Source organism: Allobosea sp. FG18, assembly GCF_057809495.1.
Genome location: NZ_JBMDKB010000022.1, coordinates 1 through 113,230 on the forward strand (window position 1 = coordinate 1; position 113,230 = coordinate 113,230).

Sequence of the window (113,230 nt, forward strand, 5' to 3'; positions counted from 1 at the left end):
AACGGGTTCGTTAGAGGTCCAAAAACGGGCCAGAGGGGTCCCGTAGACCGCGCCATCGCTCCTTCAAACGCTTGAAAGCTAGAACTCTTGTCCTTTCATGGGCTTAGAGCTGCCGCGCTTGTACGTCGATTTGGTACTGAGCGGGTCGGGCAATGGCGATCACCTGCATGAAGCATCGGCCTTCGCGCTGAAAGCGCGACCTCGCCGAGGCGGTCCTGCCTACAAGACCAGGCGCAGCGTCATCGGCGTCTCCTCTATTCCTCACGGAGGAGCTGAAATCGACGGTGGCGATCCCGCTTGGCTTTGCGGCGTGCGTATGAGCGCCCGCGCTATTTCTCCGAACGCGGATCGAAGGCGTGCTGCATGGCGTCGCCGAGGAAATTGACGGCGATCACCGTGATGAAGATCAGGAGACCCGGATAGATCGCCAGCGCCGGCGCGGTTGTCACGAGCTCCTGGGCATTGTTGAGCATGTTGCCCCAGCTCGGCGTCGGCGGCACGATGCCGAAGCCGAGAAAGCTCAACACCGACTCGAACAGGATGACGCGCCCGACGGTCAGGGTGAAGGCGACGATGATCGGGGTGATCGTGTTGGGCAGGATATGCCGCGCCATGATGTAGAGCGCGTTCGCGCCGCTGCCGCGTGCCGCGCTGACGTAGTCGCGCTCCTTGACGGAGAGGCTTGCGGCCCGGACGATCCGGGCGATTGGCGTCCAGTCGACCAGAGCGATGATCAGGATGATCCGCCAGAAGGCGATCGATTGCGAATGGGCGGCCTCGGTGGAGAAGCCGAGCTTGGTCAGATCGATCGCGCCGAGCACGATCAGCAGCGGCAGCAGCGGCAGGGCGATCATGCCGTCGGTCAGGCGCATCAGCGCGTTGTCGAGACGGCCGCCATAATAGCCGGCGAGCAGCCCCAGCGAGACCCCGAACACGCCGCCGATGAGGGTCGCCAGCAGACCGACCAGCAGCGAGACCTGGCCGCCATACATCAGCCTCGCCAGCACGTCGCGCCCGGCATCGTCGGTCCCGAGCCAGTGCTCGGCGGAGATCGGCTGGTAGCGCTTGAACAGGTCGGTCTGCGTCGCGTCGATGCCCCGCCAGGCTTCGAGCGGCCCCGCCATCAGGCAGAACGCGACCAGCAGGGCGAGCACGACGAGGCTCGCGACCCCGGTGCGATGTCCGCGGAATCGGCGCCAGCGCAGCGCCCAGATCGTCTGCGTCGCGGCAGTGCGCGGCTTGCCGCCTTCGCTCGGCGCCATCGGCGTGTCCAGCGTGCTCATTCCAGTCGAATCCGCGGATCGAGGGCGACATAGGCCAGATCGGCCAGAAGATTGGCCATCAGCGTGGTGAGCGTCGCGAACAGCAATCCGATCAAGGCGAGGTTGAAGTCGTTGGACAGGATGGAATCGTAGATCATCTTGCCCATGCCCATCTGCGCGAACATCGTCTCGGTGACCAGGGCGCCGGAAAACAGCGAGCCGAAGCTCAACGCCATGATCGTCACGAATGGCACCAGAGCGTTGCGCAGCGCGTGAACCAGGATGAGGCGCCAGCTGCCGACGCCCTTCGCCTGTGCCGTCCGGACGAAATCCATCTGCAGCGTCTCGATCATGGCGGCGCGGACATAGCGGGTGAACTGGCCGGTATTGGCCAGCGTCAGCGCCAGGACCGGCAGCGTGAGATGCCGCACCTGATCCCAGAAGCCGAAATTGCCGACCTGACCCATGCCGCTCGCCGGCAGCCATTGCAGCCCGACCGCGAAGGTCAGGATCAGCACCAGGGCGAGCCAGAAGATCGGCACCGAGATGCCGGCGAAGGCGAACAGGCTGACGAAACTGTCGACCCAGCCGCCGGGCTTCAGCGCCGAGGCGATGCCCAGGATCAGCGACAGGATGACGCTGAGCGTGAAGCTCGCCAGCATGAGCTTGCAGGTTTGCAGCAGGGCCGGGGTCAGAACCTCCAGCACGGGCCGCGCATGCGTGCGCGAAAAGCCGAAATCGCCGCTCAGCACCGCCATCAGCCAGCGCGCATAGCGAACCATGAGCGGCTGATCGAGCCCATAGATCGCCCTGAGATTGGCCATGACCTCCGGCGTCATGCCGGGCTGGCTCGCGGCCATGATGTCGACGGGGTCGCCGGGCATCAGCCCCATCAGCCCGTAGACCACGAACGACATGACGAGCAGCACCACGAAGGTCTGCAGCAGCCGGCGGGTGATGAAGGACACCATCAACCCAACTCCCTATCGCGGCGCGCTCCCGCGCGCCGCAGCGTGAGGCCTTGCCCGTCCAGCGGCCGGGTCGTCGCGGCCGCATTCGGGCTCGCAGCTTGTCCGATCACTCGGAGCGCCAGTTCTCGCTGAACATCGAGACGTAGTGACCGTGCCCGGTCGGTTCGTAGCCCTTCAGCCACTTCGGATAGACATGCGCCTCCGAGCGGAAGAACAGCGGGATGACCGGCAGTTCCTGGGCGTAGATCTTCTGCATCTCAGCCCAGAGCACCTTGCCTTCCTCCGGATCGAGCGCCGATTCGGACTTGGTGATCAGCTCGTCCATGCGCGGGTTGGAGAAGTTGATGTAGTTGGCGCCGCCCCAGGCGTTGGCCTCGGTCGGGATGTTGTCGCTCGCCAGCGTCCGGCGCGGCGATTCCGTCACGCTGCTCGACCAGGCGTACATGGCCAGCCCGCCATAGCTGCGCTTCTTCATGGTCTCGCCGAAGAAGGTCCGGGCCGGCTCGTTCTTGATGCGGACCTCGATGCAGGCGGCCTTCCAGTTGTTCTGCAGCACGGCCTGCTGCAATTCGCGCAGACGGTTGCCCGCGGTCGTGCCGAACTCCAGCGACAGGCGCGTGCCGGCAGCGTCGCGGCAGATGCCGTCCGGGCCGGGCTTCCAGCCCGCTTCCGCAAGGATGGTCTTGGCCTTGGCGAGGTCATAGGGGTAGTGCAGCGTGTCCTTGGTGAAATTCGCATTGAGCGGATTGACCCAGGTGTCGGCCACCGGTTGCAGACCCTGGAACAGGCGGTCGGTCAGGGTCTTGCGATCGGCCGAGTAGATCAGGGCCTGCCGGACCCGCACATCCTTGAGAAGCGGGTTGCCGTTCTGCAGGTCGATATGCTCGTAGTTCAGGCTCGGCTTGAACAGGTACTCGAAGCGATCGGGATGTTGCTTGCGCAGCTCCAGGACCTGGTCGATCGAGAGGCCGACGCCTTCGCCGCCGATCATGTCGACATCGCCCGACAGGAGATTGGCCTGCAGGGCTGCGGTGTTCTCGATCAGCTTGAGGATGATGCGCTTGAAGCCGGGCTTGGTGCCGGCCCAGTGCGGATTGGGCTCGAGCACGACCTGCGAGCCGGAGATATAGCCGGTCACCATATAGGGGCCGTTATACAGGCCGGGCGTGGTCGGATTGCGGGAATAGGTCGTCTGCTTGACGTAGTCGCCGGCCTCCTTGGCCTTCTCGTAGACGGGACCCTCGATATGCTCGGGCAGGATCTGGTCCCATTCGTTGTAGGACGACAGCACCTTGTCGAGGGTGAGCACCGCCGTGGTCGCGTCGATCACGTCGAGGTTGACGGCCCGCGTCCAGGGCTTGGGGTTGGAGAAGCCGGTCTTGGGGTCGCGCCCGATGCGCCAGGTGAATTCCAGGTCCTTGGTCGTGACCGGTTTGCCGTCGGCCCATTTCAGATCGGGCTTCAGCTTGATCGTGACCTCCATGCCCTTGCCGCCATTGGGCAGGTCGATGATCTTGGCCGTGCCGTTCTTCACGCTGGGAAGCTCGGTGCAGCTCAGGCAGGTGTTCTTCCAGTCCTTGTCGAAGGCGGTGATGTTCCGGATGGCGAAGCCCAGCGTATAGGCCTTGATCACCTCGGCATCGATATTGGGGTGGAGCGTCGAGGGGAATTGCGCGACGCCGATGGTCAGTTGATCCTTGGCGGCCTGCGCCGGCCCGGCGGCCATCATCAGGCCCGCAACGCCCAATGCGGCCAGTGTCGTCCTGAAACTCATCAAAGCACCTCCGGTGTCATTCTAGGTTTCGCCGCGTCGCCGAGCGGCGACACTGGACCGCGTCTGCCGGCCTTGCGGGCGCGGCTTCCGGCGGGAGGATATTGCCATCGCTTCATCCAACGCAATCGCCGTCGGAGCTCGACGAAATGCCAGCCTCCTAGAAACGAGCCAAGAAACACGCGTCGGAGATGCCGTAAGGTAATGGGCGAAGAATCAGTCGCCGTAGGTAAATGGAACTTCACAGCCTGAAAGCGAACGTTCCCGATCGCGCCCAAGGGCCACGACCGGCAGCGCCGAGACGAGGCGGTCTCGGCTTCCGGCAGACTGAATCACATGGCTATTTCAAGCACATAAGTGTTCGCGCTTGTATCCCGATTGGCGCGCCACCCAAGCCTTCCCTCCGCGATCATCGAGTTGCGTCGTTCGGCGCTCACCGCGCGGGCGACGAATGCGCCCGTCGTGTTCCAGCATTGCGCCTGACAGCGGCTGTGTTCTCCCGATAGACCTGCTAGGAGAAGGAAATTCTCCGTGTCAGCCGGCAGGGCCTCATGCAGCTTTCTCCCAATTTCGACGAGCGGATCGATCGCCGCGGCACCCATTCGGCAAAATGGGACAAGATGGAAACCGTCTACGGCGTGCCGGCCGATGGCGGCATCGCGATGTGGGTGGCGGATATGGATTTTCGTCCGCCGGCCTGCGTGCAGCACGCCCTCGACGGCATGAATGCCCACGGCATCTACGGCTATTTCGGTGATGACCGGGCCTATCTCGCCGCGATCCGCTGGTGGATGCTGAACCGGCACGGCTGGGAGGTTTCGCCCGACTCCGTCTTCACCACGCATGGCCTGGTGAACGGCACCGCGCTCTGCGTCGAGGCCTATACCAAGCCCGGCGACGGCGTCGTCCTGATGACGCCGGTCTATCATGCCTTCGCGCGCATCGTGACCGCGTCTGGCCGCCGTGTCGTCGAATGCCCGCTGGCGCTGGAAGAGGGGCGCTACGTTCTCGATATCCCCGCCTGGGACGCCGCGATGACCGGCAAGGAGCGCATGCTCATCCTCTGCTCGCCGCACAATCCGGGCGGCCGTGTCTGGACGCGCGACGAGTTGCGGGCAATCGCCGACTTCTGCAAGCGCCATGACCTCATCCTGGTCTCCGACGAGATCCATCACGACCTGGTCATGCCCGGCCACAAGCATACGGTGATGCCGGTCGCGGCGCCCGAGATCATGGATCGCCTGGTCATGATGACGGCGACCACCAAGACCTTCAACATCGCCGGCGCCCATATCGGCAATGTCATCATTCCCGACACCCGGCTGCGCGAGCTTTTCCGCGGGCGCATGGATGCGCTCGGCATCTCCCCGAATTCCTTCGGCATGGCCATGGCGACCGCCGCCTACAGCCCGGAGGGCGCGGCCTGGGTCGATGCGCTGAACCTCTATCTCGACGGCAACCGCCGCCTCTTCGATGCCGGGATCGACGCGATTCCGGGCGTGCGTTCGATGCCGCTCGAATCGACCTATCTCGCCTGGGCGGATTTTTCGGGTACGGGGATGGATCAGGCTGAATTCACCGCCCGCGTCGAGAAGCAGGCCCGGATCGCCATCAATCACGGCCCGACCTTCGGCAAGGGTGGCGAGAGCTTCCTGCGCTTCAATCTGGCGACGCCGCGCGATGTCGTTTCGGAGGCGGTGGAGCGCCTGAAGCTCGCCTTCGCCGATCTGCAATAAGCGGGAACGGTCAATTCCGGAGGGACAAGGCCCGCGCTGCCGATTGACGGGAGCCGGGCTGCGTGGAACATCGTCGGCTCTATTGTCACCTAGGGATGGAACTATGAAGTTTTCACTGGCGCTTGCCGCTGCTGTCGTCTGCACCGTGTCGGTGTCGGCGGAAGCTCAGACCCTGAAGACCATTCAGTCGCGCGGCGTCCTGAACTGCGGGACCGGAGCGAATCTCGCCGGCTTCGCGGTTCCCGACGCGAACGGCGTCCTGACCGGCATCAACGCGGACTATTGCCGGGCGCTGGCCGCCGCCGTCTTCGGCGACCAGACCAAGGTGAAGTTCATCCAGCTTCCCTCGAAGGACCGGATCACGGCGCTCCAGTCGGGCGAGACCGACCTCATCGCTGCCACCACGACCTGGACCATGAGCCGCGACACGACGCTCGGCCAGAATTTCCGCGCGACCTACTACTATGACGGCCAGGGCTTCATGGTGAAGAAGTCGCTGAACATCAAATCGGCGAAGGAGCTCAGCGGCGCCTCGATCTGCATCCAGCAGGGCACCACGACCGAGCTCAACACCGCGGATTATTTCCGCAAGAACAACATGAAGTTCGAGCCGGTGACCTTCGCCACCAACAACGAGGCGACCGAGGCCTATGAGAGCGGCCGTTGCGACGCTTTCACCACGGACGCCTCCGGCCTCTATTCCGAGCGCATGCGCTTCAAGGCACCGGCCGATCACATCGTCCTGCCGGAGACGATCTCGAAGGAGCCGCTCGGCTACGTCACCCGCCATGGCGACGACCAGTGGTTCGACATCGTCACCTGGGTCCATTTCGCCCAGGTCACGGCTGAGGAACTCGGCGTGACCCAGGCGAATGTCGACGAGATGCGCGCGAAGTCGGACAATCCCGAGATCAAGCGCCTGCTCGGCAAGGAAGGCACCTTCGGCGAGGCGCTCGGCCTCAAGAACGACTGGGCCTATAACGCCATCAAGGTGGCCGGCAATTACGGCGAGATGTTCGAGCGCAACCTCGGTCAGGGCTCGCTGCTGAAGATCGCCCGCGGCCAGAACGCGCTCTGGACCAATGGCGGCCTGCAATACGCGGCGCCGATCCGCTGAGCGCGGCGCGATCCGGATAATGGCATGAGAAAGGCCCGGCTGCTCCCTGCAGCCGGGCCTTTCTGCTTTCGGCCAAGCGTGCGGCGCTTGCCGGCAATCCGCGAAAGCCCCTTGCGATCGGCCGCGGACCAGCGGAATGAGGGGGGAGGCTGTTCAAGCCCGAAAGGTGAGGGGGAAGGCGATGGCGGCTCCAGTCGTTCCGGCAAGCGAAGCTGTGACCGAGAGCGAGGCGTTTCGCCCGCATACCTCCCACTGGGGCGTGTTCTCGGCACGCATGAAGCAAGGCCAGCTCGAAGTCCGCCCGTATGAGGGCGATCCCGATCCCAACGAGATCATCCAGAACTTCCCGGCGGCGCTACGCCATCGCGCCCGCATCGCTCAACCGATGGTCCGGCGCGGCTGGCTGGAGAACGGGCCCGGTCCCGACGACCGTCGCGGCCGCGACGAATATGTGCCGATGTCCTGGTCGGCGGTGCTCGACAAGCTCGCCGGCGAATTGCGCCGCGTGCGCGACGACTACGGCCCCGGCGCGATCTTCGGCGGCTCCTATGGCTGGGCGAGCGCAGGCCGCTTCCATCATGCGCAGAGCCAGATTCACCGCTTCCTCAACACCTCGACCGGCGGCTATGTGAAGTCGGTCAACAGCTATTCCTCGGGCGCCTCCTCCGTCCTCGTGCCGCATATCATCGGCGACTACGAGGACCTGGTGAAGCGCAACGTCTCCTGGGAGCAGATCGCCGATCACAGTGAGATCGTGCTCGCCTTCGGCGGCATGGCGCTGAAGAACAGCATGGTCGCCGGCGGCGGCACCAGCCGCCATGTCGAGCGCGGCGCGATGGAGCGGGCGCAGGAGCGCGGCTGCGAGTTCGTGCTGGTGAGCCCGCTGCGCGGCGACCTGCCTCCGGGGGCTGGCGCCGACTGGATCGCCAACAAGCCGGGCAGCGACACCGCGCTGATGATGGCCCTGGTCCACACGCTCGTGATCAACGGTCTGCACGACCGCGCCTTCCTCGACCGCTACACGGTCGGCTGGCCGGTCTTCGAGCGCTATCTGCTCGGCGAGACTGACGGTCAGCCCAAGGACGCGGCCTGGGCCGCCCCGATCGCCGGCTTGTCGGCCGAGGAGATCGTCGCGCTGGCGAAGCGTCTCCACGGCAAGCGCGCGCTCATCGTCGTGGCCCACGCCCTGCAGCGCGCCACCCATGGCGAGCAGCCGGTCTGGATGGGCCTGGTGCTCTCCGCTGCGCTCGGCCAGATCGGCTTGCCCGGGGGCGGCTATGGCTACGGCCTCGGCGCCATCGCCTATTACGGCCGGCGCTACAATGCCGTGCCGATGCCGACCTTCTCGCAAGGCAAGAACCCGATCAGCGATTATATCCCGGTCGCGCGCATCTCCGACATGCTGCTCAACCCGGGCACGACCTATCGCTATAACGGCCAGACCCGGACCTATCCCGAGATCAAGCTGGTCTACTGGGCCGGCGGCAACCCGTTCCACCACCATCAGGACCTGAACCGCCTGCGTCAGGCCTTCGCCCGGATCGACACGCTGGTCGTGCACGAGCTCGCCTGGACCGCGACGGCCCGCCACGCCGATATCGTGCTGCCCTGCACGATGACGCTGGAGCGCGAGGATATCGGCGGCAATCCCAACGACCCGCTGCTGGTGCCGATGCATCCGGTGGTCGCGCCCTATGGCGAGGCGCGCGACGACTATTCGATCTTCGCCGATCTGGCCGAGCGGCTCGGCACGGGCGAGGCCTTCACCGAGGGCCGCACCGCCCGGCAATGGCTGGAGCATCTTTACGAGCCGACCCGCACGGCGCTGGCGGCGAAGGGCCTACCGGCACCGAGTTTCGCCGAGTTCTGGGCGGGCGAGGGCTTCGACCTGCCGCAGCAGCCGGACGATGGCGGCAAGCTGCGCGCCTTCCGGGCCGATCCGGTGGCTGCCCCGCTGCCGACGCCATCAGGCAAGCTCGAAATCTTCTCGGAGACCATCGCCGGCTTCGGCGAGGCCGATTGCCCCGGTCACCCGACGTGGCTCGGTGCGAGTAATGTGCCGGACGAGACCAACCCTTACGTGCTCGTCGCCAACCAGCCGCGGACCCGCCTGCACAGCCAGTTCGATTTCGGCGGCCATAGCAGCGACGCCAAGCATCGCGGCCGCGAGGTCGCGCATATGCATCCGGACGATGCGGCGCTCCGCGGCATCGCCGATGGCGACATCATCCGGCTCTCGAACGAGCGCGGCGCCTGCCTCGCGGCCGTCCATGTCACCGACGGCATCCGCAAGGGCGTGATCCAGCTCCCGACCGGCGCCTGGTACGACCCCGTCGACCCGACCGAGGACAAGCCGCTCTGCGTCCACGGCAATCCGAACGTGCTGACCCGCGACATCGGCACCTCGGCTTTGGCGCAGGGTTGCACCGGCCAGCTCACCACGGTTCAGGTCGCCCGCTTCGACGGCAACCTGCCGCCGATCCAGGCCTTCGATCCGCCGGGCTCGCGCACGGCGCAAGCCGCCGAATAAGCCTCGACACCTGCGATCCGCAGCCGGGAAAGCCGGTGGCGGATCGCGCGAGCCGACAACGAAAACAACCCGCCGCCTGCCTTCGCGAGACCGCATGTCCTCCTATATCGACACCTATTACCGCCGCACGCTTGCGACCGAAGAGAGCTATCCGCCGGCCGAAGGCACGCTGAAGACGGATATCTGCATCGTCGGCGGCGGCCTCGCCGGCCTCACCGCCGCGCTCGATCTCGCCCGTGCCGGTCGCTCGGTCCTGCTGCTGGAGGCGCAGCGCGTCGCCTGGGGCGCGTCGGGCCGCAACGGCGGCTTCGTCAGCCCGGGCTATGCGACCTCCCTTTCCGCGATCGAGCGCCAGACCGGCCGCGAGCAGGCCGACGAACTCTATCGCCTGACGATGGAAGGCGTGGAGATCGTTCGCGGCAACATTGAAAGCCTCGCCATCGCCGAGGCCGCGCCGTCGCCCGGCATCATGAAGGTCGTCCGCTATGACGGTGGCGCCGGGCTCCAGGCGGTGCGTGACACGCAGGAGAAGCGCTTCGGCCGCAAGCTGCGCTATCTCGGTCGCGACGAGACCCGAGCCCTTCTGAATTCGCCGAAATACCACGCCTCGCTCACGGCCGACGATTCCTTCCATTTCCATCCGCTGAACTATGCCCGTGCGCTGGCCCGCGAGATCGTTCGATTGGGCGGCAAGATCCATGAGGGCTCGCCGGTCATCTCCTGCGAACTCGATGGCGCGGTGAAGCGGTTGAAGACGGCCAAGGCGACGATCGAGGCCGATCAGGTGCTGTTCACGACCGGCGGCTATACCGGCGATGTGCTGCCGGCGCTGCGCCGCGCCTATATCCCGATCGCGACCTATGTGCTGCTGACCGAGGCCGCACCCGATCTGATCCGTTCGGCGATCCGCATCAGCACCGGCGTCGGCGACGACCGGCGCGCGGGCGATTATTACCGCACGGTCGAGGGCGGCTCGCGCATCCTCTGGGGCGGGCGCATTACCACGCGCACGACCGAGCCCAGCGACGTCGCCGCAATCCTGCGCCACGAGATGGTCACGACCTATCCGCAGCTGGCCGAGCTCAAGGTCGAGGCTGCCTGGTCGGGCCTCATGTCCTATGCCCGCCACCTCATGCCGCAGATCGGCCAGTATCGGCCGGGCGTCTGGTACTGCACCGCCTTCGGCGGCCATGGCATGAACACCACCGCGATCGGTGGCACCGTCATCGCCGAGGCGATCCGCGGCGCCAGCGACCGCTACAAGCTCTTCGCGCCCTTCGGCCTGGTCTGGAACGGCGGCCCCTTCGGCACGGCGGCAGTTCAGATGACCTATTGGAGCTATCAGGCTGCGGACCTGATCCGCGGGCGGTAAAGCTCTCCGATTCTCGGCGGAACCAAGCCGTCATCCCGGGCTTGACCCGGGATCCATCCTGGAGCGCAGTGCCCTTCGATGGATTCCGGATCGGCGCCGCTGCCGCGGCGCGTCCGGAATGACGGCGCGTTTCCTGGAGAACGCCCTTCAATGTGCTGCTACGAAATGCGCCTCGACCAGCAGGGTCGGCAGCAGGGCGGCCAATAGCAACACGATCAGCCAGGGTACGAAGAACACGAGCCCTGCGACCAGCGCGAGCAGCGTCACCGCATTCTGGAGCTGTGTGAGGAGATTGGTCACGAGTTGGTGGCCGAGCATCGCCGGCGGCTGGAGCACGCGCAGCAGGCGCACCACCGCGATAGCCACGAAGAGCCGCGGGCTGCTCTGCCAGAGCGAGCGCATCAGGCGCGGAACATCGCGCCATTGGGCGAGCCGGCGCCGCAGGGCGCCCGTCATGTCAGCGAGCGAAGGAAAGGCCATCAGCGCAGCGAGAGCGGACGAGAAAGACGTTCCATCTTGGTTCAGCTTGCCGGCTCGGGTCGGGCGAGGACACTGCCGAGAGTGGCGTCGGGGCGCGACGCTTGCTGCCGAAGCTCGATCATCTGGAGCGAGCCAAGCCCTTGCGGCGCGCGATGCGCGATCAGGACCAAAGTGCTCGCCGGCAGAGCCCGGCGCAGCGCCGACAGCGTCTGCGCCTCAGCCTGCGCATCCAGCGCGCTCGTTGCCTCGTCGAGCACCAGCCAGTCGGGCGCTTGCAGCAGCGCGCGCGCAAGGGCGAGGCGTTGCTGTTCTCCGCCTGACAGGCCGCGCCGCCTGTCCGTCCAGCCGCCATCGTCGAGCGACCAGAAATCTTCGAGGCCGACGGCGGCGAGCGCCTGGCGCAGTGTTGCCTCGTCGACCGCGTCGGGTGGTTGCGGGTAGGCCAGCGCGGAGCGCAAGCTCCCGAGCGGCAGGTAGGGCTGCTGCGGCAGGACGAGGATGCGTCCCTCGGGCCGCTCGATTCGGCCCTCGCCATGCGTCCAGAGCCCGGCGATGGCCTTTGCCAGCGTGCTCTTGCCATGGCCGGAGGGCGCCGCGAGCCAGTAGCTGCCGCCGGACTCCAGCTTGAGGTCCGGGACGGGTGGGAGGCGACGCCTGGTGGGCGTTGCGAGAACGAGATCGCGCAGCCGTATCTCCGCATTGCCCGCCTTGTGCAGGGCTGGGCCGCTTGCCGGGGTGGCCGCGTGTTCGGCTGCCCTCATGAAATGCGAGAGGCGGCTCGCCGTCGCGGCGAGTTCGGTCAGGTCGCGATAGGAGAAGACGAACCAGGATAGCGTCGTCACGACGTTCTGGAAGGCCGAACCGATCTGCATCAGCCCGCCGAAGGTGACGCGCCCGGCGAGATAGGCCGGCAGCGCGAGAAAGAGCGGGATGCGCAGCACCGTCTGGAAATAGGGGCGGGTGAAGAAGCCGAGGATCAGTTCGCGGTTGGCGAGCTTCTGCCAATTCCCGGCGATGGCTCCGAAGCGCTCGCGGAAGAGCCGCCGCTCAGCCGGTTCGCCATCGGCCAGCGCCACGCCCTCGACATGCTCGCGCAGGCGCACCAGCGAAAAGCGGAAATCGGCCTCGCGCCGTTGCTGCTCGACCGTCAGCGCCTTCAGCGGCCGGCCGAGCCCATGCGTGATGAAGGTGGCGATGGCGACATAGAGCGGCGCGGCCCAGACCATGTAGCGCGGGATTTCGATCGCGTGGCCGAACAGGCTGAAGGACAGCGCGAAGGTCGAGAGCGACCACAGGATCGAGACATAGGTCACCAGCGCGACGATGTTCGTAGCGAGTTCGAGCCCCTCGATCGTGAGCTTCTCGACGAAGATGCGGCAATCCTCGGCGATGCGCTGGTCGGGATTGTCGAGTCCGTGATCGGTGCGCTCGCGCAGATGCCAAAAGGCCTTGCCCGCCAGCCAGCGGTCGAGCGCGGCCTCGGTCAGCGCACGCCGCCAGCGGATCTGCAGCATCTTGCGCAGATAGGCGCTGGCGAGGTGGATGCCGACGCTGATCGCGATCAGCCCGAAGAAGATCGCGATCTGCCTGAGCGCGCCGTCGACATCGAGCTTCTGCAGCGCGTTGTAGAAATCGGCGGTCCAGGCGATCAGGCGCACGCCGACCTGCACCCCGGCGAGGCCGAGCCCGAAGATCATCAGGAAATAGAGCGCGCCGATCTTGCCGCCCGGCCCGGCGATGCAGAGCCGGGTCAACCTGATGATCTGGGAGAGCACGGCCCTCATGACGCGGCTCGCGGTGTCCGTCGCGATTGCGGCGGCTCGGGCGTATCGAGCCGGAACAGCGCGTCCGCGATGCCGGCGAGCGGCTCCGCCTCAGGCGCGGCATCGGTTGCTGGCAGCAGGACCGCGACATCCTCGATGCCGAGATCGCGGAGCTGGAACGGCGTGCCATGGCCATATTCGAGATGGCCGCGCCCGATGATGCCGACGACCAGCGGGTCGTCCGTGGCCTCGGCGAGATGATCGGCGATGCGGCACGCGAAGGATCGGTCCCAGCATTGCTGCGCCCGTACGAAGCGGTCGAAGCGCTCCGGCGCCATCGCCTCTGGCCTAGCCGATCCGCTGAAGCGGCCGGTGATCGCGGCGAGATAGGCGCGGTAGTCCTCGGTTGCGGGCGCAGACGGAGTGACCCCATCGCGCTCCTCGACCGGGATGGCTTCCCAGCCGACCTGTCCGACCCGCGTGACCAGCGGGCGGTGGCAGTTCAGCGCCAGCATCTTCACCCGCTGCTGCCGGCAGAAGTGGAATAGCGGCAGGTAGAGTTCGGGATCGAAGCCCCAGACCTGGGCCCATTCGCTGCGTTCGAGGAAGGTCGCGGTGTCCATCTCGCCCGCGACCCAGGCGTCGAGCACCGGCTGGATGCGCAGCGGGAACATCTCGAATCCAACAGCCATCTGCGGCCGCAGCAGGTGCAGGCAGGTCGTGACCTGCAGTTGCCAGCGATGGATCTCGGCGACGTCATGCGTCTCGCCGAGCAGGACGACGCGCTTGCGCGCCATCGCCTGCATCAATTCGCCCTGCGCCAGCAGCCTGCCCGTGCCGGGGCAGAGCCATGTTGCGCGCGGATGGGCGAAGCTCGCGCCCGCCGGTGCCGGTTCAGCCGCTGATGACATCGACGTCCGGGACCTCTGCGAAGGCGGCAGCCGGGCCGCGCAGGACGAGGCCGAAGCCCTTGCCCTCACTGTCGCGGGCTTCGAGCACAACGGTTCCCGCACTCTCCGTCCACTCCCAGCTGGAGACCGCGCCGGCCTTGAGATGCAGGTGGAAATCGCCCTGCATGATGTTGACGAAACCCATGGCCGGTTTCGGCTCGGGCAGGGCACCCTGCCAATGCTGGAACAGGCCGGCGCGCTCGATATCGATGGCGATCGGCTCGCCGCTGGCCAGGATCGCCGCGAAGCTGCGGGCGCCGAGATCGTCTTCCGGGACGTCTGCCGAGCCGCCGCTGCCAGGTGCCTCGCGCTGGATCGGCTCCAGCATCTCGCCGGCACCGAACGGCTCAAGCGCCTTGTCGAAGGGCTCCAGCCCGTCGAGCCCGATCAGGCTGAACAGGGTTTCGCCCGATGCATCCTGGCATTCCAGGCGCGGCAGCACGCGCTCGCGCATCTTGCTGGTCCGGTCGGCGACGATACGCACGACCGTGGCGAGGTCGATGCGGCTGTCGTGGAAGGCGCCGGACAGGCGGACCTCGTTCCCGGTGATGGTCACGGCCTCGACCACACCCATCCGCTCATGCGTCGCACCGCCGGAGCGGGTGCTCAGCATGACACGGCCCATGGCGGACAGCCTCTTGAGGATCTCGGCCGGCGCTTGCGCGAGCTTTTCGCGCGGATTGGTCTCGTTGTTCATATTGGTCTCCGGAAAGGGGTGCGACGCCCCGGGGTCTCGGCCAGGGCGCCGCTGATTCGCCGGGCTTTTGGCGTCCGGCGTCTCGAACAGGATCAGAATTCGACGGAAGCGGAGAGCTTGAAGGTGCGCCCCGGCGCCGTCTGGAGTTCCAGCGGGTTGGCGGCCGCGGTCGATGCCGGCGACGGAACCTTCGCATAGGACGTTCCGCCGACGAGATTGGCGAAGTAGCGCTTGTCGAAGATGTTATCGACGCCGCCGCGCACGGTGATGGCGGAGGTCGGCTTCCAGCTCAGATAGGCATCGAACACCGAGTAGCCGCCCTGCTTGAAGAGGGTGGGCGAACTGGCGCGGGTCGCGCCGCCGGCGAAGGTGCCGATGACTTCGGCCTCGAGCCCGTATTCCGGCATCAGGTACTTCAGCCCGGTGACGGCCTTGAACGGATTGACGTCGAAGGGCGTGACGGGAAGTCCGGCCTCGACGCGCTGCTTGCCGTACTGGTAGCTGAGCGTCGCGCTCGCCAGCCAGCGCTCGTGGAAGCGCCACTCGGCCGAGGCCTCGACGCCGGAGATCTGCACCTGCGACAGGTTCCGGTAGGTGTAATCGTTCGTGCCGGGGATGTTGTACAGGGACTGAATGAAGTCCTTGTAGCGTGCGTGGAAGACGCCGACCGAGAACCAGCCATCGGCGTACTTGCCGCGGAAGCCGGCCTCGTAGGAGCGCACGCTTTCCGGCCGCAGATCCGGGCTCGGGATCAGGGTGAAGGTCGAGGACGGCAGCGAGGTATAGAGCTGCTCGGCCGTCGGCATCTTGAAGCCCTCGGCATAGCGGCCATAGACCGAATAGGTATCGTCGAGCTTGAAGAGCGTGCCGATCTGGGGAACCAGCCGGTGCGAGGTGAGTTCGCGCGGCTCCTTGCCCTTGGTGGCCTGGTAGCCCGGCCCCGGCCGTGGATCGATGTTGTAGTTCGCGTAGCGCAGGCCGGGCGTGATCGTCCAGCGGCCGGATAGCAGCTCGATCTCGTCCTGGAGATAGAAATCGTAGCGGTTCGTCGTCGAGTTCGCGAAGTTGAAGCCGCCCGCGATCGTTGTCGTCGTCACGCCGGTGGTGAGATTCCGCACGTCGTCGCGACGCTCGTAGTTCGTCTTGGTGATGTCGCCCTGGAAGCCGTAGGTCAGGCGGTGGAAGCTCGAGCTCAGCGCGAAGCTCGACTTCGCCTGGATGTCGAGCTGTGAGAACTGTTCGGAATAGTCGTGCAGGCCGCGTGTCAGCCGTTGCTGGCCATTGGCGAGCCTCTGCAGGTTGTTGGTGACGAAGGTCCGCTCCTGCGGCGAGAACGACGCCTGCCAGCGCACGGAATCGAGGAAGCTCAATCCCGCCTGCCATTCGTGCTCGAGCGCGACCCGCTTGCGGCTCTTGACCTGGTTGCGGATATTCGGCCCGTTGCGGACGCCCGCGCTCACGACGTTGTAGTTGTAGAGCTGGTTCACCGTCGAATCGCTGTCGTAATATTCGCCGGTCAGCTTGAAGGTATGATCCGCCGTCGGCTTGAAGACGAGCTTGGCGAAGCTGTTCCAGACGGTGACGTCGAGCGGATTGAGCTTGTCGCAGCCAAGGAAGCGCAAGGTCGGCACCGGGCAGCCCCAGCGGCCGCCATCGGCGCGCGCCTTGGTCAGCCGCGCTTCTTCAGCGCTCTTGTGGCTGACGCCGACGATGCCTTCGAGCATCGGCGAGAAGCGGAAGGCGGCGATACCGGTCTTCACGAAGGAGCGGTCGAGGCTGTCATAGCTCGTGCTCAGCCGGGCCGCGTAGGGCTTGTCCTTACCTTTCAGGAGATCCTCGGGGTCGAGCGTGCGGTAGGCGACGATGCCGCCAAGCGCATCCGCCCCCCAGAGCACCGAGCCGGGGCCGCGGACGATCTCGACATTCTTCAGGAAGGGCAGGTCGACGAAGTCGCGATTGCCGTCGGTGACGCGCTCGATCACGCGGGAACCGTCGACCTGCATCTGCACGCGGTTGCCGCCGACGCCACGGATGGTGAAACCGCCGTAATTGCCGAACGGGTCCGTGGCGGTGGTGATGCGGTTGACACTGACGCCAGGCTGGTAGCGCACCAGATCCTGCGTGTCGCGCGTGATCCGTTCGTCGAGTTCCTGCCGCGTGATCACGCTGACGGTGCCGGGAACATCGAGCACCTGTTTCTCGCCGCGCGACGCCGTGACCGTGATCTGGTCGAGCGAGATCATCTGTTCGCTGCCGCGCCCTTTGGCCTGCGGCGTTTGCGCCTGTGCCACCGAAAGCGCCGTCGTCGACAGCAGCGCTGTCAGGAAAACCAGTCTAGAATTATTATTCATTACGTAACCCCAGTCCCATGTCCGGGGCGTGTAATGGTCTAGCGAAAGGATTCGCAAGTTGATTCTTTGTGAATCTATAATATAATAATTGATATAATTCAAAACTGATCGTTGTATATAATATAATTATTGTAAGGCGCGGGTTTGTAAAAGGAGTTGAGGACTGATTGAGAGATTGATTGTTCGATATATTTGCTGTTATGGTGCAGTGTCTGTTGGCTTCGGCGTTGCGGCAGGCGCTTAGATCAGCGCCAGAAAGTGCAGCCCGACGAAGCAGCCGGCGCCGCCGGCGATCAACAGCAGTGGATTGATCGGCGTCAGCAACAGCAGGGCGGTCGAGACGAGCGCGGTGCCACGGCCGAGCCAGCCGCTGTCGAGCGACTGGATCAGCACATAGCTGGCGGCGAGGATCATGCCCGCAGCGACCGGCCTCAGGCCCTTCTCGAGCGCGCGCAACAGGCGGGCGCCTTCATAGCGCGACCAGATATGGGCGACCCCGTAGATCAGGAAGGCGGTCGGCCCGAAGATGCCGGCGGTGGCCGCAAGCGCGCCCCAGAACCCGGCGATCTGCCAGCCGATCAGCGTCGCCAGCAGCGAGCCCGGGCCGGGCGCCAGCCGCGCGATGGCGAAGGCATCGACGAACTGCGCGGCGCTCATCCAGTGATGCGCCTCGACGATCTGGCGGTGCATGTCGGCGATGGCGCTCTGGCCGCCGCCGATGGTCACCAGCGAGAGCGGCAGGAAGACGAGCAGGATGCTGAAGGGCAGGGACTGCATGCTGTGGCGCTCAGCCGTCCCGGTAGGTCGCGGCGACGCTGAGCGAGCCGAAGCCGAGCACCGTCCAGAGCAGCGGCCATTTCAGGATCGCGACGGCCACGAAAGTCGCGGCCATGATCGCGAGCGGGAACAGCCGGCGCGGCACGCGCCTTGCCGCGGTCAGCCCCATCGCCAGCGACAGGCCGATCGCTGCCGAGGCCGCGCCGCTGAGCGCGACATGGCTGAGCTCATAGCCGGCAAGCGAGGCGAAGACGCTGCCGATCAGGACGATGACGAAGGCGGCCGGCACGACGATGCCGAGCCAGGAGGCGATGGCGCCGTTGCGCCCGCCGAGCCTGTAGCCGATCCAGATCGCCATGTTGGTGACATTGACGCCGGGCAGGGCCTGCGCGACCGAGAGCCCGTTGAGGAAATCCTCCTCGCTCATCAGGCGGCGGCGCTGCACGAATTCGCGGAGCATCCAGCCGCTCAGGCCGCCGCCAAAGCTGGTCAGCCCGATCCGCGCGAAGATCAGGAAAAGTTGCAGCGCGCTCGGGCGCTCGGCCAAGGCATCCGGCATCTGATTCTGCGTCCTGAGACGGCTGACGAATCCAGAGAGCAGGCTTCGCCGGGATTGGCCAGCGCTGAAGCGCATTGCCGGCATGACCATGGGTGCAAACTACCCTTGTCATTCCGGGGCTTCGCGCAGCGAAGAACCCGGAACCCACGACTGGGCGAGCCGCTCGCAACCGAACACACGATGTCTCACCCGGTCGTGGGTTCCGGGTTCGCGCCTGCGGCGCCCCCCGGAATGACAAGAGGGGGGCGGGCAGGCGCGGCCAGAAATTGGCCGTGTCACCTAGCGCGGCGGCGTGTCCGGTCGTCGCAAGGTCCGTTTGACGGCGCGTTTCAACTGGTCGCCGGCCTTGCGCACGAGCTCGCGATTGCTGCCGCGGCGCCCCTTTCCGGATGGCAGGGCGGAGAGCGGCAAGGGCGCTTCCTTGTCTCGCGGGGCGGGCCTTCCGGGGGACATCGCCTCGGTCGGCACGAGCACGAGCTCGGGTGCGCTGACCGGCAGCGCTGCCATGGCGGGGTCGACGAAGGCCTTGATCGGGAGATGGTCGGAAGCGACGCGCGCCAGCGGCGAGTCGTGGACCGCGACCTCCGACAGGATTTCGGGGCGGTTGGCGATGATCCGGTCGAGCGCCAGCAGGGGCAGACCGGCCGGGAAGCTCGGCACCGGCACCGGCATCGCGCCGAAGGCGGCATCGAGCGCGCTGAGCGCCGAGCGGCCGCCGAGGCGCCATTCGTTGAGGTCGCCGAGCAGGAGGGTGGGGCGCTCGTCCCGGCTGCGCATCAGGTCGATGATCATGCGGGCCTGCTGCGAGCGCGAGCGCCTGAGCAGGCCGAGATGCGCCGCGACGATCCGGAGCGCCGCTCCGCTTTCGAGGTCGATGTCGACGACGAGCGCACCGCGCGGCTCCAGGCCCGGCAGCGAGACCTGATGGACGTCGCGCACCAGCCCCTGCCGGAACAGCACGACATTGCCGTGCCAGCCATGGGCCGCGGCATTGGCGCTCTCGACGGGGACCGGCATGAGGCCGGTTTCCTCCTTCAGCCGGGCGAGATCGAGCAGGCCGTGGCGGGCGCCGAAGCGCTTGTCGGCTTCCTGCAAGGCGATGACGTCGGGCGCGATCTCACGGATCACCTGCGCGACCCGGCCGGGATCGAAGCGGCCGTCGATGCCGACGCATTTATGGACGTTGTAGGAGGCGACCAGCGTGCCGCCGGAGCGTCCGTCCTCGCCGGCCGGGATGGTGCCGGGGCGGTTCTTACGCTGGCGCAGCGAGGCGATGATGCTGGCGGGCAGGCTCTGGCTCTTCTTCTGCATCGCTCCGCCGGCTCGTGCTCCGGATCCGCTTGGTCGAACGGGGACCGGCATAGGCATTCATGGCATCAGGGGTATGACCGCTGCGGCTCAGAGATAGGGTGAGCCGAGCCAGATCAGCCTGTCGATCAGACGCATGACATAGGGCCGGGCGCGCAGGCCGGCAAGCGTGACCGGGGTCGCAGTGGCCATCACCGTCTCGATCCGGCGCTCGATCGCGCGGGCGAAACCGTGGTCCAGAACTTCGAGGTCGATCTCGAAATTCAGGCGCAGCGAGCGCGGGTCGAGATTGGAGGAGCCGACATAGGCCCAGCTGCCGTCGATGGCGAGGAGCTTGGAATGGTCGAAGGCGCCTGTGGAGCGCCAAATCCGGCAGTAATTCTTCAGAATCTGGTCGAATTGCGCGGTCATGGCCCGGTCGACCAGCACGAGATTGTTCACCGAAGGCACGACGATATCGATGTCGACGCCGCGCCGTGCCGCGGTGACGAGCGCGCTGATCAGTTCCTGGTCCGGCAGGAAATAGGGCGACATGATCCGGACCGAATGGCGCGCCACCGACAGCGCCCCGATCAACAGCTTGTGATTGGTTTCGAGATAGGAATCCGGCCCGGTCGGCACTGCGCGCGCCAGCACCGGCATGCCGCCGCGCGCCAGTGCCGGAATCTCCCAGGCGGGGCCTGCGAGTGCTTCACCGGTGGCGAAGCACCAGTCCTCGGCCGCGACTGCGAAGAGATCGGCGACCACGGGGCCTTCGATGCGGAAATGCGTGTCATGGGCGAAGGCATCGCCGGCGAATTCGCGGGTGAAGCCCTCGCGGATGTTCATGCCGCCCATGAAGCCGACCGTGCCGTCGACGACGATGATCTTCCGGTGCGTCCGGAGATTGGCGTAGGGCAGCCTGAGGCCCACGATGATGTTGCCGTTGAAGACATCGACGGCGACACCGCCCTCGCGCAGATGCCCGGCGATGCTCGGCACCGAATAGCGCGCCCCGACTGCGTCGATCAGCACCCGGACCGCAACGCCGCGTCGATGCGCCTCGATCAGCGCGTCGGCGATGCGCAGGCCGAGCGGATCGCGGTCGAAGATATAGCTTTCCAGGATGATGCTGCGTTCGGCCGCAGCGATCGCGGCGAGCATCGCGGCATAGGCCGCGTCGCCAGTCTCCAGCGTCTCGATGCGGTTGCCTGTGGTCAGCGGATGGCGGGCGACACGATCGCCGAGCGTCTTGAGCGCGAGGAAGCGCCGGCCGAAATGCGTCCCGACGACTTCGTCCTCGACATGGAAATCGGCGGCGGCCATGCCATGGCCCGGCCGCTGCGCCAGGATCGAGGCGCGCCGGATGCGGTTCACTCCGGCGATGGCGTAGAGCAGCGGCCCGACGATCGGCGAGAGGATGATGACGCCGACCCAGCCGATGGCGGCGCGCACCTCGTCCTTCGTCATCACCGCATGCGCGCCGGCGACGGTCGACGTCACGACGGTGATGACCGCGAGGATATGCGGCCAATAGGTTGAGAGAATCTCCCACATGCGGCCAAGGCTAGCGCGGGGACGGGCTCTCCGCCATGCTCAGCCGAGTTCGATCGTTCCGGCGCCCGGTGGCTGCATGATCTTCGCAGCGCGAGCATCCGGGCCGTCGCGATCACGGCGATGGCTGAGATCGCGGTCGCCAGCGAGAACAGGCAACCGTAGCCCATCGCGTCGGCGACCTTGCCGGAGACCGTGACCGGGGCTTCCGGCGCCAGCGAACGGCCGATATTCTGGGGAATCCGCGGATTGCGGTGCTGATCGCGCCGCCGGTCGCGCCCGCGCCATAGAGGCTGGAGGCGCCCGCGACGAGTTCGATCCGCTCCACCATGTTGAGATCGATCAGTTAGAGGATGTGCGAGACGTCACGCCGCGGCGCGTTCGTCGGCATGCCGTCGCTCCTCACCAGAAGCTGTTCGGGGCCGAGGGGCGGACCTTTTTCGATCATGTGCTGGAGCGCCGGCTCGACCGCGCCTGGCAGCGGCTGGTCACGGCCGAGGCTGCGACCCTGGCCATCAGCGCCGTCGCTTATGAGGTCGGTTTTGGTGGTCTCTCCTATTTCAACCGCTGCTTTCGCAAGCGCTTCGGCCGCCCGCCCTCGCAGATCAAGGCCCTGGCCGTCAGCGGCGAGACCTGATCCGCGTCACCCTCTGGCAGGGGCATGGGGACGGCTGGAAGACTCGACTCGCCTTCCGGCCGGGAGCGTTCTATAAAAGAACAAATAGAGAACAATTATCGTGCTTCCATGCCAGAGACCGCACCGACCCTGTCCGATCTGCGCCGCAGCCTTGCTGAGGCCGCTCTGCGGAGCGGTCCGGCCGCGGCCGGCCGGATCGGCCTCGGCGTGCCCGCTCTGGACGAGATCCTGAACGGCGGGCTCGTAAGGGCCGCGCTGCACGAGATCTACGCCGCCGAGGTCGCCGATCTCGCCGCTGCGACCGGTTTCGCGCTCGGACTCGCATTGCGGGCGGGGCAGGTCGAGGAGAAGGCCGATGAACGCACCATTCTCTGGGCGCGGCAGGATTTCGTCGATACCGAGGCCGGGCGGATCCATGCGCCGGGGCTGAACGAGCTCGGGCTCGATCCGGCGCGCCTGCTCCTGGTCCGGGCGCGCGATGGCGAAGGGGTGCTTCGGGCCGGGGCTGAAGCGGCGCGCTGTGCCGCGTTGGGCGCCGTGCTGATCGAGCCTTGGGGCGAGCCGCGCCCTTTCGACCTGACGGCGAGCCGCCGGCTCGCCCTCGCGGCGGAAGCCTCGGGCGTGCCGGTACTGCTGCTGCGCGTCGCGGCCGCCGAGGCACCGAGCGCGGCGCGCACGCGCTGGCAGGTGAGGGCGCTCGCCTCGCGGGCTCTGGAGGCGAATGCGCCGGGCGCCCCGGCCTTCGCCCTGAGATTGCTGCGCCAGCGCGGCGGCGCGGCCGAGCGTGAGTGGCGTGTGGAGTGGGACCGTGACCGACATTGCTTTGCGGAACGCAGCCTTTTCGACCGATCTGCCCGGACAGATCATGCCGCGCCGCTATCTCGCCCTCTGGTTCCCCTTCCTGGCGACGGACAGGCTGCGGCGGACGGGCGCGATACCAGCCTCCGGCGCACAGGCTGAGAAGCCGCATGTGCTGACCGAGATGCAGGGCAACGCCCTGCGCCTCGTCGATTGCGACCAGCGCGCCGTCGCTCTCGGCCTGACGCGGGGGATGACGCTGGCCGACGCCCGCGCCCGCATTCCCGATCTCGTTGCATTGGAGACGCAGCCGCAGGCCGACAACGAATTCCTCGAAGCGCTCGCCGGTTTCTGCGACCGCTTCACGCCGCTGGTCGCGCTCGACGAGCCGCATGGCCTGATGCTCGACATCACCGGCTGCGCTCATCTCTTCGGTGGCGAGGCGGAGCTCGGTAATCTTGCCGGGCGCGCCATGCAGCGCGGTGGCCTCAAACTGAAAGCCGCCATCGCCGGCACGCCTGACGCCGCTCGCGCCTGCGCCCGCCATGGCCGGGGTGGCATCGTCCCCCCCGGCCAGGAGGAGGCGCTGCTGCGCTCGCTGCCGACTACCGCTCTGGATACCGACACTGAGACCGTGATCGCGCTCTCCCGCGCCGGTCTCAAGACACTCGACCACCTCGCAGAGCGCCCCTCCGAAACGCTCTCCGCCCGTTTCGGCGAGGCGTTGGCGGTCAAGCTGCGGCGCATTCTCGGCCATGAGGACCGCCGCATCACGCCCCTGCGCCCGCCGCCCGATTGTGTGGTCGAGCGCCATTTCGCCGAGCCTTTCGCCGATGCCGCGAGCCTCGAGGCCGTGGTCGTCAGGCTGATCGGCGAAGCGGCGCGGGTGCTGGAGGCACGCGGCGAGGGCGGGCGCATCTTCGAACTCGGCTTCTTTCGCAGCGATGGCGCCGTGCGCCGCCTCGCTATCGAGACCGGGCGTCCCTCGCGCGACGCCGGGGCGCTGCTCCGGCTCTATCGCGAGCGCGTCGAGACCCTGGCTGATCCGCTCGATCCGGGTTTCGGCTTCGATGCGATCAAGCTCGCCGTGCCGCTCTGCGAGCCGCTCGACACGCCCCAGCACAGCCTCGACGGCCGGGCGGTCGAGGAGGAGGCGGTGGCCGATCTGGTTGACCGGCTCGTCACGCGCTTCGGCCGCGATCGCGTGCTGCGCTTCGCGGCGCAGGACACGCATCATCCCGTCCGTGCTGCCAAGGCACTCTCGGCCGCAGCGTCGTTGCCGGAAACGCCTTGGTCCGCGCCCGAACCGCAGGAGCCGCCGGCCCGCCCGCTCCAGCTCTTCGAGCCGCCCCAGCCGGTCGAGGCGATCGCGGAGGTCCCCGATGGGCCGCCGATCCGCTTCCGCTGGCGGCGCCTCATCCATGACGTCGCCCGCGCCGAAGGCCCCGAGCGCATCGCCCCCGAATGGTGGCGTGACGGCTCAGACGAGCCGATGCGCGACTATTACCGCGTCGAGGATGCGCAAGGACGCCGCTTCTGGCTTTACCGCATCGGTTTCTACGAAGCCGACAGCGCCCCGCCGCGCTGGTTCCTGCACGGGTTCTTCGCATGAATCAGATTGCGAATGCCTTCGTCGAACCCATTGCCGCCTCGCATTTTTCCTTCCTGCGCGGCGCCTCGCCGGGGCCGCATATGGTGCTGACGGCGCTGCTGCTCGGCTATTCCGGCATCGGCATCGCCGATCGCAATACGGTGGCGGGCGTCGTGCGCGCCTGGGCAGCGCTGAAGCAGTTGCGCGAGGATGGCCTGCCGGCGCCCGACAAGGTCAGGGAAGGCGGCAGCCCTGGCGAGTATTACTGGGCCGAGAACCCTGAATTTGCCGCCCTGCCTTTCACCCCCGCGCAGATGAAGGCGAAGGCGGAGCGCTTCAAGCTCGCGACCGGCACCCGCCTCGTCTTCGCCGACGGCACGCCCGATATCGTCGTCTACCCTGCCAATCGCGCCGGCTGGGGCCGGCTCTGCCGTCTGCTCAGCCACGGCAACCTCAAGGACGGCGTTAGGAAGGGCGAATGCCACCTCGTCCTCGACGACCTCCTCAACGATGCCCGCGATCTGCTGCTGACCCTGATGCCGGGCCGCAGGCTCGACGATCTGCCGGCGCTGCTCGCCCGGCTCGACGAGGCCGCGCCCGGCGCTGTCTGGCTCGCCGCCAGCATGCACCGGCGCGGCGACGACCGCCGCCGCCTCGCGCGTCTCAAGGCGATCGCGGCAGCGACCCGCACGCCGCTGATCGCGACCAATGACGCGCTCTACGATTCCATCGCGCAGCGCGACCTGCAGGATGTGCTCACCTGCATCCGCGAGGGCACCACCATCGAGCGGGCCGGGCGCCTGCTCGAATCCAACGCCGAGCGCCATCTCAAGCTGCCGCAGGAAATGGCCCGCCTATTCCGCGATGCGCCCGAGGCCATCGCCGAGACGCAAGCTCTCTTTTCCCGCATCGAATTCGATCTCGGCCAACTCAAATACGAGTACCCCGATGAGCCGATTCCGCCAGGCTGGAAGGATCAGGACTGGCTGGTGGAGCTGGTCCGGCGCTGCTGCCTGATCCGCTATCCCGGCGGCATTTCGGACAAGGTTCAGGGCTTGCTGGCGAAGGAACTCGACCTGATCGGAAAGCTCGAATATGCCCGCTATTTCCTGACCATCCGCCAGATCGTCGAATTCGCCAACAGCAAGGGAATCCTCTGCCAGGGCCGCGGCTCGGCCGCCAATTCCGCCGTCTGCTACGTGCTCGGCATCACCGCCGTCGATCCGGCCGAAAACGACGTGCTGTTCGAGCGCTTCATCTCCACCGAGCGCAAGGAGCCGCCCGATATCGACGTCGATTTCGAGCACGAGCGGCGCGAGGAGGTGATCCAGTGGATCTACAAGTTCTACGGCCGTGAGCGCGCCGGCATCGCCGCGACCGTGATCCATTACCGGCCGCGCAGCGCCATCCGCGAGGCCGGCAAGGTGCTGGGCCTGACCGAGGACGTCACCGCCCGTATCGCCGATACCAATTGGGGCAGCTGGGGCAGCGAGATCGGCGATGCCCGTATCCGCCAGGCCGGGCTCGATCCGACCAATCCGACGATCCGCCGCGCCGTCGATTTCGCCACCCGGCTATTGGGCTATCCGCGCCATCTCTCGCAGCATGTCGGCGGCTTCGTCCTGTCGCGCGGACGCCTCGACGAGACCGTGCCGATCGGCAACGCCGCGATGGACGAGCGCACCTTCATCGAATGGGACCGCGACGACATCGACGAACTAGGGCTGATGAAGGTCGATGTGCTGGCTTTGGGCATGCTGACCTGCATCCGCAAGGCGTTCGATCTGATCAAGGCGAACGGGGGAAGGGATTACGCGCTCGCCGATCTCAAGGATGGCGACGAAGCGACCTATGATATACTCTGCGAGGGCAAGTCGCTTGGCGTCTTCCAGGTCGAGAGCCGCGCCCAGATGAACATGCTGCCGCGGCTCAAGCCGCGGAAATTCTACGATCTCGTCATCCAGGTTGCGATCGTCCGGCCCGGCCCGATCCAGGGCAACATGGTCCATCCCTACCTGAAGCGGCGAGCGGGGATCGAGGAGGTGACTTATCCGGCCCCCTCGCAGGAGCATGGACGGCCGGATGAGCTTTTCGAGGTCCTGAACAAGACCGAGGGCGTGCCGCTCTTTCAGGAGCAGGCCATGCGGCTCGCCATGGTCGCCGCCAAATTCTCCGACATCGAAGCCAATGGCCTGCGCAAGGCGATGGCGACCTTCCGCAATGCCGGCACCATCGGCAATTACGAGACGATGATGGTCGAGCGCATGGTCGCACGCGGCTATGAACGCGATTTCGCCCAGCGCTGCTTTGAGCAGATCAAGGGCTTCGGTAGCTACGGCTTCCCGGAGAGTCATGCGGCCTCCTTCGCCAAGCTGGTCTACATCTCCTCCTATCTCAAGAAGCACTATCCGGCGGCTTTCGCTGCCGGATTGCTGAATTCCCAGCCGATGGGCTTCTACGCTCCGGCCCAGATCGTACGGGAGGCGGAGGAGAACGGCGGCGTCGAACCACGGCCGGCCGATGTCAATTCCAGCTTTTTGGACAACAGCTTGGAAGCTGTTTCGGAATCAAGTTCTTACCGCGATCGGCCGCGCCAGGAGAGCGGGAGAGACCCCTTCGCCCTGCGGCTCGGCTTCCGCCAGATCGACGGCTTCAAGGATGAGTGGGGTAAGGCCATTGCGGAGGAGCGGGAAGCTGGCGGCCCCTATCGCGATGTCGAGGAGCTGATGCGTCGAGCCAGTCTACCCGCCCGCGCCATGCGTCTGCTCGCCGATGCCGATGCCTTCCGCTCGCTCGGCCTCGATCGCCGCGAAGCCTTATGGGCCGTGCGACGCCTGCCGGACGATGCCGCGCTGCCGCTGTTCCAGTCCGCGCAGGCCCGCGAGCTGGGCTCGGAACGGAGCATGGCGCTGCCGCTCATGCCGCTGGCCGAGCATATCGTCGCCGATTACCAGACCGTCCGGCTCTCGCTGAAAGGGCATCCGATGCAGCTCCTGCGCCCGCGCTTCCGCCGCGAAGGCGTGCTGAGCTGTGCCGAGACCGAGGCGAGACCCGATGCCGCCTTCGTCCGCACGGCGGGAATCGTGCTGGTGCGCCAGCGGCCGGGCAAGGGCAACGCCATCTTCGTCACTCTGGAAGACGAGACCGGCATCACCAATGTCGTGATTTGGGCTCGCCTGTTCGAGCGTTTTCGCCGCGAGGTCATGGGCGCACGGCTGATGCTGGTCGAGGGCCGGGTGCAGAAGAGCGTCGAGGGCGTCACTCATCTCATGGCGCAGCGCATCGCGGATCGTTCGATCGATCTGCTCTCGCTTTCGGATACGCATCGCGCCGAGGTGCCGATGCCCATCGACGAACTCAAGAACCCGCCGCTGCCGCGCCATCGCCATCCGCGAAATGTTCGCATCCTCCCGAAATCACGAGATTTCCATTGAGCGGCAGGTGTTTCGCATGGTCTTAGCCATCTCCATGCGGGTCATCCCGGGCGACCGAAGGGAGACCCGGGACCCATTCCGGAACCTCTATTCGATAGGCTCCGGAATGGATCCCGGATCGGCGCGACTTCGTCGCTTGTCCGGGATGACGGCGAGGAGGAGGCAAGGGCGGAGCATCGCTCGAGGCGTCGTCGGAAACGTCCGCCAAAACAAACTTCTCCAACGGAAGTGAAATAAGAAAAAACACGCTACCTACTGTAAATTGAACCTTTGTCGCCATGGGTATAAGTGGTTCGTTCGATTTACCGAACAGGCGGCCACGACCATGGCGAATGGCTTCGGCTCGGACGAACCCACCGCGACCACGCCGGCAGAGGCGCTGCTGGCGCATCGCGCAGCCGCGCTCGATGCGGCGTTCGGCAAGGCGGATGTTGCCGGGCGTCTTGCCGGCATCGTCGGAGAGGCGCAGGGCCGGGTGGTCTTCACCACCTCCTTCGGCCTTGAGGACCAGGTCCTCACCCATTTCATCGCGACGGCGAAGCTCCCGGTCACCTTTGCGACGCTCGATACCGGCCGGCTCTTCCCCGAAGTCTATGCGCTCTGGCAGGAGACCGAGGAGCGCTATGGCATCCTGATCCGTCCTTACTACCCGCGTCATGACACGCTTGAGCTCCATGTCCGCCAGAACGGCATCAACGGCTTCTATGCCTCGCGCGATGCCCGCAAATCCTGCTGCGAGATCCGCAAGGTCGAGCCGCTCGGCCGTGCACTCGCCGGCGCCGATATCTGGCTGACCGGCCTGCGCGCCGACCAGTCGGCGGCTCGCGGCGGGGTAAAGCTGGCGGAGGCCGATGCGGCCCGCGGCCTCGTCAAGGCGAGCCCGTTGATCGATTGGACGCGTGAGCGCGCGCTCGCCTTCGCGAAGGAGAACGCCGTGCCGCTCAACCCGCTGCACGGGCAGGGTTTCCTCTCGATCGGTTGCCAGCCCTGCACCCGCGCCATTCGCCCCGGCGAGCCCGAGCGGGCCGGGCGCTGGTGGTGGGAGGACGACGCGGCCAGGGAATGCGGCCTGCATGTCGGGCAGGACGGCAAGCTGGCGCGCGCCGCGCGCTCGGCCGCGGAGGTGCGCCAATGATCCAGCTCAGCCATCTCCAGAAGCTCGAGGCGGAAGCGATCTTCATCATCCGCGAGGTCGCGGCGACCTGCGACAAGCCGGTGCTGCTCTATTCGATCGGCAAGGATTCGGCCGTCCTGCTGCACCTCGCGATGAAGGCGTTCTATCCGGCCAGGCCGCCGTTTCCGCTGCTCCATGTCGACACGACCTGGAAGTTCCGCGAGATGATCGCCTTCCGCGACGAAACCGCAAAGCGGCTCGGGCTCGACCTGATCGTCCATATCAATCGCGAGGGCGTCGAGGCCGGGATCAACCCCTTCGCCTCCGGCTCGCGCGTCCATACCGATGTGATGAAGACGCAAGGGCTGAAGCAGGCGCTCGACCTCCACAAGTTCGATGCGGCCTTCGGTGGCGCGCGCCGCGACGAGGAGAAGAGTCGGGCCAAGGAGCGGGTCTTCTCGCTGCGCTCGCCCGAGCATCGCTGGGACCCGAAGAACCAGCGCCCGGAGCCCTGGCAGCTCTTCAACACCCGCAAGCATCGCGGCGAGAGCTTCCGTGTGTTTCCGCTCTCGAACTGGACCGAGCGCGACGTCTGGGACTACATCGCGCTGGAGAACATCCCGGTCGTGCCGCTCTATTTCGCGGCGCCGCGCCCCGTCGTGCAGCGTGGTGGCGCCTGGATCATGCGCGACGACGAGCGCATGGAACTGCGGCCCGGCGAGGCCGTCGAAACCCGCATGGTCCGCTTCCGCACGCTGGGCTGCTATCCGTTGACCGGCGCGGTCGAGAGCGAGGCGGCGAACCTCTCCGACATCATCGCCGAGATGCGCTCCTCCCGATCCTCCGAGCGGCAGGGCCGCGTCATCGACCATGACGGCTCCGGCTCGATGGAACAGAAAAAGCAGGAAGGCTATTTCTGATGGGCTTCGCGCTCGCCAAGAAGAAGACACTGAGGCCGGCGCAGGCACCGCTTCCGGCCAATGATGCGCCCGCCACCAGCGAAACCGGGCAGCATTCGCTGCTGCGCTTCATCACTTGCGGCTCGGTCGACGACGGCAAGTCGACCTTGATCGGCCGCATGCTCTACGAGGCCGGCGCGGTCTTCGACGACCAGCTCAGCGCGCTCGACAGCGATTCACGCAAGTTCGGCACCCAGGGCGAAGCGCCCGATTTCGCACTGCTGGTCGACGGTCTCTCGGCCGAGCGCGAGCAGGGCATCACCATCGATGTCGCCTATCGCTATTTCGCGACGCAGACGCGCAGCTTCATCGTCGCCGACACGCCCGGCCACGAGCAATATACCCGCAACATGGCGACCGGCGCCTCGACCGCCGATCTCGCCATCATCCTGGTCGATGCGCGCAAAGGCCTGCTGCCGCAGACGCGGCGCCACTCCTTCATCGTCTCGCTGGTCGGTGTCCGCCATGTCGTGGTCGCCATCAACAAGATGGATCTCGTCGGCTATGACGCCGCCGTCTTCGAGCGGATCGCCACCGACTATCGCGCGGCGGTGCAAAACCTCGGCTTCGCCTCGATCCAGTTCATCCCGGTCTCGGCGCGCGATGGCGAGAACGTCATGCGCCCGTCGGCGCTGATGCCCTGGTATGACGGGGCGGCGCTGCTGCCCTATCTCGAAAGCGTCGCGATCGCGCGCGCCGCGCCGGCCGACGAGGGCTTCGTCCTGCCGGTGCAATGGGTCAACCGGCCCGATCTCGATTTCCGTGGTTATGCCGGCACGCCCGTCGCCGGCCGCGCCCGCGTTGGCGATCCCGTCGTCGCATTGCCGTCCGGCCGCACCAGCCGCATCGCGCGCTTGATCGGTGCTGCCGGCGAGGCCAGCCAGATCGCCGCCGGCCAGGCCGCGACGGTGACGCTGGAAGACGATATCGACATCTCGCGCGGCGATGTCATCGCAGCAGTCGGCGCGGCATTGCCGGTCAGCCGGGGCCTCAAGGCGCGGCTGCTCTGGACCGGCGAGCGCGCCATGCTCGAAGGCGGCCAGTTCATCGTCAAGCTCGCGACGCAGAGCGCCAATGCCACGGTCGAGACGCTGCATCACAGCATCGATATCGAGGGCTTCCAGGCGCTGCCGGCGCAGAGCCTGGGCATGAACGGCATCGGTCTGGTGACGCTGAGGCTGGATCGTCCCCTGGTCTCGCTGCCCTATGCCCGAAGCCACGAGCTCGGCGGCTTCATCCTGATCGATCGCATCAGCAACGAGACGGTGGCCTTCGGCTTCGTCGAGCCGGGAGAGAATGATGCCCAGCGTGCGGTTGGCGAGGGCGGGGCGCTGGCGCGGGCGCAGCGTGGCGTCATCCGCATCGTCGGCCGGTCGGGCACGCCGGATCGCAGGGCCTGGCTTGCCGGCGTGAGCTGGCGCGTGCTGAGCACGGCCGGGCTGTTCGCGGCGGCTTTCGCCTTGACGGCCAATGCGGCGGCGTCCCTGGCGCTGGCCTTCGGCGACATCCTGCTTCGGCCGGGCTTGCGGGCACTGCATATGCGGCTCTGGCGCAAGGCGCCGGCCGGGACCTTGCAGGACGGCGCGGGGATCTGACGACGGCGGGTCTTTCTTCCCCTTTTGTCATTCCGGGGCACGCCGCAGGCGTGAACCCGGAACCCATGACTGGGTGAGACATTCAACGCTCGGCTGCCGGCGGTTCACCCGCTCGTGGGTTCCGGGTTCTTCGCTCCGCGAAGCCCCGGAATGACAACCGAGGCTCCGGCTTTATCTCGGCAACTTGCACGCTACCGCGCGACCACCGCCGTCGCCTCGATCTCCAGCAGCGCCTCCGGCTCGACCAGCGCCGTCACCGCGACCACGGCCATCGCCGGGAAATGCCGGCCGAACACCTCGCGATAGGCCGGGCCCATATCCTTGAGGCTGGCACGATAGGTCGCGATATCCGTGACGTACCAGGTCAGCCGCACGATATCCTCGACGCGCCCGCCACCGGCCTCGACCACCGCCTTGATGTTGATGAAGGTCTGGCGAAGCTGAGGGATGAAGCCCTTGGCGAAGACGCCCTGCGCATCCCAGCCGACGAGCCCGCCGGTCACCAGCACACGGCCTTCGGCCACCATGCCGTTGGCATAGCCGCGCGGCTGCGGCCAGCCTTCGGGCAGGATGGCACGGGATTGCGGAAGTTCGGACATGGCGTGTCGCCTCGGTTTCGGCCGTTCAGGCTCTGTTGGACGGAAAATCAGGTCTCGCCGTGCGCGATCTGGCGCAGCGCGAAGCGTTGCAGCTTGCCGGTCGCGGTCTTGGGCAGGGCTTCGACGAATTCGATGGCGCGCGGGTATTTATAGGGCGCGATACCGGCCTTCACATGCTCCTGCAGCGCCTTGGCCATCGCCGCATCGCCGGTGACGCCCTCGCGCAGCACGACATAGGCCTTCACGATCTGCCCGCGCTCGGGGCAGGGCGCGCCGACCACGCCGCACTCCGCTACCGCCTCATGGGTCAGCAGGCAGGCTTCGACCTCGGGCCCCGCAATGTTGTAGCCGGCCGAGACGATCATGTCGTCGGAACGGGCCTGGTACCAGAAATAGCCGTCCGTATCGCGCAGATAGGTGTCGCCGGTGATGTTCCAGCCGTCGAGGACGTATTTCGCTTGTCGGGCATCCGAGAGATAGCGGCAGCCGGTCGGGCCGCGCACGGCGAGGCGCCCGGGCGTGCCGTCCGGCGCGTCGCGCCCTTCGGCATCGACAATCTTCGCCTCGTAGCCCGGCACCGGAATCCCGGTGGAACCCGGCCGGATCGCCTCACGCGGCGCGCCGATGAAGATGTGCAGCATCTCGGTCGCGCCGATGCCGTCGAGCAGTTTCATGCCGGTCCGCGCCTGCCAGGCGTCGAAAGTCGCCTTGGGCAGCGCCTCGCCGGCCGAGACGCAGATCCTGAGCGAGGAAATGTCGCGCCCGTCGAGCTTGTCGAGCATGGCGCGATAGGCGGTCGGTGCGGTGAAGACGACGCTGACCTTGTGGCGCTCGACCGCGTCGATCAGATCGGCCGGGCCGGCCTTCTCGGGCAGAACCATCGCGGCGCCGATCCGCATCGGGAAGAGCACGAGCCCGCCGAGCCCGAAGGTGAAGGCCAGCGGCGGCGAGCCGGTGAAGCGATCGTCCGGCGAGGCCTTCAGCACGCGCGTGCCATAGCAGTCGCAGATCGCCAGCATGTCCTGGTGGAAATGCATCGTGCCCTTGGGCTCGCCGGTGGTGCCGGAAGTGAAGGCGATCAGGCAGACATCGTCGCGCGCCGTGTCGGCGGCTTCGAACGTCTCATAGCCCGGCTGCGCCATCAGCGCTTCCAGCTCGCTGCCGTCGCTGCCGAAGGCGACGATGCGGGCAAGTTCCGGCACTTGCGCCCTGGCGCTCTCCAACTCGGCGGTGAGGCGGTGGTCGCAGAGCGCGAGCGCGATCCTGGCCTTGCGCAGGGGATAGGCGAGCTCGCCAGCCCGCAGCATCGGCATGGTCGCGACGGCGACGCCGCCGGCCTTGATCACGGCGAGATAGGCGGCGACCATCATCGGCGTGTTGCCGGCGCGCAGCAGCACGCGGTTGCCACTGACCATGCCGAGATCGCGCGTCAGCACATTGGCGATGCGGTTCACCCGCTCGGCAAGATCGGCATAGCTCCAGTGCAGATCGTTGGCGATCACCGCCGTGCGCCCGCCGCGCCCCTCGGCGATATGCCGGTCGAGCAGCTCCGCGACGCAGTTCAGCCGCTCGGGATAGGCGAGCCCTGCTTCTTCCAGTCTCAGATCGGGCCAGCTTTCGCGCGGCGGCAGGTTGTCCCGCGCGAAGCTGTCCTTATGCCCCGATCTCGCGAATCCGGTTGCTGTCATTCCGTTCCCCTGCCTTTCCGGCATGTGTCTTGAGCAGGTCGCGCGCGATCACGACCTTCTGGACCTCGCTCGCACCCTCGTAGATGCGCAGCGCCCTGATCTCCCTGTAGAGTTCCTCCACCTTGACGCCCTTGGTGACGCCGAGTCCGCCATGGATCTGGACGGCCCGGTCGATCACGCGCTGGGCGTTCTCGGTCGCGATGAGTTTCGCCAGCGCCGCTTCGCGGGTGACGCGGGCCGCGCCACGGTCCTTGGTCCAGGCGGCGCGATAGACGAGCAGGGCTGCGGCATCGACCTCGGCGGCGCTCTCGGCGATGGCGGCCTGCGAGAGCTGGAGATCACCGAGCGTGCCGCCGAAGAGCTTGCGGCCATTGGCATGCGCCAGCGTCTCGTGCAGCGCCCGCCTTGCGAAGCCGAGCGCGGCGGCGCCGACCGTCGAGCGGAAGATGTCGAGCGTCGCCATCGCGACCTTGAAGCCGTCGCCGGGCCCGCCGATGCGGTTTTCGAGCGGCACGCGGCAGCCCTCGAAGCGCAGGGTCGCCAGTGGATGCGGCGCAATCACCTCGATACGTTCGGCGATGGTCAGGCCGGGCGTACCGGCCTCGACCAGGAAGGCGGAGAGCCCGCGCGCGCCGGGTGCCTCGCCGGTGCGAACGAAGACGACGTAATGGTCGGCAATGCCGCCATTCGAGATCCAGCTCTTCTCGCCGTCGATGCGGACATGGGTATGGCCGTCCGGCGTCGCGGTCGTCGCCATAGCGGCGACGTCGGAGCCGGCTTCCTTCTCGGAGAGGGCGAAGGCGGCGATGCGTTTGCCGGCCGCGACGTCCGGCAGGATACGCTGCTTCATCGTCTCGGAGCCGGCGATCGAGATCGAGCCGGTGCCGAGCCCTTGCATGGCGAAGGCGAAATCGGCGAGCCCGTCATGCGCGGCCAAAATCTCGCGGGCGAGGCAGAGCGTGCGGACATCGAGCTTGTCGGAGAGCCCGCCATAGGCCGCCGGCACGGCCGCCTTCAGGAAGCCGGCGGCACCCAAAGCCGCGACGCGCGCACGGCAGGCCTCGTCGACATCGTCATGCGGCAGGTCAGCGAGATAGGAATCGGCCCAGCCGGACAATTCCTCGGCGAAAGCGCGATGGCTCTCCCCGAAGAACGGCCAGTCCAGCGTATCGCCGAGGATGTCGAGGCCGAGGGGGGAAGCGCTGCCCATCTCAGTTGCCCTCGAAGACCGGCTTCTGCTTGTTGGAGAAGGCGTGGTAGGCGCGGGAAAAATCCTCTGTCTGCATGCAGAGCGCCTGCGCCACGGCTTCCGCCTCGATCGCGCTCTCGACCGACATCGCCCATTCCATTTCGAGCATGCGCTTGGTCATGGCATTGGCGAAGGTCGGCCCGTCAGCCAGTTCGGCGGCGAGCGTCTGCGCCTCGATCAAAACGGCCTCCGGCGCGCAGATGCGGTTGAGGAAGCCCCAGCGCTCCGCTTCCTCGCCCTTGAGCACGCGGCCGGTATAGAGCAGCTCGGCGGCGCGGCCTTGGCCGATGATGCGCGGCAGCATCGCGCAGGCGCCCATGTCGCAGCCGGCAAGCCCGACGCGGTTGAACAGGAAGGCAATCTTGGCTCCGGCCGTGCCGAGACGGAGATCGGAGGCCATCGCGACGATGGCGCCCGCGCCGGCGCAGACGCCGTCGATCGCGGCGATGATCGGCTGCGGGCAGGCCCGCATTGCCTTGACCAGCTCGCCGGTCATCCGGGTGAATTTGAGCAGGTCCTTGGTCTCCATCGCGACCAGCGGCCCGATGATCTCGAAGACATCGCCGCCCGAGGAGAAATTGCCGCCGGCGCCGGTGACGACGATCGCCTTGACCTCTTCCTCCTTCTGGGCCGCAAGGAAGAAATCCGTGAGTTCGCGGTAGCTTGTGAAGGTCAGCGGATTCTTTTTCTCAGGCCGGTTCAGCGTCACCGTCGCGACCTTGCCGGAGACCGAGAGGCTGAAATGCTCCGGCGTGAAGCTCGCGACAGGCAGGGTGGTGGCGTTGGCGATCTCTGCCATCAGGCGTCTCCCTTGGCGGCTTCGCCAGCCCGCCCCGCGATGGCGCGATGCAGCGAGGTCTTGGTGTCCCCGAGCAGTCGGAAAAGCTGCGCGATGGCGGGCTGGTCGAGCCCGGCGAACAACTCGGCGATCCAGTCCTCATGGCGCTCGGCCATGGTGCGGAAGACCTTGCGGCCCTGCGCCGTCAGGGTGAGGATCTGCACCCGCCGGTCCTGCGGAGCGGAGCGCTTGTCGACGAGCCCGTCGGTCACGAGCCCGGCGACGACGGCTGTGACATTGCCGTTCGAGACCATCAGGCGCTGCGACACCTCGCCGACGGTCATGCCGACCACGCTCTTGTCGAGTTGCGCCATCAGGTCGAAGCGCGGCAGCGTGGTCTTGAATTCCTCGCGCAGGCGATTGCGGATCTCGGTCTCGATCAGGGTCGAGCAGGTCAGCATCCGCAGCCAGAGGCGCAACTCGTCCTTGTGGTCGCCGGGGCGCTCGCTCGCCTTGGTCTCGCGGTCGAGGATGAGTGAAGAGGGAGGTGTCTCCATCTCAGAACTCCCCGCCATTGACGAGCAGCGACTGGCCGGTGACGGCATCGCTGCCCGGTCCGCAGAGATAGAGCACGGCGGCCGCGACTTCTTCCGGTGCGATCAGCCGTCCCTGCGGATTGTCCTTGATCATGGCTGCAAGCGCCTCCTCGCGGCTCTTGCCGGTCTTGGTCGCGACATTGTCGATGCTGGCGGTCGCCATGTCCGTGTCGGCATAGCCCGGGCAGACGGCGTTCACAGTGACGCCAGAGCGCGCCGTCTCCAGCGCCAGTGACTTCACCAACCCGACCACGGCGTGCTTCGCCGCCGTATAGGCGCTGACATAGGGGTAGCCGCGGTGCCCGGCGGTTGAGGCGATGGCAATCAACCGCCCGCGACGGCGCTCCAGCATCGCCGGCAACGTGGCGTGGAACAGGTTCACCGTGCCGATCAGGTTGATGTCGAGCATCCGGCGGAAACGCTCGCTGTCGCTACGCATGAACGGGCCGGTCTCGACCGCCCCTGCATTGGCGATGGCGATATCGAAGGCATGCTGGCGGGAAAGCCGGTCGAGCGCCGCGGAGACCGAGGCTTCGTCGCGCACATCGCAGGCCGCCCAATCGGCCGCGGCCCCGTTGGCGACGGCCTCCTTCAAGGTCGCCTCGTCGCGTCCGAGGATGCTGACCTTGGCTCCGGCCTGCGTCAGTGCGGCGGCAATGGCCCGGCCGATCCCGCGTCCGCCACCTGTTACCAGTGCACGCTGTCCCTGCAGTGTCATGGCCATTCGACCTCCGGCGGCAAATATATTTTAAGTCTGAAGGAATTTGCAAGCGGGCTAATGGTGGCCGCGGAGCAGGGGCATTCTGCAAAGCAAAATCGCTTCCTGCGCTGCAAATCACCATATCGGATAGGTGCTCTCCTGTTCGAGGCACCGCAAATGCCTCTTGAGGCAAAAAACATTTTAGGCTTAAAATAATTTCTCAAGCCGGGTCGGCCGGTTTCCCGATGGAGGCGTCGATGCGTATCGCGGTCGTGGGCGGAGGGCCAGCGGGGCTCTATTTCGCGCTCCTGATGAAGCGGGACTGGCCGGAGCTGACGGTCGACGTCTTCGAGCGCAACCAGCCCGACGACACGTTCGGCTTCGGCGTGGTCTTCTCCGACCAGACGCTCGACACCTTCAGGGCGGCGGATGTGCAGAGCTATGCCGCGATCCGCGATAATTTCGCCTATTGGGACGACATCGAAATCCACTTCAAGGGTGACAGCTACCGCGTGCCCGGCAACGGCTTCTGCGGCTGCTCGCGCCGCTCGCTGCTGATGCTGGTGCAGGCGAGGGCGCGCGAGCTCGGCGTCAACCTGCATTTCGGCAGCGAGATCGCCGATGCCGAGACCTTGAAGCGCGACTACGATCTCGTCGTCGGTGCCGACGGCATCAATAGCCGCATCCGCGAGAACTGGCGCGAGCGCTTTCAGCCGCAGACCGACCTGCGCCCGAACCATTTCACCTGGATGGGCTCGACCCGCCCCTTCGACGCCTTCACCTTCTTCTTCAAGGAGACGGAGCACGGCGTCTTCATCGCCCATTGCTATCAGTACGAGGCCGGCCGCTCGACTTGGGTGCTGGAGACCGACCCCGAGACCTTCGCGAGGGCGGGCCTCGGCGCCATGGACGAGGCGCAGTCGGCCGCCTTTCTCGAAGGCGTCTTCGCCGAGGAACTCGAAGGCCACAAGCTCATCACCAACCGCTCGCTCTGGCGCAATTTCCCGATGATCCGCTGCCGCAACTGGGTGGTCGAGAACGTCGTGTTGATCGGCGACGCCAAGGCGACCGCGCATTTCTCGATCGGCTCCGGCACCAAGCTCGCGATGGAGGACGCCATCGCCCTGCACAAGGCGATGGGGCAGGCGAAGCTCGATGTCGCGGCCGGCCTGAAGCTGTTCGAGACGCAGCGCCGCGAGGAGGTCGAGAAGACCCAGCATGCGGCGGATGTCTCGCTGGTCTGGTTCGAGGAATTGAAGCGCTTCTGGGATTTCGAGCCGCTGCGCTTCGCCTTCGGCCTGATGACCCGCTCCAAGGCGATCACCTATGACAATCTGGCCCTGCGCGCTCCGGAGATGGTCTCGGCCGTCGACGGGCTCGTCGCCGATGGGCTCGGAGACCTCGCGAAGCGGCGCAAGGACGGCTCGCCCGTCCCGCCGGCCTTCCAGCCCTTCAAGCTGCGCGAGATGCGGGTCGAGAACCGCATGACGCTCTCGCCGATGTGCCAGTATTCGGCTGATAACGGCCTGCCGGGCGACTGGCATCTGATGCATTACGGCTCGCGCGCCATCGGCGGCCCCGGCCTGATCTTCACCGAAATGACCTGCGTCGCGCCGGACGCCCGCATCACCCCCGGCTGCACCGGTTTGTGGAATGACGAGCAGGAGGCAGCCTGGAAGCGGATCACGGCTTTCGTTCACGCGAATTCCGCCGCGAAGATCTGCCTCCAGCTCGGGCATGCCGGGCGAAAGGGCGCGACCAGGTTGATGTGGGAGGGCATGGACCGGCCTCTGCCGGAAGGCGCCTGGCCGATCGTCTCGGCTTCGCCGCTGCCCTATTATCCGGAAAGCCAGGTGCCGCGCGAGATGACCCGCGCCGAGATGGACCGGGTCAAGGCCGAGTTCGTCGCCGCCGCCGAGCGTGGCGAGCGCGCCGGCTTCGACATGCTGGAGCTGCACTGCGCCCATGGCTATCTGCTCGCCAGCTTCCTCTCGCCGCTGACCAACAAGCGCACGGACGAGTACGGCGGCCCGGTCGAGAACCGTCTGCGCTATCCGCTGGAAGTGTTCCGGGCACTGCGCGAGGCCTGGCCGCGCGAGAAGCCGATGTCGGTGCGCATCTCCGCGACCGACTGGGTCGAAGGCGGTCTCTCAGCGGCGGATTCCGTCGCGATCGCCGAGGCTTTCGCGGCCGAGGGTTGCGACCTCGTCGACGTCTCGACCGGCCAGACCGCACGGGAATCGCGCCCTGTCTATGGCCGCATGTTCCAGACGCCGTTCTCGGACCGCATCCGCAACGAGGCCGAGGTCGCGACCATGTGCGTCGGCAACATCACCTCCGCCGATCAGGTCAACACCATCGTCGCCGCCGGCCGTGCCGATCTCGTGGCGCTCGGGCGCCCGCATCTGGCCGACCCGTCCTTCGTGCTGCGTGCCGCCGCCTGGTACGGCGTCGATACCGATCAGCCGGTGCAGTACGGGCCCGGCAAGGACCAGCTCATGCGCAACACGCCGCGCGAACGGCAGGATCTGGAAGAGCTCAAACTCAAGGCCAAGCCGAGCCGCCACGCGGTCGCGAAATAAGGCCGCCGCCTAATTCCCTTCGGCCTCGCTCCGGCGTCCCGAAGGCGAGACGTCGGGGATGGTCGGCGCCATCGGCTTGCGCTCGCCGAACGGGTTGGCCGAGGGCGGGTTGCGCCGCAGCCGGAAGGCGAGATAGGCCGCCGCGGCCGCCGAGAGCAGGCCGAGATAGGCCAGGAGCCCGTTCGGCCCCGCGGCCTGCATGAAGGCGGCAGCAACCAGCGGGCCGATCGCGGAGCCCACCGCCCAGAGGAACAGCAACTGAGCGGAGAGGCCGAGCGCGCGTTCGCGGCCGAGCCGGAAATAGGCATGCGCGACGGCGACGGTGTAGATCGGCATCGCGCCGGCGCCGATCAGGGCGAACAGCCCGAACAGCCAGAAGCGCGTATGGGGAACGGAGAACCAGAGCACCGCTCCGAGCGCCAGCGAGCAGAGTACGACCGAGCCGGTGGCGCTCAGCATGATCTTGCGGCTGTCGACGCGGTCCGCCAGGAGCCCGAGCGGCCATTGCAGCACGAGCGCGCCGATCTGGATGCCGGCGGTGAGCAGGATCGCCCAGGCCTGGTCGAGGCCGATCAGGATGCCATAGGCCGGTGCGATATTGGTCAGCGCGCCACCCATCAGGCCGACATAGAGGCAGCCGATCACGGAGGCTGGCGCATATTGCCACATCGTGTTGAGGCGGACCGAAACGACCTCGCCCGATTCCGGCCCCTTGGCGCGGGTCATGCCGACCGGGATCAGCGCGATGGAGAAGGTCGCGCTCGCCAGCAGGAAGATGTCGTGTGACTGCAGCGAGACGTAGCCGACGCCGATCTGCGAGCCGATAAGCGCCAGGCGGTTGAGGATCTGGTAGAAGCCGAACAGCCGCCCGCGCTGGCCGGCCTTGGCCTGGCCGCTGATCCAGCTCTCGATGCAGATCGCGTGCCCGGCGCCGGCAAAACCCATGCCGAGCCGCGAGATGCCCCAGATATCGAGCGGCGTCAGCGCGAAGCTGATGGTGAAGACCGCCTGCAGGGCGGCGAAGACTGCGAAGGCGCGGATATGCCCGACGCGGCGGATGAACGCCGGTATCACGAAGCAGCCGGCGAGGAAGCCGACGGAATAGGCCGAGCCGACGAGACCGATCAGGAGCGGCGCCTTCTGCTCCAGCGCCATCTTCAGCGGCACGACCGTGTTCACGATGGTCGACGCGATCTGCAGGATCAGCGCCCCGCTGACGATCGCGCCGAGCGCTGCGACGGAACTCGTCCTCGGCTCGGCTGGCTGGCTCACGGCGGTCCCGGCCTCCGGCGCAGGCGCGCTGGAATCCCGCGATTCCGGCGGCTGCAACTCCTGCGGTTGCGATGCTTGCGACATATCCGATTCGAAGGCCGGTTTGGGAAAAATGGGCTGAGATTGCAACCTCGCCGGAAAAGGTGGGCCAATCGGGGCAGCTCGCGAAAAATCCTCGTCTTTTTTCCTCCACTCTCCGGGCCCGATCGCGCCGTCTTTCGATGGTCATGCATCTCCGCGCCGAAGCCTGCTCCGCCGCGCGCGAAACGCGAAAATTTATCGATGCGGTTCACCGGCGATTAACCAAGGCAGCGCCTTATCGATACGGAACGAGGTTTGAGTTCTCCCGGCATGCTCTGTCACATCGCGACGTGCATCGCGCCCGGCTTTATCGGGGCGCGTGCGGCAACGCTGTGCCTGCGGCCGCCGGGCGTGGCGTAAGCGTATCGAGAGTGCGGCGGATGACCTATGCGACCTATGTCCGGGAAGGTGGCGCGCCCTATGTGCGGCCCCGCCGCCGGCGCCGGCCCCTGCTGAAGGGGCTTTTCCTCGCCATCGCCCTGAGCGGTGGTGCCATGTCCGGCTTCTGGATGCTGGGGCAGGGTGCTCCCGGCACGGATGCCGACAACGCCTCCTCGGCGAATGCCCGCAAGGTTTCCTCTACCCGCGTCGCGCAGCAGGCGCCAGCCTATAGCGGCCTGCTGAATCCCGGCCTGTCGGATGGCAAGGGCTCGAGCTTCGTGCAGGGCGCTCCGGTCCGTTCCGCCTTCCAGCCGGCCGCGCAGCCGCCGTCTTCTCTCGCCGCCGCCGAACCTGCCCTGCCGCTGCCGCCGCAGCCGCCGGTCACGCTGGCAGAGAAGGCCGCGCCCCTTCCGGTGCCGCGTCCGCTCGACCTGCTGCCGAAGGCCGATCCCCAGCAGCCGCAGCAGCTCCAGCCGCGCGTCGCCCAGCCGACGACGCCGCGCCGCAACCGCACGGCCGCCGCATCCGCGCCGACGCCCGAGGACAACCGCAACTTCTTCGAGAAGCTGTTCGGCGTGCAGAAGCAGGCCGAGCCGGCCGGGACCGCGCTCGCCTATGCCGCGCCGCAGGACGACATCATCGACCGCGGCCGCATCACTCGCTTGAGCCCCTCGGTCGGAACGCCGACGCGCACCGCCGAGGCCGGCACGGCGATCTACGATATCGCCGCCAAGATGGTCTACATGCCCAACGGCGAGCGGCTGGAGGCGCATTCCGGCTTCGGCGAGATGATGGACGATATCCGTTATGCCCATGTCCGGATGAAAGGCGTCACCCCGCCGCATACCTACACGCTGACCGAGCGCGAGGCCCTGTTCCACGGCGTGCGCGCAATCCGTCTCCACCCGGTCGGCGGCAGCGGCGCCATCCATGGCCGCACCGGCCTGCTCGCCCATACCTATCTGCTCGGGCCGCGCGGCGACTCGAACGGCTGCATCTCGTTCAAGGACTATGATCGCTTCCTGCAGGCCTTCCTGCGCGGCGAGGTCAAGCGCATCGTGGTGGTCGCCGGAAACGCCTGACCTGCGGTCGGCGCGCCTGCTGCCGCCCGAGGTCCGGGTTTTCGCCATGCTGCACCCCGGAGAGCGTCCGTTTCCCGCCAAGCCGGCGATGGATCAAAGCCCTAGGACGGATGGCTGAAGCTTGCGACCCGCGCATCCTTCATCAGGCTGCGGAAGTCGGCACCGCTGACATGCACTAAGGTCCGGTGGTCGCCGCCTTCGAAATAGACTTCCTTGGCGTCGCCCAGGCTCTTGTCGAGGATCACCGGCACGTCATAGGCCGATCCGACCGGTGGCACGGCGCCGATGTCGCAATCGGAGAACAGCGAGCCGATTTCATCCTCGGAGGCGAGGCCGAGCCGCTTCTCCATCATGGCCTGCAGGCGCGAAAGCTCGATCCGGTGCGTGCTCGGCACGACGGCGAGCACATAGCCGGTCTCGTGATGGACGACGACCGATTTGGCTAGCTTGCTGCCGGGAATATGGGCCGCCTGTGCCGCCTGGCTGCTGGTGGCCGTTCGATGGTGGGCGACGGTGTCATAGGCGATGCCTTGGCCGTCGATGTAGCTTTGGAGCTTCTTTGCGATGGTCATGATAGGCGCCCCTCTCTTGCACGGTGACGCATCAGAGCAGGTATCCTCCTCCCATCGCTGGTGAAGTCAACGGCTGCGCAGGGCAGGACCGGGTCGCCAGGCGTCGTCATGCCCGGGCTGAACCCGGGCACCTCATGCAAGACTCTGCATGCCGGTTGGCGTCACTCCCGGGTCCGCACGGAGCTTGTCCCCGGGCCGACCGAAGGCCGGGCTCGAGGAGGGCGCCCGGGACTAACGACGACTGGCGGGCAGCCCCTTTTCGGATCAGCCGCTCGCCGCCTTGGCCCTGCTCTTGGCCGGTGCCTTTTCGGCCACGTCTCCGGTCGCCTTCTTGGCCGGGGCCTTCTTCGCAGCAGGCTTCTTGGCCGGCGCCTTGGCCTTGGCTGCGCCTGCAGCGGCCTTCGGTTTGCCCTTGCCGCCCTTTGCCTCGGCCTTGGCGTTCGCCAGCTCGATCGCCTGTTCCAGCGTGACGCTCTCGGCCGTCATCGTCTTGGGCAGGGTCGCGAAAATCTTGCCCCAGGCGACATAGGGGCCGTATTTGCCGGCCTTGACCTCCAGAGCACCGCCGGCGGGATGGTCGCCGAGCGCCCGGCCCGGCGTCGCCGCCCTGCCGCCGCGCCCACCGCCGCTCTCCTTGGCGACGATCAGGTCGATGGCGCGGTTGGCGCCGAGTTCGAGCACGTCGTCGTCCTTGTCGATATTGGCGTAGACTTTGCCGTGCTGGACGTAGGGCCCGAAGCGTCCGATGCCGACGAGGATCGGCTCGCCGCTCTCGGGGTGCCGCGCCACTTCGCGCGGCAACGAGAGCAGCGCCAGCGCCTTCTCCAGCGTGACGCCGGCCGGGCTCATGCCCTTGGGCAGGCTGGAGCGCTTGGGCTTTTCGCCCTCGCCGAGCTGGATATAGGGGCCGAAGCGCCCGTCGCGCAGCGTGACTTCGAGATTGGTCACCGGGTCGGTGCCGAGGATGCGCACGCCCGGCGCGCCCTGGCCGCCCTCAGTGCTGGCCTCGCCATCGGCGGTAGGGACGGAGAGCGGGCGCGTATAGCGGCATTCCGGGTAGTTCGAGCAACCGACAAAGGCGCCGAATTTGCCGAGCTTGAGCGAAAGCTGGCCGTTGCCGCAGGTCGGGCACACCCGCGGGTCGGAGCCGTCGGCCTTCTGCGGGAAGATATACTCGCCGAGGATGCCGTTCAGCGCCTCCAGCACGTCGCCGACACGCAGATCCTTGGTCTCGCCGATCGAGGCCTGGAATTCCTCCCAGAACTCGCGCAGCAGCGCCTTCCAGTCGATCTCGGCATTGGAGACGCGGTCGAGCTTCTCCTCGAGATTCGCCGTGAAGTCGAACTCGACATAGCGCTTGAAGAAGCTCTCCAGGAACGACGTCACCAGCATGCCCTTGTCCTCGGGCACGAGGCGCTTCTTCTCGATGCGGACATATTCGCGGTCGCGCAGCGTCGAGAGCGTCGCGGCATAGGTCGAGGGCCGGCCGATGCCGAGCTCTTCCATTCGCTTGACCAGGCTGGCTTCCGAGAAGCGCGGCGGCGGCTCGGTGAAATGCTGGTCGGCGGCGATGTCGCGCTTCTCCAGCTTGTCGCCCGCCTTCACCGCCGGCAGCTTCTTCGAGTCCTCGTCTTCCTCGTCGTCGCGGCTCTCCTGATAGAGCGTCAGGAAGCCGTCGAAGAGCACGACCTGTCCGGAGGCGCGCAGGTCGAGGTTGCGGGCGCCGACCTTGGCCGCGATGTCGACCGTGGTGCGTTCCATCTCGGCCGATTCCATCTGGCTCGCGATGGTGCGCTTCCAGATCAGTTCATAGAGCTTCGCCTGCTCGGGTTCGAGATGGCGTGCGACCATCGCCGGCAGGCGGCTGAGATCGGTCGGGCGGATGGCCTCGTGTGCCTCCTGCGCGTTCTTGGCCTTGACGGTGTACTTCCGCGGGGCGTTCGGGACGTATTTGTCGCCGAACTCCTTGCCGATGACGCGGCGCGCCGCGGCGATCGCCGAGCCGTCCATGTCGACGCCGTCGGTACGCATATAGGTGATCAGGCCGACGGTTTCGCCGCCGATATCGACGCCTTCATAGAGGCGCTGTGCGAGTTGCATCGTCCGCGCCGGGGCGAGGCCGAGCTTGCGGGAGGCTTCCTGCTGCAGCGTCGAGGTCTGGAAGGGCGGCTGCGGATGGCGCTTGACCGGTTTGGCCTCGACCTCGCTGACGGTGAAGAGCGCGGTTTCCAACGCCGCCTTGAAGGCCTTGGCCTCCTCCTCGTTGCCGATATCGAGCCGGGCGATCTTCTTGCCGTCGGCGCCGACGAGGCGGGCCTCGAAGGTCTGGCCGGATTCGGTGGCTAGCGTCGCGACCAGAGACCAGTATTCGCGGGCCCGGAAGGCCTCGATCTCGCGCTCGCGGTCGCAGACGAGGCGTAGCGCCACCGACTGCACGCGGCCGGCCGAGCGCGCGCCCGGCAGTTTGCGCCACAGCACCGGCGAGAGCGTGAAGCCGACGAGATAGTCGAGCGCCCGGCGCGCCAGATAGGCATCGACCAGCGCCTGGTCGATCGCACGCGGATTGGCCAGCGCCTTCTGCACGGCGTCCTTGGTCACGGCGTTGAAGGTGACGCGCTCGACGGGGATGCCCTTCAGCACCTTCTTCTGGTTCAGCGCCTCCAGCACATGCCAGGAGATCGCCTCGCCCTCGCGATCCGGGTCGGTTGCGAGGATCAGCTTTTCGGCGCCCTTCACGGCGCGCGCGATCTCGGCGACCTGCTTGGCGCCTCGGCCCTCGATCTCCCATTTCATGGAGAAGTCGTTGTCGGGCTCGACCGAGCCGTCCTTGGCCGGCAGGTCGCGGATATGCCCGAACGAGGCGATGACCTCGTAGTCGGAGCCCAGGTACTTGTTGATCGTCTTGGCCTTGGCCGGCGACTCGACGACGAGGAGCTTCATGATTTTCGTGTCTCGATGACAGCCTTGATCAGAGCGCGGAGCCGGCCCTGAAGGGCGGTCCCGCGACCCGCAAGACCGCTGCGGTTCGGATTTGCGCGCGAAGGTGGTTCAGCGCGCCCGCCGTGTCAAACCCCGAATGGGTGGTGACGACGATCGCCGGCCCGCTGATGCAGCGGTGAGACATGGGGGCGATCGCAGGCTTTGCAAGCGAAGAAGCGATCGCTCCGCACCACCGCCAAGGGGCTGCCCGCTTTCGTCATGGTCGGGCTTGTCCCGACCATCCACGTCTTCATCGATGACTGATTGTGTTCAAGACGTGGATGCTCGCCACAGAGGCGAGCATGACGGGGAGGGCGGGGCCCTCAGGCTCGCGCCGCCACCAGCCGGTCGATGAAGCCATCGGTCTGGGCGCCGTTGATCCAGCGCAGCACCGCGACGACGTCCTGCTCGGGATCGACCCAGATCACGTTGCTGCCGGCGCCGAGCGCCGAGAAGGATTTGGCAGGGATGCCCGGGCGCGCCGCGAGCCACCAGAGATAGCCGTAGTTGGTCAGGGTGGGCGAGGGCGTCAGCATGCGCCTGACCCAGTCGCGCGACAGGATCTGCCGGCCACCCCAGTCGCCTTGGCGGCCGATCAGCAGGCCGAAGCGGGCATGGTCGCGCGCGCCGATGAAGAGCCCGCCGCCCCAATGGCCGCCGCCCGGCACCGACTGGATCGAGCGCCCGTCAACCTCCGTGAAGGAGGAAGAGTAGCCCTCCCAGCGCCAGTCCGGCGAGGCGCCGATCGGGTCCATGACCCGCTCGCGCAGCACCTCCGGCAGGGGCCGGCGGAAGCGCTCGAGCAGCGCGTAGCTCAGCACGTTCACGCGCACATCGTTGTACTCGTAGAACGTGCCGGGCGTCTTGAGCTCGCGGCGCTGGCCCTTGCGGCTGTTGTCGGCGCCGGGGCCGATCTGGCGATTATGGTCGACCTGATCGGACTTGCCGAAGATCTCGCCCTGCCATTCGCTCGACTGCTGCAACAGGTGGCGCCAGGTGATCTGACCGTTATGCGCGCCGGAAAAGACCGGGCCGGCGACGGTGGCGCCGACCGCCTCGTCGACATCCTTGATCAGGCCATCGTCGAAGGCGATGCCGGCGAGCACCGAGAGATAGCTCTTGGCGATCGAGAAGGTCATGTCGGTGCGGGCGGTGTCGCCCCATTCGGCGACGATGCGCCCTCCCTTCAGGATGAGGCCGGCCGGGCCGCCGCGCTCGCGCACCGGGCCGACGATCTCGGTCCAGGGGCCGCGCTCGTTCCACTCGACATTCCCGACATAGCTGCCGTCCGGATAGTACAGGCTGCGCGGCCAGGGACTCTCCTGCTCGCGGGCGAAATCGACCGCGGCCTTCAGCTTCTCAGCGTCGAAGCCGGCCTTGGCGGGCGCGATCGTCTGCCAGAGGGCGCCATCGGGGGCGGGGACGAAGGCATCGGTCGGGCTGGACAAGGCGGCATCCTCAGCGAGCGGCGGAAAACCCGATTGGTAGCGCCGTTTGGCCGAAAGCTCCACGACCCACAGGACATGTGCCCTCCCTGTCGGGACGCGCTTGCGCCGCGCCCGACTCGCGCCTAAACAGCCTGCTTCAAATGACATCGCCAGCACCGCTCTATCCGCACCGCCATCTCCTCGGGATCGAGGGGTTGTCCCATCTGGACATCGAAGCGCTATTGGACCGGGCGGAGGACTATGTCTCCCTCTCCCGGCAGGTCGAGAAGAAGACGACGGCCCTGCGCGGCCGCACCCAGATCAACCTGTTCTTCGAGCCCTCGACGCGGACGCAGGCCTCCTTCGAACTCGCCGGAAAGCGCCTGGGCGCCGATGTGATGAACATGTCCGTCGCCTTCTCTTCGGTGAAGAAGGGCGAGACGCTGATCGATACCGCCGCGACGCTCAGCGCGATGCGCCCCGACATCATCGTCGTGCGACACCATGCGGCCGGCGCGGTCAACCTGCTCGCCCGCAAGGTCGGCTGCTCGGTGATCAATGCCGGCGACGGCGCCCATGAGCATCCGACGCAAGCCCTGCTCGACGCGCTGACGATCCGTCGCAACAAGGGCCGCATCCAGGGCCTGACGGTGGCGATCTGCGGCGACATCCTGCATTCGCGCGTCGCCCGCTCCAACATCATTCTGCTCAATGCGCTCGGCGCGAAGGTTCGCCTGATCGCGCCGACGACGCTGCTGCCGCCCGGCATCGAGCGCATGGGCGTCGAGGTCTTCACCGACATGAACAAGGGCCTGGAGGGCGCCGACATCGTCATGATGCTGCGCCTTCAGCTCGAGCGCATGAACGGCGCCTTCGTGCCGTCGGCGAAGGAGTATTTCCGCTATTACGGGCTCGATCAGGAGAAGCTGGCGCGGGCTCAAGCTGACGCGCTGGTGATGCATCCCGGCCCGATGAATCGCGGCGTCGAGATTTCCTCGGCCGTCGCCGACGGTGCCCAGTCGTTGATCCGCGAGCAGGTCGAGATGGGCGTCGCCGTCCGCATGGCGGTGCTCGACGCGCTGGCCCAGCATCTGCCGAATGTCTGAGCGTAAAGAGACCGAACATGGCTGACACGCAGGACATCGCAATCGTCAACGCGCGCCTGATCGACCCGGCCACCGGGCGCGAAGGCACTGGCTCCGTTCTCATCCGCGACGGCGCGATCGCCGCGGTTGAATGGCAAGGCGCGCCCGCGACGGGTGAGGGCGTGCGCCGCATCGATGCGAAGGGGCAGGTTCTGACGCCGGGCCTCGTCGATCTGCGCGCCTTCCTCGGCGAGCCCGGCGCCGAATTCCGCGAGACGCTCGGCACCGGCTCTCACGCCGCCGCCGCCGGCGGCGTCACCACCGTGGTCTGCCGCCCGGATACCAATCCGGTGATCGACGACCCCGCGATCATCGATTTCGTCAAGCGCCGCGCCCGCGACAAGGCCGTCGTCAACGTCCTCTCCTGCGCTGCCCTGACCAAGGGGTTGGAAGGCAAGGAGATCACCGAGTTCGGCCTGTTGCTGGAGGCCGGAGCGGTCGCCTTCTGCGATGGCGCCAAGGGGCTTCGCAATCCGCAGGTCATGCGCCGCGCCATGATCTATGCGCGCAATTTCGACGCCCTGATCATGAACCATGTCGAGGATCCCGATCTGCGCGGTTCCGGCGTGATGAACGACGGCGAATTCGCCAGCCGCAAGGGCCTGCCGGGCATTCCGATCGAAGCCGAGACGGTGATGCTGGAGCGCGACATCCGCCTCGCCCGCGCCAGTGGTGCCCGCTACCACGCCGCGATGATCTCCTGCGCGGAATCGGTCGAGCTCGTGCGTCGCGCCAAGCAGGACGGCGTGCGCGTCACCTGCGGCGTCTCGATCAACAATCTCACCCTCAACGAGAACGATGTCGGCGAGTATCGCACCTTCTGCAAGGTCACGCCGCCGCTGCGCCACGAGGACGATCGCCTTGCCATGGTCGCGGCGCTGGCCGAGGGCGTGATCGACGTCGTCGTCTCCGACCACGACCCGCAGGACGTCGAGACCAAGCGCCAGCCCTTCTCCGAATGCGCGGATGGCGCGCTCGGCATCGAAACCATGCTCTCGGCTGCCCAGCGCCTGGTCCAGGCCGGGCAGATCGGCCTGCCGCAATTGCTCGCCGCGCTCTCGGCGCGGCCGGCCGCGCTGATCGGCCTTTCCGCCGGCAGGCTCGCCATCGGCGCGCCCGCCGACCTCGTGCTCTTCGATCCCGAGGCGCCCTTCGTCGTCGACAAGCGCAAGCTCAAGTCGCGCGCCAAGAACTCGCCCTTCGACGAGGCGCGCCTTGAAGGCATCGTCGCCGCGACCTTCGTCGGCGGCCGGGTGGCTTACGAAGCCGAGCCGGGCTAGGCTGTCCGCGAACGGCGGGGAAAAGGGGCGGCATGACGGATGTTCTGAACTGGGGCCTCTCCGGCCCCGCCACGCTGGTTGCCCTCGTCGTCGGCTATCTCTTCGGCTCGATCCCCTTCGGCATCATCCTGACCAGGCTCGCCGGCGGGCCGGACCTGCGCAGCATCGGCTCCGGCAATATCGGCGCGACCAACGTCCTGCGCACCGGCAACAAGAAGCTCGCGGCAGCCACCCTCGTCGGCGACATGCTGAAGGGCACCGTGGCGGTTCTGGTCGGCGCGCGTTTTCTCGGTGGGCCGGAGGCTGCGCTGGCGGCGGGCGTCGGCGCCTTCCTTGGCCATCTCTTCCCGGTCTGGTTGCGCTTCAAGGGCGGCAAGGGCGTCGCGACCTATCTCGGCGTGCTGATCGGCGTGAAGGCCTCGATCGCGCTCGTCTTCGCCGCGATCTGGCTGAGCATGGCCTATCTGTTTCGCTATTCCTCGCTCGCGGCGCTGGTCGCCAGCGTCCTGACGCCGCTGCTGCTCTGGTTCTGGGCCGGGATGCCCAAGGCGGCGGTCGTCATGGCAATTCTCACCGTCCTGCTCTGGATCATGCACCGCGAGAATATCGCCCGGTTGCTGGCCGGGCGTGAAGGCAAGATCGGCCAGAAGGGCTGACGGCGACATGGCTGGGATCGTCCTTTCCGATCGCCAGCGTCTCGATTGGTTGCGGTTGATCCGCAGCGAGAGCATCGGCCCGCGCAGCTTCCGCTCCCTGATGAACCGCTTCGGCGGCGCGGCCGCGGCGCTCGACGCGCTGCCGGACCTCGCCCGGCAGGCCGGCCGCACTATCCGCATCTGCCCGGCCGGGGAGGCTGAGCGCGAACTCGGCGGCCTGTCGCGGCAAGGCGGCCGCTTCATCGCGCTCGGCGAGGCCGGGTATCCCGTGCCCTTGCAGGCGATCGATTCGGCTCCGCCCCTGCTTGCTGTGCTCGGTCGCGCCGAGGTGCTGCAACGATCCGGTGTGGCGCTTGTGGGGTCGCGCAATGCCTCCGCGGCGGGAATGAAGTTCACCGCGCGACTTGCCCGCGAACTCGGCGAGGCGGATTTCAACGTGGTTTCGGGCCTCGCGCGCGGCATCGACACCGCCGCCCATGAGGCGAGCCTGGAGACCGGCACGGTCGCCGTGCTCGCCGGAGGGATCGACCAGATCTATCCGCCGCAGAACATTCCGCTCGCCCGCCGCATCCTGGAGCACGGTGCGATCGTCAGTGAGATGCCGCTCGGCTGGGTCGCGCGGGCCCGCGACTTTCCCCGCCGTAACCGCCTGGTCTCAGGGCTGTCGCTGGGCACGGTCGTGATCGAGGCCGCGCGCCGCTCGGGCTCGTTGATCACCGCGCGCTTCGCCAACGAGCAGGGCCGGCTGGTCTTCGCCGTGCCGGGCTCGCCGCTCGACCCGCGTGCCGAGGGCGGCAACCACCTCATTCGCGAGGGCGCGACGCTTTGCGCTGAAGCCGCCCATGTCATCGAGGCCTTGCAGCCTCTGCGGCAGCGTGAGCCGGGGGCGCAGATGCTGCTGCGCGAGCAGCCACGCGACCCGGCCGGCGAGGCGATGTGGGATGAGCTCGATCTTCCGGAGGTGCTGCCGGCTCCGGACTTCACCGGGCAGGATGAGGATGCGGCCCCGCTGGCGCCGGCTTCAGTAGTAGTAGAAACCGCCGACGGGTTGCAGCTCAAGCGCGTCGTTCTGGACCTGCTCGGCGCTACGCCGGTCGCCCTCGACGATCTGGTGCGCGCGAGCGGGCAGGGCGCCGGCGCGGTTAATCGGACGCTGGTGGAGTTGGAACTGGATGGCGAGATCACCCGCCATCCAGGTGGTTTGCTGACGCGTTTGCGTCGCTGATCGCCGGGCTAGCGCGGCTCGGCCGAGCTTGCCGCGACGGGTTTCAGCAGCATTTGGGCGTTCTCGAACGGCAGCCCCTGATCATCGCTGGGCCTGCGCGACACCTCTTCGAACCCTAGAGCGCGGTAGAACGCGTAGGCTCGATCGTTGGCGGTATAGACTTCAAGTTGCAACTGGCCCTTCAGCGCCAATGCATGTGCGACGAGCAGGCGCCCGATGCCGTAGCCTTGATGGCGCGGGGACACGAACAGCCCGCCGATGAAATCCTCCATCAGGCTGATGAAGCCGGCTTGCTCCCCGTCGCGCATGGCGACCCATGTTTCGGCACGGGGCAGATAGACGGTCTCGACCAAGGTTTGCTGCTCGCGCAGCCGGTCTTCGCCGATGAATGCGTGGACTTCGCTTGAGGCCGCGAGCCAGATTCGCGACAAGCCTTCGACGTCCGCCGTCTCATAGGCGCGGATAGTCGTATTCTCGGTTTTCATAATGTGTCCGTAGATGGATATGTGCAAAGACAGGCGCCACCTGGGCGCCGCAAAATTCCGCTCTCTGCGGGTTCAGTTCCGGCCTCTGCGCATAAATCTCCTTCTACCTTGTGTGCCGCTCTAGGGCGGCCAGGGCTGCAAGTAAAGCCACGTCGTGATGCTTAGACACGGTCTATTGCCCCAAGCTTGCCGGGTGCGTCGTTCACGTCGGCGATGCGGGCCACCTCGCTGGAGGCCTCGATGCGGGCCATCTCGAGAAAATAGCCGAGGCCGTCGAGCTTCGCCGCCTTGGCGATGCCGCGGAGTTCGGCCGCCATGCCCTCGATGAAAGAGGCGGCTTCCAGCGGTGACATCGGCCTATTGGGAACGTCGTCGCCGGTGCCCCCGCTTGCGATGGCTTCAAGTGAGATCAGCTTGGACGCTTTTTGCTTCATGGCGGATGGCTTCCCTCGCATAGTCGGGGACCAGCTCGTCCGGCAGAGCTTCGACTCCCGGATCGATATACAATTATAGATTGCAAATGTTAATGAAATTCAAGTTTTAGTATATTAGGCCAGCAGAAAAACTGCGGCCGGAAGCGTCGCTAGCGCAAGCAGCGTCTGCAGGGTCGTGATTTCAGCCATGAGGGGTGCGTCGCCGCCCAGGTCGCGCGCCAGGAAATAGGCGGCGGTCGCGGTCGGCACGGCGCTTGCGACCACCGTCATCGCGAGGGCAGGGCCGGTGACGCCGAACCAGCCAGCATACAGCCAGGCAAGCACGGGCAGGACCGCGAGCTTAAGGCCGACCGCCACGGCATGGGCCAGCCGGGGGCGGGCCAGCTTGCCGAGGTCGAGCGCCGAGCCGACCACGAGCAGGCCGATGCCGAGTGAGGCGCGGCCGAGCACGTCGAGATAGCCGGTGAAGGCGCTGGGCAGCATCCACTGGAGCTGGTTGAGCGCCAGCCCGGCCGCCGAGGACCAGATGAACGGGTTGTAGAGGATCGAGCGGATCGTCGCGCCGAGGCTCATCGGCCTGCCGCTGGCATAGCGGGCGAGCACGAACACGCACATCACGTTGAGCAGCGGGATCATCGAGGCGACGGCGATCGCCATCAGCGTCGTGCCTGTACGTCCCTGCAGGCCGGCCGCCAGCGCAAGGCCGACGAAGGTGTTCCAGCGCACCGAGCCCTGGAAGATCGAGGTGAAGGCCGGCCCGTCGATGCCGGCGCGCGCCAGCAGCGGGCGGGCGAGCAGGAGCAGGGCGGCGACGCTGAGAATGGCGAGGACGAGGCTCGAGCCCATGCCGAGCACCGGCATGCTGCGCAGGTCGGCCATGGCCAGCGTATGGATCACCACCGCCGGAAAGAGCACCTGATAGGTCAGGCGTTCAACGCCGACCCAATGCGCCGGCGAGACCACGCCTCGCGCTTTCAGGAACCAGCCCGTCGCAATGACGAGAAATACGGCGATCAGGCTGTCGAGCATGGAGGGGCCGGAGGCGAGGGCGGGGCAGGAGGGCGGGGGAGAGGCCGTTGCAAGAGGCCGTCGCGAGAGCCCGTCGGGAACAATACCGACGGGTAGCCGTTTTGACTGTCGAACCGACCTGTCCCTGTCATGCCCTCTCATGGCCGGCAAGGGCACGCGAGAAGAGCCGCCCTGTGCCTGCCGCAATGCCGCCGCGATTGGTTCAGGTCCCATTCAACCGGATTGCCCCATGCTGGCTTCAACATTGGGTGATCTCGCGAAAGGAGATGCCGTCATGATGTCTCTGAAGAAAAAGGCCGCTGTTGCGCTGACCGTGGCCTGCGTTGCCGCAGGCAGCTTCGCCGTTCCCGCCATGGCGGCCGAAACGCGCGGTTTCGACGCGGCGCGCCTCGACAAGGCTCAGGCCGAATACACCCAGTATCGCTACCGTAACGGCTATCGTGGCCATTGGCGCGGTCCGTCGCGCGGCGCGGCGGTCGCTGGCGCCATCGGTCTCGGCATCCTCGGCGCGGCGGCCATCGCGGCCCAGAACCGTGCCTATGCGGCGCCGAACTACTATTACGATGACGGCTACTATGCGCAGCCTGCGCCGGTCTACGCCTATCCGCGCCGCTATTACTATCAGCAGCCCTATGACTGGCGCTATGAGCGCTGACGGGCGTTGAATGGCCTGCCTCGCAAGGCCCGCGCAATGCGCGGGCCTTTGTATGTCCTGGGTTTATTGCGTTTGTCAGGATATTCTTGAGGTTTCGACGCCATGGAATGGTGTCATGTGTTTTCCGATGAGGGATGTCGTTACGATGAAGTCGCTTGGACGCGCAGTGGTGGCGGGCTTCGGTCTGGTCGTGATGGCCTGGGCTTCCGCCCAGCCTGCGGTCGCCCAGTATTATGGTGGCCAGGGCCAGGGTTACGGCCAGGGTTACGGCTACGGCTATGAGCGCCGGCCCCGCGACGGCTACGATCGCCGTGGCTATGAGCGCCGGGATTTCCGGGGCGACGACGGCCGTGGCTCCCGGTACGATGACCGTGGGCCCCGTTATGGCGGCGGCTATGGTCGCGATGACGGTCGAGGCCGTGGCTATGGTCGCACGCAGAATCCGATGGCGGGCATGACGCTCGAAGAGCAGAAGCGCGCGGTCAAGAACGAGCGCGAGGCGCAGAAGCGAGCGATCAAGCGCGGCCAACTCTACCGCTAGGCCGGTTCCGTCCGGGATCCGCCACGCCGTTTTTCACGGAGGCCGCTTCGCGCCGTCGCGCGGGGCGGCCTTCAGTCGTTCTGGCCGTCGTCCTCGGCTTCCTGCGGGCCGAGCCGGCCGAGCCGGTCGAGCGCGCCTTGCAGGATGTAGGCTGCCGCCATCTTGTCGACGACGGCGGCACGCTTGGCGCGCGAGGCGTCGGCATCGAGCAGGGTGCGGGTCACCGCCAGCGTCGACATGCGCTCGTCCCAAAACACGATCGGCAGCGCGGTCAGCGGCGCGAGGTTTCGCACGAAGGCGCGGGTCGACTGCACCCGCGGCCCCTCCGTGCCATCCATGTTGAGCGGCAGGCCGATCACCAGCCCGGCCACTTGATGCTTTTCCGCAATCTTCAGAAGGGCAGCCGCGTCGAGCCCGAACTTCACCCGCTGGATCGTCTCAAGGGGCGACGCGATCTGCCGCTCGAGGTCCGAGAGGGCAAGCCCGATCGTCTTGCTGCCGAGGTCGAGCCCGAGCAGGCGCGCATGCGCCGGCAGGTCGATGAAAGATTCAAGCGGAACGACGGCGCTGGTCATGCCATCGCGGTATCATGCGCCGGCCCGCGTCGCGAGCAATACCTTCTCCGATGCGCCCGGCGAATGGCGGGTCCCCGGCAGCTGTAGCGCGACAGTCATCGCGTATTGCCGGCTATCAGGCTATATGCGCCGACTTGGATAGCGGCGCCCTTGGATAGCGGCGCCGCCGCATGGAAGGACAGTCCCGTGCCGGCGCGGATTTCGCTGCAAGTTCCCGACAGGTCCCTGCTCGACGCCTATCAGGCGGCTTTGCGCGGCGGCTGGTCGCCGAATACGACGCGCAACGTCGCGCCCCAGCAGCTCGCAGCCATCGCGGCCGATCCCGATGCCTTCCTCGCCGAGACTTGCGGTGGCCCCGGCCGCATCCGCCTGCCGGATGGCCGTGAGGTCGATCGCATTCCCGGCCCGACGCGCTGGATCTTCGCGGAGGATCGCCCGGAGCGGCCCTTCATCGGGTCGATCAACCTGCGCTGGCAGGAGAAGGACGGTCGCCCGATCCTGGCTCTGCCGGAGCATGTTCTCGGCCATGTCGGCTACACCATCCTGCCGGCCTTCGCCGGTCACGGCTACGCCACCGCAGCGCTCGCCGCGATGCTCGGCGTGGCGCACGAGGCCGGCTTGCCCGAAATCACCATCACCTGCGACGCGACCAACCATGCCTCGCGCCGCATTATCGAAAAGAACGGCGGGCGGCTGATCGAAACCTTCGTCGCGCCGCTCTACAGCCCCGATCAACGCCTTCGCTTCCTCGTCAGCACTGCCCCATGACCGATATCGTCATCACCGAATTCATGGACGACACCGCCGTCGCTAACCTGAAGGCGCGCTTTTCGGTCCATTACGACCCCGAGCTCTACGCCAACCCGGACGAGATGGCCCGGCTCTTCGCCGATGTCCCGGCCGTGATCGTGCGCAACCAGACGCAGGTGCGCGGCAAGGTGCTGGAAGCGGCGAAGCGGCTCAAGGTGATCGGCCGGCTCGGCGTCGGCCTCGACAATCTCGACATGGAGGCCTGCGCCGCGCGCGGCATCCGCGTCTTCCCCGCGACGGGCGCCAACAGCCTCTCCGTCGTCGAATACGTCATTGGCACGACGATGACCCTGCTGCGTGGCGCCTATTTCGCCAATGCCGCGATGGTCGCCGGCGAATTCCCCAAGACGAAGCTGATCGGCCGCGAGATCGCCGGCAAGCTGATGGGTCTCGTCGGCTTCGGCTCCATCGCCCGCGACGTCGCCCGCCATGCCCGCGCGATCGGTATGGAGGTGGCGGCCTACCACCCGCGCCTTCCGGCGGACGACCCGTCCTGGAGCGGCGTGCGCCGGCTCGAATTCGACGAGTTGCTGGCCGAGGCCGACGTGATCAGCCTGCATGTCCCGCTGACCTCGGAAACCCGCGGCATGATCGACGCGAAGGCCTTCGCCCGGATGAAGCCGGACGCGATCCTGATCAACACGGCGCGCGGCGGCATCATGGACGAGGCGGCGCTGGTCAAGGCGCTCAAGGCCGGCAAGCTCGGCGGCGCCGCGATCGACGTCTACGAGCAGGAGCCGCTCGGAAAGGACGCCGCCAAGGTCTTTGCCGGCGCGCCGAACCTGATCCTGACCCCGCATATCGCCGGGAATACGGTGGAGTCGAACGGGCGGGTGTCCGGGCTCGTGGCGGAGAAGGTCATGGCGGCGCTGGACGAGCGGATTTAAGGCGTAACCCAACTGTTCGTGGCAACCGCTTTCAACCGAGGGTAACTCCTTTCGCTATGGAATAAGCTAGATATTTTACCACCTAAAGCAGCTAGAGAAGACGAAGCTATGCCCATCGACTCGAGCATTGCACGTTTGTTCACAAGTCTGCATTTCGGCGAGCGAACCTTCCTTCGTTCGCACAACGACATGGCAAGCTTGAAAGCCCTCACCGCTTCGAGCCTCCTTACGGAAGACGTCGCCAATGTTCCTACCGTTTAGGGTTTCTCGGCCGAGTGCACTTTCTGCCAAGGCCGGAGCGGCTCCCAAAAAGCAGCCGCTCTTCACGAAACTATGCCCATCGACTCGACGGTTGCACGCTTGCTCACAAGCTTGCACCTCGGCGAGAGAGCCTTCCATAGTGCGCACGACAATATGACACGCGAGAAAGCCGTCGTCGCCTTTCCGAAAGCCTTCACTGATCCGAGCTTCCTTGCGGAACGCGTAGCCAACACCTCTGCCGTTTAGGGTCTCTTGGGCGGCTACGTCATTTAGAAGGGCCGGAGTGCCTCCGAGAATGAAGATCAATATTATTTTGAGTATACTGCTCATGGATTGACCATGATATGGCGGCCAATCGGAGTGTAAATATCAATTTTTGTCTAAGTTGTGACACTCGCGCGAGTGTAAATTCATAAATATTTGAAATTATGCGCAAATAATCATTTTTATGGGTAGTCCTCAGGTGAAATTAAACGCGCGAATGAATTCGCCGGCACTCACACGAAATCAAACCGATCGACATCGACCAGCCCCTTGCCGGTGATCTTGAGATGCGGGATCACCGGCAGCGTCAGGAAGGCGACCTGCAGGAAGGGCTCCGCCAGCACGACGCCGAGCGCCTTTGCCGCGGCGCCTAACCTGATCCTGACCCTGCATATCGCCGGCAATGCGGTGGAGTTGAACGGGCGCGGCTCCGAAGGGGCGTTCTGACGCGAAAATAAGGACTTTACGGGCGCGCGACGCAACGACGCTGGCGCTCTGTCGACTGGCCTTGTCGATTTCGAAGGCCCGGATTTGTGCCGCCGGTTACCTCAAGTATTTGCCCTCTGGGGCATCGGCCGTCGTCGACGAGAACCTTCTGGCCGGCAATGATCTGTCCCTTGGCCGGCTCGCGGCTATAAATCTGCTGCGCGATTGCTGGGCCGAGCAGCAGGAGCGACGAAAAGGCAAACGCGAAAATACCGCATCGTGTCATGGCAACCTCATATCGAGACAAGAATATCTAAAGGATTCAGACGACCGATCGTCAATTGCACCTTCGGCCCGTTCCCGACCCATTCCAGATATCCGTCGACTGGCGCGCCCTACGGGCCAGCGCCACAGGCTCACACGAAATCGAACCGATCGACATCGACCAGCCCTTTGTCGGTGATCTTGAGATGCGGGATCACCGGCAGGGTCAGGAAGGCGACCTGCAGGAAGGGCTCGGCCAGCACGACGTCGAGCGCCTTCGCCGCGGCGCGTAACCCTTCAAGATCGTGTCGCACAGCCTCGAAGGGCTGCTCGCTCATCAGCCCGGCGACCGGCAGCGCCAGTTCCGCCGTGACCTTGCCACCATCGGCTACGGCGAAGCCGCCGCCGATCGCGATCAGGCGATTGGCCGCCGCCGCCATCGAGGCCTCGTCGACGCCGACGACGCAGAGATTGTGGCTGTCATGCCCGACCGAGGAGGCGATGGCGCCGCGCTTCATGCCGAAGCCATGGACGAAGCCGGTGGCGATGCCGCCGTTCTTGCCGTGCCGCTCGATCACCGTGACCTTGATCGCATCTTCAGCCAGATCGGGCAGGGCCTCGCCGTCGCGCGAGGGCAGGGGCATCGACAGCCGCTCTGTGATGATCCGCCCCGGCACCACGCCGATCACCGGCGTCTCGCCGTCGCGGGCCTTCACCGCGAAATCGGCGGGGGAGAGCTTGCGGCTCTTCACGCTGCCGAGCCCGACGGGAGCGATATTCGCCCGGTCCGCGAACAGCGCCTCCTCGACCAGCCGGCCCCCCGTCAGGACCTGCTTCACCGAGCAGGCGGCAAGGTTTTCGACCAGCACGATATCGGCGCGCTTGCCCGGCCCGATGAAGCCGCGGTCGAAAAGCCCGAAATTCCGCGCCGCCGAGAGCGAGGCGATGCGGTAGGTCGCGAGCACATCCGCGCCCTCCGCGATGGCGGTGCGGATCATGTAGTCGAGATGGCCCTCCTCGCCGATATCGAGCGGGTTGCGGTCATCGGTGCAGAAGGCGAGGAAGGGCGAGGCGTCGCGCGAGATCAGCGGGATGAGCTGATGCAGGTCCTTCGAGACCGAGCCCTCGCGGATCAGGATCGCCATGCCCTTGGCGAGCTTTTCGCGGGCTTCGTCGGCGGTGGTGGTCTCGTGGTCGGTGCGGATGCCGGCGGCGAGATAGGCGTTGAGGTCCATCCCGCGCACCAGCGGCGCATGGCCGTCGATATGACGATGCGAGAAGGCTTCGAGCTTGGCGAGGCAGCCGGGATCGCGATGGATCACGCCCGGAAAGTTCATGAACTCGGCGAGCCCGATCACCTTGGGATGATCCATCATCGGGGTGAGGTCGCCGGCCTCCAGCTGCGCCCCGGCCGTCTCCAGATGCGTCGCCGGCACGCAGCTTGAGAGATTGACGCGCAGATCCATCCGCATCGCCTCGGCGCAGGCGAGGAAATAGCGGATGCCCTCGACGCCCAGCACGTTCGATATCTCGTGCGGATCGCAGATCGCCGTGGTGACGCCATGCGGCAGCACGCAGCGCTCGAATTCGAGCGGCGTCACCAGCGAGGATTCGATGTGCAGATGTGTGTCGATGAAGCCGGGCACGGCGATCAGGCCCTTGGCGTCGATGACGCGCTTGCCTTCATAGGCCCCGTAGGTCCCGACGATGGTATCGCCGCAGATCGCGATATCGCTCTCGACCAGCGCGCCGGTGACGAGGTCGAGTAGCTTCGCGCCCTTGATGACGAGATCGGCCGGCTCGTCGCCATGCCCCTGGGCGATCCGGCGGGCAAGTTCTTGACTGGAGACCTTGGCGGCGTCGGTCATAGGGCGATTTCCGTCTTGCATCATCGCGCGAACCTGCACGGCCCGCTTGAGCTTGTCGATACGTTCCAAACGCGCGTCATCCCGGGCGACCATAGGGAGACCCGGGATCCATGCCGGAACGTTCCCGGTTGTCTGCGGAACCTCTTCTCGTCAGGTTCAGGCATGGATCCCGGGTCTACGCTTCGCTTCGCCCGGGATGACCCGCGTATAGGTTCGGGATGTGGTTCTACATTCTCGCAAGCCAAAAAGAACGGCACGCTCTATGTCGGTGTGACCAATCACCCGTCCCGGCGCGTCGCGGAGCACCGCGACGGTCGGGGCTCGCAATTCGCCGGTCGTTATGGTGTGACGCGTCTAGTCTATGCCGAACATCATGACGATCCGGCAGAAGCAATAGCGCAGGAAAAGCGCATCAAGCGCTGGTCGCGAGACTGGAAGATCGCTCTTATCGAACGTGCCAATCCCGACTGGAATGATCTATATCCGACGACGCATCTCGATTGACCCGTGCGTTTCCGGAGCCTTCGCATGAAACTCACCTGGTACGGCCATTCCGCCTTCCGCGTCGATCTCGACGGCGCCGCCATCCTGATCGATCCGTTCTTCACCGGGAACCCGGCCTTCGAGGGCGATGTCGCGGCGATCTCCAAGGGCGTGAGCCATATCGTCGTCACCCACGGCCACGGCGACCATGTCGGCGACACGCTCGACATCGCCGAGAAGACCGGCGCGACGGTCATAACGAACTATGACCTCGCGATGCATCTGGCCTCGCAGGGGCTGAAGAACTTCAGCCCGATGAATACCGGCGGCACCGTCGATCTCGGGCCGTTCAGCGTCACGCTGACCCGCGCCGACCATTCCGCCGGCATGGGCGAGGGCGGCGTCAACGTTCCTGTCGGTAGTGCCAATGGCGCGATCATCAAGGCCAAGGGTGAGAAGACGCTCTGGCACATGGGCGATACCGACATCTTCTCCGACATGGCGCTGCTCAGCGAGATCCATGGGGTCGAGGCCTGCATCTGCCCGATCGGCGACCGCTTCACCATGGGCGGAAAGGTCGCCGCGCTCGCCATGACCCGCTTCGTCAAGCCGAAGGTCGCTATCCCCGCGCATTATGGCACCTTCCCGATCATCGACCAGAACGCCGACACCTTCGTCGCCGGCATGCAGGGCAGCGGCATCGCGGTCGTCCTGCCGAAGAAGGGCGAGGCTTTCGCGGTCTGAGGTCCCACTGCGAATCGATCCCTCCGCCGTCATCCCGGGCGGAGCGCAGCGGAGACCCGGGATCCATGCCTGAACCTGTGCCGGAAGCGCTCCGGAATGGATCCCGGATCGGCGCGGCTTCGCCGCTTGTCCGGGATGACGCGCGGGGTAAGTAAGCGCTTACTTACTTCGCCGCGTCTGCTATAGCGCGGCGAACCGTTTTCCGGCGCGTGATCCGCGCCCCATCCAGGAGTCCGCCATGTCGGTCGATCTCGCCACCGTCAAACGCGTCGCGCATCTCGCGCGCATCGCCGTGCCGGAGGCCGATCTGCCCAAGCTGCAAGGCGAGCTCAACGCCATCCTCGGCTTCGTTGAGCAGCTCAACGAGGTGAATGTCGACGGCGTCGAGCCGATGACCTCGGTGACGCCGATGGCGATGAAACAGCGCGAGGACGTGGTCACGGATGGCGAGATCGCCGACGCGATCGTCGCCAACGCCCCGGCTTCCGAGGACGATTATTTCATGGTGCCGAAGGTGATCGAGTGAGCGGGCGCTAGCCGCCTTTCGACCCTCCCGGAAGCGCGAGGCGCCATCCGGGATCGCCATCCGCATGCAGAACGGAATTGAAACCGTGACCGATCTCACCCGCCTGACGCTGACCGAGGCCCGCGACGGCCTGAAAGCCAAGACCTTCTCCGCGACCGAGTTGACGAAAGCGCATATCGCCGCCGTCGAGAAGGCCCGCGCCCTCAACGCCTATGTACTGGAGACCCCCGAGCACGCGCTGAAGCAGGCCGCGGCCTCCGACGAGAAGCTCGCCAAGGGCGAGGCCGGCCCGCTCGAAGGCTTGCCGCTCGGCATCAAGGACCTGTTCGCGACCAACGGCGTGCGCACCACCGCCTGCTCGAACATCCTCGGCAATTTCGTGCCAGCCTATGAATCGACCGTGACGAGCCAGCTCTGGCGCGATGGCGCCGTCATGCTCGGCAAGCTCAACAATGACGAGTTCGCCATGGGTTCGTCGAACGAGACCTCGGCCTTCGGCAATGTCGTGAACCCCTGGCGCCGCAAGGGCTCCAACGTGAGCGCAGGGCAGGGCGGTGCCGTCGAGGGCGCCCATCTCGTGCCGGGTGGCTCGTCGGGTGGTTCGGCCTCGGCCGTCGCCGCCGATCTCTGCCTCGCCGCGACCGCGACCGATACCGGCGGCTCGATCCGCCAGCCCGCCGCCTTCACCGGTACGGTCGGCATCAAGCCGACCTATGGCCGCTGCTCGCGCTGGGGCACCGTCGCCTTCGCCTCCTCGCTCGATCAGGCCGGGCCGATCGCCAAGACGGTGCGCGACGCGGCGGTGATGCTGCGCTCGATGTCCGGGCACGATCCGAAGGACACGACCTCGGTGGACATGGCGGTGCCGGACTACGAGGCCGCCGTCGGCCGCTCGGTGAAGGGCATGAAGATCGGCATTCCTCGCGAATACCGGCTCGACGGCCTCAACGCCGAGATCGACGCGCTCTGGCAGCAGGGGATTGCCTGGCTCAAGGCAGCCGGCGCCGAGATCGTCGAGATCTCGCTGCCGCATACCAAATACGCCCTGCCGGCCTATTACATCGTCGCCCCGGCCGAGGCCTCCTCGAACCTCGCCCGCTATGACGGCGTCCGCTACGGCCTGCGCGAGCAGGGCAAGGACATCGTCGAGATGTATGAGAAGACCCGCGCCGCCGGCTTCGGCGCAGAGGTCAAGCGCCGCATCATGATCGGCACCTATGTGCTCTCGGCCGGCTATTACGACGCCTATTACGTCCGGGCCCAGAAGATCCGCACGCTGATCAAGCGCGATTTCGAGACGGTCTACGCGCAGGGCATCGACGCGGTGCTGACGCCGGCGACCCCGTCGGCAGCCTTCGGCATCGGCGAGAAGGGCTCGGCCGATCCGGTCGAGATGTATCTCAACGACGTCTTCACGGTGACGGTGAACATGGCGGGCCTGCCGGGTATCGCGGTCCCCGCTGGTCTCGACGCGCAGGGCCTGCCGCTGGGCCTCCAGCTCATCGGCCGCCCCTTCGACGAGGAGACGCTGTTCTCGCTCGGCGAAGTCATCGAGCAGGCGGCCGGGCGTTTCCCGGTCTCCGAGCGCTGGTGGGGTTGAGGCGGTTTCGGTTTTTGCTGAGGCCGCTTTGAAAGGCGCTGGTCATCCCGGACAAGCGGCGAAGCCGCGCCGATCCGGGATCCATGCCTGAACTGTTCCGGAATGGATCCCGGGTCTCGCGCTGCTCGCCCGGGATGACATGCGCATTCCCTGATCGTTAGGGTAGGCAACCTTCCGAGGAAACGGCGATGATCTTCAGCCGCGCCATGGCCTATGCCTGCTTGACCGCGCTTGCCGGCATCCTCGCCGTCGTCGTCGTGCTGATGATCCTGCTCACGGTCCTTCAGCTCATGCGGGGAGAGGTAATTCCTGATCCAGCCGCGCGAGCCATCGGAACGGTCGTTGCCGCCGGCCTCGCACTCATCTGCCGGGCGGTGGCGAAGCGGCTGATCGGTTGATCTGAGCCTGCGTGTTTGGCGCCCGAACCACGAAGCTGAAAAATGGCGAACAAAAAAGGGGCCGCAGTGATGCGGCCCCTTTTCATATTGGTTATCTCTCGCCTTCCGGGATGCGCGAGCACCCCGGAAGGAGAGTGGCGTCAATGCGCCCCGGTCGGCTCGGCCGCCGTCGCCTTGCGCTTGTTCCCGCGCAGGTCCGCCAGCCAGCGCACCATCACGTAGAACACCGGGGTGAAGATCAGGCCGAAGATCGTCACGCCCAGCATGCCTGAGAACACCGCGATGCCCATCGCCTGGCGCATCTCCGCGCCGGCACCGACCGACACCGTCAGCGGCAGCACGCCGAGGATGAAAGCCATCGAGGTCATCAGGATCGGCCGAAGGCGGGTGCGGGCGGCAGCGACGGCCGCGTCGCGGCGGTTCATGCCCTCGTCCTCGGCCTGCTTGGCGAACTCGACGATCAGGATCGCGTTCTTCGCGGCGAGGCCGACGAGCACCACCAGGCCGATATCGACCAGGATGTTGCGGTCGAGCCCAGCGTAATTCACCCCGAACATCGCCGCCAGGATACACATCGGCACGATCAGGATGACCGAGAGCGGCAGGAGCCAGCTCTCGTAGAGCGCAGCCAGCAGCAGGAAGACGAACACCACCGCGAGGCCGAAGGCGACGACCGCGGTATTGCCCGCGAGCTTCTCCTGCAGCGCGATCTCGGTCCATTCGAAGCCGAAGCCTGCCGGCAGGCGCTCCGCCGCGATCTTCTCGACCGCCGCGATGCCCTGTCCGGTCGAATAGCCATGCGCCATCGAGAGCTGCACTTCGGCTGCCGGATAGAGGTTGTAGCGCGGCACGCGATAGGCGCCGGTCGTGTCGTGGAACGACGCGATCGAGCCGATCGGCACCATCTCGCCATCCGCGTTGCGGGTCTTGAGATTGGCGACGTCGCGGGTGGTCAGGCGGAAGGGATTATCCGCCTGTGCCGTCACGCGATAGGTCCGGCCCAGCAGGTTGAAGTCGTTGATATAGGCCGAGCCCATATAGACCGACAGCGTCTCGAAGATGCGCGTCACCGGCACGCCGAGCATCTCCGCCTTGGTGCGGTCGATATCGGCATAGATCTGCGGCGTCTTGGTCGAGAACAGCGTGAAGGGCTGCTGGATGCCTGGAACCTGCCTGGCCGAGCCGGCGACGATCCAGGCCGCCCCTTCGAGCGCGGTGAGCCCGCGGCCGCCGCGATCCTGCACATAGCCCTTCAGGCCGCCACCGGTGCCGATGCCTGGGATGGCCGGCGGCTCGATCAGCAAGGTGAACGCTTCCGAGATGCCGAACATCTGTTGCCGGAGATCGGCAAAGATGCCCTGCGTCGTCAGCCCCAGTTTCTCGCGATCCTTGAACGGCGCGAGCGTGACGAAGGCGACACCGGTGTTCGGCGCGATGGTGAAGGTCGCGCCGTCGAGGCCGGCGAAGGCGACGGTATGCGCCACGCCAGGGCGTGACAGCAGGATCTCGTTGGCCTTGCGCAGCACGGCGTCCGTACGCTGCAGCGACGAGCCGGGCGGCAGCTGGAGCACGGCGATGAAATAGCCACGGTCGAGCTGTGGCACGAGGCCGGTCGGCGTCCTGCGGATGTCCCAGACGGTGGCCGCGATCAGGCCGGAATAGACGATCAGCAGGATCACCGCGATGCGGATGAGCCGCGAGGTGACGCGCCCATAGGTGCGCGACAGCCAGTCGAAGCCGGCGTTGAAGTAGTGGAAGAACCAGCGGATCGGGGCGCCCAGCTTGTAGAAGAAGCCGTGCTGCTCGTGCTCGTCATGCTTCTTGTGCGGCTTGAGCAGCACGGCCGACATCGCCGGCGAGAGCGTCAGCGAGACGAAGCAGGAGATCGCCGTCGAGGCTGCGATCGTCACCGCGAACTGCTGGTAGAAGGTGCCCTGCAGGCCGCTGATGAAGGCGGTCGGGATGAACACCGCGCAGAGCACGAGCGCGATCGCGAGCAGCGCGCCGCCGACCTCGTCCATGGTCTTGTGCGCGGCTTCCTTGGGTGAGAGGCCCTCTGCGAGATAGCGCTCGACGTTCTCCACCACGACGATCGCGTCGTCGACGACGATGCCGATGGCGAGAACCAGCGCCAGGAGCGAGATCGTGTTGAACGAGATGCCGACCGCGCTCATCACCAGGAAGGTGCCGACCAGCGAGACCGGGATCGCGACGATCGGGATGATCGCGGCGCGCCAGGTCTGCAGGAACAGGATCACCACGATCACGACGAGCACGATCGCTTCGAGCAGCGTCCGCACGACCGCGTCGACGGATTCGCCGATGAACTCGGTTGGATTGTAGATGATGCGGTGCTCGAGGCCGACCGGGAACTGCTTGGCCATTTCGCCCATCGTCGCGATGAGCTTGTCCGAGGTTGCGAGCGCGTTCGAGCCCGGGCGCTGGAAGACGCCGATGGCGACCGTGTTCCGGTTATCGAGATAGGCGTTGGTGGTGTAGTCCTGCGAACCGAGTTCGACGCGGGCGATGTCGCGCACGCGGATCGTGCCGCCATCCGCATCGGAACGCACGACAATGCTCTCGAATTCGGAGACGTCGGTCAGGCGGCCGAGCGTGTTGACCGAGAACTGGAACGCTTCGTCGGACTTCGCCGGTGGCTGGTTCAGCGCGCCCGCCGCGACCTGCACGTTCGCGGCCCGGAGAGCGGCGACGACGTCGGCAGCCGTGAGGTTGCGTGCCGCGACCTTGGCCGGGTCGAGCCAGATGCGCATCGAGAAGTCGCGCGCACCGAAGACCTGCACGTCGCCGACGCCATCGACGCGGGTCAGCACGTCCTTCACGTAGAGCGAGGCGTAGTTCGAAATGTACTGTGCGTCGCGCGATCCGTCCGGCGAGATCATGTTGATGACCATCAGGAAGTCGGGCGAGGCCTTGCGGACCTGGATGCCGAGCGCACGCACGTCTTGCGGCAGGCGCGCCTCGGCCTGCGAGACGCGGTTCTGAACCAGCACCTGCGCCTGGTCGATGTCGGTGCCGCCCTTGAAGACGACGTTGATGGTCACCCGCCCGTCGCCGGTCGACTGCGAGGTGATGTAGAGCATGTCGTCGACGCCGTTCACCTCCTGCTCGATCGGCGTCGCCACGGTGGCGGCGACCGTCTCGGCCGAGGCGCCGGGATAGGTGGCTGTGATCGAGACCGTGGGCGGCGCGATCTCGGGATACTCGGCGATCGGCAGCGAGCGCTGCGCGATGGCGCCGGCGATCGTCAGCAGCACCGAGAGAACGGTGGCGAAGATCGGCCGGTCGATGAAGAAATGGGCGAAGCGGAACATGGGGATGTCCTGGCCGGAATAAGGCGGGCGGGCGCCCGGTGGCGTCCGTGATTCAGTGCGGGGCCTGGCATGGCCCGAAAGGCGAGCGCGGGCTCTTGCGGAAAGCCGGCGCGGCAGGCGCTCAGTTCGTTGCGGCCATCTTGATCTCGCCGGGCTGCGGCGAGACGGCGACGCCCGGGCGGACCATCGGATTGGCGTTGCCGCCGACGATCACCTTGTCCTGCGCCGTGAGGCCGGAGCGGATCACCCGCAGGCCCTCGCTGAGCGGCCCGAGCACGACCGGCTTCGGAACAACCTTGTTCTCGGGGCCGACCGTCAGCACGATCTTGTTGGCCTGGTCCGAGGCGATGACCGTGTCCGGCACCAGCAATGCGTCGGACTCGCCGGCGAAGAAGCGCAGGCGGCCGAACACGCCTGGCGTCAGGAACTGGTCCTTGTTCTCGAACACGGCCCGGCCGCGGATCGTGGCGGAACGGGAGTTCAGCGCGTTGTCGAAGAAGTTGACCTTGCCGCTGCGGCCCCATTTCGGCTCGTCGGAGAGACGCACCTCGACCACCGCGCCGCTGTCCTTGGCGGCTTGCTCGCGCGGATTGCTCATCCGGGTATAGCGCAGGAAGTCGGCCTCAGAGATGTCGAAGGTGAAGTAGATCGGCGCCACCGCGACGATGGTCGTCAGCAGCGAGGCGCCCGACTGGCCGCCGGCGATCAGGTTGCCCGGATCGACGCGGCGGTTCGAGATGCGCCCGGCGAGCGGCGCGCGCACCTCGGTCCATTCGAGGTTGAGCTCGGCGTTCTTCAGGTTGGCTTCGGCGCCCTGCAGGGAGCCGATCGCGCTGTTCAGGTTGGCGCGGCGCTGGTCGACGTCGCGGGCCGTGATCGTGCGGTTCTGGGTCAGGCCCTCGGCGCGCTCGACCTCGTTCTGGGCGAGCTCGACCTGGGCCGTGGCGCGGGCGACCTCGGCGCGGGCCACGTCGACGGCCAGTTTGTAAGGCCGCTGATCGATGGTAAAGAGCAGGTCGCCCTTCTGGACGAGGGAGCCGTCACGGAAGTGCACCTTGTCGATGAAGCCGGAGACGCGGGCGCGCACGTCGACCTGCTCGCTGGCCTCGAAGCGGCCGGTGAACTCGTCCCAGTTGGTGATGCGCTTGGCGAGCGGGTTGGCGACCTGCACCGGAGGGGCCGGCGGAGCTCCCTGCGCGGCAGCGTCGAAAGCCGTCAGGGCGGTCGACGAGAAGGCGGCGGTGAGCACCAGACCGATGAAACGGCTGCGTGACATGACGGAACTCCGGGGTAACGAGCCGGCACAACCAATGGGGGTTTCCGGCATTTTGCGCAAGAAGGGTTGGCGAGTGACGAATGTCAAGAACCATCACCCGTCAAATCGTGCAATATTGCGCCACATAAGCCACATTCCCGCCATCTGGTTGCAGGAGCGCAACGCGGCGGGATGTCTCGAGGGCTCGTGAAGGCGGCTGCGGCGCAACGGAAGCTTGCCGCCCGCCCGCCGACATCGTAACGCGTAGGCAACTAGAGCACGCGCAGATCAGATTGCGTTGCAATCCGATCGGGTCACGCGTCCTCTGTTATAACTTAGAGACGGATTCACCGATCAGGTTTCCACCTGATCGGATCCGGCTCTAGCAGCCGGAAGAGTCCAGATGAACGCGCATGCCCGCCCCGCCGACCCGAAGAAGCTGATCAAGGGTGCGACCGGCGATTGGGAAATCGTGATCGGCATGGAGATCCATGCGCAGGTCACTTCCAATGCGAAGCTGTTCTCCGGCGCCTCGACGGGTTTCGGCGCGGAGCCGAACGAGCATGTCAGCCTCGTCGATGCCGCCATGCCGGGCATGTTGCCGGTGATCAACGCCGAATGCGTCAGGCAGGCGGTGCGCACCGGTCTCGGCCTCAACGCGCAGATCAACAACCGCTCGGTCTTCGACCGCAAGAACTATTTCTACCCGGACCTGCCGCAGGGCTACCAGATCAGCCAGTACAAGAGTCCGATCGTGGGCGAGGGCGAGATTACCGTCGATCTCTCGCCGACCGAGCAGATCACCGTCGGCATCGAGCGGCTGCATCTGGAACAGGACGCCGGCAAGTCGATCCATGACCAGCACCCGACGATGAGCTTCGTCGACCTCAACCGCTCGGGCGTCGCGCTGATGGAGATCGTCTCCAAGCCGGACCTGCGCTCGGCGGACGAGGCCAAGGCCTATGTCTCCAAGCTGCGCACCATCCTGCGCTATCTCGGCACCTGCGACGGCGATATGGAGAAGGGCAATCTCCGCGCCGACGTGAACGTCTCCGTGCGCAAGCCGGGCGATCCGCTGGGCACGCGTTGCGAAATCAAGAACGTCAACTCGATCCGCTTCATCGGCCAGGCGGTCGAGACCGAGGCGCGCCGCCAGATCGGCATCATCGAGGATGGCGGCACGATCGACCAGGAAACCCGCCTCTACGATCCCGGCAAGGGCGAGACCCGTTCGATGCGCTCGAAGGAAGAAGCGCATGACTACCGCTACTTCCCGGACCCGGACCTGCTGCCGCTCGAATTCGACGATGCCTTCGTCGAGAGCCTGAAGGGCGCTCTGCCGGAATTGCCGGACGCCAAGAAGGCCCGCTTCATCGCGACCTACGGGCTCTCGCCCTATGACGCCTCGGTGCTGGTCGCCGAGCGCGACCAGGCCGATTATTTCGAGGAAGTCGCCAAGGGCCGCGACGGCAAGGCCGCAGCGAACTGGGTCATCAACGAATTGTTCGGCCGCCTCAACAAGGAAGGCAAGGACGTCACCACCTCGCCGGTCTCGGCCGCGCAGCTGGGCGGCCTCGTCGACCTGATCGGCGAAGGCGTGATCTCCGGCCGCATCGCCAAGGATCTGTTCGAGATCCTCTGGACCGAAGGTGGCGACCCCCGCCAGATCGTCGAGGCCCGCGGCATGAAGCAGGTCACCGATACCGGCGCCATCGAGAAGGCGGTCGACGAGCTGATCGCCGCCAATCCCGACAAGGTCGAGCAGGTCAAGGCCAAGCCGACCATGCTCGGCTGGTTCGTCGGCCAGGCGATGAAGGCCTCGGGCGGCAAGGCCAACCCGCAGGCCCTGAACGAGATCCTTAAAGCAAAGCTCGGCATCGAGTGATCATGTGACGCCCGCCGATCTCGTCATCCGCGACGCCCAAGCCGCCGATCTCCCGGCGGTCAGGGCTCTGTTGGTCGAGACCTGGCACGCCACCTATGACGGCATCTATGGCTGGCAGCGCGTCGCCGAGATCACCAATGCCTGGCACTCCCTTGAGAACCTGAAGGCGCAGCTCGGCCGCGACGAGGGCGTCTTCCTCGTCGCGCTGGTCGGCGAGGAGATCGTCGCCACGGCATCGGCCCGGCAAGAGCGCGACGGCGCGGCGCTGCTGACGCGGCTCTACGTCCTGCCGACCCGGCAGGGTGTCGGCATCGGCCGCACCTTGTTGCAGGTTGCGCTCGCCTGCTTTCCCGAGGCGCCGGTGGCGCGGCTCGAAGTCGAGAGCCAGAACGAGCCGGCTATCGCCTTCTACGAGCGCATGGGCTTTTTCCTGCAGAGGCAGGCCCGTTTCGACGGGCGCGACGACACGCCCAACACCCTGCTGATGGCGAAGCGCCTCTTCGTCGCCTGAGCAGGCGCATAACGGACGAGACAGGCCTATGACGAAGACCGACGCTTCCGAAATCCGCATGCGCGAGGCGGTCAAGGCCGATGTGCCGCGCGTCGCGGAACTGATCATGCATGGCGCCTCGGTGCAGAAGCGCACGCCGGATGAGATCGCCGCCGAGGCGCAGGACCCGGTCTATCTCAAGGCCTTCGAGGCGGTCTCCGCCAATCCCTACAACACGCTCTTCGTCGCCGAGCTGGAGGGCAGGGTGGTCGGCACCTACCAGATCACCGTCCTGCCGGGCATGGCCGAGCGCGGGCGCATCCGCGCCAAGATCGAGAGCGTCCACGTCGCGCCGGAGACCCGTGGGCGGGGCATCGGCGCGATCATGATGCGCCACGCGATTGCCTTCGCGGCCGAGAAGGGCGTCGGCCTCGTCGAATTGACCTCGCACAAGGCCAGGCCCGACGCGCATCGCTTCTACTCTGGCCTCGGTTTCGTGCAGAGCCACGAGGGCTTCAAGATGGCGCTCTCGCCCTGAGCGAGCCCGCCCTCAGGGCATGGCGCGACCGCGCCGGAAGCGGGCCGCAACCCCTTCCGGGGCCTTCGCACGCTTCCTAGGTTTCGGAACGAGGCCTACCGCCTGAAAGGAAGCGACCAATGTCCGAAGCCCCCGCCAAGCCGATCGACCTCTATTACTGGCCGACGCCGAACGGCTTCAAGATCACCATCATGCTCGAAGAAGCCGGGCTGCCCTACACCATCGTCCCGGTGAACATCGGCAAGGGCGACCAGTTCAAGCCGGACTTCCTCGCGATCTCCCCGAACAACCGCATGCCGGCGATCGTCGATCCCGACGGGCCGGACGGCAAGCCGATCTCGGTCTTCGAATCCGGCGCGATCCTGCAATATCTCGGCCGCAAGACGGGCAAGTTCTATCCGCAGGACGAACGCGGCCGTGTCGAGGTCGATGAGTGGCTGTTCTGGCAGATGGGCGGCTTCGGCCCGATGCTCGGCCAGACCCACCATTTCCGCCTCTACGCGCCCGAGCCCGTGCCCTACGCGATCGACCGCTACACCAACGAGGCCAACCGGCTTTACGGCGTGCTGAACAAGCGCCTCGAAGGCCGCGACTATATCTGTGGCGACTATTCCATCGCCGACATGGCCTGCATCGGCTGGGCCCGTGGCTGGGAAAAGCAGGGCCAGGACATTAGGCAGTTCCCGAATGTCGCGCGCTGGTTGGAGACGATGCTGGCGCGGCCCGCCGTGCAGCGCGGCATCAAGGTCGGCGAGGAACTGCGCAACCCCGCCGGCATCAGCACGCCCCAGGAAAAGGCGATCCTCTTCGGCCAGAAGGCGCGCTGAGCGCAGGTCGTCATCACAGGTGCAGCCGTCATGGTCGGGCTTGTCCCGACCATCCACGTGCTGGCTGGTCGAATGCCGTGTTCAAGACGTGGATGCTCGCCACAGGGGCGAGCATGACGGCGAGCCTCAGTTCGACCGGTTCCACTTCACCGATCGGCAGATCAGCCCGCCCATGACGCAGCCGGCTGTGGTCAGCGTGCTGCCCGCGAGCGTCATCGTGCCCGAATAGGTCTTGCCGTCTTCCGGGTTGAAGGCGCTGCCGCTCCACTTGTTCGCGCCGTTCGGCTTCATGTCATAGAAGATGCGCTGGCCGACCTTGGCCGGACCTTTCTCGTCCTTGAGCCAGGAGAGCGAGCCGCAGAGCGCATCGCCGCATTTGGTGAAGCGCACGCGTGAGGCGCCGGTATCGCGCTCCCAGGTGCCGACGACGTCCTGAGACGCAGCAGCCGAGACGCTGGCCAGCAGGCCCAGCGCCGCGAAGGCCGCGAGCTTCGATCCGGTTCCGTGACGCATCCGATCCTCCCGTATTCGACCAGCCATGTCTGCATGGTTCAGATGTGAACCATATCGCGGATCTGACCGGCCTCCAAGCTGCCGCTACGGAAGAGGTTTCCGCTGCTTCCGCTACGCAAGGTGAATCCATCCTCAACGAGCGCGGAAGTGACGTAAGATCATGGTGCTGAAATCATTGGCGTTCTTGCGATTCCGCGGTGAATCCTTTGTTGATTTAACCGCCTGATCACGTCTCGTTGAGACTCGATTCATCGCGAAATTTAGGACGCATTTTAAAGATCGGCTCCACTCTCGCACTCATCAGCCGGGGCCTTTGGACGGGTGGCCGGCGCAACGACAAGAGGGTGCAAGGGGATTTTCATCATGGCTCGCATGGAGATGAACGCGGTTCCCGCTTCGCTGGTGATCCCGGCGGAGGTGTCGGCGGAAGCCTATTACGAACTCGGCCTGATGCATGCCTCCGGGCGCGCCGGCGCCATCGACCTGGTCAAGGCGCAGATGTGGTTCAACGTCGCCTTCGCCCGTGGCTGTGCCCGAGCGGCGGCGCATCGCCAGGAGCTTGCGCTCGAGATGGATCGCGATCAGATCGCCTCGGCGCTGCGCGAGGCCCGCGCTTTCCTGACGCGGCACTGAGGCCACGTTCGGTATCCGGCAGGATGGCGCCTTGCGGCGCCGTTCAGAACGCCGCGACGCCGCCCGAGGGCGGGGGCTGGTTGCCCCTGCGATCCCTGGTGATGGAATCGGGCGTTACGGACAGGATTTCACAAAGCAGCGCCAGGCAGCTGGCGAAGGCGAGACCAATGAGCAGCATAGGCAGGCTCCTTGTCGTCAACGCCTCAATCTAGCATCGAATTGATCCGCCGGCTCATGGATTTCCGGCATGGCGGTCCTGCGCACGAGCCTTGTGGGGTGCGAAGGCGGCAGCTATAAGCGCGCCGCATTTCCTTTTTCCGTACCCGTTCCAAGGATCGATCGATGGCTGTCCAGCGTACCTTCTCCATTCTCAAGCCCGATGCGACGAAGCGCAATCTCACCGGCGCGGTCAACGCGGTCTTCGAGAAGGCTGGCCTGCGCATCGTCGCGCAGAAGCGCATCCAGATGACCAAGGCCCAGGCCGAGACCTTCTACGCCGTCCATGCGGCTCGTCCGTTCTTCGGCGAGCTCGTCGAGTTCATGACCTCCGGTCCGGTCGTCGTGCAGGTCCTGGAAGGCGAGGACGCCATCGCCAAGCACCGTGAAGTGATGGGCGCCACCAACCCGGCCAACGCCGCCGAGGGCACCGTCCGCAAGCTCTTCGCCCTCTCGGTCGGCGAGAACACCGTGCACGGCTCGGACGCTCCGGAGACGGCTGCGATCGAGATCGCGCAGTTCTTCGCGGGTAACGAGATCGTCGGCTGATTTCAGCTACCGCTGAAAAGCAGAAAGGCGGGCCGGTTTCCGGCCCGCCTTTTCTTTTGCGTGTCCCGCGCCGAGGCAGGGCGGGGCCCTGCACGGCGTGGCGGCTCCTCAGAGCCCGAAGGAGTAGTTCGTTCCGGTGTCGAACGAATAGCTCGCCGACAGGCCGAAGGTGAGCGAATCGCGCGAGCCGAACGGCCTGACGATCGGGGAGCGCGTGGCGTCGCCGACCAGACGCTTGTACTCGACATAGGCCGTGGTCTTGAGCTGGTCGGACCAGTGATAGGTCACCTGTGCCAGCGCGCCGACCGAATGGACGCCGGCATTGTAGCGTTGCAGCAGGCCGCCGGTGCCGGGCATCGCGCCGCCGGTGCCGAAATAGGTCCGGACATAATCGGCCGAGGCGATCCGCATGCGCGGGCCGACGCCCAGCGTCCAGGTCCCGACGGTGGAGAAGGCGTCGAGCTTGAAGTCGGCGACGACGCCGTCATGCGCGGCGATGCCGCGGCGCAGGTCGACGCGGCCGCGCAGCCAGGAGGTCGGGTAGAATTCGGCGAAGCCGCCGAGCTCGGCTCCGAACTTGGTGGCGGGGATGGCGACGAGGGCCGGATTGACCTTGGCCGAGCGCTTCCAGAGCAGGTCGCCCGAGAAGCCGATGCGCCAGCCCTGGCCGGAGAAGACCCCGATGCTCAGCATCGCGTCGTCCTCTGCGCTCCACCAGGTGCTCTTCAGGCCCTTGCCCAGCGAGATGATCGGGCGAGCCCGGAAGACATAATCGTCCGAGCCGGTGTAGTCGGGCTGGTAGCGCACGCCGGCGCCCAGCGTGATGTACCAGTTCTGCGCCGACTGGGGCGAAGTCAGGGTCGAGTAGTCCCTCGACTGGGCCTGGGCCTGGCCCGGCAGCGACAGGGTGAGGCAGGTCGAAAGACCCGCCAGATACGCAACGCAACGCATAATCCAGAACTCCGACGCTATGGCGTCTCCGATAGGCGATGCCGGCAATCTGGCGGACGAGGTTTAATGCGCGGTTAAGGTTCCCGATTCGTTATCTTAAGGGATATCAATGGATTGCGTCTGCGGTTCCGTGGGCAGGGGCTTTCGTACCGCTTCGCTTCGCGGTGTCTCACGGTTTTTGCCGCGGACTGCGGCGGAACGCGGCCGCGCGGAACAACATCGTTCTGCGCATGTTCCAGGGGCGTGAAGCGGGCAGGGGTCGGCGAACGGACATGGGCCCGCCGGCGGCGCGATTACCGCGCGTTAATCGATGATGGAGAGAATGGACCGCGAGGCCGGAGATGTCGGTCGAAAGGCACTCCAGGAGGATCGGCGATGATGGAAGTGGCGATCCTCTGGCTGCTCTGCGCAGCGGTGTTCCTCGAATTGGCCGAGCGTGCGCCCGAGATCGACTAGCCGTCGCCGAGGATCGACCGCGCCGCCCAGCCCAGGAAGATGATCCAGGCCGCCATCGTCACGGTGATGGCGCTCATGAGCAACAGGCTCATGATCTTGCTTCCGGCTTTCGCCTCGTCTCGCGGGAGATCGGAGGCAGACCGCTGCCGCTCGGGATCGTCCATCACATGGCACCACAAATCAGGTGACCGCAGCCTTGCTGGGCGTAGCGGCCGTTTGTCAGGCTGGATTCGACTCAGGGGCGGGCCGTCTCCGCTTTCCTAGCTTCGCATTGGCGATGTCGCTGGTCGGCGCGGCAACCCCCAAATGGGTGCCGAAACTCGCTCCGGCTGGCCGGGTTGCGATCTGCCGGTCGCATGGACGAAAGGCATGGAGGCTTATCCTGCCTGCAGGCGCGTCGAACGGGGCGCACAGCCGATGAAATCGGCATTCCTGTCACAATCCGCCTCTTGACCTCGGCGCCGCTCTATGACCATGCCGGAGTACGAGCTCGGCATCGTGGTCTTCGCTGCGCTCCGTTCTCGAAGGGCAGGCGGAATCATGAAGATGCGGCGGATGGGTGCGGTCGTTCTGGCCGGTGGATTGTCGATTCTGGCGAGCGTTTCGGCCTATGCTGCAAGCAGCTCGACGACCTTGCCGCCGCCCGATCCGACGGCGAAGAACCTCACCCCCTACATGATCCAGCTGCGCGCCTTCGACGCCTGCCTGGTCACGCAGTCGCAGCTCATGGGCACGACGCGCGAGGCTGTCCACACCCCTTGCAGCTGCTACGCCAAGGGCACGGTCGCGGCGATGACCAAGGACGAGATCCAGGCTTTCCGCGACACCGGCTATTTCAACGACACGGCCTGCCAGAAGGGCCTGCAGTTCATCGACCAGTGCAAGCTGAAGCGGCCGTTCTAAGCTGAACGGTGAGTCGAGGAGGCTGCGCATGCTTCTCGACAAGTGCGCCTTGCTGCTGACAGACTGCTGACAGAAGCTGTCAGCGCGGCTGAGCCATTCTGCCGCAGGTCCACATCGTGATCCGCTCGATCCCAACGATCGAGCGGCATGGCTGTTGGGCCGGGAGACGAGTGTGGAGACGCCGCCGTGCAGCGCGCTGAACGATTGCTCGACATGATTCAGAGCCTGCGTCGTCGCAGGCGCCCCGTGACCGCCGAGACGCTGGCCTCCGAGCTCGATGTCTCCGTGCGCACGGTCTATCGCGATATCGGTGCACTGGTGCGCCAGGGCGTGCCTGTGCGCGGCGAGGCCGGCATCGGCTATGTGCTCGATGCGGGCTTCGACCTGCCGCCCTTGATGCTGTCGCCCGACGAGATCGAGGCCGTTCTGGTCGGCATGCGTTGGCTGAGCGAGCGGGCCGACCCGGTGCTGGCGCGCGCTGCCGAGGATGTCGTCAGCAAGGTCGCGGCAGTGCTGCCGCCGCATCTGCGGCCGATCCTGCTCGATGGTGCCTTGTTCGCGGCGTCCCATCCCGGCGATGTGCCGACCGATCAGGTCGATGTCGCGGCGGTCCGTGCCGCCATCCGCAACGGCCGCAAGCTCTCGATCCACTATAGCGACGAGAGCGGGCATGCGACGCAGCGCATGATCTGGCCGATCGGCATGACCTTCTACGAGCGTGTCCGCATCGTCATCGCCTGGTGCGAGCTTCGGCAGGCCTTCCGCCATTTCCGCACCGACCGCCTGACTGGCCTCGTTGCGCTGGAGGAGCGCTATCCCGCCCGACGGGCCGATCTCTTCCGTCGCTGGCAGAAGGAAGAGGAGCGCACGAAGGAGGAATGGGAGCGCTGCAAGCGCGAGGGGAGCGGAATGCAGGCGAACGCCGAGGGCAGCGTCGCGGCCTAAAGCATTTTCGAGCGAAATGGATACCGGTTCGCGTGAAGAACCAAAGGTCCGCGCTAGCGAATGCGCGACAAAGCAAAGGCTTAGAGCAATTCTGTAATTCGGAGAATTGCTGAGTTGCTCTAACCGCGGATGACCGCGCCGCCTTCGAGCTTCGCGCGGCCGGAGGCGACTTCCGCCAGTGCCTCCGGATAGAGCTTGTGCTCTTCGACGAGGACGCGCTTTGCCAGCGTCTCCTCGTCGTCGCCGGGCAGGACCGGCACCTTCGCCTGCAGAATAACCGGCCCGGCATCGAGCTCCGGCACGACGAAATGTGCCGAGCAGCCATGTTCGGTGACGCCGGCTTCCAGCGCCTGCCGATGCGTATGCGTGCCCTTGAACAGCGGCAGCAGCGACGGGTGGATGTTGATCATCCGGCCTTCCCAGCGCGCCACGAACCAGGGCGTCAGGATGCGCATGAAGCCGGCGAGCACGATGAGCTCGATCTGGTTGACCCGCAGCACTTCATCCACCGCGCGCTCGAACGCTTCGCGGTCCTTGCCGAAGGAGCGGTGGTCGACGGTCGCTGTGGCGATGCCGAAATCACGCGCCCGCTCGAGCCCGGCGACGTCGGGGATGTTGGAAATGACCAGCGCGATCTCGGCCGGATAGCCCGGCGCCTGCGCTGCTTCCGCCAGCGAGACCATGTTGGAGCCGCGCCCGGAGATCAGGACCCCGACGCGCTTGCGGGGAAGGGCGGCGCTCACAGCGAGAGCTTGCCGCGATAGCCGACCTGCTCCTCGCCGGCCGCGACCGGCACGATCTCGCCGAGCTTCACCGGCGCCTCGCCGGCCGCCTTCAGGGCGGCGAGAACCTCGTCCGCCTTGCTGGCCTCAGCCGCGACGATCATGCCGATGCCGCAGTTGAAGGTGCGCAGCATTTCGCGCTCGGCGACGCCGCCGACCTTGGCGAGCCAGCCGAACACGGCCGGAACCGGGATGGCGGGGAGATCGAGCGCGACGCCGAGTCCTTCGGGCAGAACGCGCGGGATATTGTCGGGGAAGCCGCCGCCGGTGATATGCGCCAGCGCCTTGATGCCGTCGGTCGCCTTCAATGCCTGCAGGAGCGGCTTCACATAGATGCGGGTCGGCTCCAGCAGAGCTTCGGCAAGGCTCTTCTCGGGCGCGAACGGAGCGGGCGCGCTCCAGCCGAGGCCGCTGACCTCGACGATACGGCGCACAAGCGAATAGCCGTTGGAGTGCACGCCGGAGGAGGGCAGGCCGAACACCACGTCGCCGGGCTTCAGGTCAGCGCGCGGCAGCAGCGTGCCGCGTTCGGCGGCGCCGACGGCGAAGCCGGCGAGGTCGTAATCCTTCTCTGCGTACATACCCGGCATCTCGGCGGTCTCGCCGCCGATCAGTGCGCAGCCGGCCTGGCGGCAGCCATCGGCGATGCCGCGCACGATCTCGACGCCGACCTTCGGGTCGAGCTTGCCGGTGGCGTAATAGTCGAGGAAGAGCAGGGGCTCGGCGCCCTGCACGATCAGGTCGTTGACGCACATCGCGACGAGGTCGATGCCGATCGTCGAATGCAGCCCGCTTTCAATCGCGATCTTGACCTTGGTGCCGACGCCGTCATTGGCTGCGACCAGGATCGGGTCGTTGAAACCGGCCGCTTTCAGGTCGAAGAGCCCGCCGAAGCCGCCGATCTCCGCGTCGGCGCCCGGCCGGCGCGTCGCACGCACCAGCGGCTTGATCTCGTCGACCATGGCATTGCCGGCGTCGATATCGACACCTGCCTGCGCATAGGTCAGTCCGTTTGCGCCGGGCTTGCTCATTGCGTTTCGCCTTCCTTGCGTGCTCGCGGGAGCGATAGGCAAGCATGCCCGCCATGGCAAGGCATATGCGGGCGCTTTGTTGGTTTCTCACAGACCAACTCGTGTCATCCCGGGCGACCGGAGGGAGACCCGGGATCCATGCCGGAGCATTTCCGATGAAGGGTCAGGCATGGATCCCGGATCGACGCCGCCATAGGCGGCTTGTCCGGGATGACCGCGCGGAAAAGTGACATGACGCGCACGAGCCTCTGGCGTCGTACCCTGCATTGAGCAAAGCTCTCCGCCATGACGATCCCCAACCTGATCACGATTGGTCGCCTGTTCCTGGTGCCACTGGTCATCGTCATGATCATCAACGCGAACTGGGATGCGGCCTTCATCCTTTTCGTCGTCGCCGGCATCTCGGATGCGATCGACGGCTTCCTCGCCAAGCGCTGCGGCATGGCGAGCGAGCTGGGGGCATGGCTCGATCCCGTCGCAGACAAGGCGCTGATCGTCTCGATCTACATCACGCTCGCCGTCGTCGGCGCGGTCCCGGTCTGGCTCGTCGTGCTCGTCGTCGCGAGGGACCTGATGATCGTGGCGGCGGTGATCCTGTCCTGGCTGCTCGACAAGCCGCTGACGATCGCGCCCATCGTCGTCAGCAAGCTCAACACTGCCGCACAGATTGGCTTCGCCGCGCTCGCCTTGGGCTCGCGCGCCTTCGGCATCGAGCTCGGCGCGCTGGCGCTGGCCTGTGAACTCCTCGTCGCTCTGTTGACGGTCGCCTCGATGACGGCCTATCTCGCCTTCTGGCTGCGCCACATGGCAGGTTGACGGGGCTTTATCCGCCTGAACGGCTTGGAACCGCAGGCCCCGATGCACATCTGACATGTCCTGCCGGCCGTGAGACGCGAGAGAGGCTGATCGATGACGTTGCAACGCCAGATCGGCTTCTGGGTCGGCTCCCTTGTCGTCTTCGTCCTGTTCCTGGTGGTGCTGCGCGATGTGCTGCTGCCCTTCATCGCGGCGCTGACGCTGGCCTATCTGCTCGATCCGCTCGCCGACCGGTTGGAGCGCATGGGCATGAATCGGCTGGCGGCGACGATCGTCATCCTCGTCGTCTTCCTGCTCATCTTCGTGCTGGCGCTGGTGCTGCTCGCGCCGTTGCTCGGCCAGCAGCTCGCCGGCCTCGTCGCCCGTCTGCCCGGCGATGCCGCCAAGCTCCAGGCTCTGGTGCTGGAGAAGAGCGCGCCCTGGCTCGAGCGTTTCGGGGGCGCGGAACTGACCAAGGAGGCGCAGAGTTCGCTCGGCAATCTCGTCGGCGACGGCATGAAATGGGTCGGCGGCCTGCTCCAATCGCTCTGGAGCGGCGGCACCGCCATCGTCGGCGTGTTCTCGCTCCTGGTGCTGACACCGGTCATCGCCTTCTACCTGCTGGCCGACTGGGACCGCATGGTCGCGACCGTCGACAGCTGGCTGCCGCTCGAGCATCGCGACACCATCCGCAGCCTGCTGCACGAGATGGACATGGCGATCGCGGGATTCCTGCGCGGGCAGGCGCTGGTCTGCGTGCTGCTCGGCGGCTTCTATGCCATTGGCCTCAGCGTCATCGGGGTCAATTTCGGCGCGCTGATCGGCATCATCTCGGGCTTCCTCTCCTTCATCCCCTATGTCGGCTCGCTGACCGGACTCGTGCTCTCGGTCGGTGTCGCGACGGTGCAGTTCTGGCCGGACTGGACCTGGCCCTTGGCGACGCTCGGCGTCTTCTTCGCCGGGCAGTTCCTCGAAGGGAACATCCTCCAGCCCAAGTTGGTCGGCAATTCCATCGGCGTTCACCCGGTCTGGCTGATGTTCGCGCTGCTTGCCTTCGGCTCGCTGTTCGGCTTCGTCGGCCTGTTGCTGGCGGTGCCGCTCGCGGCCGTCATCGGCGTGCTCTGCCGCTTCGCCTTGCGGCAATATCTCGCCAGCAACCTTTATCATGGTGGTGATGCCACCCGCGCTGCGGCGGCCAAGGCGCGCATCGACGCCGACGCCTGAGTTGTCCATGTCCGAAATTCCCCCGCGTCCGCGCCAGCTCGCCTTCGACCTGCCGGTCGACAGCCGTCATGGCGTCGAGGATTTTCTGGTCGGCGCCTCCAACGAGGCCGCCTATGGCCTGATCGAGCGCTGGCCGGCCTGGCCGGAAGCCTGGCTGCGCCTGACCGGGCCGGAAGGCGCCGGCAAGACCCATCTCGCCGCGATCTGGGCGCGCGCGGCCCATGCCTGGACGATTTCCGCCAGGGAGCTGGACGAGGCGCAGGTGCCGCATCTCGTCTCCGGCGGCGCGCTGGTGATCGAGGATTGCGATTCAGGCTCCCTCGACGAGCCCGCCCTGTTCCATCTGATGAATGCGATCAAGGCGCGCGGCGGCTCGTTGCTGCTGACGGCGCGGCGCTCGCCCGACCTCTGGGGGCTGACAGTACCGGACCTGCTCTCGCGCCTGAGGCTGGCTCCTGCCGCAACGATCGAGCCACCGGATGACGGGTTGCTGCGGGCATTGCTGGTCAAGCTCTTCATCGACCGCCAGCTCGTCGTCGATATCGCGGTGATCGACGCCCTCGCCATGCGGATGGAGCGTTCCTTCGCCGCCGCGCGGCAGGTTGTCGACCGGCTCGACCGGCTTGCGCTCGAACGCGGCCGCAGGGTGACGCGCCCCTTGGTGCAGGAGGCTTTGGCGGAACTCTTCCCGCAGGATGCGGGTTGAACCGGGCCGCGTCTCCTCGAGCCGGCATTCCTCAAATCATGTCGCTTGTCATCGAACCGTCACGCTAGGATGGCTTCAAGATCGGCGACAGGTGAGGGGCCGATCGGGGCACGGATGAAGCGCATGACGACTGATACTGTGATGATCCAGGCCGAGACTACCGGTGAGGAGGCCGCGCTGTCGCTGCGCCAGCAACCGGAGCGCTTCATGAACCGTGAGCTCTCCTGGCTCCAGTTCAACCGCCGCGTCATGGAGGAAGCCTCGAATCGCAGTCACCCGCTGCTGGAGCAACTGCGCTTCCTCTCGATCTCCGCGAACAATCTCGACGAGTTCTTCATGGTCCGCGTCTCCGGCCTGCGCGAGCAGCTCAAGGCCGGCGTCATCACGCGCAGCCAGGACGGCCTGACGCCGGCCGGCCAGCTCGTCGCCATCGGCGAAGCCGTCGCGGCCTTGACCGCCGACCAGCAGGCGCGCTGGGCCGAGCTGCGCCACGATCTGCACGAGAACCGCATCCACCTGCTCCAGCCCGGCGATATCGGATCGCAGGACCGGATCTGGCTGGAGGATTACTTCCTCAACTACATCTTCCCGGTGCTGACGCCGCTGGCGATCGACCCGGCGCATCCCTTCCCCTTCATCCCCAATCTCGGCTTCACCATCGCGCTGGCGCTGGAGCGCAAGCATGACGGGCGCCAGCTCGACGCGCTGATCCGCGTGCCCACGAAGATCGACCGCTTCATCGAGTTGCCGGACCTGGCGCGCGAAGGGCTGCACCGCTTCATCGCGCTCGACGACGCGGTCTCGCTGTTCATCAGCAAGCTCTTCCCGGGTTACGAGGTGAAGGGCGCCGGCTCGTTCCGCATCATCCGCGATTCCGATCTGGACATCGAGGAGGAGGCGGAGGATCTCGTCCGCGTCTTCGAGACCATGCTGAAGCAGCGCCGCCTCGGCGTCGTCATCCGGCTCGAACTCTCGACCGGCATGCCGGACCATCTGCGCCGGCTGATCGTGCGCGAGCTCAAGGTCGACAACGACGAGGTCGTCGAGGTCAACGGCATGATCGGCCTGACCGAGCTCTCGCAGCTCGTCGGCGTCGATCGGCCCGACCTGAAGTTCAAGCCCTACAACGCCCGCTTCCCGGAGCGCATCCGCGAGCATGGCGGCGATTGCTTCGCCGCGATCCGCCAGAAGGACCTGCTGGTCCATCACCCCTATGAGAGCTTCGACGTCGTCGTGCAGTTCCTGCAGCAGGCGGCGCGCGACCCCAATGTCGTCGCGATCAAGCAGACGCTCTACCGCACCTCCGCGAACTCGCCGATCGTCAAGGCGCTTACCGAAGCGGCCGAGGCCGGCAAGTCGGTGACGGCGCTGGTCGAGCTCAAGGCCCGCTTCGACGAGGAAGCCAATATCCGCTGGGCCAAGGAGATGGAGCGCGCCGGCGTCCAGGTCGTCTACGGCTTCATCGAGCTCAAGACCCACGCCAAGCTGTCATTGGTCGTGCGCCGCGAGGCGGGGCAGCTCGTCAGCTACTGCCACATCGCGACCGGCAACTACCACCCGATCACGGCGCGCATCTATACCGACGTCTCCTTCTTCACCGCCGATCCGGTGATCGCGCAGGACGTCGCCCGCATCTTCAACTTCATCACCGGCTATGCCGAGCCCGCTGGGCTCGAGCGGATGGCCGTCTCGCCGACCAGCCTGAAGCAGCGCCTGCTCGCCGACATCGCCGAGGAGATCGCCCATGTGAAGGCCGGCCGCAAGGGCGCGATCTGGGGCAAGTGCAATTCGCTGGTCGATCCCGAGATTATCGACGCGCTCTATGACGCCAGCCAGGCCGGCGTCGAGATCGACTTCGTCGTGCGCGGCATCTGCTGCCTGAGGCCCGGCGTGCCCGGTCTATCCGAGAATATCCGGGTCAAGTCGATTATCGGCCGCTTCCTGGAGCATACCCGCATCTACGCCTTCGGCGCCGGTCACGGCATGCCGTCGCCCAAGGCCAAGATCTACATTTCCTCGGCCGACCTGATGCCGCGCAATCTCGACCGCCGCGTCGAGGCGCTGACGCCGATCCTCAATCCGACTGTGCATCAGCAGTTGCTGGATCAGATCATGTTGGCCAATCTGCTCGACAACGAGCAGAGCTGGACGATATTGCCCGATGGCGGCTCGCGCCGCATTGTCCCCGCGCCGAACGAAGAGCCGTTCAACGCGCATAAGTACTTCATGACGAACCCGAGTCTGTCCGGACGTGGAAAATCGCTCTCCAATTCAAGTCCCCGCTCCCTCTCGCGCCGAGGGGGACGCAAGGCCTGAGCTCAGGCATGCGCCGGGGCGGCTCGCGTTGTCCCATACGATCGCCATCGTCGATATCGGCTCGAACTCGGTCCGTCTCGTCGTCTACGAGATGCTGGCCCGCGCGCCGTCGCAGGTCTTCAACGAGAAGGAGATGGCCGGTCTCGGCCGGCAGGTCGCCTCGACCGGCCGTCTTGCCGACGATGCCATCGCCAAGGCGATCAATGCGCTGGTGCGCTTCCGCATCCTCTGCGAAGCCATGCATGTCGGCGAGATCCGCGTCATCGCGACGGCTGCGGCGCGCTATGCCAGCAACGGCCCGGAATTCATCGCCCGCGCCGAGGCGGCGATCGGGCAGCCGATCGAGTTGATCTCGGGCGGTCGCGAGGCCGTGCTCTCCGGCCTCGGCGTGATCTCGGGCTTCGACAACCCGGACGGCGTCGTCGGCGACCTCGGCGGCGGCAGCCTGGAGCTGATCTCGGTCAAGGACGGCGCGGTGGGGCAGGGTGCCAGCGTCCCGCTCGGCGGCCTCGCCCTGCTCGACCGATCGAAGGGCTCGCTCAAGGCGGCCGAGAAGATCGTCAAGGACGAGCTCGACAAGCTGCCGCAGCTCGCCGCCATGAAGGGCCGCGACTTCTACGCCGTCGGCGGCACCTGGCGCGCGCTCGCCACCCTCCACCAGCATCGCGCGGCCTATCCGCTGAACGTGATGCACGGCTACTCCGTCCCGACGCGCGACGTCGCCGATTTCGTCAAGCTGGTCGAACGGGCCGATATCTCGGTGCTCGACGCGATCGATTCCGTGTCCTCGGCCCGCCGTCCGCTGCTGGCCTATGGTGCGCTGGTGCTCGACGAGCTGATCAAGCGTGGCAAGCCGCGCGAGATCATCATCTCGGCGCAGGGCGTGCGCGAGGGCCTGCTGCACGAGCAGCTCTCGCCGGAAGAGCAGAGCGCCGATCCGCTCATGCAGGCCGCGCGCGATTACAATCTGCTGCGCGCCCGCGACCCGCGTCATGCGGCCGAGCTGATCAACTGGACCCGCGGCATCCTGGAGACGGCCGGCCTGCCGCAGGACGAGCCCTCCGGCCGGATGGTCGAGACCGTCTGCCTGCTCTCCGATATCGGCTGGCGCGCCCATCCCGACTATCGCGGCGAGCAGAGCATGAACGTGATCGCCCATGCCTATTTCACCGGCCTCGACCATGTCGGCCGGGCCTTCCTGGCGCTGACGATCTTCCATCGCTATGCCGGGATGAAGGCGAGTTCACCGGCTGCAGCAGGGTTGAAGACGCTGTTGCCGCCGGCCGTCCTGACACGGGCGATGCTGATCGCGGCGATCTTCCGCGTCGCCTATCTCCTCTCGGCCGGCATGTCCGGCATCCTGCCGCGCATCCCGGCTTCCTGCATCGACAATCGGCTGCTCCTGCGCTTCCCTGATGACCTCGCGGCGCTGGCGAGCGAGCGCGTCGAGGGGCGGCTCAAGCAGCTCGCGAAGCTGCTCGGCCGCGATTTCGAGATCGGGCGGCTCTGAGGTCTGTCGGCATTCGATCACCCAACCCTTGTCATTCCGGGGCGCGCTGCAGGCGCGAACCCGGAACCCACGACGGGGTGAGACATTCGGTGTGCGGTTGTCAGTGGAGTGCCTGATCGTGGGTTCCGGGTTCTTCGCTACGCGAAGCCCCGGAATGACAAAGGGCTGGCTCACCCCACCGCGCGCAGCCTTGCGAAGCCGGCATCGAGATCGGCCTTGAGGTCCTCGATGTCCTCGAGCCCGATATGGATGCGGACCGTCGGCCCCTTGAAGTCCGGCTTCGTCGCCGTGCGGTAGTCCTTGCAGTCGAAGGGCAGGACGAGGCTCTCATAGCCGCCCCAGGAGGCGCCGATCCCGAACAGGGCGAGCCCGTCCAGCATCGCGCCGACGGCCTTCATCGAAACGGGCTTCAGTTCGAAGGTGAAGAGCGAGGAAGCGCCGGTGAAGTCGCGCTTCCAGATCTCGTGGCCCGGCGCGCCCGGCAGGGCAGGGTGAAGGACACGGGCGACCTCGGGCCGTCCCTGCAGCCATTCGGCCACGGCGATACCGGCCGGCATCTGTTCCTTCAGGCGGATCGCCATCGTGCGCATGCCGCGCAGCGTCAGGAACGCGTCTTCCGGGGCAATGATGAGGCCGAGCTGGTTCCAGGCTGCGCGCAGCTTCTTGTAAAGCTCCGGCGTGCGGGCCGAGACGGTGCCGATCAGCACGTCCGAATGGGCGGCGTAGTATTTGGTGCCGGCTTGCACCGAGAGATCGACGCCGAAGGCATGGGCATCGAAGAACAGCGGCGTCGCCCAGGTATTGTCCATCGCGACCAGGATGTCGCGCGCATGCGCTGCCGCCACGATGGCCGGGATGTCCTGCATCTCGAAGGTCTGCGAGCCCGGCGCTTCGGTCCAGACGGCCCTGGTGTTCGGCTTGAACAGCTCCGCGATGTCGGCGCCGACCAGCGGGTCGCAATAGGTCACTTCGACGCCCATCCGCTTGAGGAAGGTGTCGCAGAAGATGCGCGTCGGCCGGTAGACGCTGTCCGTCACCAGAACGTGATCGCCGGACGATAGCAGGGTCAGGAAGGCGAGCGTGCAGGCCATCAGCCCCGATGGCGTCACGACAACGCCGGCGCCGCCCTCGATCGTATTGGCGGCGGCCAACAGCGCGTCGATCGTCGGGTTGCCGTCGGTGCCGTAGGTGTAGCGCGCTTTGCGCACCAGGAAGTCTTCGGTGTTCGGATAGACGACCGTAGAGCCTCGTACGATAGGCGGATTGACAAATCCGTAGCTGTCGGCCGGGTCGCGCCCTGCCAGCACGAGGCGCGTGCGCTCGCCGAGGCGCGCGAATTCAGGCGAAGTCAGCTTTTTCATGGAAAGGCACGGCCAGAAAAGGGGGAAATCATGGTCAGGCTTGACCACTCCCCACAAACTCGCATGTGATGTATGCAGGGAACAAGGGGCGGTTCATGCGTGTGGCGGTTGCTTGACGCTCATGAATCGCTCTGGCAATCGACTCGAGGATATGGGGACGCCGCGCGAAAGCGGGATCAACCGAGCGGCGAAAAAGCCGCCGGCGGCGGGACCAGAAATATCTTCCGGCATCAGCCGGACAAGGGGTTCCAACGGGAGAGTACCGATGAAAAAGTTTGTTGCAGCCGCCCTCGCAGCAGGGATCGGCATGGCGCTGTCCGCGACCGGGGCCTCGGCCCAGGCCACGCTCGCGCAGGTCAAGCAGCGCGGCATCCTGAATTGCGGCTCGAATACCGGCCTTGCCGGCTTCGGCGTGCCGGACGCGCAGGGTAACTGGAAGGGGCTCGACGTCGACCTTTGCCGTGCCATCTCGGCGACGATCTTCAACGATCCCAACAAGGTGAAGTTCATCCCGCTTTCGGCCAAGGACCGCTTCACCGCGCTCCAGTCGGGCGAAGTCGACGTGCTCGTCCGCAACTCGACCTGGACGATGACGCGCGACGCTTCGCTCGGCCTGCTCTTCACCGGCGTGAACTACTATGACGGCCAGGGCTTTCTGGTCCGCAAGAAGCTCGGCGTGAACTCGGCGCTTCAGCTCAACGGCGCCTCGGTCTGCACCCAGCAGGGCACCACGACCGAACTCAACCTCGCCGACTATTTCCGCGCCAACAACCTCAAGTACGAAGTCGTCGCCTTCGCCAGCTCGGACGAGACGATCAAGGCCTATGACGCCGGCCGCTGCGACGCCTTCACCACCGACGCCTCGGGCCTCTATGCCGAGCGTCTGAAGCTGACGAACCCGGACGAGCACCTCGTGCTGCCGGAGATCATCTCCAAGGAGCCGCTCGGCCCCTCCGTCCGTAACAACGACCCGCAGTGGCTCAACCTGGTGAAGTGGACCCATTTCGCCATGCTGAACGCCGAGGAGCTCGGTGTGACCCAGGCGAATGTCGAGCAGCAGCTGAAGTCCGACAACCCGGAGATCAAGCGTCTGCTCGGCACCGAAGGCAAGTTCGGCGAGCAGGTCGGCCTGACGGCGGACTGGGTCGTCCGCATCGTCAAGCATGTCGGCAATTACGGCGAATCCTTCGAGCGTAACGTCGGCCAGGGCTCCCTGCTCAAGATCGCGCGCGGCCAGAACGCGCTCTGGACCAAGGGCGGTCTGCAATACGCTCCGCCGGTTCGCTAACAACCTTCCGGGGCGCCGGCCTGACCGGCGCCCCGTTTTCGTTTCGGGTGCGCGCTCCGAGGCGGCCTTTGCCGACGGTGCGCAAGATTTGAGTATTTGATTACCGCATGGTGCCATCGCTGCTGTCGTCCAGGGCCCGTACCGCCATGGGAAAAGCAAGGATGCCGCCCATCTTCGCGATGGCATTCGCCGCTATGGCGGCCCTTGCGCCGGTTAGCGGACGGGCTGCTCCAGAGAGCGGCTTGCTGGAGCAGGTCAGGCATCGCGGTGCGGTCATTTGCGGTGTGGCGCCTTCGCTGGCCGGTTTCTCGATCCCCGACAGGCAGGGGCGCTGGACCGGCTTCGACGTCGATCTCTGCCGGGCGGTTGCCGCCGCGATCTTCGACGATCCCGAAAAGGTGCAATTCGTCCCGCTCCTGTCCAAGGACCGTTTCACGGCGCTTCAGGCCGGTGAGGTCGATCTGCTGTCGCGGACCTCGACCTGGTCGATGGCGCGCGATACCGCGCTCGGCCTCAACTTCACCGGCATTAATTTCTACGGCGGCGAAGGCTTTATGGTTCGTGCCACGCTTGGCCTGACATCGGCCTTGCAACTGACCGGTGCCTCGGTCTGCACCGAGCAGGGCACCACCACCGAACTCAACGTCGCCGATTTCTTCCGTGGTCACGGCCTGAAATACGAGATCGTCACCTTCCAGGGCAGCGAGGAGACCGTCGACGCCTATGCCAGCGGCCGCTGCGACGCCTATGCTTATGACCGGGCGGGCCTCGCGATTCAGCGGATGAAGCTGGCGGCACCGCAAGAACACGTCATCCTGCCCGAGACGATCGCGAAGGAGCCGCTCGGCCCCGCCGCGCGCCATGGCGACGACCAGTGGTTCGATCTGGTCAAATGGACGCTCTTCGCCATGGTGAATGCCGAGGATCTTGGGGTCGGTCAGGGTAATGCCGCCGCGATGCGGGCTTCCGAGCGACCGGATATCCGGCGTCTGCTCGGAATCGAGGGGGATTTCGGCGAGGCGTTGGGTCTCGATCGCGATTGGGCCTATCGCATTCTTCGCGATGTCGGCAATTATGGTGAATCTTTCGAGAGAAACCTCGGTCGGGACTCGCCTCTGAGGATCGAACGTGGCCAGAATGCGCTTTGGACTCGGGGCGGCCTGCATACGCCCCGCCGATCCGCTGAGCAGGGCCGGGTCAAACCCGGTTCACGACGGAATGGAACGGAGCCGGAAGGCTCTGCGCGAGACGAAGGAAATACGGCGGGGTCCGGGTCGTCTGGCCCGGGACTTGCTGGCTAGCCGAGGGCGGGACCAACCTGCTCCGAACAGGGGACAACATGAGGATGATCGTTGCGTCGGCAGCTGCCGGCGCCGGATACCTGTCGCAGCGCACCGCGCGGGCGGGGACCGGGGGCTGAGACAAGCGCGCACGGCCTGACGGCCGGGTGCGCTTCCAAAACCAGAAGAGTGGCACGGGCAACAAGACGACCGCGGCGCAACCGCACCGCCGCAGGATCGCCGGCCACGACAAGCGAAACAAAAAAGGGCGTGACAGGTGTCGAGCATTCCCCACGAACAGGTATCCCCAGGCAAGGCGTCGCTATTTTACGACCCGAAGATCCGGGGCTATGTCTATCAGATCGCTTTGGTGGCGATCGTCGTCTTCCTGGTCTGGTCGGCGGCATCGAACGCGATCGAAAACCTGCGCGCGCAGAAGATCGCCTCCGGCTTCGGCTTCTGGCACAACGCCGCCGGCTTCGACGTCAACCAGAAGCTGATCCCGTTCTCGGCTTCCGGCGGCTCGACCTATGGCGATGCGTTCATCGTCGGATTGCTGAACACGCTGCTCGTCGCTGGGTTGGGCATCATCTTCGCGACCTTCCTGGGCTTCTTCGTCGGCGTCGCCCGGTTGTCGAACAACTGGGTGATCTCCAAGCTCGCGATGATCTATGTCGAGGTCATCCGCAACATCCCGCTGCTGCTCCAGCTCTTCTTCTGGTACAATGCGGTGCTGAAGCCGCTGCCGAACCCGCGCCAGTCGATCGAGCTGCCGGCCGGTGCGCTGCTCAACAACCGCGGCCTTTACCTTCCCGATCCGCATCTGGGGCCAGGCGGCAGCCTGATCGTCTGGGCATTCCTGATCGGCCTTGTCGCCACCCTCGTTTTCCGCTCCTGGGCTCACAAGCAGCAGGCGGCGACCGGCCGGCAATATCCGCTCGGCCTGGTCGCGCTCGGCCTGATCGTGATCCTGCCTACGCTGGTCTATTTCGTCATGGGTCGGCCGGTCACCTTCGTCTATCCGGAGCTTGCCGGCTTCAACCTGCGCGGCGGCATCCAGATCTTCCCGGAATTCGTCGCGCTTCTGGTCGGCCTGACCACCTATACGGCCGGCTTCATCGCCGAGGTCGTGCGCGCCGGCATCCTCGCGGTGTCGAAGGGGCAGACCGAGGCGGCGCACGCACTGGGCTTGCGCAACGGGCCGACGCTGAAGCTCGTCGTCATCCCGCAGGCGATGCGCGTCATCATCCCGCCGCTGACCTCGAACTACCTCAACCTGACCAAGAACTCGTCGCTGGCGGTCGCGATCGGCTATCCCGACCTCGTCCAGGTCTTCACCGGCACGGTGCTGAACCAGACCGGCCAGGCAGTCGAGATGGTCTCGATCACGATGGCGGTCTATCTGACGATCTCGCTGGTGACGTCGCTGTTCATGAACATCTACAACAAGCGCATGGCGCTGGTGGAACGGTGAGGGCTGCGCGATGACCGACGCAACAACCGAAAACGCGCCCTACGCCTTCGTCCGCAAGGAGACCCTCCAGCAGGAGCCGGCGCCGCTCTCCGTCGCCGGGCCTCTGGCCTGGATCAGGACGAACCTGTTCTCCAGCCCGCTCAACGCGATCCTGACGCTGCTCTGCGTCTGGCTCGTGGTCGATACGGTGCCGGGGATGGTCCGCTTCTACTTCCTCGACGCGGTCTGGACCGGTGCGAACCGCGACGCCTGCCTCGCCGACAAAGTCGGGCGCCCGGTCGGCGCCTGCTGGGCCTATGTCGCTGACCGTACCCAGTATTTCATCTACGGCTCCTATCCGGTGGCGGAGCGCTGGCGCGTCAACATCGTCTTCGCGATGTTCGCGCTCGGCGTGGTCTGGCTGCTCTGGAACAAGATGCCGCTGAAGAAGGTCGGGGTCTTCTTCTTCTTCGTCATCATGCCGGCGAGCGCCTTCATCCTGCTGCTCGGCGGCCCGCGTGCGGAGAGCTTCCTGCGCTTCCTGATCATCGTCACCTTCGCGCTGGCGGTGCTCTATCTGGTGCTCTCCTTCGCGCCGGGGCTGATGAAGTTCTGGATCGGCGAGGGGCAGCTCGCGGTCGAGGAGGCGATGCCGGCCTGGCAGCGCTTCTACGGGCCCAAGCGTCTGATCCTGATCTCGCTCGTCATCTTCGGGGTCCTGGCGATCCTGGCCGACAAGATCGGGTTGCCGCGCGTCGATACCGGCCTCTGGGGCGGCATGACCGTGACCTTCCTGATCTCGGCGGTCGGCATCGTCTTTTCGCTGCCGCTTGGCGTGCTGCTGGCGCTCGGCCGCCGCTCGCGGCTGCCGGCGATCCAGCTGCTCTCGGTGATCTTCATCGAGTTCGTGCGTGGCGTGCCGCTGATCACCGTGCTGTTCATGGCCAACACCATGCTGCCGCTCTTCGTGCCGCAGGAATGGTCGCCGGACCGGCTGCTGCGGCCGCTGGTCGGCGTCGCGCTCTTCGCCGCTGCCTATATGGCGGAGGTGGTGCGCGGCGGCCTGCAGGCGATGCCGAAGGGCCAGTACGAGGGCGCGATGTCGCTCGGCCTCGGCTACTGGCAGATGATGCGCCTGATCATCCTGCCGCAGGCGCTGCGCATCGTGATCCCGGGCATCGTCAACACCTTCATCGGGCTGTTCAAGGATACGACGCTGGTCACCATCGTCGGCATCTTCGACTTCCTGCGCACCATCGAGGCGACGCTGATCGATCCGACCTGGGCCACGCCCACGACCCGGTCGACAGGTTACGCTTTCGCCGCCATCTTCTATTTCCTGTGCTGCTGGGGAATGTCGCGCTATTCGATCGCGGTCGAAAAGCGCCTCGCCGCCGGCCAAAAACGTTGAGAGGAACGACAACCATGGCAATGGCAGAAACCAAGACGACCGGCTCCCGCCCCGCGGCGCTGAAGCAGACCTCGCTGAATACCGCGACCGCCGTCGAGATGATCGGGGTGAACAAGTGGTACGGCGAGTTCCACGTGCTGCGCGACATCAACCTGAAGGTCGGCCGCGGCGAGAAGCTGGTGATCTGCGGCCCGTCCGGCTCGGGCAAGTCCACGATGATCCGCTGCATCAACCGTCTGGAGGAGCACCAGAAGGGCCAGATCATCGTCGACGGCACGGAGCTCACCAACGATCTCAAGAAGATCGACGAGATCCGTCGCGACGTCGGCATGGTCTTCCAGCACTTCAACCTGTTCCCGCATCTGACGATTCTCGAGAACCTGACGCTGGCGCCGATCTGGGTGCGCAAGATGCCCAAGAAGGATGCCGAGGAGATCGGCATGCACTATCTCAAGCGCGTCAAGATTCCCGAGCAGGCTCATAAATATCCGGGCCAGCTCTCGGGCGGCCAGCAGCAGCGCGTCGCGATCGCCCGCTCGCTCTGCATGAGCCCGAAGATCATGCTGTTCGACGAGCCGACCTCGGCGCTCGATCCGGAAATGGTCAAGGAGGTGCTCGACACCATGGTCTCGCTGGCCGAGGAGGGCATGACCATGCTCTGCGTCACCCACGAGATGGGCTTCGCCCGTCAGGTCGCCGACCGCGTCATCTTCATGGATGCCGGCCAGATCGTCGAGATGAACACCCCCGACGCGTTCTTCAAGAACCCGCAGCACGAGCGCACCAAGCTCTTCCTCAGCCAGATCCTGCACTGAGAAAAGAACGGTTCATCGAGTGATCGAAGCGCGCCGGCCTGGCCGGCGCGTTTTTTGTTGGGTGACCGCTTCCGAGAATGTGCTGATTTTACACAGAAGCGCGGGTCATCCCGGCCGGAGCGAAGCGCAGAGCCGGGATCCATGCCTGAACCATGATCGGAAGCGCTCTGGCATGGATCCCGGGTCAAGCCCGGGATGACCCGCGTTTACGTGAAATGCCCTCCGTGCCGTCTATGGCGAGGTCGCTTACTTGCCGTCGCGCGCCTTCACGGCCTGATCGGGGAAGTCCGAAAACAGGCCGTCGAGTCCGATCGCGAAGAACGCCTTGTATTCGGCGCTCGCCTCGCCCTTGAAGTCGGAAGCCAGCCGCTTCGGCTCGCTGCGGAAGGTCCAGCTATGGACCAGCAGGCCCGCCGCATGGGCGTCCTTCACGACATTGGTCGGGGCGATCAGCGTGCGGTCGCGCTCGTCGATCGCGCCGTCACCGTTGAGGTCCTGCGGTTTGCCGTCGGCACCGATCGTCTGCTTGGCGCCGATCAGATAGGGCTTCCACGGGCCCACGCCATCGGCATAGGTCGCGATCTCCTTGAGGCCCTCAGTCGAGAGCATGTCCTGGAAGGTGCGCTTGTCGCCGAGCACGGCGAAGTCGTAGGGCCGGTCGAAGGGAGCGGCGAGCGTAACCTTGCCGTCCTTGTCGACGCCGTCGCCATCGACGAGCTGGACGAGGCGCAACTGCGTCTTCGGGCGCAGGTATTTCAGGTTCGCCGTTTCGAAGCTCTGGATGAAGACCGGCGCGGTCTTGTCGGTCCAGCCGGCGGCCTTGAGCATGTCCAAAAGCTTGTCCTCGAAGGCGAGGCCGAGCGCGGCGTGATAGGTCGGGTGCTTGGTCTCGGGATAGATGCCGATGGTGCGGCCGGTGCGGGCGCTCTCCGCCTTGGCGAGGTCGATCACCTCCTGGAAAGTCGGGATCTGGTACTTGCCGTTATGCGATTGGTCGCGATCGGCGAAGGCCTGCTTGGCCTTCAGCGTCTTGATCTCGGCCACGGTGAAATCGTTGGCGAACCAGTCGGTGGTGTCGACGCCATCGACCTTGCGGGTGGTCTTGCGATTGGCGAATTCCGGGCGCTCGGCGACATCGGTCGTGCCTGATAGCATCGGCTCGTGGCGCACGATCAGCACGCCGTCCTTGGTCGAGACGAGGTCGGGCTCGATGAAATCGGCACCCTGCTGGATCGCGAGCTTGTAGCCCTCGATCGTATGCTCCGGCAGGTAGCCGCTGGCGCCGCGATGGGCGACGACGATCGGCTTCTGGCCGGAGAGCGTCGGAGCGGCCTGTGCAAAGGCGCTCGGAGCCTGGAAGGCCAGGGCGGCGAGGAGCGATGTCGAGAGAAGGAAATGCTTTGTCATGGTCTGGCTCAGCCTCGCGAAAATGCGTGGGACCTTAAGGCGGCGGATATGACACGGCCATGAAGGCGAGCGCTTGGATTTGAGCGGAGTGTAGCGGCTTTCACCTGACTTGGGAGTGGTCGGGAATCGGATAGTGTGCGAGCCGCGTTTCGGACGAGCACAGGTATCATGGCTGAACGACGATACGGCGAACCCGTGCCCAAGACGATCGAAACGATTGCCGGCGCGGATTGGTATGGCGACGAACTCAACCGGCAGCGCTACCAGAGCACGCTGTTCGCCGATCTCGATCTGAGCGAGGCACAGAACACCGGCTGCGTCTTCACCGAATGCACCTTTCGCCGGGCGCGCTTCAACGGCTCCACGCATCACAGCGCGGCTTTCGTGAACTGCACCTTCGCGGGGTGCAATTTCTTCGATACGACCTTCACCGAATGCAAGTTCGTGGGCAGCATATTCGATGGCTGCCAGTTCGACAGCATGCAGGTCGTCGCCGGCGACTGGTCCTTCGTCGGGCTTCCCGGAACGGACCTGCGCAAAGCGAGCTTCCGGGGCACCCGATTGCGCGAAGCGGACCTCACAGGCGCGCGCTGTCAGGATGGCTCGATCCGGGACGTCGATCTGTCGGGCGCCTGGCTGCACAGCGCCGATTTCTCGAATTGTGACCTGAGAGGCAGCGATCTCAGTGCGCTGGAGCCTGCGAACACGCAGATCAAAGGCGCGATCATCACGATCGATCAGACGATCATCGTCGCAAAGGCGCTGGGGCTGGACGTCCGCCGAAAGTGACCTCGCGCGGATGACCACAGCAGCCCTGCCTGGAAACGGGTCTCGGTTGCCAGCCCATGAAAAAACCCGCTCCGGCAAGCCGGGGCGGGTTTCGTTCGAGCGCTGATGCGAGCGGGAGGTCGCTTGGCGTAAGCCAGCCGCTCCCGCCAAATCTCAGCGGCGGTTCTCGAGGGTGGTCTTGGCGTCGAGGCGCTTGGAGGCCGGCGGGGTGTAGTCCGGCTGCTGGGTGGCGCAGGCGGCGAGGCCGAGCGCGACGAGGCTCAGGATGACGATGCGGCTGGCGCTTTTCATGTGTGGAGATCCCGTTGGCCGCGACATGCGGTTGCATCGTCTTTCCGCTTGTGGAACGACCGCGTCAAGAGTGTGACGATGGGGGCTTTATGCCCCTACGTCATGCTTGAATCGGTCGAAACTTGTTCGGCCTCGTCTTTGCGGCGTTTCGGAACCCGTCCGACGCCAGGATTGAAGCGTCATGACCCCAGCCGCCCGGATCAGCGCCGCCATCGAGGTGCTCCAGGATATCGTCGAGCGCCGCCGGCCGGCCGCCGATTCGCTCAAGGACTGGGGCCTGTCGCGCCGCTTCGCCGGCTCGAAGGACCGGGCGGCCGTCGCCTCGCTGGTCTATGATGCGCTCCGCCGCAAGGCTTCCTCTGGTTATGCGATGGCCGCCGAGACCCCGCGTGCGCTCGTCCTCGGCATGCTCGCGGGACTGCGTGGCCTCGGCGTTGCCGAGATCGCACAGCTCTGTTCCGGCGAGAATCACGCCCCGCAGCCCCTGAGCGATGACGAGACCGCGTTGCTCACCGCTTTCTCGGTCGAGGGCGCGCCCGACTGGGTTCAAGCCGATGTGCCGGAATGGCTCTGGCCGTCTTTCCAGGCGGGTTTGGGCGAGGCTGCCATCGCGGAGGGCGAGGCGCTGGCCGCCCGCGCGCCGATCGACCTGCGCGTCAACCGCCTCAAGGCAAGCCGTGATGCCGTTCTGAAGGACCTCGCCCATCTCCAGCCGGAGCAGGGCCCCTGGTCGCCCGACGCCTTGCGCTTCCAGCCGGGCCATGACGGCCGCGGCCCCTCGTTGCAGACCGAGCCCGGATTCTTCGCCGGCGCCTTCGAAATCCAGGACGAAGGCTCGCAACTGGTGGCGCTGCTCGCCGGCGCGAAGCCCGGCCAGACCGTGATCGATCTCTGCGCCGGAGCAGGGGGCAAGACGCTGGCGCTCGCTGCGCTGATGGCCAATCGCGGCAGCCTTTACGCCACCGATCTCGACAGCCGCCGGCTTGCGCCGTTGCACGACCGGCTGGCGCGCTCGGGTGCCGGCATCGTCGAGGTCCGCATTCCGCGTTCGCGCGGCCATGAGCCCTTCGCCGATATCGCCGGCCAGGTCGATCTCGTGCTGGTCGATGCGCCCTGCACCGGTTCCGGCACCTGGCGACGCAACCCCGATGCGAAATGGCGCGTGCGTCCCGGCGCGCTGGCCGAGCGCATCAAGGACCAGGCCGAGGTGCTGGCGCGCGCGGCGAGGCTTGTGAAGCCGGGCGGCCGTATCGCCTATATCACCTGCTCCGTGCTGCCGGAGGAGAACGACGAGGCGATCCGCGCCTTCCTCGGCAAGCATGCCGGCTTCTCGGCCGTCGCGCCGATCGACGTGCTCAAGGGCGCCGAAAGCGATTTCTCCCTGCTTGCTCGCTTTGGTACAGCTTACGGCCTGCAGCTCTCGCCGCGGCGCACCGGCACAGACGGGTTCTATCTGGCCTGTCTGACACGCGACGCCTGAGTGTGCGCGGGAGCGGCTCGGCTCCCGTATCGACACCCCGCTGAAACTCTGCGAGGTTTCCATCCGGCGACGTGTTCGGCCGGACTCAGCGCCCGGTTGCGAAGGGAGATTCTGACATGCCCGACAAGCCCGCGATCGTTCTGGTTCATGGTTTCTGGGGCGGTGCGGCCCATTGGTCGAAGGTCATCCTCGAGCTGTCCCGGCGCGGCCACACCGACCTTCATGCCGTCGAGAACCCGTTGACCTCGCTGGCGGACGACGCCGAGCGCACCCGCAAGATGGTGCGGCAGATCGCCGGCCCCGTCGTACTCGTCGGCCATTCCTATGGCGGCAAGGTCATCACCGAGATGGGCGACCTGCCGAACGTCAAGGCGCTGGTCTTCATCGCCGCCTTCGCGCCCGATGCCGGCGAAAGCGCCGGTGGCATCAGCCAGGCCAAACCTCCGCAAGCCTTTCCGAACATCGCGCCGGACAGCGACGGCTATCTCTGGATCAAGCCGGACAAGTTCCGCGAGAGTTTCTGCCAGGACCTTGGTGCTGACGAGGCCATGGTCATGGCGGTCACGCAGAAGGCTCCCCTTGGTTCGACCTTCGGCGATGCCGTTACGGCTCCAGCTTGGAAGAAGAAGCCGAACTGGTACCAGATATCGACGGCGGACCGGATGATCGCGCCCGAAAACCAGAAGATGATGGCGGAGCGGATGCGCCCGCAGAGGACCTTGAGGCTCGATGCCAGCCACGCTTCGCTCGCCTCGCTCCCGGCCGAGGTTTCGACGCTGATCGAGGAGGCCGCCAAGGCCTAGCGGCAGGGGCGCCATGCGTTCGGGCGCGGCCCCGTTGCGCGCGCCCGCGCGATCCATTAACGGAACGCGATGACGAGCGCTCAGCCCCATCACGACTCCATCCTCATCATCGATTTCGGCTCGCAGGTGACGCAGCTCATCGCGCGGCGCATCCGCGAGATCGGCGTCTATTGCGAGATCGCCCCGTTCCAGTCCGCTTCCGAGGCCTTCGCCCGGATGAAGCCGAAGGGCGTGATCTTCTCCGGCGGCCCGGCTTCGGTGCCGGACGAGGGCAGCCCGCGTGCTCCCGAGGCGGTGTTCTCGGCCAATATCCCGCTGATGGGCATCTGCTACGGCCAGCAGACCATGGCGCATCAGCTCGGCGGCAGGGTCGAGGGCGGGCATGCCGCTGAATTCGGCCGCGCCGATGTCGAGATCGTCACCCCCTCGGCGCTGTTCGAGGGGGTCTGGGAAGAGGGCGGTCGCTATCCCGTCTGGATGAGCCATGGCGATCGGGTCACGCAGCTCCCGGCCGGTTTCACCGTCAAGGCGACCTCCGAGAACGCCCCCTATGCCGTCGCGAGCGACGAGGAACGGCGCTTCTACACCACGATGTTCCATCCCGAGGTGGTCCACACCCCGGATGGCGGCAAGCTGCTGCGCAATTTCGTCGTCGAGATCTGCGGCTGCAAGCCGGACTGGAGCATGTCGGCCTACCGTTCCGAGATGCAGAAGAAGATCCGCGAGCAGGTCGGCACCGGCCGCGTCATCTGCGGTCTCTCCGGCGGCGTCGACTCGGCGGTGGCGGCGGTGCTGATCCACGAGGCGATCGGCGACCAGCTCACCTGCGTCTTCGTCGATCACGGCCTGATGCGGATGAATGAGGCCGAGGAGGTCGTCCGCCTGTTCCGGGATCACTACAACATCCCGCTCGTCCATGTTGAGGCCGAAGAGCTTTTCCTCTCGGAGCTTGCCAAGTGCGGCGCCGATCCGGAGGCCAAGCGCAAGACCATCGGCCGGCTCTTCATCGACGTCTTCGATGCCGAGGCCGCCAGGCTCGGCGGCGCCGATTTCCTGGCGCAGGGCACGCTCTACCCAGACGTGATCGAGAGTGTCTCCTTCTCCGGCGGCCCCTCGGTCACCATCAAGAGCCACCACAATGTCGGCGGCCTGCCCGAGCGCATGAAGATGAAGCTCGTCGAGCCGTTGCGAGAGCTCTTCAAGGACGAGGTCCGCGTGCTCGGCCGCGAACTCGGCCTGCCCGAGGCTTTCGTCGGACGTCATCCCTTCCCGGGGCCGGGTCTCGCCATTCGCTGCCCCGGCGAGATCACCAAGGAGAAGCTCGACATCCTGCGCAAGGCGGATGCGATCTATCTCGACGAGATCCGCAAGGCCGGTCTCTACGACGTGATCTGGCAGGCTTTCGCCGTACTGCTGCCGGTGCGTACCGTCGGCGTGATGGGCGACTACCGCACCTACGACCATGTCTGCGCGCTGCGCGCCGTGACCTCGGTCGATGGCATGACGGCGGATTTCTACCCCTTCGACATGAATTTCCTCGGCCGCGCCGCGACCCGCATCATCAACGAGGTCAAGGGCATCAACCGCGTCGTCTACGACGTGACGAGCAAGCCGCCCGGAACGATCGAGTGGGAATGATCGGAGATAGCGCGATCCGCTCGGATTGCGCTCGGGACTGATCATGGATCGTTGAGATTGAATCCACCCGCCATGGGCCGACCATCTCGGCCCATGGCGGGTGGATTTTTCGTTTGAGCCCTCAGACGCCTGCCGGCGTTTGCCTCTCCGAAACGACTGCCGGTCAGTATGGCTATCTGCTCTCCGGAGGTGGATGTGGAAACGTCGCTCTATCTGCCCGTCAAGCGCTTCCTCGAAGGGCTGGGCTATACCGTGAAGGGCGAAATCGGGCCCTGCGATCTCGTCGGGCTTCGCGACGGCGACCCCTCCGTCGTCGTGATCGGAGAGCTGAAGCTGAGTTTCAATCTCGAACTCATCCTGCAGGGCGTGGACCGACTGAGCCTCGGCGACGAGATCTGGTTGGCGGCCCAGCTCTCCGCGAGAGGCAAGGGGCGCGAGAGCGATCCGCGCTATCGCAACCTCTGCCGCCGCCTCGGCTTCGGCTTGCTCGGCGTCTCGAAGGCCGGCCATGTCGATATCCTCGTGTCTCCGGCGGCGCCGACGCCGCGCAAGGACCCGCGCCGACGCTCGCGGCTGGTGGACGAGCACAAGCGTCGCCGGGGCGACCCGGCCATGGGCGGCGGCACGCGCAAGCCGATCATGACGGCCTATCGCCAGCAGGCTCTGGCCTGCGCGGCGGCCATGGCGGCGGAGCCGATGCGCCCGCGCGACCTCAAGCCGTCCTGCCCGGATGCGCAGAAGATCCTGCATCGCAATGTCTATGGCTGGTTCGAGCGTTCCGGGCGCGGCGTCTATGCGCTGACCGAGACCGGTCGCAGCGCGCTGGCGACATGGCAGGCTGAGCTTCCGGTGAGTCCGGAGGCGGCGGGGATCGCGGCCTGAGCGCAGCCATTCCCTTGCCATGGCTGTGTCTCATCGCGATCGTAGAGCCACCGGCGATCGTTCGGATGGCCTGAAAGGGGTTGTGACGATGACGCAGAGATGTCTGGTGGCCGGAGCCCTGTCGCTCGTCGCATTGACGCTGGCAGCCTGCCAGAGCGATGCGCAGCAGGCTCCGATGGGAACCGCGCCAGGCTTGGCCAGCGCGTGCATCGAGGATGAGGCCGAGGCGCTGGCGGGCAAGGCTCGTATTGGTGACGCTGAAGCCCAGCAAGCCACCGGCGCGACCATCGTGCGGCAGATTCGCCCGGGGCAGGGCGTGACGATGGATTACCGCCCGGAGCGGGTGACCATCGAGACCAATTCGAAGACCGGCAGGATCATCCGCGCCTATTGCGGGTAGCCGTGCAGCGAAGGCGTCTCTGGGCCTTCTGAAGCTGCCGAGACGGTCGTCGCGACGCTAAACCTTCAAACGAAAAAACCGCCCGAAAGGGCGGTTTTTAAAGCGAAATCAGATCGGGAGGCCAGGCCTCACTTGATCTTGGTTTCCTTGAACTCGACGTGCTTGCGCGCGACCGGGTCATACTTCTTCTTCGACATCTTCTCGGTCATCGTGCGCGAGTTCTTCTTCGTCACGTAGAAAAAGCCGGTGTCGGCGGTCGAAAGCAGTTTGATCTTGATCGTCACGGCCTTGGCCATGGGTCTATCCTCGAGCCATGCGGGCCAAAGGCCCTCGGAAAAGAAAATGGCCGGGCGAACCCGGCAAACCGTCAGCGCGGGGAATGCCGCAAAGGGCCGGCGAAGTCAAGGAAGAATAGCTTCCCGGACCGTGCAGCCGTCTCAGAGCTCCTCGCGCACGAAGCTGCCGCGCTTCTCCCAGTAGAACGGGACGGGCAGATAGGGCGCGAAACCGCCCTCGATGCGGGCCTCGACCTCCTGGATGATCACCTTGGTGATCGTCGGCAGGTCGAGCTCCTTGGCTTCGTCGAAATCGACCCAGACCAGGTCGACCAGTTCCGAATCGGGGCCGATGATCCCGTCGACCCGCTTGGCGACGGCGGAAGCGTCGATCGTGAAGAAACGGGTGTCGAATCGCTTCGGCCGGCGTGGCGGCGTGATCGCGCGGGCGACGAAGGTCACCGCCGAGAGATCGGGATAGATCCCCTGCGCGGCGAAGTCGGTCCAGCTTCCGGGGGGCGGGGCATCCGGTGCACCGAACTCGTCGGAGCCGAAGAGCAGGCCGGTTTCCTCGAAGGTCTCGCGGATGGCGGCCATCGCCAGCGCGCGCGCCTTGCCGGCGCTGGGGCGCAGGCAGCGCTTGCCGAGCCGGTCCTCGCAGATCTGCGGCACCGCGCCGGTCGCGACCATGCGGCGGTCGCCATCATCGACCCGCCCGCCGGGGAAGACGTACTTGCCCGGCATGAATTTGTGGCTCGCATGGCGCTTGCCCATCAGCACCTTGGGCCGTGCGCCGCTGCGATCCAGGATCATCATGGTCGCGGCGTCCTTGGGACGCTGGTTGGCGGTCGTGCGCGCCCGCTCGGCCTGGGTGAGGGTGACGGTGTGGTCGGTCATGGGCGTGAATCCGAAGGGGGCAGGGGCTGGCGCTCGGGGCGTTCGGGCTCGCCGCCGAAGCCATGCATGCGCACGGCCCATTGCAGGCCGACGACGCCGCCCTTCACGGGCTGCATCAGCGCGATGGAGAGGATCAGAGTCAGTGCCGGCCAGACGACCATGTGCAGCCACATCGGCCAGTCGCCGAGTTTCTCCGCCAGGAGCAGGCCGCCGACGATGATATGGCCGACGATGGTGATGACGATATAGGGCGGCAGGTCGTCGGCGCGCTGGTGATGCAGATCCTCGCCGCAGGCCTCGCATCGATCGACGGGCTTCAGGAAGGCACGGAACAGCCGGCCTTTCCCGCAATGCGGGCAGCGGCCTCTCAAACCCCGCGCGACCGCCTGGCGCCAGTCGCGCGCATCGAGATGCGTCTCCGCGCTGTGGATCTGGACAGCCATCACCGCCTCTTGCCGGTCTTGCTCTTGCCCGGCTTGCTTTTGCCGAAGCCGCCCCCGCCTGGCTTGCCCTTCTTGCCGAAGCTTGCCGCCGGCCGGCTCGTCCCGAAGGGCACGGCCCCGCCGCGTCGCTTGCCGGCGCGTCCCGTCGCCACGATACGCCCCTCCGAGAGCAATTCGAAGCGCAGCGCGCCCGCGACCGGCGCGGCCTCGACCAGCTTGACATGGACCCGGTCGCCGAGCCGCCAGCTCTCGCCGGTTCGCTCGCCGATCAGCGCATGCGCGGCCTCGTCGTAGCGATAATAGTCACCGCCGAGCGTGGAGGCCGGAATGAACCCGTCCGCGCCGGTCCCGTCGAGCTTCACGAACAGCCCGGCCTTGTGCACGCCGCCGATGCGCCCGTCGAAGCTCGCGCCGATCTGGCCGGCAAGGAAATGCGCGATCAGGCGGTCGGTGGTCTCGCGCTCGGCCGCCATGGCGCGCCGCTCGGCCGCCGAAATGCGGGTCGCGACCTCGCGCAGCTCCGCCAGCGTGGTGCTCTTCGGCAGCCCATCGTCGCCGAGCTTCAGTGCGGTGATCAGCGCGCGATGCACGATCAGGTCGGCATAGCGCCGGATCGGTGAGGTGAAATGGGCGTAGCGGCGCAGGTTGAGGCCGAAATGCCCGTAATTCTCGGCGACATACTCGGCCTGCGCCTGCGTGCGCAGCACGACCTCGTTGATCAGCGTCTCATTCTCAGAGCCCTTGATCATGGCGAGGATGCGGTTGAACAGCACGGGCCTCAACGCCCCGTCCTGCGGCAGCTTGATGCCGATCGAGGCCAGCACTTCGCCGAGCGCCCGCATCTTCTCCAGCGAGGGCTCGTCATGGCAGCGATAGATCAACTGGCTGCCGGCCTTCTCCAGCGTCTCGGCCGCCGCGACATTGGCGAGGATCATGAATTCCTCGATCAGCCGGTGCGCCGCCAGCCGGTCCGGCACGATGACGCGGTCGACCGAGCCGTCGGCTTTCAGGATCAGCTTGCGCTCGGGCAGGTCGAGCTCGAGCGGCTGGCGCTGGTCGCGGGCACGGGCCGCGATGCCGTACGCCGCCCAAAGCGGCATCAGCACGCTCTCGCGGATCGCTGCGGTCTTCTCGTCGGTTTGCCCGTCGATGGCGGCTTGCGCCTGCTGGTAGGAGAGCTTCGCCGCCGAGCGCATCAGCACGCGGTGGAAAGAGTGGCTCTTCTTCGAGCCGTCGGCCTTGAGCACGAGCCTGACGGCGAGCGCCGGCCGGTCCTCATGCTCGCGCAGCGAACAGAGATCGTTCGAGATCCGCTCCGGCAGCATCGGCACGACGCGGTCGGGGAAATAGACCGAGTTGCCGCGCTCCAGCGCCTCGCGGTCGAGTGCCGAATGCGGCGTCACATAGGCCGCGACATCGGCAATGGCGACGGTGACGACGAAGCCGCCGGGATTGTCGGGGTTCTCGTCCGGCGCCGCATGGACCGCGTCGTCATGGTCCTTGGCATCGGCCGGGTCGATGGTGACGAGCGGCAGGTCGCGCCAGTCCTCGCGCCCTTTCAGGCTGGCAAGCGGCGCGTTCGCCGCTTCTTGAAGGGCTGCCGGCGGGAATTCGTGCGGGATGCCGTGGGCGTGGATCGCGATCAGGCTGACGGCGCGCTCTGACTTGATCGACCCCAGCCGCTCGCGCACCTGCGCCTCCGGCGGGCCGAAGCGGCTCTCACGGCGCAAGGAGACCGAGACGAGGTCGCCATCCTGCGCCTCGCCGGTGCGGCCCTTCGGAATGATGGCCTCGCGCCCCTGCGCCTTCTTGTCGATCGGTACCAGCCGGCCGGAACCGTCGGGCAGGGCGCGGAAGATGCCGAGCACGGCGGCCCTGGCCTTGCCCATCACCTTGAGGACGCGGCCGGAATAGCCGAAGCCCTCGACGCCACGCAGACGCGTCAGCTTCAAAATGACCTGATCGCCGACGCCGGGCGCAGGGCCGGCCGTCTTGTCCTTGCGGCGTCCCTCGCGGGTGCGCTCGATCAGGATTTGCGGCGGGGTGCCGTTCTCCGCCTCGTCCCATTCCAGCGGCTGGGCGACGAGATCGCCCTCACGGTCGCGGCGCTTGATCTCGGAGAGCAGCACGGGCGGCAGCGCGCCGCGCGGGTGGACCGGGCGCTCCTTGCCGTCGCCGCCGATCTCGCCTTCCTCCGCCATCTCCTTGAGCAGGCGCTTCAGCCAGATCTTGCCGCCGCCATCGAGGCCGAAGGCCTTGGCGATCTCGCGCCGGCCGACCTCGCGGCCGGCGGCGCGCTCTTCTTCGATGAAGTCGAGAATGGCCTCGCGGCTCGGTTCAGGAACGGACACGGCCGGCACTCGGGGCGTTGGATCGAGAAAAGCTTGACACGCCGCCTGTCTGCCACGGCTTGCGGCCGGGCGCCAGCATTGCGGCTCCAGAAGCAAGAAGGGCAGCCCTTGCGAGCTGCCCTTCCATTGCCGAACCGCGACCCGGCGAACCGGATCTGAAGGTGCGAAAACTCACGCGGAATAGAAACCCCAGCAAGAAGAGGTCCAGGTCCGCCCGCTCTGCACCAGCGGTTGATGACAATGAGACACTGGATCACCTCCTTTCAGTTGTTACCGACAAGAAGGAGGCTAAGGCGATTCTGTGGGGTTCGTAAATGCCAAAAAATGCGCTGGACGAGTACGAGGAAAGTCACGTTCCCGCCCGTGAATGCGGGAGGTCGGTCTTGCCCTGCCTAAAGAAGGAGCAGTGAAGTCTGCGGGGAAGGCACGGGCCGCGAGGTGTTACCCGTGCAGCTTCAATCCCTTGATGATCTTGTCGATCTCCTTGCGCTCGGCATGGAGTCCGATGCCGACGAGGTCCAGCGCATCCGTTGCCACCGCAGCGACAGCGGCGCGGTTGTCCACGTCATTGCCGGTCGCGAACAGTTCTTTGGTATAGAGATGCGGCCTGACGCCGCGCTGCTGCGCCCGCTGGAGCGCGCTGGTGAGTTCCGCGGCGCTTGCCGCGAAGACCAGGACGGGCTGGCGGATCAGCGGCCCGTAGAAGCGGTCGGATGCATCCCGGTAGGCCTCGCCCGCGAGTTCCGGGGAGGTTCCGACGAGCCCGCCGGAGAGGAAGCTGGCGACATTGAGTTTTTGCCAGGTTGCGAGATCATCGCGAACCACGATGGCGATTTTGGTATCGTAACGCATGGGCTCATCGCTACCCGAGGCCGGGAAGGCCCGTCTTGAACGATCGTGCGGGCTGCAGCGGGACTGGGTTCGGCTCGGCACCGGCACTGACGGCATCGAGCGCATGGAGGCGTTCTTCCGCGGCTATGCCTATGACCCGCACCGCCACGACACCTATGCCTTCGGGTTGACGCTCTCCGGCGTGCAGTCCTTCGACTATCGCGGCGCAAGGCGTGACAGCCTCGGTGGCCATGCCATCGTCCTGCATCCCGACGAGGTCCATAACGGCCGCTCCGGCATCGAGAGCGGCTTCCGCTACCGCATGCTCTATGTCGAGCCGCGCCTGATCCGGCGGGCGATGGGCGAGGGCGGCCGCGCCTTGCCTTTCATATCCACAGCCGTTTCGCAGGAGCCGCATCTCGTCGCCGCTATCGCCCGCGCGCTGCGCGACCTCGACCAGCCGCTCGACGCGCTGGCGGCGGACGATCTGGTCGAACGGCTCGCGCAGGCCTTGCTCGCGCTCGATCCCTCAGTGGCGGGTGTTCGCTCCGCCCGGCTCGACGCTCCAGCGTTGGAGCGGGCGCGCGATTATCTCGATGCCCATGCGACGGAGACCGTCGATTCCAGCCGGCTGGAGGCTGTGACCGGGCTCGATCGCTTTGCTCTGGCGCGCCAGTTCCGTGCCGCCTTCGGCACCAGTCCCTATAACTACCTCGTGATGCGCCGCCTCGACCGCGCCCGCCGTCTGCTGGCCGAGGGGACGCCCTTGGCCGATGCGGCCTTCGCCTGCGGCTTCGCCGACCAGAGCCATCTCACCCGCCAGTTCCGCCGCGCCTATGGCGTCACACCGGGGCGTTGGCGAGCCTTGCAGCCGCAATTCCGGGCCTGAGGCCGGCGTCGAGCCCGCTTGCCCCGCCCGCCGCCTCCATGCTTGAAGCAGCGAAAGCCGGCTTTGCGGAGTATCTGACATGCAGCTTGGAGTGATCGGCCTCGGCCGTATGGGGGGCAACATCGTGCGCCGGCTGATGCGCGCCGGCCATGAATGCGTGGTCTATGACCGCGACCCGAAGCCGGGCCAGGCGCTCGCCGCCGATGGCGCGACGTTGGCCAGCGATCTCAAGGACATGGTTGCCAAGCTGAAGGCGCCGCGCGCGATCTGGGTGATGCTGCCGGCCGGCAAGATCACCGAGGCGACGCTGGCCGAACTCGCCGGTCTCGTCGCATCCGGCGATACGCTGATCGACGGTGGCAATGCCTTCTGGAAGGACGATGTCCGCCGCGGCAAGGAGCTGGGTGCGAAGGGCATCCATTACATGGATATCGGCACCTCCGGCGGCGTTCATGGGCTCGATCGCGGCTATTGCCTGATGATCGGCGGCGACAAAGCCGCCTTCGACCGGCTGGAGCCGATCTTCGCGACGCTGGCGCCCGGCAAGGGCGAGATCGAACCGACGAAGCATCGCGAGGGCCGCAACCCGACGAGCGAGCAGGGCTATCTGCATTGCGGCCCGACCGGCTCCGGTCATTTCGTCAAGATGATCCATAACGGCATCGAATACGGCATGATGCAGGCCTTCGCGGAGGGCTTCGACCTCCTGCGCAACGCCTCGGCCAAGGAAGGCCTGCCGGCCGAATACGGCTTCGATTTCGACACCGCCGAGATCGCCGAGGTCTGGCGTCGCGGCTCGGTGGTCACGTCCTGGCTGCTCGATCTCACGGCCGAGGCGCTGGCCGCCGACGAGGAGCTGTCCTCCTATACCGGCAATGTCTCGGATTCCGGCGAGGGCCGCTGGACGGTCGATGCCGCCGTGGAGACCGCGACCCCGGCCGAGGTGCTGACTTCGGCCTTGTTCGCGCGCTTCCGTTCGCGCGTCGACCACACCTTCGGCGAGAAGGTCCTCTCGGCCATGCGCGCCGGCTTCGGCGGCCATGTCGAACCCAAGAAGCAGGGCTGAGACGGTGGCAGAAGCAGCAAGCGGCGGCCGTCCGGCCGTCATCGTCGTCATGGGCGTCGCGAGCTCGGGCAAGACCTCGCTCGGCGAGCGTCTGGCGGAGCGCCTCGGTTGGCCCTTCCGCGACGCCGATTCCTTCCATCCGCCCGAGAACGTCGCCAAGATGGCCGGCGGCACGCCGCTGAACGACGACGACCGCAAGCCCTGGCTCGCGGCCATCGCCGCCTGGATCGACGATCTCCGGGCGAAGGGTGGGCACGGCATCGTCACCTGCTCGGCGCTGAAGCGCGCCTATCGGCAGGTGATTGTCGGCGACCGGCCGGATGTCGCACTGGTCTATCTCAAGGGCTCGCGCGAATTGATCGGCCGGCGCATGGCCGCCCGCCAGCACCATTTCATGCCGCCGGCTCTGCTCGATAGCCAGTTCGCCGCGCTGGAGGAGCCGGGCGACGACGAGAAGCCGCTGGTCGTCTCGGTCGAGGACAGCAAGGACGCGATCGTGCAGGACGTGGTCGAGCGGTTGGGGCTGTAGGCCTTCTTCTCACCGATCCATCCCATGCGGTCATCCCGGGCGACCGTAGGGAGACCCGGGATCCATTCCGGAACGTTTCCGGTGAAGGCTCAGGCATGGATCCCGGATCGCCGCGGCTTCGCCGCTTGTCCGGGATGACAGGGTGTTTCCACGCCTTCGCCTTCACGTCACCTCGAACCAGCTCCATAGCCCGAGATCGAAGCGCTCCAGCACAGTCGACGAGATCAGCCAGCGGCCGGGGTTGTCGGCGATGAAGGCGATGTGCAGCTTCTTGCGCTCGGGAATCTGCACGGTGTCCAGGAAATAGTTCTCCCAGCCGTCGTCGAGCGGATGCAGCAGCCGGAAGCTGTGGCCATGGACGTGGAACGGCTGGACGAAGGCGGTGCGGTTGTCGATCGCCATCACGATCGGCGTGCCGCGCTTGACGCTGAACAGCGGCTTGCCCTCGAACGAGCCGGTGCCGCCATTGACCTGCCAGGGGGTAGCGAGGTCGACGCCCGAGAAATCGAGCTTCTGATCCTCGGTCAGCCTCGCTCCGCCCTCGATCACGAGTTCGGGACGAAGCGCATCCTGCATGCGCACGCCGAGGGGCAGGGCAGGGTTGAGCTTGAGGGCCGGCGCCGCAGCCGGCGGCACCTGCGGCTGGCCTGCCGTGACGATCCTGACCAATGGCAGCCCGCCGCCGATCAGCGCGCTGATATTCACAGCGGCGCCGACCTCGATCGGCAGGTCGAGGATGACGTCGTAACGCGTGCCCGGCGCGAAGGGCAGTTGCGAACGCACCGGTTCAAAACTCTCGGTCGGCTGGCTGTCGACCGCGATCACGGTCGCCTTTCCGCCGTCGAAGCGCAAACGCATGATCCGGGCGTTGCAGGCATTCGCGAGCCTGAGGCGGATGCGCGCGCCCGGCCGGGCGGTGATCGGCAGCGGCGGCGAGCGGCCGTTGACGGTGAGCCAGCTGCCGAGGCGCCCCGCAGAGGCCGAGGCATTGCCCTGCGGCACGAAAGGCTGGATCGCCTGGTCGTCGCCGATGAGCCAGTCCGTGACGAGCACGGGCAGGTCAAGGTCGACGGGCAGTGGCTCCTTCTCCTCGACGATGACGAGCCCGCTCAGGCCGCGACCGGCAGGCTCGGACGAGCCGCCGGCCCGGAGCGGGCGATAGAGCAGGGTGCCCGAATCTTGCGGCGTGATCCGGAATTCGCCGGTTTCTCCGGGCGCGATCGGCGGGCGCGTGAAGCTGGCGGCGCCGTCGCGCTCAGCCTCGCCGCGCAGGCCGTACCAATGCAGGTCGAGCGGGGCGGTCGTCTTGTTCTCGAGCTTGAGGGCCAGGGTCTCGCCCTGCCTGATTCGCAGCGGCGGGGCGGGCGTGGCGCCGTCGAAAGCCCAGATTTCGGTCTCGACGGGCGGCGATGGGCGCAGGCGCACCTTCGTCGGCCCGGCAACGAGCGTCTGCCGCTGCGGTTCGGGGATGGGCTTGGCCGTGGGAGCTTGCGCTTGTGCGAAACCCGCCCGTGGCGCGAGCAGGCTGGTGCCGGCGAGCCCCGCCAGCCATTGGCGGCGCGTGAGCGGGGGCAGGACGGCGGCGGGCGGTTTCGTCATGCCATACCGCATAATCCGGTCGAACGGCTCTGGCGAGAGCCGGCTCCTGCCTGGCTTGCAAATGCCCGCCGGAAAGGCCGATTTGCAGAACCGTCATTTTTTTGCTGCATGGCCCGGCCGAAATGCGTATAGGCCTGCGGCTTGACGATGGCCGCGCTGCGTTTGCTCGCGCGCAGCGCTATCGGCCGGCGGGCGTGGCGGAATTGGTAGACGCACTGGTTTTAGGTACCAGCGGCGAAAGTCGTGGGGGTTCGAGTCCCTCCGCCCGCACCATCGGTCTAGTTTTTCGCGAGCGCGGCGGCGGTCGAAACCGGCGTCGCGCTTTGGACATTGAGACGTAAACGAGCTGTTGGCGGTAGAAAAATGAACGTGACCGAAACCCTGTCCCAGGGCCTCAAGCGCGAATTCCAGGTGGTGCTGAACGCCGCCGACCTGAAGACCAGGCTCGATGGCAGCCTCCAGGACCTCCAGGGCAAGGCCAAGATCAACGGCTTCCGCCCGGGCAAGGTGCCGGTCGCGCATCTGCGCCGCCTCTATGGCCGCTCGGTCATGTCCGACGTTCTGCAGAACGCCGTCAACGAGGCGAACCAGAAGATCGTCGCCGACAACAACCTGAAGCTCGCCTTCGAGCCGCAGATCCGCTTCCCCGAGAACAAGGAAGAGATCGAGGCCGCGATGGAGGCCAAGGGCGATCTCGCCTTCACCGTCGCGCTCGAGGTTCTCCCGAAGATCGAGCTCGCCGACCTCTCGGACGTCGCGCTGGTCAAGCCGGTCGCCGAGGTTCCGGACGCCGATGTCGACGCCGCGCTGCTGCGCATGGCCTCCGGCAACCGCAGCTACACCTCGAAGGGCGAGAAGGCCAAGGCCGAGAAGGGCGACCGCCTGATCATCTCCTTCGTCGGCACGCTCGACGGCGAGAAGTTCGACGGCGGCACGGGCGAGGGCATCCCGCTCGATCTCGGCGCCGGCCAGTTCATCCCGGGCTTCGAGGAGCAGCTCGAGGGCGCCAAGACCGGCGAGACCCGCACCGTCAAGGTGACCTTCCCCGAGAACTATGCGGCCGAGAACCTCGCCGGCAAGCCGGCCGAGTTCGAGGTCACCGTCACCGACGTGCAGGGCCCGGACGCCATCGAGATCAATGACGAGCTGGCCAAGGCCTTCGGCATGGAGTCGCTCGACAAGCTCAAGGAAGCCGTGAGCGAGCAGATCGGCCGTGACTTCACCGCTCAGTCGCGCCGCAAGCTCAAGAAGGGCCTGCTCGACGCGCTCGACGGCAAGTACACCTTCGAATTGCCGCCGACCCTGGTCGAGCAGGAGTTCGCCAGCGTGTGGAGCCAGGTCGAGGCCGACATGAAGCAGGCCAACAAGACCTTCGCCGACGAGGACACCACCGAGGACGCCGCCCGCGCCGACTACCGCAAGATCGCCGAGCGCCGCGTGCGCCTGGGCCTCGTGCTGGCCGAGATCGGCGAGCAGGCCAAGGTCCAGATCTCGGATGACGAGGTCACGCAGGCCCTGATCGAGCGCGCCCGTCAGTTCCCGGGCCAGGAGAAGCAGGTCTGGGACTTCTATCGCAAGAACCCGCAGGCTCTGGCTGAAATCCGCGCCCCGATCTTCGAGGAGAAGGTCGTCGACCATCTGCTCGGTCAGGTGAAGGTCGAGGACCAGACGGTTTCGCGCGAGGCGCTCTACGCCGACGACGACGCCGAGGAAGCCACCGAGGCCAAGCCGAAGAAGGCTGCCGCCAAGAAGACGAAGAAGGCCGAAGCCAAGGCCGACGACGCCTCCGCCTGAGCCTCACGGCAACCTTAACGACAGCTATCGCGCCGCCGGCCTTCGCGACCGGCGGCGCTTCCCTTTTCAGCCGCGATTGCCGTGCTTATGTGGGTGGCTTCCTAAACGCCGCCGATTCGATGTTTCGCCGGTTGCCCGGCGCCTTCACCTCAAGGACAGATCCATGCTTCGCGATCCGCTCGAGACCTACAACAATCTCGTCCCGATGGTGGTCGAGCAGTCGAGCCGCGGCGAGCGCGCCTTCGACATCTATTCGCGCCTGCTGCGCGAGCGCATCATCTTCCTGACCGGCCCGGTCGAGGATTACTCGGCGTCGCTGATCGTGGCGCAGCTCCTCTTCCTCGAGGCCGAGAACCCCAAGAAGGAGATCTCCTTCTACATCAATTCGCCGGGTGGCGTGGTGACGTCCGGTCTCTCGATCTACGACACCATGCAGCTGATCCGCTGCCCGGTGACGACGGTCTGCATCGGCCAGGCCGCCTCGATGGGCTCGCTCCTGCTGACGGCCGGCGCCAAGGACATGCGCTTCGCCCTGCCGAACGCGCGCATCATGGTTCACCAGCCCTCCGGCGGTTTCCAGGGCCAGGTCACCGACATCCTGATCCATGCCAGGGAAGTCGAGAGCCTGAAGAAGCGGCTGAACGAGATCTACGTGAAGCATACCGGACGCTCCTACGAAGACATCCACGCCGCGCTGGAGCGCGACAATTTCATGACCGCCGAGCAGGCCAAGGAGTTCGGCCTCATCGACAAGGTCATGGAGCGCCGGCCGGAGGCCGAGGCCTGATCGGGCGCTCGCGATCCTGTGGGTTGGCCCGGCTCATCCGAGCCCCCATATTGAATGAGGGACGGCCCCGTGTTTGCATGGGGTCGGGGGTGAGCGGACTGGCGCTCCATTCTGATCCGGCTTGGGCCGGCCCTGCGTATCCGAATGTACCGGAACGGGCCGTTAACCTAATCATCGTGATCTGAGCGCTTAAGTATGACGGAGAGACGACGGCTGCAGGCGCCACGGGCGATGCGGCTTCCGGCTCCCGAACTGGAGATGGACGGATGGCTAACAAGCCCGGCGGCGACTCGAAGAGCACGCTTTACTGCTCTTTCTGCGGCAAGAGCCAACATGAGGTGCGCAAGCTCATCGCGGGCCCGACCGTGTTCATCTGCGATGAATGCGTCGAGCTCTGCATGGACATCATCCGCGAGGAATCGAAATCCGCGCTGGTGAAGTCGAAGGACGGCGTGCCGACCCCGAAGGAGATCCGCAAGGTCCTCGACGACTACGTCATCGGCCAGGAGCACGCCAAGAAGGTGCTCTCCGTGGCGGTGCACAACCACTACAAGCGCCTCTCGCATGCGACGAAGCAGAACGACGTCGAGCTCGCGAAGTCGAACATCCTGCTGATCGGGCCGACCGGCTCGGGCAAGACGCTGCTCGCGCAGACGCTGGCCCGCATCCTCGACGTGCCGTTCACCATGGCCGATGCGACGACGCTGACAGAGGCCGGCTATGTCGGCGAGGACGTCGAGAACATCATCCTCAAGCTGCTGCAAGCC

Annotated in this window: 99 protein-coding genes, 1 tRNA gene and 3 pseudogenes (1 of these 103 cut by a window edge); 57 read left to right on the forward strand and 46 right to left on the reverse strand. The window is 66.3% G+C overall.

The genetic code is table 11. The features are described from left to right. Positions 1–329 precede the first annotated feature (329 nt). From ACODTJ_RS22340 to ACODTJ_RS22350, 3 genes are all read right to left on the reverse strand, one after another. Complete coding sequence (locus ACODTJ_RS22340; RefSeq protein WP_454657381.1) at positions 330–1,283, reverse strand: ABC transporter permease; 954 nt, start codon at positions 1,281–1,283, stop codon at positions 330–332. Continuing rightward, positions 1,280–2,233 carry an ABC transporter permease gene (locus ACODTJ_RS22345; protein ID WP_488850096.1) on the reverse strand — a complete coding sequence of 318 codons (954 nt, stop codon included), beginning with the start codon at positions 2,231–2,233 and terminating at the stop codon, positions 1,280–1,282. The genes ACODTJ_RS22340 and ACODTJ_RS22345 overlap by 4 nt, the downstream gene beginning before the upstream one ends. A gap of 106 nt (positions 2,234–2,339) precedes the next feature. Then, complete coding sequence (locus tag ACODTJ_RS22350; protein ID WP_454657379.1) at positions 2,340–4,007, reverse strand: peptide ABC transporter substrate-binding protein; 1,668 nt, start codon at positions 4,005–4,007, stop codon at positions 2,340–2,342. A 548-nt stretch (positions 4,008–4,555) separates the two neighbouring features. Here ACODTJ_RS22350 and ACODTJ_RS22355 point away from each other — a divergent pair. The 4 genes from ACODTJ_RS22355 to ACODTJ_RS22370 all read left to right on the forward strand — a co-directional run bounded on the left by ACODTJ_RS22355 (position 4,556) and on the right by ACODTJ_RS22370 (position 10,759). After that, positions 4,556–5,740, forward strand: coding sequence for a MalY/PatB family protein (locus tag ACODTJ_RS22355; protein WP_454657378.1), 1,185 nt, complete (start codon positions 4,556–4,558; stop codon positions 5,738–5,740). Between the two features lie 103 nt (positions 5,741–5,843). Continuing rightward, on the forward strand, positions 5,844–6,857 hold the full coding sequence (locus ACODTJ_RS22360; RefSeq protein WP_454657377.1) for an amino acid ABC transporter substrate-binding protein: 1,014 nt from the start codon (positions 5,844–5,846) through the stop codon (positions 6,855–6,857). 181 nt (positions 6,858–7,038) lie between these two features. Next, the gene (locus tag ACODTJ_RS22365; protein WP_454657376.1) at positions 7,039–9,387 is read left to right on the forward strand and encodes a molybdopterin guanine dinucleotide-containing S/N-oxide reductase; all 2,349 of its coding nucleotides are present in this window, start codon (positions 7,039–7,041) and stop codon (positions 9,385–9,387) included. A gap of 94 nt (positions 9,388–9,481) precedes the next feature. After that, entirely contained in the window at positions 9,482–10,759 is a 1,278-nt protein-coding gene (locus ACODTJ_RS22370) for an NAD(P)/FAD-dependent oxidoreductase (RefSeq protein WP_454657375.1), read from the forward strand. Between the two features lie 147 nt (positions 10,760–10,906). Here the strand turns inward: ACODTJ_RS22370 and ACODTJ_RS22375 are convergent, their stop codons facing one another. The 9 genes and pseudogenes from ACODTJ_RS22375 to ACODTJ_RS22415 form a co-directional block, all read right to left on the reverse strand. Beyond that, complete coding sequence (locus ACODTJ_RS22375; RefSeq protein WP_454657374.1) at positions 10,907–11,215, reverse strand: hypothetical protein; 309 nt, start codon at positions 11,213–11,215, stop codon at positions 10,907–10,909. A gap of 65 nt (positions 11,216–11,280) precedes the next feature. After that, positions 11,281–13,023, reverse strand: a complete 1,743-nt coding sequence (locus ACODTJ_RS22380) for an ABC transporter ATP-binding protein/permease (protein ID WP_454657373.1) — start codon at positions 13,021–13,023, stop codon at positions 11,281–11,283. Then, positions 13,020–13,913, reverse strand: coding sequence for a ChaN family lipoprotein (locus ACODTJ_RS22385; protein WP_454657372.1), 894 nt, complete (start codon positions 13,911–13,913; stop codon positions 13,020–13,022). The genes ACODTJ_RS22380 and ACODTJ_RS22385 overlap by 4 nt, the downstream gene beginning before the upstream one ends. Then, positions 13,897–14,649, reverse strand: coding sequence for a hypothetical protein (locus ACODTJ_RS22390; RefSeq protein WP_454657371.1), 753 nt, complete (start codon positions 14,647–14,649; stop codon positions 13,897–13,899). Before ACODTJ_RS22390 ends, ACODTJ_RS22385 begins: the two co-directional genes overlap by 17 nt. Before the next feature lie 92 nt (positions 14,650–14,741). Next, positions 14,742–17,000: a TonB-dependent hemoglobin/transferrin/lactoferrin family receptor gene (locus ACODTJ_RS22395; protein ID WP_454657370.1), complete on the reverse strand. Its 2,259-nt coding sequence runs from the start codon at positions 16,998–17,000 to the stop codon at positions 14,742–14,744. Between the two features lie 240 nt (positions 17,001–17,240). Continuing rightward, a complete protein-coding gene (locus ACODTJ_RS22400) occupies positions 17,241–17,777 on the reverse strand; it encodes a chromate transporter (protein ID WP_454657369.1) in 537 nt (178 codons plus the stop codon). Between the two features lie 10 nt (positions 17,778–17,787). Further along, positions 17,788–18,336 carry a chromate transporter gene (locus ACODTJ_RS22405; RefSeq protein ID WP_454657368.1) on the reverse strand — a complete coding sequence of 183 codons (549 nt, stop codon included), beginning with the start codon at positions 18,334–18,336 and terminating at the stop codon, positions 17,788–17,790. 513 nt (positions 18,337–18,849) lie between these two features. After that, positions 18,850–19,647: pseudogene (locus ACODTJ_RS22410) on the reverse strand (endonuclease/exonuclease/phosphatase family protein); the annotation flags it as partial. An 87-nt stretch (positions 19,648–19,734) separates the two neighbouring features. Continuing rightward, complete coding sequence (locus ACODTJ_RS22415) at positions 19,735–21,180, reverse strand: phospholipase D-like domain-containing protein (protein ID WP_454657367.1); 1,446 nt, start codon at positions 21,178–21,180, stop codon at positions 19,735–19,737. 352 nt (positions 21,181–21,532) lie between these two features. Here ACODTJ_RS22415 and ACODTJ_RS22420 point away from each other — a divergent pair, with 352 nt between their 5' ends. From ACODTJ_RS22420 to ACODTJ_RS22450, 7 genes are all read left to right on the forward strand, one after another. Beyond that, positions 21,533–21,814 carry a helix-turn-helix domain-containing protein gene (locus ACODTJ_RS22420; protein WP_454657366.1) on the forward strand — a complete coding sequence of 94 codons (282 nt, stop codon included), beginning with the start codon at positions 21,533–21,535 and terminating at the stop codon, positions 21,812–21,814. Positions 21,815–21,922: 108 nt separating this feature from the next. Further along, positions 21,923–22,774, forward strand: coding sequence for an ImuA family protein (locus ACODTJ_RS22425; RefSeq protein WP_454657365.1), 852 nt, complete (start codon positions 21,923–21,925; stop codon positions 22,772–22,774). After that, positions 22,680–24,224 (forward strand): Y-family DNA polymerase, encoded by a 1,545-nt coding sequence (locus tag ACODTJ_RS22430; RefSeq protein ID WP_454657364.1) that lies wholly within the window; start codon positions 22,680–22,682, stop codon positions 24,222–24,224. The genes ACODTJ_RS22425 and ACODTJ_RS22430 overlap by 95 nt, the downstream gene beginning before the upstream one ends. Beyond that, positions 24,221–27,637 carry an error-prone DNA polymerase gene (locus ACODTJ_RS22435; RefSeq protein WP_454657363.1) on the forward strand — a complete coding sequence of 1,139 codons (3,417 nt, stop codon included), beginning with the start codon at positions 24,221–24,223 and terminating at the stop codon, positions 27,635–27,637. Before ACODTJ_RS22430 ends, ACODTJ_RS22435 begins: the two co-directional genes overlap by 4 nt. A 325-nt stretch (positions 27,638–27,962) precedes the next feature. Next, the gene (locus tag ACODTJ_RS22440; RefSeq protein WP_454657362.1) at positions 27,963–28,772 is read left to right on the forward strand and encodes a phosphoadenylyl-sulfate reductase; all 810 of its coding nucleotides are present in this window, start codon (positions 27,963–27,965) and stop codon (positions 28,770–28,772) included. Continuing rightward, a complete protein-coding gene (gene cysD / locus ACODTJ_RS22445) occupies positions 28,769–29,671 on the forward strand; it encodes a sulfate adenylyltransferase subunit CysD (protein ID WP_454657361.1) in 903 nt (300 codons plus the stop codon). The genes ACODTJ_RS22440 and cysD overlap by 4 nt, the downstream gene beginning before the upstream one ends. Next, a complete protein-coding gene (locus tag ACODTJ_RS22450; RefSeq protein ID WP_454657360.1) occupies positions 29,671–31,305 on the forward strand; it encodes a sulfate adenylyltransferase subunit 1 in 1,635 nt (544 codons plus the stop codon). The genes cysD and ACODTJ_RS22450 overlap by 1 nt, the downstream gene beginning before the upstream one ends. A gap of 191 nt (positions 31,306–31,496) precedes the next feature. Here the strand turns inward: ACODTJ_RS22450 and ACODTJ_RS22455 are convergent, their stop codons facing one another. The 6 genes from ACODTJ_RS22455 to ACODTJ_RS22480 are packed head-to-tail and all read right to left on the reverse strand — an operon-like array spanning position 31,497 to position 36,939. Next, positions 31,497–31,904, reverse strand: coding sequence for a RidA family protein (locus ACODTJ_RS22455; protein WP_488850104.1), 408 nt, complete (start codon positions 31,902–31,904; stop codon positions 31,497–31,499). 47 nt (positions 31,905–31,951) lie between these two features. Further along, positions 31,952–33,592 carry a benzoate-CoA ligase family protein gene (locus ACODTJ_RS22460; protein WP_488850106.1) on the reverse strand — a complete coding sequence of 547 codons (1,641 nt, stop codon included), beginning with the start codon at positions 33,590–33,592 and terminating at the stop codon, positions 31,952–31,954. Next, positions 33,558–34,802, reverse strand: coding sequence for an acyl-CoA dehydrogenase family protein (locus ACODTJ_RS22465; protein ID WP_454657357.1), 1,245 nt, complete (start codon positions 34,800–34,802; stop codon positions 33,558–33,560). The genes ACODTJ_RS22460 and ACODTJ_RS22465 overlap by 35 nt, the downstream gene beginning before the upstream one ends. A 1-nt stretch (position 34,803) precedes the next feature. After that, a complete protein-coding gene (locus ACODTJ_RS22470) occupies positions 34,804–35,640 on the reverse strand; it encodes an enoyl-CoA hydratase family protein (protein ID WP_454657356.1) in 837 nt (278 codons plus the stop codon). Beyond that, entirely contained in the window at positions 35,640–36,176 is a 537-nt protein-coding gene (locus tag ACODTJ_RS22475) for a MarR family winged helix-turn-helix transcriptional regulator (RefSeq protein WP_454657355.1), read from the reverse strand. Before ACODTJ_RS22475 ends, ACODTJ_RS22470 begins: the two co-directional genes overlap by 1 nt. A gap of 1 nt (position 36,177) precedes the next feature. After that, positions 36,178–36,939: an SDR family NAD(P)-dependent oxidoreductase gene (locus tag ACODTJ_RS22480; protein WP_454657354.1), complete on the reverse strand. Its 762-nt coding sequence runs from the start codon at positions 36,937–36,939 to the stop codon at positions 36,178–36,180. A gap of 233 nt (positions 36,940–37,172) precedes the next feature. Here ACODTJ_RS22480 and ACODTJ_RS22485 point away from each other — a divergent pair, with 233 nt between their 5' ends. Then, a complete protein-coding gene (locus tag ACODTJ_RS22485; RefSeq protein ID WP_454657353.1) occupies positions 37,173–39,497 on the forward strand; it encodes a bifunctional salicylyl-CoA 5-hydroxylase/oxidoreductase in 2,325 nt (774 codons plus the stop codon). A gap of 9 nt (positions 39,498–39,506) precedes the next feature. Here ACODTJ_RS22485 and ACODTJ_RS22490 read toward each other — a convergent pair whose 3' ends face one another. Further along, entirely contained in the window at positions 39,507–40,769 is a 1,263-nt protein-coding gene (locus ACODTJ_RS22490) for an MFS transporter (protein WP_454657352.1), read from the reverse strand. 461 nt (positions 40,770–41,230) lie between these two features. Here ACODTJ_RS22490 and ACODTJ_RS22495 point away from each other — a divergent pair, with 461 nt between their 5' ends. Then, a complete protein-coding gene (locus ACODTJ_RS22495) occupies positions 41,231–42,313 on the forward strand; it encodes a DUF2778 domain-containing protein (RefSeq protein ID WP_454657351.1) in 1,083 nt (360 codons plus the stop codon). A 101-nt stretch (positions 42,314–42,414) separates the two neighbouring features. On the opposite strand, the gene ACODTJ_RS22500 is transcribed toward ACODTJ_RS22495, so the two are convergent. From ACODTJ_RS22500 to ACODTJ_RS22510, 3 genes are all read right to left on the reverse strand, one after another. Further along, entirely contained in the window at positions 42,415–42,885 is a 471-nt protein-coding gene (locus ACODTJ_RS22500) for an aminoacyl-tRNA deacylase (protein WP_454657350.1), read from the reverse strand. Positions 42,886–43,149: 264 nt separating this feature from the next. Beyond that, complete coding sequence (gene topA, locus ACODTJ_RS22505; RefSeq protein ID WP_454657349.1) at positions 43,150–45,825, reverse strand: type I DNA topoisomerase; 2,676 nt, start codon at positions 45,823–45,825, stop codon at positions 43,150–43,152. Positions 45,826–46,187: 362 nt separating this feature from the next. Continuing rightward, positions 46,188–47,312, reverse strand: a complete 1,125-nt coding sequence (locus ACODTJ_RS22510) for a serine hydrolase domain-containing protein (protein ID WP_454657348.1) — start codon at positions 47,310–47,312, stop codon at positions 46,188–46,190. Between the two features lie 140 nt (positions 47,313–47,452). On the opposite strand from ACODTJ_RS22510, the gene ACODTJ_RS22515 reads away from it, so the two are divergent. Genes ACODTJ_RS22515 through dprA form a run of 4 tightly spaced genes read left to right on the forward strand, consistent with a single transcriptional unit; the run spans position 47,453 to position 51,597 of the window. Next, positions 47,453–48,397, forward strand: a complete 945-nt coding sequence (locus ACODTJ_RS22515) for an aspartate carbamoyltransferase catalytic subunit (RefSeq protein WP_454657347.1) — start codon at positions 47,453–47,455, stop codon at positions 48,395–48,397. Between the two features lie 17 nt (positions 48,398–48,414). Continuing rightward, positions 48,415–49,716 (forward strand): dihydroorotase, encoded by a 1,302-nt coding sequence (gene pyrC, locus ACODTJ_RS22520; protein ID WP_454657346.1) that lies wholly within the window; start codon positions 48,415–48,417, stop codon positions 49,714–49,716. Positions 49,717–49,748: 32 nt separating this feature from the next. After that, on the forward strand, positions 49,749–50,372 hold the full coding sequence (plsY, locus tag ACODTJ_RS22525; RefSeq protein ID WP_488850112.1) for a glycerol-3-phosphate 1-O-acyltransferase PlsY: 624 nt from the start codon (positions 49,749–49,751) through the stop codon (positions 50,370–50,372). Between the two features lie 7 nt (positions 50,373–50,379). Further along, positions 50,380–51,597: a DNA-processing protein DprA gene (gene dprA / locus ACODTJ_RS22530; protein ID WP_454657344.1), complete on the forward strand. Its 1,218-nt coding sequence runs from the start codon at positions 50,380–50,382 to the stop codon at positions 51,595–51,597. An 8-nt stretch (positions 51,598–51,605) separates the two neighbouring features. On the opposite strand, the gene ACODTJ_RS22535 is transcribed toward dprA, so the two are convergent. From ACODTJ_RS22535 to ACODTJ_RS22545, 3 genes are all read right to left on the reverse strand, one after another. Beyond that, positions 51,606–52,082 (reverse strand): GNAT family N-acetyltransferase, encoded by a 477-nt coding sequence (locus ACODTJ_RS22535; RefSeq protein WP_454657343.1) that lies wholly within the window; start codon positions 52,080–52,082, stop codon positions 51,606–51,608. Positions 52,083–52,243: 161 nt separating this feature from the next. Beyond that, positions 52,244–52,516 (reverse strand): hypothetical protein, encoded by a 273-nt coding sequence (locus ACODTJ_RS22540; RefSeq protein ID WP_454657342.1) that lies wholly within the window; start codon positions 52,514–52,516, stop codon positions 52,244–52,246. Between the two features lie 114 nt (positions 52,517–52,630). Further along, positions 52,631–53,545 carry an AEC family transporter gene (locus tag ACODTJ_RS22545; RefSeq protein WP_454657341.1) on the reverse strand — a complete coding sequence of 305 codons (915 nt, stop codon included), beginning with the start codon at positions 53,543–53,545 and terminating at the stop codon, positions 52,631–52,633. Between the two features lie 274 nt (positions 53,546–53,819). Here ACODTJ_RS22545 and ACODTJ_RS22550 point away from each other — a divergent pair, with 274 nt between their 5' ends. Next, on the forward strand, positions 53,820–54,200 hold the full coding sequence (locus ACODTJ_RS22550) for a hypothetical protein (RefSeq protein ID WP_454657340.1): 381 nt from the start codon (positions 53,820–53,822) through the stop codon (positions 54,198–54,200). A 145-nt stretch (positions 54,201–54,345) separates the two neighbouring features. Beyond that, complete coding sequence (locus tag ACODTJ_RS22555) at positions 54,346–54,741, forward strand: hypothetical protein (protein WP_454657339.1); 396 nt, start codon at positions 54,346–54,348, stop codon at positions 54,739–54,741. A 71-nt stretch (positions 54,742–54,812) separates the two neighbouring features. Here ACODTJ_RS22555 and ruvX read toward each other — a convergent pair whose 3' ends face one another. Continuing rightward, positions 54,813–55,316 (reverse strand): Holliday junction resolvase RuvX, encoded by a 504-nt coding sequence (ruvX, locus tag ACODTJ_RS22560; protein WP_454657338.1) that lies wholly within the window; start codon positions 55,314–55,316, stop codon positions 54,813–54,815. A 186-nt stretch (positions 55,317–55,502) separates the two neighbouring features. Here ruvX and ACODTJ_RS22565 point away from each other — a divergent pair, with 186 nt between their 5' ends. Beyond that, entirely contained in the window at positions 55,503–56,084 is a 582-nt protein-coding gene (locus tag ACODTJ_RS22565) for a GNAT family N-acetyltransferase (RefSeq protein ID WP_454657337.1), read from the forward strand. Further along, positions 56,081–57,013, forward strand: coding sequence for a hydroxyacid dehydrogenase (locus ACODTJ_RS22570; protein ID WP_454657336.1), 933 nt, complete (start codon positions 56,081–56,083; stop codon positions 57,011–57,013). Before ACODTJ_RS22565 ends, ACODTJ_RS22570 begins: the two co-directional genes overlap by 4 nt. Positions 57,014–57,771: 758 nt before the next feature. Here the strand turns inward: ACODTJ_RS22570 and ACODTJ_RS22575 are convergent. From ACODTJ_RS22575 to ade, 3 genes and pseudogenes are all read right to left on the reverse strand, one after another. Further along, positions 57,772–57,915 (reverse strand): annotated as a pseudogene (locus ACODTJ_RS22575) (adenine deaminase C-terminal domain-containing protein); the annotation flags it as partial. Between the two features lie 86 nt (positions 57,916–58,001). Continuing rightward, positions 58,002–58,250, reverse strand: a complete 249-nt coding sequence (locus ACODTJ_RS22580; RefSeq protein ID WP_454657335.1) for a DUF6719 family protein — start codon at positions 58,248–58,250, stop codon at positions 58,002–58,004. Positions 58,251–58,380: 130 nt separating this feature from the next. Further along, on the reverse strand, positions 58,381–60,096 hold the full coding sequence (gene ade, locus ACODTJ_RS22585; protein WP_454657334.1) for an adenine deaminase: 1,716 nt from the start codon (positions 60,094–60,096) through the stop codon (positions 58,381–58,383). Between the two features lie 162 nt (positions 60,097–60,258). On the opposite strand from ade, the gene ACODTJ_RS22590 reads away from it, so the two are divergent. The 5 genes from ACODTJ_RS22590 (at position 60,259) to ACODTJ_RS22610 (ending at position 63,847) form a co-directional block, all read left to right on the forward strand. Beyond that, positions 60,259–60,600, forward strand: a complete 342-nt coding sequence (locus ACODTJ_RS22590) for a GIY-YIG nuclease family protein (RefSeq protein ID WP_454657333.1) — start codon at positions 60,259–60,261, stop codon at positions 60,598–60,600. 24 nt (positions 60,601–60,624) lie between these two features. Beyond that, positions 60,625–61,323 carry a metal-dependent hydrolase gene (locus tag ACODTJ_RS22595; protein WP_454657332.1) on the forward strand — a complete coding sequence of 233 codons (699 nt, stop codon included), beginning with the start codon at positions 60,625–60,627 and terminating at the stop codon, positions 61,321–61,323. 238 nt (positions 61,324–61,561) lie between these two features. Continuing rightward, on the forward strand, positions 61,562–61,849 hold the full coding sequence (gene gatC / locus ACODTJ_RS22600; RefSeq protein WP_199087433.1) for an Asp-tRNA(Asn)/Glu-tRNA(Gln) amidotransferase subunit GatC: 288 nt from the start codon (positions 61,562–61,564) through the stop codon (positions 61,847–61,849). A gap of 85 nt (positions 61,850–61,934) precedes the next feature. Beyond that, a complete protein-coding gene (gatA, locus tag ACODTJ_RS22605) occupies positions 61,935–63,449 on the forward strand; it encodes an Asp-tRNA(Asn)/Glu-tRNA(Gln) amidotransferase subunit GatA (protein WP_488850120.1) in 1,515 nt (504 codons plus the stop codon). A 188-nt stretch (positions 63,450–63,637) separates the two neighbouring features. Beyond that, positions 63,638–63,847, forward strand: coding sequence for a hypothetical protein (locus tag ACODTJ_RS22610; protein ID WP_454657331.1), 210 nt, complete (start codon positions 63,638–63,640; stop codon positions 63,845–63,847). Between the two features lie 140 nt (positions 63,848–63,987). On the opposite strand, the gene ACODTJ_RS22615 is transcribed toward ACODTJ_RS22610, so the two are convergent. After that, entirely contained in the window at positions 63,988–67,179 is a 3,192-nt protein-coding gene (locus ACODTJ_RS22615; protein WP_454657330.1) for an efflux RND transporter permease subunit, read from the reverse strand. Between the two features lie 121 nt (positions 67,180–67,300). After that, positions 67,301–68,455 carry an efflux RND transporter periplasmic adaptor subunit gene (locus ACODTJ_RS22620; RefSeq protein WP_454657329.1) on the reverse strand — a complete coding sequence of 385 codons (1,155 nt, stop codon included), beginning with the start codon at positions 68,453–68,455 and terminating at the stop codon, positions 67,301–67,303. 382 nt (positions 68,456–68,837) lie between these two features. Between ACODTJ_RS22620 and gatB the strand changes: the two genes are divergently transcribed. The 4 genes from gatB to ACODTJ_RS22640 all read left to right on the forward strand — a co-directional run bounded on the left by gatB (position 68,838) and on the right by ACODTJ_RS22640 (position 72,174). Then, positions 68,838–70,319, forward strand: a complete 1,482-nt coding sequence (gene gatB, locus ACODTJ_RS22625; RefSeq protein WP_454657328.1) for an Asp-tRNA(Asn)/Glu-tRNA(Gln) amidotransferase subunit GatB — start codon at positions 68,838–68,840, stop codon at positions 70,317–70,319. A gap of 4 nt (positions 70,320–70,323) precedes the next feature. Beyond that, on the forward strand, positions 70,324–70,830 hold the full coding sequence (locus tag ACODTJ_RS22630) for a GNAT family N-acetyltransferase (RefSeq protein WP_454657327.1): 507 nt from the start codon (positions 70,324–70,326) through the stop codon (positions 70,828–70,830). 28 nt (positions 70,831–70,858) lie between these two features. Next, positions 70,859–71,347 (forward strand): GNAT family N-acetyltransferase, encoded by a 489-nt coding sequence (locus tag ACODTJ_RS22635; RefSeq protein WP_454657326.1) that lies wholly within the window; start codon positions 70,859–70,861, stop codon positions 71,345–71,347. Positions 71,348–71,466: 119 nt separating this feature from the next. After that, positions 71,467–72,174 carry a glutathione S-transferase N-terminal domain-containing protein gene (locus tag ACODTJ_RS22640; RefSeq protein WP_454657325.1) on the forward strand — a complete coding sequence of 236 codons (708 nt, stop codon included), beginning with the start codon at positions 71,467–71,469 and terminating at the stop codon, positions 72,172–72,174. 126 nt (positions 72,175–72,300) lie between these two features. On the opposite strand, the gene ACODTJ_RS22645 is transcribed toward ACODTJ_RS22640, so the two are convergent. After that, positions 72,301–72,687: a DUF2147 domain-containing protein gene (locus ACODTJ_RS22645; protein ID WP_454657324.1), complete on the reverse strand. Its 387-nt coding sequence runs from the start codon at positions 72,685–72,687 to the stop codon at positions 72,301–72,303. Between the two features lie 363 nt (positions 72,688–73,050). Here ACODTJ_RS22645 and ACODTJ_RS22650 point away from each other — a divergent pair, with 363 nt between their 5' ends. Beyond that, positions 73,051–73,320 carry a hypothetical protein gene (locus ACODTJ_RS22650; RefSeq protein WP_454657323.1) on the forward strand — a complete coding sequence of 90 codons (270 nt, stop codon included), beginning with the start codon at positions 73,051–73,053 and terminating at the stop codon, positions 73,318–73,320. 43 nt (positions 73,321–73,363) lie between these two features. Here the strand turns inward: ACODTJ_RS22650 and ACODTJ_RS22655 are convergent, their stop codons facing one another. Then, on the reverse strand, positions 73,364–73,498 hold the full coding sequence (locus tag ACODTJ_RS22655) for a hypothetical protein (protein WP_280528818.1): 135 nt from the start codon (positions 73,496–73,498) through the stop codon (positions 73,364–73,366). Positions 73,499–73,662: 164 nt separating this feature from the next. Here ACODTJ_RS22655 and ndk point away from each other — a divergent pair, with 164 nt between their 5' ends. Continuing rightward, positions 73,663–74,085 carry a nucleoside-diphosphate kinase gene (gene ndk, locus ACODTJ_RS22660; protein WP_454657322.1) on the forward strand — a complete coding sequence of 141 codons (423 nt, stop codon included), beginning with the start codon at positions 73,663–73,665 and terminating at the stop codon, positions 74,083–74,085. A 108-nt stretch (positions 74,086–74,193) separates the two neighbouring features. Here the strand turns inward: ndk and ACODTJ_RS22665 are convergent, their stop codons facing one another. Both ACODTJ_RS22665 and ACODTJ_RS22670 read right to left on the reverse strand, forming a co-directional pair. Then, positions 74,194–75,036, reverse strand: a complete 843-nt coding sequence (locus tag ACODTJ_RS22665; RefSeq protein WP_454657321.1) for a MipA/OmpV family protein — start codon at positions 75,034–75,036, stop codon at positions 74,194–74,196. A gap of 452 nt (positions 75,037–75,488) precedes the next feature. Further along, positions 75,489–75,656 carry a hypothetical protein gene (locus ACODTJ_RS22670; RefSeq protein ID WP_488850126.1) on the reverse strand — a complete coding sequence of 56 codons (168 nt, stop codon included), beginning with the start codon at positions 75,654–75,656 and terminating at the stop codon, positions 75,489–75,491. Between the two features lie 304 nt (positions 75,657–75,960). On the opposite strand from ACODTJ_RS22670, the gene ACODTJ_RS22675 reads away from it, so the two are divergent. Both ACODTJ_RS22675 and ACODTJ_RS22680 read left to right on the forward strand, forming a co-directional pair. Then, positions 75,961–76,395, forward strand: coding sequence for a hypothetical protein (locus ACODTJ_RS22675; RefSeq protein ID WP_488850128.1), 435 nt, complete (start codon positions 75,961–75,963; stop codon positions 76,393–76,395). 186 nt (positions 76,396–76,581) lie between these two features. Next, complete coding sequence (locus ACODTJ_RS22680) at positions 76,582–77,340, forward strand: helix-turn-helix transcriptional regulator (RefSeq protein WP_454657319.1); 759 nt, start codon at positions 76,582–76,584, stop codon at positions 77,338–77,340. Positions 77,341–77,459: 119 nt separating this feature from the next. Here the strand turns inward: ACODTJ_RS22680 and purN are convergent, their stop codons facing one another. Both purN and purM read right to left on the reverse strand, forming a co-directional pair. Then, a complete protein-coding gene (gene purN / locus ACODTJ_RS22685; RefSeq protein WP_454657318.1) occupies positions 77,460–78,083 on the reverse strand; it encodes a phosphoribosylglycinamide formyltransferase in 624 nt (207 codons plus the stop codon). Beyond that, positions 78,080–79,153 carry a phosphoribosylformylglycinamidine cyclo-ligase gene (gene purM, locus ACODTJ_RS22690; protein WP_454657317.1) on the reverse strand — a complete coding sequence of 358 codons (1,074 nt, stop codon included), beginning with the start codon at positions 79,151–79,153 and terminating at the stop codon, positions 78,080–78,082. The genes purN and purM overlap by 4 nt, the downstream gene beginning before the upstream one ends. A 285-nt stretch (positions 79,154–79,438) precedes the next feature. Here purM and ACODTJ_RS22695 point away from each other — a divergent pair, with 285 nt between their 5' ends. From ACODTJ_RS22695 to ppx, 5 genes are all read left to right on the forward strand, one after another. Continuing rightward, the gene (locus ACODTJ_RS22695; protein WP_454657316.1) at positions 79,439–79,969 is read left to right on the forward strand and encodes a CDP-alcohol phosphatidyltransferase family protein; all 531 of its coding nucleotides are present in this window, start codon (positions 79,439–79,441) and stop codon (positions 79,967–79,969) included. A gap of 93 nt (positions 79,970–80,062) precedes the next feature. Then, complete coding sequence (locus ACODTJ_RS22700) at positions 80,063–81,172, forward strand: AI-2E family transporter (RefSeq protein ID WP_454657315.1); 1,110 nt, start codon at positions 80,063–80,065, stop codon at positions 81,170–81,172. A gap of 7 nt (positions 81,173–81,179) precedes the next feature. Further along, complete coding sequence (locus ACODTJ_RS22705; RefSeq protein ID WP_454657314.1) at positions 81,180–81,878, forward strand: P-loop NTPase family protein; 699 nt, start codon at positions 81,180–81,182, stop codon at positions 81,876–81,878. 123 nt (positions 81,879–82,001) lie between these two features. After that, the gene (locus ACODTJ_RS22710) at positions 82,002–84,194 is read left to right on the forward strand and encodes an RNA degradosome polyphosphate kinase (protein WP_454657313.1); all 2,193 of its coding nucleotides are present in this window, start codon (positions 82,002–82,004) and stop codon (positions 84,192–84,194) included. Positions 84,195–84,222: 28 nt separating this feature from the next. Continuing rightward, positions 84,223–85,704, forward strand: a complete 1,482-nt coding sequence (gene ppx, locus ACODTJ_RS22715) for an exopolyphosphatase (RefSeq protein WP_454657312.1) — start codon at positions 84,223–84,225, stop codon at positions 85,702–85,704. Between the two features lie 170 nt (positions 85,705–85,874). On the opposite strand, the gene metC is transcribed toward ppx, so the two are convergent. Beyond that, a complete protein-coding gene (gene metC / locus ACODTJ_RS22720; RefSeq protein ID WP_454657311.1) occupies positions 85,875–87,065 on the reverse strand; it encodes a cystathionine beta-lyase in 1,191 nt (396 codons plus the stop codon). A gap of 265 nt (positions 87,066–87,330) precedes the next feature. Between metC and ACODTJ_RS22725 the strand changes: the two genes are divergently transcribed. The 5 genes and pseudogenes from ACODTJ_RS22725 to ACODTJ_RS22745 all read left to right on the forward strand — a co-directional run bounded on the left by ACODTJ_RS22725 (position 87,331) and on the right by ACODTJ_RS22745 (position 93,312). Beyond that, positions 87,331–88,353, forward strand: coding sequence for an amino acid ABC transporter substrate-binding protein (locus tag ACODTJ_RS22725; RefSeq protein ID WP_454657310.1), 1,023 nt, complete (start codon positions 87,331–87,333; stop codon positions 88,351–88,353). A 179-nt stretch (positions 88,354–88,532) separates the two neighbouring features. Further along, positions 88,533–89,539, forward strand: a pseudogene (locus ACODTJ_RS22730) (amino acid ABC transporter substrate-binding protein). Positions 89,540–89,910: 371 nt separating this feature from the next. After that, positions 89,911–91,107, forward strand: coding sequence for an amino acid ABC transporter permease (locus ACODTJ_RS22735; RefSeq protein ID WP_454657309.1), 1,197 nt, complete (start codon positions 89,911–89,913; stop codon positions 91,105–91,107). Positions 91,108–91,117: 10 nt separating this feature from the next. Beyond that, positions 91,118–92,497 carry an amino acid ABC transporter permease gene (locus ACODTJ_RS22740; protein WP_454657308.1) on the forward strand — a complete coding sequence of 460 codons (1,380 nt, stop codon included), beginning with the start codon at positions 91,118–91,120 and terminating at the stop codon, positions 92,495–92,497. A 20-nt stretch (positions 92,498–92,517) separates the two neighbouring features. Next, positions 92,518–93,312, forward strand: a complete 795-nt coding sequence (locus ACODTJ_RS22745; protein WP_454659006.1) for an amino acid ABC transporter ATP-binding protein — start codon at positions 92,518–92,520, stop codon at positions 93,310–93,312. A 246-nt stretch (positions 93,313–93,558) separates the two neighbouring features. On the opposite strand, the gene ACODTJ_RS22750 is transcribed toward ACODTJ_RS22745, so the two are convergent. Then, entirely contained in the window at positions 93,559–94,719 is a 1,161-nt protein-coding gene (locus ACODTJ_RS22750; RefSeq protein WP_454657307.1) for a glycerophosphodiester phosphodiesterase, read from the reverse strand. 168 nt (positions 94,720–94,887) lie between these two features. Between ACODTJ_RS22750 and ACODTJ_RS22755 the strand changes: the two genes are divergently transcribed. Continuing rightward, on the forward strand, positions 94,888–95,508 hold the full coding sequence (locus ACODTJ_RS22755) for a pentapeptide repeat-containing protein (RefSeq protein ID WP_454657306.1): 621 nt from the start codon (positions 94,888–94,890) through the stop codon (positions 95,506–95,508). A 153-nt stretch (positions 95,509–95,661) separates the two neighbouring features. Here ACODTJ_RS22755 and ACODTJ_RS22760 read toward each other — a convergent pair whose 3' ends face one another. Further along, a complete protein-coding gene (locus ACODTJ_RS22760) occupies positions 95,662–95,799 on the reverse strand; it encodes a lipoprotein (RefSeq protein WP_170843263.1) in 138 nt (45 codons plus the stop codon). A gap of 181 nt (positions 95,800–95,980) precedes the next feature. Here ACODTJ_RS22760 and ACODTJ_RS22765 point away from each other — a divergent pair, with 181 nt between their 5' ends. The 5 genes from ACODTJ_RS22765 (at position 95,981) to ACODTJ_RS22785 (ending at position 101,002) form a co-directional block, all read left to right on the forward strand. Continuing rightward, positions 95,981–97,279 carry an RsmB/NOP family class I SAM-dependent RNA methyltransferase gene (locus ACODTJ_RS22765; RefSeq protein ID WP_454657305.1) on the forward strand — a complete coding sequence of 433 codons (1,299 nt, stop codon included), beginning with the start codon at positions 95,981–95,983 and terminating at the stop codon, positions 97,277–97,279. Positions 97,280–97,395: 116 nt separating this feature from the next. Beyond that, complete coding sequence (locus ACODTJ_RS22770; protein WP_454657304.1) at positions 97,396–98,082, forward strand: alpha/beta hydrolase; 687 nt, start codon at positions 97,396–97,398, stop codon at positions 98,080–98,082. A gap of 69 nt (positions 98,083–98,151) precedes the next feature. Beyond that, positions 98,152–99,720 carry a glutamine-hydrolyzing GMP synthase gene (gene guaA, locus ACODTJ_RS22775; protein ID WP_454657303.1) on the forward strand — a complete coding sequence of 523 codons (1,569 nt, stop codon included), beginning with the start codon at positions 98,152–98,154 and terminating at the stop codon, positions 99,718–99,720. Between the two features lie 195 nt (positions 99,721–99,915). Then, complete coding sequence (locus ACODTJ_RS22780; protein ID WP_454657301.1) at positions 99,916–100,602, forward strand: DUF2161 domain-containing phosphodiesterase; 687 nt, start codon at positions 99,916–99,918, stop codon at positions 100,600–100,602. Between the two features lie 106 nt (positions 100,603–100,708). After that, a complete protein-coding gene (locus ACODTJ_RS22785; protein WP_454657300.1) occupies positions 100,709–101,002 on the forward strand; it encodes an I78 family peptidase inhibitor in 294 nt (97 codons plus the stop codon). A 128-nt stretch (positions 101,003–101,130) separates the two neighbouring features. Here the strand turns inward: ACODTJ_RS22785 and rpmG are convergent, their stop codons facing one another. From rpmG to ACODTJ_RS22810, 5 genes are all read right to left on the reverse strand, one after another. After that, entirely contained in the window at positions 101,131–101,298 is a 168-nt protein-coding gene (rpmG, locus tag ACODTJ_RS22790; protein WP_038367996.1) for a 50S ribosomal protein L33, read from the reverse strand. A 141-nt stretch (positions 101,299–101,439) separates the two neighbouring features. Next, a complete protein-coding gene (locus ACODTJ_RS22795) occupies positions 101,440–102,174 on the reverse strand; it encodes an NUDIX hydrolase (protein WP_454657299.1) in 735 nt (244 codons plus the stop codon). After that, the gene (locus tag ACODTJ_RS22800; RefSeq protein ID WP_454657298.1) at positions 102,171–102,617 is read right to left on the reverse strand and encodes a DUF983 domain-containing protein; all 447 of its coding nucleotides are present in this window, start codon (positions 102,615–102,617) and stop codon (positions 102,171–102,173) included. The genes ACODTJ_RS22795 and ACODTJ_RS22800 overlap by 4 nt, the downstream gene beginning before the upstream one ends. Then, positions 102,617–104,968: a ribonuclease R gene (gene rnr, locus ACODTJ_RS22805; protein ID WP_454657297.1), complete on the reverse strand. Its 2,352-nt coding sequence runs from the start codon at positions 104,966–104,968 to the stop codon at positions 102,617–102,619. The genes ACODTJ_RS22800 and rnr overlap by 1 nt, the downstream gene beginning before the upstream one ends. A gap of 441 nt (positions 104,969–105,409) precedes the next feature. After that, complete coding sequence (locus ACODTJ_RS22810; protein WP_454659005.1) at positions 105,410–105,820, reverse strand: DUF2000 family protein; 411 nt, start codon at positions 105,818–105,820, stop codon at positions 105,410–105,412. On the opposite strand from ACODTJ_RS22810, the gene ACODTJ_RS22815 reads away from it, so the two are divergent. From ACODTJ_RS22815 to ACODTJ_RS22825, 3 genes are all read left to right on the forward strand, one after another. After that, positions 105,819–106,688, forward strand: a complete 870-nt coding sequence (locus ACODTJ_RS22815; protein ID WP_488850139.1) for an AraC family transcriptional regulator — start codon at positions 105,819–105,821, stop codon at positions 106,686–106,688. The two genes, ACODTJ_RS22810 and ACODTJ_RS22815, sit on opposite strands and share 2 nt — an antisense overlap. Positions 106,689–106,767: 79 nt before the next feature. Further along, the gene (gene gnd, locus ACODTJ_RS22820; RefSeq protein ID WP_454657295.1) at positions 106,768–107,754 is read left to right on the forward strand and encodes a phosphogluconate dehydrogenase (NAD(+)-dependent, decarboxylating); all 987 of its coding nucleotides are present in this window, start codon (positions 106,768–106,770) and stop codon (positions 107,752–107,754) included. A gap of 4 nt (positions 107,755–107,758) precedes the next feature. Next, entirely contained in the window at positions 107,759–108,283 is a 525-nt protein-coding gene (locus ACODTJ_RS22825) for a gluconokinase (protein WP_454657294.1), read from the forward strand. A 162-nt stretch (positions 108,284–108,445) separates the two neighbouring features. Here ACODTJ_RS22825 and ACODTJ_RS22830 read toward each other — a convergent pair whose 3' ends face one another. Then, entirely contained in the window at positions 108,446–109,882 is a 1,437-nt protein-coding gene (locus ACODTJ_RS22830) for a multicopper oxidase family protein (RefSeq protein ID WP_454657293.1), read from the reverse strand. Between the two features lie 188 nt (positions 109,883–110,070). On the opposite strand from ACODTJ_RS22830, the gene ACODTJ_RS22835 reads away from it, so the two are divergent. The 4 genes from ACODTJ_RS22835 to clpX form a co-directional block, all read left to right on the forward strand. After that, positions 110,071–110,155: transfer RNA gene (locus ACODTJ_RS22835), tRNA-Leu, on the forward strand. A gap of 90 nt (positions 110,156–110,245) precedes the next feature. Further along, positions 110,246–111,676, forward strand: coding sequence for a trigger factor (tig, locus tag ACODTJ_RS22840; RefSeq protein WP_454657292.1), 1,431 nt, complete (start codon positions 110,246–110,248; stop codon positions 111,674–111,676). Positions 111,677–111,839: 163 nt separating this feature from the next. Continuing rightward, positions 111,840–112,463, forward strand: coding sequence for an ATP-dependent Clp protease proteolytic subunit (locus tag ACODTJ_RS22845; RefSeq protein WP_454657291.1), 624 nt, complete (start codon positions 111,840–111,842; stop codon positions 112,461–112,463). A 266-nt stretch (positions 112,464–112,729) separates the two neighbouring features. Then, positions 112,730–113,230, forward strand: partial view of an ATP-dependent Clp protease ATP-binding subunit ClpX gene (gene clpX, locus ACODTJ_RS22850; RefSeq protein WP_199092832.1) — the beginning only. The gene runs 771 nt beyond the window's last position; only the first 501 of its 1,272 coding nucleotides appear in the window; its start codon is at positions 112,730–112,732; the stop codon falls past the right edge of the window.

Bases quoted from the DNA above. Each gene is read 5' to 3' on its own strand.
- ACODTJ_RS22400 (WP_454657369.1), bottom strand. From the start codon at position 17,777: ATGCAGTCCCTGCCCTTCAGCATCCTGCTCGTCTTCCTGCCGCTCTCG.
- ACODTJ_RS22635 (WP_454657326.1), top strand. From the start codon at position 70,859: ATGACGAAGACCGACGCTTCCGAAATCCGCATGCGCGAGGCGGTCAAG.
- ACODTJ_RS22350 (WP_454657379.1), bottom strand. From the start codon at position 4,007: ATGAGTTTCAGGACGACACTGGCCGCATTGGGCGTTGCGGGCCTGATG.
- ACODTJ_RS22340 (WP_454657381.1), bottom strand. From the start codon at position 1,283: ATGAGCACGCTGGACACGCCGATGGCGCCGAGCGAAGGCGGCAAGCCG.
- ACODTJ_RS22480 (WP_454657354.1), bottom strand. From the start codon at position 36,939: ATGGCCATGACACTGCAGGGACAGCGTGCACTGGTAACAGGTGGCGGA.
- ACODTJ_RS22705 (WP_454657314.1), top strand. From the start codon at position 81,180: ATGTCCGAAATTCCCCCGCGTCCGCGCCAGCTCGCCTTCGACCTGCCG.
- ACODTJ_RS22435 (WP_454657363.1), top strand. From the start codon at position 24,221: ATGAATCAGATTGCGAATGCCTTCGTCGAACCCATTGCCGCCTCGCAT.
- ACODTJ_RS22610 (WP_454657331.1), top strand. From the start codon at position 63,638: ATGATCTTCAGCCGCGCCATGGCCTATGCCTGCTTGACCGCGCTTGCC.
- ade (WP_454657334.1), bottom strand. From the start codon at position 60,096: ATGACCGACGCCGCCAAGGTCTCCAGTCAAGAACTTGCCCGCCGGATC.
- ACODTJ_RS22460 (WP_488850106.1), bottom strand. From the start codon at position 33,592: ATGACAGCAACCGGATTCGCGAGATCGGGGCATAAGGACAGCTTCGCG.
- ACODTJ_RS22675 (WP_488850128.1), top strand. From the start codon at position 75,961: ATGACCATGCCGGAGTACGAGCTCGGCATCGTGGTCTTCGCTGCGCTC.
- ACODTJ_RS22845 (WP_454657291.1), top strand. From the start codon at position 111,840: ATGCTTCGCGATCCGCTCGAGACCTACAACAATCTCGTCCCGATGGTG.
- ACODTJ_RS22725 (WP_454657310.1), top strand. From the start codon at position 87,331: ATGAAAAAGTTTGTTGCAGCCGCCCTCGCAGCAGGGATCGGCATGGCG.
- ACODTJ_RS22380 (WP_454657373.1), bottom strand. From the start codon at position 13,023: ATGAGGGCCGTGCTCTCCCAGATCATCAGGTTGACCCGGCTCTGCATC.
- ACODTJ_RS22470 (WP_454657356.1), bottom strand. From the start codon at position 35,640: ATGGCAGAGATCGCCAACGCCACCACCCTGCCTGTCGCGAGCTTCACG.
- tig (WP_454657292.1), top strand. From the start codon at position 110,246: ATGAACGTGACCGAAACCCTGTCCCAGGGCCTCAAGCGCGAATTCCAG.
- ACODTJ_RS22405 (WP_454657368.1), bottom strand. From the start codon at position 18,336: ATGCCGGATGCCTTGGCCGAGCGCCCGAGCGCGCTGCAACTTTTCCTG.
- metC (WP_454657311.1), bottom strand. From the start codon at position 87,065: ATGAAAAAGCTGACTTCGCCTGAATTCGCGCGCCTCGGCGAGCGCACG.
- rpmG (WP_038367996.1), bottom strand. From the start codon at position 101,298: ATGGCCAAGGCCGTGACGATCAAGATCAAACTGCTTTCGACCGCCGAC.
- ACODTJ_RS22395 (WP_454657370.1), bottom strand. From the start codon at position 17,000: ATGAATAATAATTCTAGACTGGTTTTCCTGACAGCGCTGCTGTCGACG.
- guaA (WP_454657303.1), top strand. From the start codon at position 98,152: ATGACGAGCGCTCAGCCCCATCACGACTCCATCCTCATCATCGATTTC.
- ACODTJ_RS22385 (WP_454657372.1), bottom strand. From the start codon at position 13,913: ATGTCATCAGCGGCTGAACCGGCACCGGCGGGCGCGAGCTTCGCCCAT.
- ACODTJ_RS22370 (WP_454657375.1), top strand. From the start codon at position 9,482: ATGTCCTCCTATATCGACACCTATTACCGCCGCACGCTTGCGACCGAA.
- ACODTJ_RS22475 (WP_454657355.1), bottom strand. From the start codon at position 36,176: ATGGAGACACCTCCCTCTTCACTCATCCTCGACCGCGAGACCAAGGCG.
- ACODTJ_RS22590 (WP_454657333.1), top strand. From the start codon at position 60,259: ATGGATCCCGGGTCTACGCTTCGCTTCGCCCGGGATGACCCGCGTATA.
- ACODTJ_RS22495 (WP_454657351.1), top strand. From the start codon at position 41,231: ATGACCTATGCGACCTATGTCCGGGAAGGTGGCGCGCCCTATGTGCGG.
- ACODTJ_RS22500 (WP_454657350.1), bottom strand. From the start codon at position 42,885: ATGACCATCGCAAAGAAGCTCCAAAGCTACATCGACGGCCAAGGCATC.
- ACODTJ_RS22390 (WP_454657371.1), bottom strand. From the start codon at position 14,649: ATGAACAACGAGACCAATCCGCGCGAAAAGCTCGCGCAAGCGCCGGCC.
- ACODTJ_RS22545 (WP_454657341.1), bottom strand. From the start codon at position 53,545: ATGCTCGACAGCCTGATCGCCGTATTTCTCGTCATTGCGACGGGCTGG.
- ACODTJ_RS22655 (WP_280528818.1), bottom strand. From the start codon at position 73,498: ATGCTGCTCATTGGTCTCGCCTTCGCCAGCTGCCTGGCGCTGCTTTGT.
- ACODTJ_RS22360 (WP_454657377.1), top strand. From the start codon at position 5,844: ATGAAGTTTTCACTGGCGCTTGCCGCTGCTGTCGTCTGCACCGTGTCG.
- purM (WP_454657317.1), bottom strand. From the start codon at position 79,153: ATGAGCAAGCCCGGCGCAAACGGACTGACCTATGCGCAGGCAGGTGTC.
- ACODTJ_RS22700 (WP_454657315.1), top strand. From the start codon at position 80,063: ATGACGTTGCAACGCCAGATCGGCTTCTGGGTCGGCTCCCTTGTCGTC.
- ACODTJ_RS22650 (WP_454657323.1), top strand. From the start codon at position 73,051: ATGGCTCGCATGGAGATGAACGCGGTTCCCGCTTCGCTGGTGATCCCG.
- ACODTJ_RS22665 (WP_454657321.1), bottom strand. From the start codon at position 75,036: ATGCGTTGCGTTGCGTATCTGGCGGGTCTTTCGACCTGCCTCACCCTG.
- ACODTJ_RS22815 (WP_488850139.1), top strand. From the start codon at position 105,819: ATGGGCTCATCGCTACCCGAGGCCGGGAAGGCCCGTCTTGAACGATCG.
- ACODTJ_RS22535 (WP_454657343.1), bottom strand. From the start codon at position 52,082: ATGAAAACCGAGAATACGACTATCCGCGCCTATGAGACGGCGGACGTC.
- ACODTJ_RS22450 (WP_454657360.1), top strand. From the start codon at position 29,671: ATGGGCTTCGCGCTCGCCAAGAAGAAGACACTGAGGCCGGCGCAGGCA.
- ACODTJ_RS22830 (WP_454657293.1), bottom strand. From the start codon at position 109,882: ATGACGAAACCGCCCGCCGCCGTCCTGCCCCCGCTCACGCGCCGCCAA.
- ACODTJ_RS22770 (WP_454657304.1), top strand. From the start codon at position 97,396: ATGCCCGACAAGCCCGCGATCGTTCTGGTTCATGGTTTCTGGGGCGGT.
- ACODTJ_RS22740 (WP_454657308.1), top strand. From the start codon at position 91,118: ATGACCGACGCAACAACCGAAAACGCGCCCTACGCCTTCGTCCGCAAG.
- pyrC (WP_454657346.1), top strand. From the start codon at position 48,415: ATGGCTGACACGCAGGACATCGCAATCGTCAACGCGCGCCTGATCGAC.
- ACODTJ_RS22755 (WP_454657306.1), top strand. From the start codon at position 94,888: ATGGCTGAACGACGATACGGCGAACCCGTGCCCAAGACGATCGAAACG.
- cysD (WP_454657361.1), top strand. From the start codon at position 28,769: ATGATCCAGCTCAGCCATCTCCAGAAGCTCGAGGCGGAAGCGATCTTC.
- ACODTJ_RS22515 (WP_454657347.1), top strand. From the start codon at position 47,453: ATGACATCGCCAGCACCGCTCTATCCGCACCGCCATCTCCTCGGGATC.
- ACODTJ_RS22695 (WP_454657316.1), top strand. From the start codon at position 79,439: ATGACGATCCCCAACCTGATCACGATTGGTCGCCTGTTCCTGGTGCCA.
- ACODTJ_RS22640 (WP_454657325.1), top strand. From the start codon at position 71,467: ATGTCCGAAGCCCCCGCCAAGCCGATCGACCTCTATTACTGGCCGACG.
- ndk (WP_454657322.1), top strand. From the start codon at position 73,663: ATGGCTGTCCAGCGTACCTTCTCCATTCTCAAGCCCGATGCGACGAAG.
- ruvX (WP_454657338.1), bottom strand. From the start codon at position 55,316: ATGACCAGCGCCGTCGTTCCGCTTGAATCTTTCATCGACCTGCCGGCG.
- gnd (WP_454657295.1), top strand. From the start codon at position 106,768: ATGCAGCTTGGAGTGATCGGCCTCGGCCGTATGGGGGGCAACATCGTG.
- ACODTJ_RS22745 (WP_454659006.1), top strand. From the start codon at position 92,518: ATGGCAGAAACCAAGACGACCGGCTCCCGCCCCGCGGCGCTGAAGCAG.
- ACODTJ_RS22425 (WP_454657365.1), top strand. From the start codon at position 21,923: ATGCCAGAGACCGCACCGACCCTGTCCGATCTGCGCCGCAGCCTTGCT.
- ACODTJ_RS22570 (WP_454657336.1), top strand. From the start codon at position 56,081: ATGACCGATATCGTCATCACCGAATTCATGGACGACACCGCCGTCGCT.
- ACODTJ_RS22555 (WP_454657339.1), top strand. From the start codon at position 54,346: ATGAAGTCGCTTGGACGCGCAGTGGTGGCGGGCTTCGGTCTGGTCGTG.
- ACODTJ_RS22465 (WP_454657357.1), bottom strand. From the start codon at position 34,802: ATGGGCAGCGCTTCCCCCCTCGGCCTCGACATCCTCGGCGATACGCTG.
- ACODTJ_RS22540 (WP_454657342.1), bottom strand. From the start codon at position 52,516: ATGAAGCAAAAAGCGTCCAAGCTGATCTCACTTGAAGCCATCGCAAGC.
- ACODTJ_RS22345 (WP_488850096.1), bottom strand. From the start codon at position 2,233: ATGGTGTCCTTCATCACCCGCCGGCTGCTGCAGACCTTCGTGGTGCTG.
- gatC (WP_199087433.1), top strand. From the start codon at position 61,562: ATGTCGGTCGATCTCGCCACCGTCAAACGCGTCGCGCATCTCGCGCGC.
- gatB (WP_454657328.1), top strand. From the start codon at position 68,838: ATGAACGCGCATGCCCGCCCCGCCGACCCGAAGAAGCTGATCAAGGGT.
- ACODTJ_RS22795 (WP_454657299.1), bottom strand. From the start codon at position 102,174: ATGACCGACCACACCGTCACCCTCACCCAGGCCGAGCGGGCGCGCACG.
- ACODTJ_RS22430 (WP_454657364.1), top strand. From the start codon at position 22,680: ATGCCGCGCCGCTATCTCGCCCTCTGGTTCCCCTTCCTGGCGACGGAC.
- ACODTJ_RS22670 (WP_488850126.1), bottom strand. From the start codon at position 75,656: ATGGACGATCCCGAGCGGCAGCGGTCTGCCTCCGATCTCCCGCGAGAC.
- ACODTJ_RS22595 (WP_454657332.1), top strand. From the start codon at position 60,625: ATGAAACTCACCTGGTACGGCCATTCCGCCTTCCGCGTCGATCTCGAC.
- ACODTJ_RS22765 (WP_454657305.1), top strand. From the start codon at position 95,981: ATGACCCCAGCCGCCCGGATCAGCGCCGCCATCGAGGTGCTCCAGGAT.
- ACODTJ_RS22355 (WP_454657378.1), top strand. From the start codon at position 4,556: ATGCAGCTTTCTCCCAATTTCGACGAGCGGATCGATCGCCGCGGCACC.
- ACODTJ_RS22760 (WP_170843263.1), bottom strand. From the start codon at position 95,799: ATGAAAAGCGCCAGCCGCATCGTCATCCTGAGCCTCGTCGCGCTCGGC.
- ACODTJ_RS22415 (WP_454657367.1), bottom strand. From the start codon at position 21,180: ATGTGGGAGATTCTCTCAACCTATTGGCCGCATATCCTCGCGGTCATC.
- ACODTJ_RS22455 (WP_488850104.1), bottom strand. From the start codon at position 31,904: ATGTCCGAACTTCCGCAATCCCGTGCCATCCTGCCCGAAGGCTGGCCG.
- dprA (WP_454657344.1), top strand. From the start codon at position 50,380: ATGGCTGGGATCGTCCTTTCCGATCGCCAGCGTCTCGATTGGTTGCGG.
- topA (WP_454657349.1), bottom strand. From the start codon at position 45,825: ATGAAGCTCCTCGTCGTCGAGTCGCCGGCCAAGGCCAAGACGATCAAC.
- ACODTJ_RS22615 (WP_454657330.1), bottom strand. From the start codon at position 67,179: ATGTTCCGCTTCGCCCATTTCTTCATCGACCGGCCGATCTTCGCCACC.
- ACODTJ_RS22365 (WP_454657376.1), top strand. From the start codon at position 7,039: ATGGCGGCTCCAGTCGTTCCGGCAAGCGAAGCTGTGACCGAGAGCGAG.
- ACODTJ_RS22485 (WP_454657353.1), top strand. From the start codon at position 37,173: ATGCGTATCGCGGTCGTGGGCGGAGGGCCAGCGGGGCTCTATTTCGCG.
- plsY (WP_488850112.1), top strand. From the start codon at position 49,749: ATGACGGATGTTCTGAACTGGGGCCTCTCCGGCCCCGCCACGCTGGTT.
- ACODTJ_RS22810 (WP_454659005.1), bottom strand. From the start codon at position 105,820: ATGCGTTACGATACCAAAATCGCCATCGTGGTTCGCGATGATCTCGCA.
- ACODTJ_RS22750 (WP_454657307.1), bottom strand. From the start codon at position 94,719: ATGACAAAGCATTTCCTTCTCTCGACATCGCTCCTCGCCGCCCTGGCC.
- ACODTJ_RS22550 (WP_454657340.1), top strand. From the start codon at position 53,820: ATGATGTCTCTGAAGAAAAAGGCCGCTGTTGCGCTGACCGTGGCCTGC.
- ACODTJ_RS22645 (WP_454657324.1), bottom strand. From the start codon at position 72,687: ATGCGTCACGGAACCGGATCGAAGCTCGCGGCCTTCGCGGCGCTGGGC.
- ACODTJ_RS22800 (WP_454657298.1), bottom strand. From the start codon at position 102,617: ATGGCTGTCCAGATCCACAGCGCGGAGACGCATCTCGATGCGCGCGAC.
- ACODTJ_RS22620 (WP_454657329.1), bottom strand. From the start codon at position 68,455: ATGTCACGCAGCCGTTTCATCGGTCTGGTGCTCACCGCCGCCTTCTCG.
- ACODTJ_RS22580 (WP_454657335.1), bottom strand. From the start codon at position 58,250: ATGACACGATGCGGTATTTTCGCGTTTGCCTTTTCGTCGCTCCTGCTG.
- ACODTJ_RS22710 (WP_454657313.1), top strand. From the start codon at position 82,002: ATGACGACTGATACTGTGATGATCCAGGCCGAGACTACCGGTGAGGAG.
- ACODTJ_RS22440 (WP_454657362.1), top strand. From the start codon at position 27,963: ATGGCGAATGGCTTCGGCTCGGACGAACCCACCGCGACCACGCCGGCA.
- ACODTJ_RS22375 (WP_454657374.1), bottom strand. From the start codon at position 11,215: ATGACGGGCGCCCTGCGGCGCCGGCTCGCCCAATGGCGCGATGTTCCG.